Consider the following 83,345-nt stretch of genomic DNA (forward strand, 5'->3'; position numbering starts at 1 on the left):
CTCCTCCGACGCCGCCGGTCCACACGGCGCCCACGATGGTCGCGCCCATGGCCCCGGCCCCCGTGCCCCCGCCCGCCCCGGCCCCCGCCCCCTACGGGCAGACCCCGCCCCCGTACGGGCAGGTCCCCGGGCAGCCCCCCGGCCACGGCCAGCCGCCGCACACCCCGGCCCACGGCCAGCAGCAGCCGTACGGCCAGCAGCCCCCCTACGGGCAGACCCCACCCCCGTACGGTCAGCAGCCGCCCGCCTTCGGGCAGCAGCACGCGGGCGTGCCCCAGGGCGTCCCCGCCACCGGCGCGGGCCTCGCCGCCGCGCTCGCGCCGTACAAGGAGACCGCCACCGGCTCCCGCTGGACCCCGCAGAACCAGCAGCTCATGCGGGTCGACCTCGCCATGGGCGGCACGCCCGTCCTGGCCCGGCAGGGCTCCATGGTCATGTACCAGGGCAAGGTCGACTTCGGCTACAAGGGCGCGGGCTTCGCCGGCCGGATCGTCGGCAACGCCACCGGCCAGGAGATGCAGCTGATGCGCTGCACCGGCCGCGGCCAGGTCTTCCTCGCCGAGGAGGGCGCCCAGCTGCACCCGATCGAGCTCCAGGGCGACGGCATCTGCGTCTCCGCCGAGAACGTCCTCGCGTTCGACGAGACCCTCCAGTACGAGGTCCGCCGCATCGAGGGCCACGGCATCCCCGGCGGCGCCCTCTTCACCATGCAGTTCCAGGGCAGCGGCACCGTCGTCGTGAAGACCCGCGGCATCCCCGTGGTCCTCCCGGTCACGCCCACGACCTTCGCCGACTGCAACGCGGTCGTCGCCTGGTCGTCCGCGTCCCAGGTCGTCCTCTCCAGCCAGGTGCGCCTGCGCCGCAACGCCTACCCGGGCCACAGCGGCGAGACCGTCAACCTGCAGTTCCGGGGCGCCCCCGGCAACTTCATCGTCGTCCAGCCCTACGAGGTCTGAGGGAGCCCGAAGCCATGAACCAGCAACTCGCGGGCTACGCCCCGACCCCCGTCGCGGCCCGGATGGAGAACCACGGCAGCACCATGCTCAAGGTCGCCATGGCGAGCGGCCAGGACCTCTACGCCCGGACCGGCTCGATGGTCGCCTACGAGGGCTTCATCACCTACGAGCCCAACCCGCCCGCCGTCCGCCAGTACGCGCAGCAGTGGGTCACCGGCGAGGGCGCGCCGATCATGAAGTGCTCCGGCGACGGACTGCTCTACCTCGCCGACTACGGCGCCGACGTCGTCGTGATCAACCTGAACAACGACTCCCTGTCGGTCAACGGCACCAACCTGCTCGCCTTCGACGCGCACCTCCAGTGGGGCGTCGAGCGGGTCAAGGGCCTCGCCAAGTTCGCGGGGCAGGGCCTGTTCAACGTGACGATCGCCGGCACCGGCTGGGTCGCGCTGACCTCGCGCGGCACCCCGATCGTCGTCGACTGCGGCCGCGGCGAGGACGAGACGTACGTCGACCCCGACGCGCTCGTCGCCTGGTCGCCCGCGCTCAAGGTCAAGGGCAAGCGCAGCTTCAAGGCCTCCTCCCTCATCGGACGGGGCAGCGGCGAGGCCTACCAGATGGCCTTCTCGGGCCAGGGCATCGTCGTCGTACAGCCGAGCGAGGACAGCACCGACCGCCTGCGGGTCCGGGGCTGAGGGGGAGCGAGAACACACCATGCAGAGCCCGCTTTTCAACCACGCCGAGCAGCAGAGCCAGGAGCGGTACGTCATCCAGAACCCGCAGCTCCTGCGGGTCAGCCTGACCGGGCAGGACGACGTCCTCGCCCGCAAGGGCGCCATGGTCGCGTACCAGGGCCTCGTCGACTTCGACGGCGAGTACCAGACCGCGAACCAGCGCCGGGCCCGCGCCCGCACCGGGGAGGGCCTCGACCTGATGCGCTGCTCCGGGCAGGGCACGGTCTACTTCGCCAACCTCGCCCAGTACGTCCACGTCGTGGAGGTCGAGCAGGAGGGCCTCACCGTCGACAGCGCCTACGTCCTGGCGCTCGACTCGACCCTCCACACCGAGGTCATCGCCGTCGACAGCCAGTACGGCATCTCCGGCTCCGGCAAGTACCAGCTCAACATCTCCGGCCGCGGCAAGGTCGCCCTGATGACCTCAGGGCAGCCGCTGATGATGCAGGTCACGCCCGAGAAGTACGTCAGCGTCGACGCGGACGCGATCGTCGCCTGGTCCACCGGCCTGCGCGTCCAGATGCAGGCGCAGACGCACAACTCCAGCGTCCGCCGCCGGCGCGGCGACACCGGCGAGGGCTGGGAGCTGAGCTTCCTCGGACAGGGCTTCGCGCTCGTCCAGCCCAGCGAGGTCATGCCCCCGCAGCACGCGGCCATCGGCCAGGGCATCGCCGCCCAGTACGGGGCCGGACAGCACGGCGCCCACGGCCAGAACCAGAACAACGCCTGGAACTAGGCAGGGGTACGGAGACGGGGGTACGGGAAGGGGGCGGGTGCCGGTCGTGGCGCCCGCCCCCTTCCTCCGTCCTCACAGCCGCGCCAGCGTGCCCTCCAGGAGGCGGACCACCGACGTGTCCGCCACGCCCGCCACGTCCTCGTACGCGAACCAGCGCAGGTCCAGCGACTCCTCACTGATCCGCTCCACCGCCTCCGCCGGGGCCAGGGCCGCGTACTGCACGTCCAGGTGCCAGTGGCAGGGCGCCGGGATCGGGTGCCGGTCGAGCCGCACCGGACCGCCGGGCAGCAGGACGAGTCCGGGGATTCCGGACTCCTCCGTCGCCTCCCGCAGCGCGGCGCCCTCGACCGTCGTGTCGCCGGGCTCGCAGTGGCCGCCCATCTGCAGCCACATGCCCAGCTTCCTGTGCAGGGTCAGCAGCACCCGGCCCCGCGCGGGGTCGACCACCAGCGCGCTGGACGTCAGATGACCGGCCGAGCAGGGCTTGTACATGCCGTCCGGGTGCGCGTCCAGGTGGTCCAGGTAGACCTGCCGCAGCTCTTCCTGGCCCCCGTACTCCTTCAGTACGAGGACCGCGTCGTCGTGCAGGGTCACTCCTTGCCGTCCCCGCCGCCGGTCCCGTCCCGGCCGTCGTCCTCCGGGGAGTCACCCTTCGGGGCGTCGCCCCGCGCCGCCTCGCCGAGCATCTTGTCCAGCTCGGAGAAGTCCAGGTGCTCCCGGTGCACGAAGCCGTCCGGGTCGTCCAGGTCGGTCGCCGTCGGCAGCATGTCCGGGTGCTCCCACAGGCCGTCCCGGCCGTCGACCCCGCGCGCGTCGGTGAGCGAGGCCCACAGGCGCGCCGCGTCCCGCAGCCGCCGCGGACGCAGCTCCAGACCGATCAGGGTCGCGAAGGTCTGCTCGGCGGGACCGCCCGAGGCCCGGCGCCGGCGCAGCGTCTCGCGCAGCGCGTCCGCCGAGGTCAGACGGGACTTGGCGGCCTCGTGGACCACCGCGTCCACCCAGCCCTCGACCAGCGCGAGCGCCGTCTCCAGACGGGCCAGGGCCGCCTTCTGCTCCGGGGTGTCCTCCGGCTGGAACATGCCCTGCTGGAGCGCCTCCTGAAGCTGCTCGGGGTGCGTCGGGTCGAGCTGGCCCACCGCCTCCTCCAGCTTCGAGGTGTCGACCTTGATCCCGCGCGCGTACCCCTCGACCGCGCCGAACAGGTGCGCCCGCAGCCACGGCACGTGCGCGAAGAGGCGCTGGTGGGCCGCCTCGCGCAGGGCCAGGTAGAGCCGCACCTCGTCCGAGGGCACGCCCAGGTCCTTGCCGAAGGCCTCGACGTTCAGCGGGAGCAGCGCGGCGCGCCCGGCCGGGCCCAGCGGCAGGCCGACGTCGGTCGAGCCGACGACCTCGCCGGCGAGCGCGCCCACGGCCTGCCCGATCTGCTGGCCGAACATGGCGCCGCCCATGGAGCGCATCATGCCGATCAGCGGGCCCGCCATGGCCTGCATCTCCTCCGGCAGGACGTCGCCCATCGCCGTGCCGACCCGCTCGGCGACCGGGTCCACGAGCTGCTGCCACGCCGGCAGCGTCGCCTCGACCCACTCCGCGCGGCTCCACGCCACGGCGACGTTCGTGCCCGAGGGCAGCGAGGTCGCCTGGTCCAGCCACAGGTCGGCCAGGCGCAGGGCCTCCTGGACCGCGGACTTCTCGGCCGGGCCCACGCTGGCGTCCTTGGTGCCGTCGGGGGTGCCCTGGGCCACCACCTGGCGCGCGATCTGCTTGGCCATGTCCCAGTTGACGGGGCCGCCCTCGTAGCTCAGCATCTGCCCGAGCTGCTGGAAGGCCGCGCCCAGGTCGTTGGGGTTCAGCGAGCCGAACATCGCCGCGAACGGATTGTCCGCGCCGCCCGGTCCGCCGATCCCGCCCATGCCCGGCAGCGCGCCGAAGCCGAACGGGTTCGCCCCGAAGGGGTTGCCGCCCTGGCCACCGGACCCCTGGCCACCTCCGGCGGGGTCCTTCTTCTTGCCTTCGTCGCCGTCCTCCGGCTCCTCCGGCGGAAGGCCGAATCCGAATGGGGTGTCACTCACAGGTTTCCTCGGCTCGTAGGGCCGCCGGCCTCCTGCCGACGGCGACTGCCCGACCAGAGCCTGCCCACGACAGGCTCCGCACACCACCAGCGTAGACATCCGGGCCGGAAACGGGCTCGGTGCTCCGCCGGGGCGTGCCCTGCGGCAGGATGGACGCCACCTGGTCCGTACGTCGTGCGGCGTACGTACTGAAGACAACCGCTGGAGACGCCCGGTGAGTTCCCCAGATCCACAGGTTCGCGGAGCGCGAAACCACTCGACCCGGTCCACCGCGCGCGGGCCCGTCGTCGCGGTCACCGGTGCCGCGTCCGGCGTCGGCGACCTGCTGACCAGGCGGCTCGCCGCCTCCGACGAGGTCGGGCGGGTCGTCGCCATCGACGAGCGCCGGGGCGAGGTCCCCGAGGCGCACTGGCACGTCCTCGACGTGCGCGACCCGGCCATCGCGGAGAAGCTGCGCGGCGCCGACGTCGTCGTGCACCTCGCCGTCGACCTCGACCTGGAGACCGACCCCGCCGCCCGGACGGCCTACAACGTGCGCGGCACGCAGACCGTGCTGACCGCCGCCGCGGCCGCCGGGGTCCACCGGGTGGTGCTCTGCACCTCCGCGATGGTCTACGGCGCCCTGCCCGACAACGACGTCCCGCTCTCCGAGGACGCCGAGCTGAAGGCCACGGCGGAGGCCACCGGCGTCGGCGACCTGCTGGAGATCGAGCGCCTGGGCCGCCGGGCGCCCCGCGCGCACCCCGGCCTCCACGTCACCGTGGTCCGCCCGGCCGTCCTGGTCGGCGGCACGGACACGGCGCTGACCCGCTACTTCGAGTCGCCCCGGCTGCTCGTCGTGGCCGGCTCCCGGCCGACCTGGCAGTTCTGTCACGTCGAGGACCTGGTGAGCGCCCTGGAGTACGCGGCCCTGGAGAAGGTCGAGGGGGAGTTCGCGGTCGGCTGCGACGGCTGGCTGGAGCAGGAGGAGGTCGAGGAGCTCTCCGGGATCCGGCGCATGGAGCTGCCCTCCACCGTCGCCCTGGGCACGGCCGCCCGCCTCCACCGGATCGGCCTCACCCCGTCCCCGGCGGGCGACCTCGCGTACACCATGCACCCCTGGGTGGTGAGCGTCGGACGCCTGCACGACGCGGGCTGGCGCCCGAAGTGGACGAACGAGGAGGTCCTCGCCGCGCTCCTGGAGGAGGTCGAGGGCCGCCACACGGTCGCGGGCCGCCGCCTGGGCCGCAAGGACGCGACGGCGGCCGGCGCGGCCGGCGCGACGGTGGCGCTGCTCGGCACGGCGGCGCTCGTCCGGCAGATGCGGAAGCGGCGCGGGATCTGATCCCCTCACCGCTGCCGTACGGCCGTCTGTAGGACCCTCCTACGGAGGGTCCGGAGCGCCGGTCGAAACCTCTCTTCCGGGTTGTCGGCGGCGTACGGCACGATGGGGCCATGGCACTGACGTTTGACCACCCCGGCGAGCGGGCCGCGGCCGACCCCATCAAGCTCCTCGCGATCCGGGAGACCCCGCTCTCCGTCGACGAGGTCTTCCGGGCCGTCGGGGACGATGCCTCCGGCGGCACGACCCTCTTCGTCGGCACCGTGCGCAACCACGACGGCGGCGCCGACGTCGACGCGCTCGGCTACTCCTGCCACCCCACGGCCGAGGCGGAGCTGCGCCGCGTCGCCGAGAAGGTCGTCGCGAACCACCCGGTCCGCGCCCTGGCCGCCGTCCACCGCGTGGGCGACCTGGAGGTCGGCGACATCGCGGTCGTCGTGGCCGTCTCCTGCCCCCACCGCGCAGAGGCCTTCGAGGCCTGCCGCAGGCTCATCGACGACCTCAAGCACGAAGTACCCATTTGGAAGCACCAGACCTTCTCGGACGGGACCGAGGAGTGGGTGGGTTCCTGCTAGGGAGCACCGGGAAGCAAGGCGACGCGCCGACAGGGCGTAGCCGAACGCCCGATTTGCGTAACCGACCCCCGCGCGCGAGCGTTGACGACACGGATGAAACAGTCTGCTGATCAACTCACTGGGGATGGGAGGTCGGAATGGCAGCGCTGGCCTGGTTGCTGATTCCGCTTTTCGCAGTCGTCGGCGCGGCGATATGGGGAAGCTGGGCTTCGAGGAACAAGACCATAGGCGACGTGGCCGAACTCGCCGGTTACGCCCGCTTCCGGGACGCGATGGAACGCGCCCACCCCACGCCCCCCGAATCCGTCCGCCCCGAACGCGAAGACTCCGCCCGTCCCGCGCTCTCCGATTCCGCCCGCCACGAGCGCGAACCGGCCGCGGCCGCCACCGCCGTCACCCCCTCCTCCTCCGGCTGACGCGGGCCGCCCCGTACGGACCCGCCCCGAGGGTGCACCCATGGGCGAGTCCCGTACTGTCGTTCCATGCCACGCCGCACCGCGACGATGCTCGCCTCCACCCTGGTCCTGATCTGCCTGCTCATCGCCGGCGTTCTGATCCCGGTGCCGTACGCGGAGATGAGCCCCGGCCCGACGGTCAACACCCTCGGTGAGGCCAGGGGGGAGCCCGTCCTCCAGATCTCCGGACGCAAGACGTACCCGACCGACGGCCACCTCAACATGACGACGGTCCGGGTCACCAGCGCGGACTACAAGATGAACGCCGTCGAGGCCGTCTACGGCTGGCTCGCCCACGACAACGTGGTGGTGCCGCACGACACGCTCTACCCGGACGGCAAGACCGAGGAGCAGTCGAGCCAGGAGAACGCCGAGGAGTTCAGCCAGTCCCAGGAGAGCGCCAAGGTGGCGGCCCTCGGGGAGCTGGGCATCCCGGTGGTCTCCCGGGTCGTCGTCGCCATGGTGGTCAAGGGCGCCCCGGCCGAGGGCAAGCTGCACGCCGGGGACGTCGTCAAGGCCGTCGACGGCGTGCCGATCACCGACCAGAGCGGCGTCGCGGCGCAGGTGACGAAGCGGAAGCCCGGCCAGAAGGTCGAGTTCACGATCGTCCCCGCCAAGGAGGCGGCCGCCGCCGAGAAGGCGGGCAAGGAGCCGACCGCCACGCGGAAGGTGGTCATCACGACCACCACCTCCGAGGAGGGCGACCGGGCGGTCGTCGGCATCCAGGCCGGCACCGACCACGTCTTCCCGTTCACGATCGACATCAAGCTGGCCGACGTCGGCGGCCCCAGCGCCGGGCTGATGTTCGCGCTCGGCATCATCGACAAGCTCACCCCGGAGAGCCTCACGGGCGGCCGGTTCGTCGCCGGCACCGGCACCATCGACGACAAGGGGAAGGTCGGCCCGATCGGCGGCATCGAGATGAAGCTGGTCGGCGCGCGCAACGCGGGCGCCGAGTACTTCCTCACCCCGGCCGACAACTGCGCCACGGCCGCCTCCGACATCCCCGACGGACTCACCCTCGTCAAGGTCGACACCATCGACGACGCCACGAAGTCCCTGGAGAAGCTCCGCAAGGGCGACACGGCGTCCCTGCCGAGCTGCTCGAAGGACTGAGACCACGCGGAAACGGAGGGGCGCCCGACCGGACCGGTCGGGCGCCCCCTCCTCCGTGCGTACGGCCCTCAGCCCTCGAAGGTGGCCGCCAGCGCCTCCGCGAGCCCCGGCACCAGGTCCGGGCCCGTCAGGACCTCGGTCGCCGAGTCCTTCTCGCGCAGCCGGATCGCCGCCTCGCGCGCCCCGCCCCGCAGCACCGCCACGGTCATCCGGACCTCCTGGCGGTCCGGGTGGCCGGCCACCCACGTGGCGAGCTGCTTCTCGCTCAGCCCCTGCGGAACCTGGGCCTCCGCCGACGGGGGCAGCATCAGCCGCTCCACCGTCATGGCGCAGCCGGCGACGGCGTCGGGCCAGGCGACCGTGCCGAGGAACTCGTCGAGCGGCTTCCCGCGCGGCAGCTTGTCCTGCTCGATCGGGGTGTAGGAGGCGGCGTCGTCGCCCAGGCCGAGCTGGGAGGCCAGCCGGGGCTCCTGGGCGCGCAGGCGGGCGGTGTCGACCAGGGCGAACAGGCGGGCGGGCTGGTCCCAGCCGAGGCCCGCCGCGTACTCGTCGATCTCGAGCACCGCGCGGGTGAGGGGGCTCGCGGCCATCGCCGGGCCGGAGGGGGAAACGTTGGACATGACCAACATCCTGCCTCCTCTTCCCCCGAAGCCGGGAACTAGGTAAAGCCTCGGTAAGTTGCATCAGTGGGCCCTACGATCGCGGGGCCTGCTTTCAGACCCACCAAGCACGCATCGACACGCATCGACACACGTCGACACCGAGACGCATCAACATCGAGGGGCGCACGTTGGCTTTCCAGATGCCGGACCGCGGCGGAGGCCCGTCAGGGCCAAGGATGAGAGTCGGCCGGCCGTCCCGGCGGGCCCGTACCCTGCTCATGACACTCGGGGTCCTGGCCGTCCTGGCCATGGCGTTCGTGATGTTCGCCGGGTTCTGGACGGACTGGCTCTGGTACCGCTCGGTCCACTACTCGTCCGTGTTCACCACCACACTGTGGACCAAGATCGGCCTCTTCGCGGTCTTCGGCCTCCTGATGGGCCTGGCCGTCGGCTTCAACATCTGGCTGGCGCACCGGCTGCGGCCGCCGCTCAGCGCGATGTCCCTGGAGCAGCAGAGCCTCGACCGGTACCGGATGGGCCTGGCGCCCTTCAAGAAGTGGGTGCTGCTCGCGGTCACGGCCCTGGTGGCCCTGATCGCCGGCGCCTCCGCCTCCGGCCAGTGGCGCACCTGGCTGATGTGGATCAACGGCGTGAAGTTCGGCCAGAAGGACCCGCAGTTCGGGCTCGACGTGTCGTTCTACGCCTTCGACCTGCCCTGGTACCGCTTCCTGCTCGCGTTCGGCTTCGCCGCCGCCGTCCTGTCGCTGATCGCCGCCGCGCTCACCCACTACCTGTACGGCGGGCTGCGGGTCACCAGCCCGGGCGCCCGCGCCACCGCCGCCGCCACGGGCCACCTCTCGGTGCTCCTCGGCGTCTTCGTGTCGCTGAAGGCCGTGGCGTACTGGCTCGACCGGTACGGCCTGGCCGTGAAGTCCAGCGACTTCAAGGCCACCGGCAACTGGACGGGCCTGCGGTACGTCGACGCCAACGCGTACCTGCCGGCGAAGACCATCCTCTTCTGCATCGCCGCGATCTGCGCCGTGCTGTTCTTCGCGACGCTCTGGCGCCGCACCTGGCAGCTCCCGGTGATCGGCTTCGGCCTGATGGTGCTCTCCGCGGTCCTGATCGGCGGCCTATACCCGGCCATCGTGCAGAAGTTCCAGGTCCAGCCGAACGAGCAGGCCAAGGAAGCGCCGTACATCCAGAAGAACATCGACGCGACCCGCAAGGCGTACGCGATCGACGGGACGAAGCCCGAGAACTACTCGGGCAAGTCGACGGTCAAGGACAAGGACCGGCTGCGGACGGACGCCGAGACGGCGGCCAGCTACCGGATCCTCGACCCGAACATCGTCTCGCCCACGTTCCAGCAGCTGGAGCAGAAGCGGAAGTACTACCAGTTCCCGACCACCCTGGACGTGGACCGCTACCAGGGCAAGGACACCGTCATCGGTCTCCGCGAGCTCAACATCCGGGGCATCCCGAAGCGGAACTGGATCAACGACCACTTCACCTACACCCACGGCTACGGCGCGATCATGGCCACGGGCACGCAGACCGACGCCAACGGCTCCCCGGTCTTCACCGAGTCCGGTCTGCCGACCACCGGCCAGCTCCCGAAGTACGAGCAGCGGATCTACTACGGCGAGAAGACCGACCAGTACTCGATCGTGGGCGGGCCCCAGCGGGAGCTCGACTACGAGGAGAACGGCGAGAAGACCACCAGCTACACGGGGAAGAGCGGCGTCAGCCTCTCCAGCGCCTTCAACCGCGCCGCGTACGCGGTGGCCTTCAGCGAGCCGCAGATCCTCTACTCGGGGGCCATCGGCGACGGCTCGCGGATCCTCTACAACCGCACGCCCAAGGAGCGCGTCGAGGCCGTCGCGCCCTGGCTGACCATCGACGGCGACGCCTACCCGGCGGTCGTCGGCGGCCGGATCCAGTGGATCGTCGACGCGTACACGACGACCAACGGCTACCCGTACGCTTCGCGCACCACGCTCGGCGACAGCACGGCCGACTCGCTGACCGTCGGCAACCAGCAGCGCACGGTCGTCGCCCAGCAGAACCAGGTCAACTACATCCGCAACTCGGTGAAGGCCACCGTCGACGCCTTCGACGGCACGGTGAAGCTGTACCAGTGGGACACCCAGGACCCGGTCCTCAAGACCTGGATGAAGGCCTTCCCGGACACGGTCGAGCCGAAGTCCTCGATCAAGGGCGACCTCCTGGAGCACCTGCGCTACCCGCAGGACATGTTCAAGGTCCAGCGCGAGCTGCTGACCCGCTACCACGTCACCGACCCGGCGCAGTTCTACAGCGGCTCGGACGCCTGGCAGGTGCCGGACGACCCGACCAACAAGGACGGCAACGCGGTCCCGCCGTACTACCTGAGCATGAAGATGCCCGGGGACACGGCGCAGCGCTTCTCGCTGACGACGACGTTCACGCCGAACGGGCGGCCCAACCTGGGCGGCTTCATGGCGGTCGACGCCGACGCCACCAGCAAGGAGTACGGCCGGCTGAGACTGCTGCGGGTCACCCAGGACGTGCCCGGCCCGGCCCAGGTGCAGAGCAAGCTCAACGGCCTGCCGTCCGTGGCCCAGTTCGTCCGGGACCTGAAGGGCGCCGACTCCGACATCCAGTACGGCAACCTGCTGACCGTGCCGCTCGACGGCGGGTTCCTGTACGTCGAGCCGGTCTACGCCCAGGGACGGAACGCGCTCTACCCGCTCCTGAAGAAGGTCGCCGTGTCGTACGTGGACGCGGACCAGCCCGCGGGTGACACGACCAAGGACACCACGGTGTTCGAGGACAACCTCACCGAGGCGCTCAACGCGGTCTTCGGGGTGGACGCGCCGACGCAGCCGACGCCGGAGCAGCCCACGCCCGAGCAGCCGGGCACCACGCCTCCGCCGCCGGCGTCGAACGACGCCGCGCTGAAGCAGGCGATCGCCGACGCCCAGAAGGCGTACGACGCCGGCGAGGCCGCCCTGCAGAAGCAGGACTGGGGCGCGTACGGCAGGGCCCAGGAGGACCTCCAGGCGGCCCTCCAGCGGGCCGCGGAGGCCGGGGCGAAGCTCAAGTCACCGTGAGCAGGCGGCTGACCTGAGGTTTTCCACCTCCGCGTCGTGATACTGTTACGTCACCGACGCGGGGTGGAGCAGCTCGGTAGCTCGCTGGGCTCATAACCCAGAGGTCGCAGGTTCAAATCCTGTCCCCGCTACTCTGTGGCAAACGAGGGCCCGGATCCATAAGGATCCGGGCCCTCGTCGTGTGTCGACGTGCCAGGGGGTACCGAAGAGCGGTAGGGAAGGGGCGAGTTGGCGTGAGTCGTGTTTGACTTGTCTCTCTGTGGGCATGTCGACAAAACGCTGAGTGACCTCACTGGCTGCGGTTTACCAGGTGTGCTCGGGTGGCGGGTGGTGCGACGATGGTATTTATGGGGGACAGGGCAACTCTGTTGGAGACAGGGCGGTTTGTGCAGCGGCATGCCAGGAACGCCGCGGACGAGATCATCGAGGCGGCGGGGGTGCTCGACGCGCTCCCCGGCACCACCGCCGCGACCGATGCCGTCACCGAGAACGAGACCGAGACCGAGACGGAGGCCCGGCACCGCCGCGCCGCCGAGCGCGGCGACCTCGCCTCCACGAGCGCCCTCGGCGCGCTGCTGCTGCGCCGCGGCGACCTCGACGGCGCCGAGCCCTACCTGCGCGCCGCCACCGCCGAGGGGGACCGCGCCGCCGCCAACAACCTGGGCGTCCTGCTGCACCAGCGCGGCTACGCCGACGAGGCCGCCGGCTGGTGGCGGGTCGCCGCCGTCGCCGGCTCCGCCCCCGCCGCCCACGCCCTCGGCCGCCACCACCGCGAGCGCGGCGACGAGCCCGCCGCCGAGTACTGGCTGCGCCAGGCCGCCGAGCAGGGCCACGCCCTCGGCGCGTACGCCCTCGCCGACCTCCTGGAGCACCGCGGCGACGTCGGCGCCGAGCGCTGGCTGCGCGCCGCCGCCGAGCAGGGCCACCGCGAGGCCGCCTACCGCCTCGCCATGGCCCTGGAGCGGCGCGCCACCGAGACCACCCGCGGTCCGCACGCCACCGGCACCCGGCTCCCGGTCCCCGGCGCCGCCAGGAGCGCCGCGGCCCCCGGCGCCCTGCTGCCCGACGGCCCCCCGGCCGCCGAGCCCGGAGGCGAACTCGCCGAGGCCGAGCAGTGGTTCCGGCAGGCCGCCGCGCGCGGCCACCGGCGGGCCGCGCTCCACCTCGGCGCCATCCTGGAGCAGCGCGGCGACCTCAAGGAGGCCGGCCGCTGGTACCTCAGCTCCGCCAAGGAGGGCGAGGCCAGGGCCGCCTGCGCGCTCGGCTTCCTGCTCCGCGACGCGGGCGACGAGGAGAGCGCCGCCGTGTGGTGGCTGCGGGCCGCCCAGGACGGCGACGGCAACGCCGCCAACGCCCTGGGGGCCCTGCACGCGGCCCGGGGCGAGCAGCAGACCGCCGAGCGCTGGTACCGGGCCGCCATGGACGCCGGCGACGTCAACGGCGCCTACAACCTCGGGCTGCTCTGCGCCGCCCAGGACCGCATCCCCCAGGCCGAGCAGTGGTACCGGCGGGCCGCCTACGCGGGCCACCGCGAGGCCGCCAACGCGCTGGCCGTCCTGCTCCTCCAGGCCGGTGACGCGAACGGCGCCGAGCCGTGGTTCTCCAAGGCCGCCGAGGCCGGCAGCGTGGACGCCGCCTTCAACCTGGGCATCCTGCACGCCGGGCGCGACGACGACCGCACGGCCCTCGTCTGGTACGAGCGGGCCGCCGCCGCCGGGCACACCGAGGCCGCCCTCCAGGTCGGCATCGCCGCCCTGCGCGACGGCGACGAGCAGACCGCCGAGCGGCACCTGCGGTGCGCGGCGGGCGGCGGCAGCGCCGAGGCCGCCTTCCGGCTCGCCTCGGTCCTCGACGCGCGCCGCCCCGAGCCCGGCCCCGCCGTGCTCGGCGCGCCCCGCGAGGAGAGGAGCGAGTGCGAGGAGTGGTACGAGCGGGCCGCCCGGCAGGGCCACCGGCGCGCCCAGGTGCGGGTCGGGATGCTCGCCGCCGCGCGCGGCGACCTGGCCGAGGCCGACCGCTGGTACCGCGAGGCCGCCGAGGCGGGCAGCCGCAACGGCGCCTTCAACCTGGGGCTGCTGCTCGCCCGCGAGGGCAGCGAGCGCGAGGCCTCCCTCTGGTGGACCCGGGCCGCCCGGGCCGGTCACGGCCGCGCCGCGCTCCGGCTCGCACTGCTCGCGGCGCGCCGGGGCGAGCTGACCGAGGGGCGCCGCTGGTGCGCCCGCGCGGTGGAGCTGGGCCCGGCGGAGGTGGCCGAGCGGGCGGCGCGGCTGAGCGAGGCGCTGCACCAGGAGCTCACCGCGTGACGGCCGGTCCAGGGGGTGACGGCCGGTCCAGGGGGTGGCGGGCGTTAACGGATTTGCGCTGGTGACGGAGGGCCCGTAAGGTTGGGTTCACCGACGCGGGGTGGAGCAGCTCGGTAGCTCGCTGGGCTCATAACCCAGAGGTCGCAGGTTCAAATCCTGTCCCCGCTACTCAGTGGCAAACGAAGGCCCGGATCCGATTCGCTCGGATCCGGGCCTTCGTCGTACAGGCGTATACGTGTGCGGAAAAGGGCCCCCGCCGGAGCGGGGGCCTTCTCGTGCGCGGCTCAGGCCGTCGTGGCGCAGCTCGGGCAGATGCCCCGGTACGTGACCTCGACCTCGGAGATCGTGAAGCCGAAGCGCTCGCTGTCCGGCAGGTCCGCCAGCGGGTCGCCGCCCGGCTGCACGTCGCGGATCGCGCCGCAGCGGCCGCAGACCAGGTGCTGGTGCGGACGGTGGGCGTTCGGGTCGTACCGCTTGGCGCGTCCGTCGGTGGCCACCTCGATGACCTCGCCGAGGGTGACCATCTCGCCCAGCGTGTTGTAGACGGTCGCGCGCGAGATCTCGGGCAGCCGCGTCACGGCGCGCGCGTGCACCTCGTCGGCGGTCAGGTGCACATGGTCCCCGTCGAGGACTTCGGCCACGACGCGCCGCTGCGCGGTCATGCGCCAGCCACGTCCGCGCAGTCGTTCCAACAGGTCGCTCATGAGGGTCAGCCTAACAGTCGGTGACAAGATCGCGAACGAGTGTGAGTTTGGAGTCCTCCTCGGTTTATATCTCTGCTTGACTTGGACTTAGTCCAATGTAGGATCGTGCTCGGCACTGGCCACGGCCCGTGAGGGGCGGGCCGGAGACAGGACACAGGCATGACGCAGGAGGCGCACGTGACGCAGGGACCGCTCACCACGGAGGCCGGGGCTCCGGTCACCGACAACCAGAACAGCGAGACCGCGGGCGTCGGCGGGCCGGTCCTCGTCCAGGACCAGCTCCTCCTGGAGAAGCTCGCCCACTTCAACCGCGAGCGGATTCCGGAGCGCGTGGTCCACGCGCGCGGGGCGGGCGCCTACGGCACCTTCACCGTGACCCGGGACGTCTCGCGGTGGACGTGCGCCGCCTTCCTCTCCGAGGTCGGCAAGGAGACCGAGACCTTCCTGCGCTTCTCCACGGTGGCGGGCAGCCTCGGCTCGGCCGACGCGGTCCGCGACCCGCGCGGCTGGGCGCTGAAGTTCTACACCGAGGAGGGCAACTACGACCTCGTCGGCAACAACACCCCGGTGTTCTTCGTCAGGGACGCCGTCAAGTTCCCCGACTTCATCCACACCCAGAAGCGCGACCCGTACACCGGCTCCCAGGAGGCGGACAACGTCTGGGACTTCTGGGGCCTCTCCCCGGAGTCGACGCACCAGGTCACCTGGCTCTTCGGCGACCGCGGCATCCCCGCCTCGTACCGCCACATGAACGGCTACGGCTCGCACACGTACCAGTGGAACAACGAGGCCGGCGAGGTCTTCTGGGTCAAGTACCACTTCAAGACCGACCAGGGCATCAAGAACCTCACCCAGGCCGAGGCGAACCGGCTGGCCGGCGAGGACCCCGACTCGCACCAGCGCGACCTGCGCGAGGCCATCGAGCGCGGCGACTTCCCGAGCTGGACCGTGCAGGTCCAGATCATGCCCGCGGCCGAGGCGGCGGCCTACCGCTTCAACCCCTTCGACCTCACCAAGGTGTGGCCGCACGAGGACTACCCGCCGATCGAGATCGGCAAGCTGGAGCTCAACCGCAACCCGGAGAACGTCTTCGCCGAGGTCGAGCAGTCGGTCTTCAGCCCCGCGCACTTCGTGCCGGGCATCGGCCCGTCCCCCGACAAGATGCTCCAGGGGCGCCTCTTCGCCTACGGCGACGCCCACCGCTACCGCGTCGGCATCAACGCCGGCCACCTGCCGGTGAACCGTCCGCGCGCCACCGAGGCGCGCACGCACGCGCGTGACGGGTTCCTCTACGACGGCCGCCACGGCGGCGCGAAGAACTACGAGCCGAACAGCTTCGGCGGACCGCACCAGACCGGCCGCCCCCTGTGGCAGCCGGTCCCGGTCGCGGGCGCCACCGGCGACCACCCCGCCCCGCTCCACGCCGAGGACGACGACTTCGTCCAGGCCGGGAACCTCTACCGCCTGATGTCCGAGGACGAGAAGGGGCGTCTCGTGGAGAACCTGGCGGGCTTCATCGCCAAGGTCTCGCGCGACGACATCGCCGAGCGGGCGATCGACAACTTCCGCAGGGCGGACGGAGACTTCGGCAAGCGGCTGGAGACCGCGGTCCAGGCCCTGCGCGGCTGACGGCGGCCTGCCGAGGAAGGAGGGGCCGGCCCCCCACCCGTATCCGTACGGGCGGGGGACCGGCCCCTCCGCACGTGCTCAGGCGGCGGCGCTGTGCACCGGGATCCAGCAGCGGACGATGTCGCGGACGGAGACGATGCCGACCGGCCCGTGGTCGTCGAGGACGACCAGATGGCGGAAGCCGCCGCGGGTCATCGCCTCGGCCGCCTCCGCCAGGGTCCAGGTGGGCGCGGCGAAGACGACGTCCCGGGTGGTGTGGGCGTCGGCGGTCTCGTGGTCGGGGTTCCGGTCGGCGCCGACGGCGTCGAGGATGTCGCGCTCGGTGAGGATGCCGATGCCGCCGGAATCCCCGTCCTGGACGACGGCGGCGCCGACGCGGCGCGCCGACATCAGTCTCGCCGCCTGGCGGAGGGTGTGGGCCGGGCCGATGGTCAGGGTCACGGGGCTCATGGCGTCGCGGACGAGCATGGAAGGGACCACCTCCTGTTCGAGAACTTTTTCACAAGTTCACAAGTGGGGGGAGTCTCAGAGTGGCACCGGGGGAGGGGGCCGACAAGGGGGCGCGCGAGGCGCCCCCGGGAGCGTCGGGGGCGCGGAACCTCTTGAGGCCCGACCCGACCCGACCTGACCCGGCCCGACCTGACCCGACCTGACCCGGCCCGGCCCGGCTCTTCCCGGCTTCTCGCCTTCCCGGCTCCCCGCCTTCTCGCCCGAGGGCCGGTCAGCCCTCCTCGGGCGCCCGCTGGTTCAGGTACGCCAGCAGCTCGCCGTGGAGCAGTCCGTTGGACGCCGCCGCGTTCCCGCTGTGCGGCCCGTGCCGCCCGTCCAGGCCCGTGTACGTGCCGCCCGCCTCCTGGACCACGATCGACACCGCCGCCGTGTCCCACAGCGACAGCTCCGGCTCCGCGCAGATGTCCACGGAGCCCTCCGCGACCATCATGTACGGCCAGAAGTCGCCGTACGCCCGCGTCCGCCAGCACGCGCGCGTGAGGTCCAGGAAGCCGTCGAGCCGCCCCCGCTCCTCCCAGCCGCTCAGCGAGGAGTACGCGAACGAGGCGTCCGCCAGGGAGGAGACCTTCGAGACCCCGATCCGGGTCGCCGAGGCCAGGCTGCGGCCCGTGTACGCCCCGAGGCCCTTCGCCGCCCACCAGCGGCGGCCGAGCGCCGGGGCCGACACCACGCCCACCACCGGCTGGAAACCGGTCTCCCCGGCCTCCATCAGCGCGATCAGGGTCGCCCAGACCGGCACCCCGCGCACGTAGTTCTTCGTCCCGTCGATCGGGTCGATCACCCAGCGGCGCGGGCCCGAGCCCTCCACGCCGTACTCCTCGCCCAGGATCGCGTCGCGCGGCCTGGCCCGCTGGAGCTGACCGCGGATCAGCTCCTCCGCCGCCTTGTCGGCCTCGCTCACCGGCGTCATGTCCGGCTTCGTCTCGACCTTGAGGTCGAGCGCCTGGAAACGGGCCGTGGTGGCCGCGTCGGCGGCATCGGCGAGGACGTGGGCGAGACGCAGGTCATCGTGGTAATCGGCCATGGTCGGCACTCTATCCCCGGGCGATCCCGGCCGGCCGGACCGTCCACCGCGGCCCCGGGCTCCTTGACAGGGCGCGGACGCCTGCCGACGCTGTGTACGGGACCGTGCGCGGAGCGTGCCGGTCCCCGCACCGAAACGTACGGCCCGGGAGGCGCCGATGCCGACTGCCCGCGAGGTCCTGCTCGACGCGGCGCTCGCCGCGCTCGCGCACCGGCCCTGGTCCGCCGTGCGGATGGCCGACCTCGCCGCCGCCGCCCGGGTCTCCCGGCAGACCCTCTACAACGAGTTCGGCAGCAAGGAAGGGCTCGCCCGCGCCCTCGTGCGCAGGGAGGCCGACACCTATCTCCAAGGGGTCCGGAAGCTGCTCGCCGCCCCGGGGCCGCCCGCCCGGACCCTCGCCGTCCTCGCCGAGTGGATCGTGGCCCGGGCCGCCGCCCGGCCGGTCCTGCGGGCCCTGCTCACCGGCGCCTGGGACGCGCGGCTCCCGGCGCCCCGCCCGGCCAGGCCGGGCGCCCGGCCCGCCGCCGTCCCCGCCCAGCGCCGCGCCGACGCCGGGCCGCCCGCGCCGGGGGAGCTGGTGGCGGCGGCCGCGGCCTGCGCGGACGAGAGCTGGGCGGCCGGCTGCGAACTCGCCGTCAGGATCGCCCTCAGCCACGTCGTCGCGCCCCCGGTGCCGGGCGGCGGGACGGCCGGAGAAGTCCGGAGCGCGGGGACCCGGAGCGCGGGGGCTCAGTGCGCGGAGCCGGAGAGCTGGAGCCCGATCACGCCCGCGATCACCAGGGTGATCGAGACGATCTTGAGGGTGGAGACCACGTCACCCAGGAAGATCATGCCGTAGATCGCGGTCCCGGCCGCGCCGATCCCCGTCCACACCGCGTACGCCGGCCCCACGTCGAGCTTCCGCAGCGCCAGCGTGAGCAGACCGAAGCTGCCCAGGGCGAAGGCCGCGAAGGCGATCGTCGGCCACAGACGGGTGAAGCCGTGCGAGAGCTTGAGGCAGACCGCGAAACCCGTCTCCAGGAACCCCGCCACCACCACCAGCAGCCACGCCATCGTCAGTGCCTCCCACGCCGTCGGTGACCGCTTCGTCGCACTTGGTGCGATTATGCACTTACCTGTACCGAACGGGCGGTAAGCGCGGGCGGGTCACCGGTGAACGGAGGCGCCGGTGAACACGGGCGGGTCAGTCGCCCTCGCGCCGCTCCCGGGTCGCGAGGAGCCGCCGCAGCGAGACGAGCCGCGCCGGATCGGCGTGCCCCTCCGCCACGTACGCGTCGAGGGCGCAGTCCGGCTCGTCGTGGCTGCACGCGCGCGGGCAGTTCTCCGTACCCGGTACGAGGTCGGGGAACGCGAGGATCACCCGGGACGGGTCCACGTGGTTCAGGCCGAAGGAGCGCACGCCCGGGGTGTCGATCACCCAGCCGCCCTCCTCGTCGTCGAGCGGCAGGGCGAGCGCCGAGGTCGTGGTGTGCCGACCGCGACCCGTGACCGCGTTCACCACGCCGGTGGTGCGCCGCCGTTCCGGCGGCACCAGTGCGTTGACCAGGGTCGTCTTGCCGACACCGGAGTGCCCCACGAACGCGGTGGTCCTGCCCTTGAGGTGCGCGCGCACCCGCTCGGCGGCGGCCCCGTCGACGAACTCGTCCCGGGTGGTCACCACGTACGGCACGCCGAGCGCCCCGTACATCTCCAGGAGCGCGTCCGGCGGCGCCAGGTCCGACTTGGTGAGCACGAGCAGCGGGGAGAGGCCGCCGTCGTACGCGGCGACCAGGCAGCGGTCGATCAGCCGGGGCCGCGGCTCGGGGTCGGCGAGCGCGGTGACGATCGCCAGCTGGTCGGCGTTGGCGACGACCACCCGCTCGTACGGGTCGTCGTCGTCGGCGGTGCGGCGGAGCACCGAGGAGCGCTCCCCGATGCGCACGATCCGGGCCAGGGTGTCCTTCTCGCCGGACAGGTCACCGACGAGCGAGACCCGGTCGCCGACCACGGCGGCCTTGCGGCCCAGCTCGCGCGCCTTCATCGCCGTCACGGGCCGGTCGTCCACCAGACAGGTCAGCCGGCCCCGGTCGACGGTGAGGACCATGCCCTCGACGGCGTCCTCGTGCTTCGGCCGGATGCTGGTCCGGGGGCGGGTCCCCTTGCGGTTGGGCCGCTGGCGGATGTCGTCCTCGTCGGTGTGCTTGCCGTAGCGCCGCATGGCTCAGACCCCGAGCATTTCGGTCCACATCGTCGGGAAGTCGGGCAAGGTCTTGGCCGTCGTCGCCACGTCCTCGATCTCCACGCCCTCGACCGCCAGGCCGATGACCGCGCCCGCCGTCGCCATCCGGTGGTCGTGGTACGTGCGGAAGACGCCGCCGTGGAGCGGGCGCGGGCGGATGTGCAGACCGTCCTCGGTCTCCGTCACGTCCCCGCCCAGCTCGTTGATCTCCTTGGTGAGCGCCGCGAGCCGGTCCGTCTCGTGCAGCCGCAGATGGGCGACCCCGCGCAGGGTGGAGGGGGAGTCGGCGAGGGCCGCGACCGCCGCGATGCCCGGGGTCAGCTCACCGACCTCGCCGAGGTCCACGTCGATGCCGTGGATCCGGCCCGTGCCGGTGAAGGTCAGACCCCCGTCCGTCAGCTCGCAGGAACCACCCATCCCGGTGAAGATCTCCCGCAGCGCGTCACCGGGCTGGGTGGTCCGCGCGGGCCAGTCCCGGACCGTCACCCGGCCGCCGGTCACCAGGGCGGCGGCCAGGAACGGCTGGGCGTTCGACAGGTCTGGCTCCACGACCAGGTCGCGGCCGCGCAGCGCGGAGGAGGCCACCCGCCACACGTCCGGCTCGCCGCCGTGCTCCGGCTCGTCCACCCGGGCGCCGACCGCGCGCAGCATGTCGACCGTCATCCGGATGTGCGGCATCGAGGGCAGCCGCGACCCCACGTGCCGCACCTCCACGCCCTGGTTGAAGCGGGGCGCCGAGAGCAGCAGGGCGCTGACGAACTGGGAGGACGAGGAGGCGTCGATCTCGACCGTGCCGCCGTCCAGGCCCCCGGTGCCGTGCACGGTCATCGGCAGTGCGCCCCGGCCCTCGTCGTCGATCCGGGCGCCGAGCGCGCGCAGCGCGTCGATCACGCCGTGCAGCGGACGCTCGTGGGAGCGCGGGTCGCCGTCGAAGCGCACCGGCCCTTCGGCGAGCGCCGCGACCGGCGGCAGGAAGCGCATGACCGTGCCCGCGTTGCCGACGTCGACGGTCGCGGGGCCGCGCAGCGGCGCGGGGATGATCCGCCAGGCCTCGCCGGACCCGTCCGGGCCCACCCCCTCCTCGATCCTCACGCCGAGGGTGCGCAGGGCCTCGGCCATCAGGAGGGTGTCCCGGGAGCGCAGGGGGCGGCGCAGCCAGCCGGGCTCGGCGGCCAGCGCGGCGAGCACCAGGGCGCGGTTGGTGACCGACTTCGACCCGGGCACGGTGACGGTCGCGTCGACGGCGCCGCGCGCGTACGGAGCGGGCCAGAGGTCGGTGGACGGGTCGGTGTGCGGGGAAGCTGCTGCGGTCATGCTCCTCACTGTACGGGGGTGTCAGAGGCGCAGAAGCCAGCGCCCGCCGCCGATCAGGCAGCAGATCGACACCGTGTGGAAGAAGGCCAGCCACACTCCGGCGGGCACGTGGGTGAGCCGCGCGAGCTGGTCCGCGTCCGAGTCCGGGGTGCCGCCCCGGCGCCGCTTCGCCTGGAGCTCGAAGGCCGGCCGGACACCGCCCAGAAGGAGGAACCAGACCGCCGCGCAGGCGAAGGCGCCCTGCACGTCGGGCCCGGTGAACAGGGAGACGAGGAGGAACGCGGCGCCCGTCAGCAGGACGGTGAGGATCCCGTACGCGTTGCGGACCATCACGAGCAGCGCGAGGAGCAGCGCGGTCGCGGCCCACAGCAGCAGCGTGGTCCGGTGGGTGCCGATCAGGGCCGCGCCACCGAGGCCGAGCAGCGGGGCCGCCGGATAGCCGGCGGCCAGCGTGAGAACTATCCCGAGGCCGGTCGGGCGGCCCCGGGACACGGTCAGACCGCTGGTGTCCGAGTGCAGCCTGATCCCTTCGAGGCGGCGGCCGGTGGCCAGGGCGACGATGCCGTGACCGCCCTCGTGGGCGATGGTGATCGCGTTGCGGGCCGGCAGCCAGAGCCCGCGGACCACGACGAGGACCAGCGCGCAGCCGGCGGTGGCCCAGACGATCCACTCGTCCGGGGCGGGCTGGGTGCCGAGGATGTCGTTCATTCGGCGGAAGGCTCCTCGGTAGCGGGCGGGATCGTGGCAGTGTGGCACGTATGTGCGGACGCTTTGCATCGAGTCGACGGCCCGAGGACCTCGTGGAGACCTTCGGGGTGGAGCAGTGGGACCCGGAGGAGACCCTGGCCCCCGACTGGAACGTGGCCCCCACCAAACGGGTCTGGGCCGTTCTGGAGCGTCCTCTGAAGGACGCGGATTCCAAGGAGCCGGTTCGCCAGCTCCGCACCCTGAAGTGGGGACTCGTCCCCTCCTGGTCGAAGAACCCGGACGGCGCCGCCCGGATGATCAACGCACGGGCCGAGACCCTCCACGAGAAGCCCTCCTTCAAGCGCGCCTTCGCCTCCCGCCGCTGCATCATTCCCGCCGACGGCTACTACGAATGGGTGACCGGGACCGCCGAGCGGGACCTGGAGGTCGAGGGGAAGAAGAAGCGGCCGCGGAAGCAGCCGTACTTCGTGACCCCGGCGGACGGCTCGGTCTTCGCGATGGCGGGACTGTACGAGTTCTGGCGCGACAAGACCCTCCCCGACGACCACCCCTCCTCCTGGTGGGTGACCTGCTCGGTGATCACCACGGAGGCGGAGACCGGGCCGCTGGGCGTGGCCCCGGCCGAGGGCCCCCGCTCGCTCGCCGAGATCCACCCCCGGATGCCGCTGATGCTGACGGAGGACCGCTGGGACGCCTGGCTCTCCCCGGAGAACGGCGAGCTCGAAGAGCTGCGCGGACTGCTCGCCCCGCCGCCGGAGGGCCTGATGCGGGCCTACCCGGTGCCGACGGCCGTCAGCAACGTGCGCAACAACGGCCCCGAACTCCTGACGGAGCTGGAGGGCCCGGAGGAGGGCACGCTCTTCTGAACCGCCGCCGCGCGGCAGGATGGGGACGTGACCGATGAAGCCACCGGCGCCGTGACCGCCGACGTGACCGACGGAGCGGCGCGCCGCGAGACCGTCCCCACCGACGCCGGAGACGCCCGCGTCACCTGGTACGAGCCGGACGCGGGCCCGGAGCCGTGGGCCGTCCTCGCCCTCGGCCACGGCGCCGGCGGCGGGATCGAGGCCCGCGACCTCCGGGCCCTGGCCGGGGCGCTGCCCGCCCGGGGCGTGACCGTCGCCCTCGTGGAGCAGCCCTGGCGGGTCGCGGGCAAGAAGCTCGCGCCCGCTCCGAAGACCCTCGACACCGCCTGGCGCGGCCTCTGGCCCGCCCTCGCGAAGCCCGGCCTCCCCGTGGTCGCGGGCGGCCGCAGCGCCGGCGCCCGGGTCGCCTGCCGCACCGGACGCGAACTGGGCGCCCTCGCCGTCCTCGCCCTGGCCTTCCCGCTGCACCCGCCGGGCAGGCCCGAGAAGTCCCGCGCCGGCGAACTCCTCGGCACCGGCCTGCCCACCCTCGTGGTCCAGGGCGGCAACGACCCCTTCGGCCGCCCCGAGGAGTACCCGGACGGCCCGTACCGCCTCGTCGCCGTCCCGTACGGGGACCACGGCCTCGCCCTGCCCAAGCGCGCGCCCCTCGGACAGGAGGAGGCCCTCGCCCTCCTCGTGGACGGCGTCGCCGACTGGCTGGACGCCCTGCGCTGACGCCCCGTCCGTCCCCTCCCCGGCCCGGGAATGCCGAACGGAGGACCGCTGTTGTTCCGTACGTCGTACGACAGCAGGGAAGAGCAAGGAGAGGGAGTCCGTCGCATGGGTTCGACCATCTGCCCGGAGCGCGCGCAGGGCGCTGACCTCGACTGGACGGTGCTGCCCGCGCCCAAGGGCGCCCCGATTCGGGCGGCGGGCGGAGCGGTTCCTCGTCTATCCTCCGAAACGAGCGGGTCCGCCCTCGGGCTCGCCGCCGCGCTGGAGGAGGTGGGTCCGGTCACTGGGACCGACACAGGGACCGACGACGGCCCCGAGGAGACGACCGAGGAGCGCAACGCGCGCTTCGAGCGGGACGCCCTCGGCTACCTCGACCAGATGTACTCGGCCGCGCTGCGGATGACGCGCAACCCCGCGGACGCGGAGGACCTGGTGCAGGAGACCTACGCCAAGGCGTACGGGTCCTTCCACCAGTTCCGCGAGGGCACCAACCTCAAGGCGTGGCTGTACCGCATCCTCACGAACACCTTCATCAACTCGTACCGCAAGAAGCAGCGCGAACCCCAGCGCAGCGCCGCCGAGGAGATCGAGGACTGGCAGCTCGCCCGCGCCGAGTCGCACATGTCGACCGGTCTGCGCTCCGCCGAGTCCCAGGCCCTCGACCACCTTCCCGACTCCGACGTGAAGGAAGCGCTGCAGGCGATCCCCGAGGAGTTCCGCATCGCCGTCTACCTCGCCGACGTCGAGGGCTTTGCGTACAAGGAGATCGCGGACATCATGGGGACACCCATCGGTACGGTGATGTCCCGACTGCACCGGGGCCGCCGCCAGCTGCGCGGCATGCTCGAGGACTACGCCCGCGACCGCGGGCTGGTCCCCGCGGGTGCCGGAGAGTCGTCGAACGATCTGAAAGGCTCGGGCTCATGAGCTGCGGAGAGCCGCACGAGACGGACTGCTCGGAGGTCCTGGACCACCTCTACGAGTTCCTCGACAACGAGATGCCCGACAGCGACTGCACCAAGTTCGAGGTGCACTTCGAGGAGTGCTCCCCGTGCCTGGAGAAGTACGGCCTGGAGCAGGCCGTGAAGAAACTGGTCAAGCGCTGCTGCGGCAGTGACGACGTCCCCACCGACCTGCGGGCCAAGGTCATGGGCCGGATCGAGCTGATCCGCTCCGGGCAGCCGGCGCCCGAGGAGGACGTCACGGCGGGCGCGCCCGTGACGTCCACCCCGCAGGAGTAGGGCCGGGGAGCCATCCCCGCGACCGACGGGAACGGAGGCCGCCGCGACGCGATCGCGGCGGCCTCCGGCGTAAGTCGGCTTGTATCACCCGAAGGTGCGAATCGCTCCCGGCGCGCCGTCGCGGGCCGCCCGACTCGCTAGCGTGACGGGGATGATGGGCGTGAAGACCATTCCCCCGGCGGCCCGCGCGTACATCGGCTGTGCCCTGCTCGCCGCCGGCGCGTGCGTCCTGCCCGCGCTGCGCCCCGGCGCGCCCTGGGGGACGATCGCGCTCCTCGCCGCCCTGTACGCGCTCTGCGAGCTGCCCGCCCGCTGTCCCCTCCCGGGGCGCGCGCTCGGCGGCTCCGTCCCCCTGGGCACCGGCTCCTTCTTCCCCGTCCTCCTCGCCGCCGCGCTGCTCCTGCCGCCCGCCGCCGCCGCGCTCGCCGCCGTGCCCGGCAGCCTCCTCGCCCGCGTCGAGGAACCACCGGCCGCGCCCCGCCGCGCCTGGCGGGCCGCCGCGACCGCCCTCGCCGTCTGGGCCGCCGCCCACGCCGCCGGGGCCCTGGGCGGCCCGGCCGCCCTCGGGAACGACCGGGACGCCCCCGACCTCCCGTACGCGCTGCTGCCCGCCGGCGCCGCCGCCCTCGCCCTCTGCCTGGTCCTGACCGCCCTCGACGGCGGCATCCGCGCCACCGTCGAGGGACCGCCCCCGCGGGCCGCCTGGCGCGGGCTTCTCGGCCGGGCGCTCGCCCCGCACCTCGTGCACGGCCTCGCCGGGCTGATGATGGGCGTCCTGTGGCGCAGCGGCCACGGACCGGTCGCGGGCCTCTTCGTGCTCCTCCCCATGTACATCTCCTGCTGGGTCTTCGCCCAGTACCACCGCGAGCGCGCCGCCCACCGGGCCACCATCCGCGCCCTCGTCCAGGCCGTCGACCTCAAGGACCGCTACACCCGCGGCCACAGCGAGCGCGTCGGCCACGCCTCCGTCCTCATCGCCCGCGAACTCGGCATGCCCGAGGAGCGGCTCGACGCCGTCCGCTTCGCCGGCATCCTGCACGACGTCGGGAAGCTGGGCGTGCCCACCCGGGTGCTCCGCAAGGACGGGCCCCTCACCCCCGAGGAGCGCCGGGTCATCGAGCTGCACCCCGAGTACGGGCACGAGATCGTCCGGGGCATCGGCTTCCTCGACGAGGCCAGGGACGCGATCCTCCACCACCACGAACGCATGGACGGCAGCGGCTACCCCTACGGGCTGCGCGGCGAGCAGATCCCCGAGTTCGCCCGGATGGTCGCCGTCGCCGACGCCTTCGACGCCATGACCTCCAACCGGTCCTACAGCCGCGCCCGGCCGGTCCCGGTCGCCGTCGCCGAACTGGAGCGGTGCGCCGGCACCCACTTCGACCCCCGGATGGTCGACGCCCTCGTCCGGGCCCTGGACCGGCACGGGTGGCGGCCCGCCGTCACCGCGGACGAGACCGCGGCCCCGCCCGGCGGGAACGTGCCCAGGGCCCGGGAGGCCTCCGCCCCGTCCCCGCCCAGGCCCTCCACCCCGCCCTCGTCCTCCGCGCCCTCCCCGTCGTCCTCCGCGCCCTCCCCGTCGTCCTCCGCGCCGTCCGGGGAGCGCGCGTGAGGCCCGGCGTGCTCACCGTCGGCGCCGTCCGCGCGGCCGCCCTGCTGCTCGGCCTCACCGCCCTCGGCGCCACCCTCCGGAACGGCCTCGACCAGCCCGGCAACGCCCTCGCCTTCGGCGCCCTCGTGGCCCTCGGCGAGCTGGCCCGCTGGGGCGCCGCCCCCGGCGAGCGGGAACCCGCGCCGCTCGCCGCCGCCGGAGCCCTCGCGTACGCCCTGCTCGGGGAGAGCGCCGGGAGCGGCACCACCCACGGCGTGCTCCAGACCGTCGCCGTCGTCACCGCCGCCGGCCTCGCCGGGATCGTCCCCCACCTCGCCCGGGGCCGGGGCCCCGGCCCCGACCACCTGGCCCGTCGCGTCCTCACCGTCGGTTTCGCCGCGCTCTGCTTCCAGCCCCTCTACAACTCGGGCGCCGTCGTCCGGCACCTCGGCGAGGGCCCGCCGTACGCCCTCTTCCTCGGGCTGCTGCTCGTCCTCACCGCCCTGTGCGACGCGGTCCTCGCGGCCCTGCTGCTCCGCGCCCTTACGGGATTCCCCTACGGCTCCCTCCTCCGCGACGAACTGCGCGCCCTCCTCGGCATCGGCTCAGCCGTCTGCGCCACCGGCGCCGTCATGGCGCTCGGCGTCGCCGCCGCCGGACTGTGGGCCCTGCCCGTGCTCGCCGTCCCGCTGCTGCTCACCCAGGTCTCCTACCGGCGGTACGAGGCCGTCCGCACCGTCAACCGGCAGACCATCGCCTCCCTCGCCCGGGCGACCGAGGTCGCCGGCTGCACCCCGCCCGGCCACGCCCACCGGGTCGCCGCCCTCAGCGCGGCCGTGGGACGCGAGCTGGGCCTCTCCGGGGCCGAGCTGACCGTCCTCGAACACGCGGCGCTCATGCACGACATCGGTCAACTCTCCCTGGCGGACCCGGTCGAGGGCGGCGCCACCGCCCTCCTGCCGGCCGAGGAGCAGCGCCGGATCGCCCTCCTCGGCGGCGAGGTCGTCCGCAGGACCGGGGTCCCGCCGGCCGTCGCCGTGATCGTCGAGCGGCAGGCCGACCCGTACCGCGAGCAGCCGCTGCCCGCCCGGATCATCCGGACCGTGAACGCCTACGACGACCTCACGGGCGCCGGGGCGGATGCCGGGCGGGGAACCGGGGTAGGAGGGGGTCCGGGCGCCGCCCTCGACGCCCTGGAACGGCTCCGGCTCGGCACCGCGCGCGACCACCACCCGGACGTCGTGGAGGGCCTGGCCAGGGTCCTGGCCCGGGACGGGGCGGTCGGGATGACCCCGGTCGTCCCCGGGTAACCCATGGGTAATGAGCGCGCGTCCGACCGGGCATGGTTGGATGCGAACAAGAGGGTGAAGCGACCGGCAGGCGGGAATCGTGAAGATCTTCGGGAAGGTACGGCATCGGCCCTCCGCCTCGTGGCGGCAGGCCACCGACCGCGCGTTCACGCTGATCGGCGACGGCCGGTACGAGGACGCGGGCGCGCTCCTCACGCGCGCGGCGGATCTGGAGCCCTGGCTCTCCGAGTCCTGGTTCAACCTGGCGCTGCTGCACAAGTTCCGCCACGACTGGGAGCAGGCGCGGGCCGCCGGACTGCGCGCGGTCGCCCTGCTCGACAAGGAGACCGGCGCCCCCGACTGGTGGAACGTCGGCATCGCCGCCACCGCCCTGCAGGACTGGCCGCTGGCCCGCCGCGCCTGGCAGGCGTACGGGCTGCGGGTGCCCGGGGCCGCCTCCGGCACGGGCGAGCCCGCCGGCATGGACCTGGGCAGCGCCGCCGTCCGGCTCTCGCCCGAGGGCGAGGCCGAGGTCGTGTGGGGCCGCCGGCTCGACCCGGCCCGGATAGAGGTGCTCTCCATCCCGCTGCCGTCCTCCGGGCGCCGCTGGGGCGAGGTCGTCCTCCACGACGGCGTGCCGAACGGCGAGCGGACCACCACCGCCGGGCCCTCCTACCCGGTCTTCGACGAGATCGAGCTGTGGGCTCCCTCGCCCGTTCCCACCTGGGTGGTCCTCCTGGAGGCCGCCACCGAGGCCGACCGGGACGCCCTGGAGCAGCTGGCCGCCGAGGCGGGCTTCGCCGCCGAGGACTGGTCGTCCTCCGTGCGGCTGCTCTGCCGGGCCTGCTCGGAGTCGACCATGCCGAGCGCCGAGGGCGAGGGCGAGCACTCCGACCCGCACGACCACAGCGAGCCGGGGCATCCCGGGCCGCTCGGACACCGCTCGCCCGGCGAGCTGTGGGTGCCGGAGCGGGAGTGCGGCATCGCGGCCCCGGCCGGTCTGGTGCGCGGGCTCCTGGACGGCTGGGTGGCGGACAGCCCGGACAGCCGCGAGTGGCGGGATCTCGAAGAGGTCTGCTGAGCGTCCCGTCCCTTCCCCGTAGGCTGTCCTCCGACGGAATCGGGTTTTCAGGAAGGCGCGGCCGGACATGGCGCAGCAGGAGACGGACGAGCAGACGCAGATCGACGACGAGGGCTTCGTCGTGGACACGGAGGACTGCGAGGCGCGTGAGCTCGCCCACCGTGAGCGCGGCAAGGCCCGCCCGATCACGGTCGTCGGCAACCCCGTGCTGCACAGGGAGTGCAAGGACGTCACCGAGTTCGGGGACGAGCTCGCGGCGCTGATCGACGACATGTTCGCCAGCCAGAAGGCCGCCGAGGGCGTGGGCCTGGCCGCGAACCAGATCGGCGTGGACCTCAAGGTCTTCGTCTACGACTGCCCGGACGACGAGGGCGTCCGGCACACCGGCGTCGTGGTCAACCCGGTGCTCCAGGAGCTGCCGGCGGACCGCCGCTTCCTCGACGACTCCAACGAGGGCTGCCTCTCGGTCCCGACCGCGTACGCCTCCCTCGCCCGCCCGGACTACGCCGAGGTCCACGGGCAGGACGCCCGGGGCAACCCGGTCAAGGTGCGCGGCACCGGCTACTTCGCCCGCTGCCTCCAGCACGAGACGGACCACCTGTACGGCCGCCTCTACATCGACCGCCTCTCCAAGCGGGACCGCAAGGACGCCCTGCGCCAGATGGAGGAGGGCACCCCGCGCTACGAGACGGTCCCGAACGCCTGATCCACGCCTTTCCGCGTCCGTACGGCGCGGTGGACGGCCCAGCCGAACACCGCGCCGACCGCGTACCAGAACAGGTCCGGCGCGTTGAACGACGTGCCGAACACGAGCCGCGCGAGCACGCTGTGCGCGGCCAGCTCCGCCGGGACGCCGCTCAGCTGGAACAGCTCCACGGCGCAGCTGAACCCGAGCGCGGTTCCTGCCGCCACCCCTGCCCTGACGCGGGGTGCGAGAAGCACCACGAGGGCCAGGACCAGCACCGTGTAAAGCGCGTCTCCCGGGTACTCGGCGACGGCCCCGGACCCCGTGGAACGGACTCCGAGTCCCACGGCGACGACCACCAGGGCCGCACCGCCCGCCCAGAGGCGCGTCCGCACACGATCCTCCGTGCCGGAGCCCGACGCCATCGCTCCACGCCTTTCTCGAAGTCGACCGGGACCTGAGAGACCGGATCCCTCCGCACCCCGGTCGCTCGGCAGCTTCAGGGCCCCGCACTCGTCGGAGTGCGGGGCCCTTCCCCGTACGGAAGCACGGACGTACGGACTAGAAGTCCTCGTCCAGGTCCACCGAGCCCTCGACCGCCACCTGGTAGGCGGACGGGCGGCGCTCGAAGAAGTTGGTCAGTTCCTGGACGCCCTGGAGCTCCATGAAGGAGAACGGGTTCTCCGAGCCGTACACCGGGGCGAAGCCGAGGCGCTGGAGGCGCTGGTCGGCGACGCACTGGAGGTACTCGCGCATCGACTCGGTGTTCATGCCCGGCAGGCCGTCGCCGCACAGGTCGCGGCCGAACTGGAGCTCCGCCTCGACGGCCTCCTTCAGCATGTCGGTGACCTGCTGCTGGAGCGCGTCGTCGAAGAGCTCGGGCTCCTCCTTGCGGACGGTGTCCACGACCTCGAAGGCGAAGTTCATGTGCATCGTCTCGTCGCGGAAGACCCAGTTGGTGCCGGTCGCCAGACCGTGCAGCAGGCCCCGGGACCGGAACCAGTACACGTAGGCGAAGGCGCCGTAGAAGAACAGGCCCTCGATGCACGCCGCGAAGCAGATCAGGTTCAGCAGGAAGCGGCGCCGGTCGGCCTGGGTCTCCAGGCGCTCGATCTTCTCGACCGAGTCCATCCAGCGGAAGCAGAACTGCGCCTTCTCGCGGATGGAGGGGATGTTCTCGACGGCGGCGAACGCGGCGGCGCGGTCCTCCGGGTCGGGCAGGTAGGTGTCGAGCAGCGTCAGGTAGAACTGGACGTGCACGGCCTCCTCGAAGAGCTGCCGGCTCAGGTAGAGCCGCGCCTCGGGGGAGTTGATGTGCTTGTAGAGCGTCAGGACCAGGTTGTTCGCCACGATCGAGTCGCCGGTCGCGAAGAAGGCGACCAGGCGGCCGATCATGTGCTGCTCACCGGGGGTGAGCTTGGCGAGGTCGGCGACGTCCGAGTGGAGGTCGACCTCCTCGACGGTCCAGGTGTTCTTGATGGCGTCCCGGTAGCGCTCGTAGAAGTCCGGGTAGCGCATGGGACGGAGGGTGAGTTCGAAGCCCGGGTCGAGCAGGTTCTTCTCGGTGTTCGGGGTGGACATTACTGGCAGGCCTCGCAGGATTCGGGGTTTTCCAGGGAGCAGGCGACCGCGTCGGGGTCGGCGACCTGCTGGACGGGGATGGGCGCGGCGGCGGCCGTCGACGCCTGGGCGGCGCGGGCGATCCGGGTGGCCGGGCGGGAGCGCAGGTAGTACGTCGTCTTGAGGCCCTGCTTCCAGGCGTACGCGTACATCGACGACAGCTTGCCGATGGTGGGCGTCTCCAGGAACAGGTTCAGCGACTGCGACTGGTCCAGGAACGGGGTGCGGGCGGCGGCCATGTCGATCAGGCCGCGCTGCGGGATCTCCCAGGCCGTGCGGTACAGCGCGCGGACCTCGGCCGGCACCCAGGTGAAGCCCTGCACCGAGCCGTTGGAGTCGCGCAGCGCCTCGCGGGTCTGCGCGTCCCACACGCCGAGCTTCTTCAGCTCGTCGACCAGGTACGAGTTGACCTGGAGGAACTCGCCCGACAGCGTCTCGCGCTTGAACAGGTTGGAGACCTGCGGCTCGATGCACTCGTACACGCCGGCGATCGAGGCGATCGTCGCGGTCGGCGCGATGGCGAGGAGGAGGCTGTTGCGCATGCCGACGGCGGCGATCCGCTCGCGCAGCGCCGTCCAGCGCTCCGGCCAGTTCAGCTCGACGTCGTAGTGGTCGGGGTGCAGCACGCCGCGGGCCGCGCGGGTCTTCTCCCAGGCCGGCAGCGGGCCGTTGCGCTCGGCCAGGTCGGCGGAGGCCTCGTACGCGGCGAGCATGATCCGCTCGGCGATGCGGGTGGAGAGCGCCTGCGCCTCGGGGGAGTCGAAGGGCAGCTTCAGCTGGAAGAAGACGTCCTGGAGGCCCATGGCGCCCAGGCCGACCGGACGCCAGCGGGAGTTGGAGCGGCCCGCCTGCTCGGTCGGGTAGAAGTTGATGTCCACGACCCGGTCGAGGAAGGTCACGGCCGTGCGGACGGTCGCGTCCAGACGCTCCCAGTCGATGTCCGAACCGACCACGAACGCGCCGAGGTTGACCGAGCCCAGGTTGCAGACCGCGGTCTCGCCGTCGTCCGTGACCTCCAGGATCTCCGTGCAGAGGTTGGAGGAGTGGACGGTGTGGCCGGGCTCGGCGGTCTGGTTGGCCGTACGGTTCGAGGCGTCCTTAAAGGTCATCCAGCCGTTGCCGGTCTGGGCCAGGGTCCGCATCATCCGGCCGTACAGGTCGCGGGCCGGCATCGTCTTGCGGGCCAGGCCGGCCGCCTCGGCCCTGCGGTAGGCGGCGTCGAACTCCTCGCCCCACAGGTCGACCAGCTCGGGCACGTCCGAGGGGGAGAACAGCGACCACTCGGCGTTGGCGTTCACGCGGCGCATGAACTCGTCCGGGATCCAGTGCGCCAGGTTCAGGTTGTGCGTGCGGCGCTGGTCCTCGCCCGTGTTGTCGCGGAGCTCCAGGAACTCCTCGATGTCCGCGTGCCAGGTCTCCAGGTAGACGGCGGCGGCGCCCTTGCGGCGGCCGCCCTGGTTCACGGCGGCGACGGAGGCGTCGAGGGTCTTGAGGAACGGCACGATGCCGTTGGAGTGCCCGTTGGTGCCCCGGATCAGCGAACCGCGGGCGCGGATGCGGGAGTACGAGAGGCCGATGCCGCCCGCGTGCTTCGAGAGGCGCGCGACCTGGTGGTAGCGGTCGTAGATGGAGTCCAGCTCGTCCTGCGGGGAGTCCAGGAGGTAGCAGGAGGACATCTGCGGGTGGCGGGTGCCGGAGTTGAAGAGCGTGGGGGAGGACGGCAGGTAGTCCAGCCGGCTCATCAGGCCGTACAGCGCGGCCACCTCGTCGAGCGCGCGGACGCTCTCGTCCTCGGCCAGGCCGCAGGCGACGCGCAGCATGAAGTGCTGCGGGGTCTCGATCACCTTGCGGGTGATCGGGTGGCGCAGCAGGTAGCGCGAGTAGAGGGTGCGCAGGCCGAAGTAGCCGAAGCGGTCGTCGCCGGCGCGGTCGATCACGGCGTCGAGGCGGTCGGCGTGCAGCGCCACGAACTCGGCGGTGCGGTCGGCGATCAGGCCCTCGCGGTGGCCGACGGCCACCGAGGAGGAGAAGTTCACCGAGCCCTGGGAGGCGGCCTCGTCCGCGATGGTGATCGTGAGGAGCCGGGCGGCGAGCCGGGAGTACGCCGGGTCCTCGGCGATCAGGCCGGCGGCCGCCTCGGTGGCCAGCTCGCGCAGCTCCGCCTCGTCCGCGGCGGCGCTGCGGCCGCGGAGCGCGGCGGCGGCGACCCGGCCGGGGTCGGTGTCGGGGAGATCGGCGGTGAGGTCGGTCAGGGTCCGCAGCAGTACGGTCCCGGGGCCGTCGCTCTCGACCGCGGAAGCCTCGGCCGAAGCCGGATCGGCGGGCGCGATGGTCACGTGGGGGCTCTCCCTCGCTCGGCTCGGGGCCTCGGCGGGGACAGGCGGACGGGCGGGCGTCCACGCACGACGCACCGCGTCCACCGGCCCACTCCGCGAGGCCCGGACGTCTGTGGCACCCGGAACGGAAGGACCGGGCGCGCTGTCGGCAGGTGCTCGGACTCACCTCGGACGAAACCGCACGAAGTACACCGTTGCGGGACAGTTCCGGATTCGCGCCGGATTCCCCTGCGTCGACAGCGAGGACGAGCATACATGTGGGGGGCGCCGCTCGTGGCACCCCCCACATGTTGTGTCGTCCCCTGGACGGGACTTGGGCTCAGAAGTCCAGGGAGTAGGTGCGCAGAGAGTGATCGGGGATCGGCTCCCAGTCCCGGTGCTGGGTGCGGACGAAGCCCGTCCGCTCGTAGATCCGGTGCGCCGCGACCATCCCGGCGCCCGTCGAGAGCACGATCCGGGCGCACCCCGGCAGGGCCCGCGCCCGGTCGACGCAGGCCCGTACGAGCGCCTCCCCGATGCCCCGGCCCCGGGCCTCCCGGGCGACCGCGAGCATCCGGAACTCGGCCTCGCCGGGCACGGCGATGTCGGCCCACGGGGTGCCGCCCCGGGCGAAGGTCACGCCGCCGACGATCCGGCCCGCCGCGTCCCGGGCGTCCTCCGCGACGAGGACCTCGCTCTCGCGGGCCCGCCGCGCCGTGTCCCGCAGCACCTCCAGATAGGAGTCCTCCGTCCCGTACGCCAGCAGCCCGTCGTCCAGATAGGCGCGTCCGGTGAGCTCGCCGAGCACTTCGTACTCCCCGGGCCGTACCGCCCTGATCGTGAAGTCCATGGGGGAAGTGTGCCCGCCGGGAACGCGCCGGGGCCCGGGGCCTCCTCGCGGAGGTCCCGGGCCCCTTCCGTGCCGGTGGCGTCAGTGCGTGGGCGCGGTGGCCTTCTCCATCTCGACCTGGACGCCCGGGTCGCCGGCGTCGGCCGTGTAGTCCGACGGAGAGGTCTCGTCGACGCCCTCGGGGGCCTTGACGGCCTTGAGGACGAAGGTGAGGACCACGGTGACCAGGACGTTGAGGACGAAGGCGGTGAGACCGATGTAGCCGATCTCGCCGATGCCCGGGATCTCGGCGGAGGAGCCGCCGAAGTGCTTCTGGGTCGGACTGGCGACGCCGTACGCGGCGACCGTGCCGTACACCATGCCGACGGCCCAGCCTGCGAGCAGCGCCCAGCGGTGGAACCAGCGGGTGAACAGGCCGCCGACCAGGGCCGGGAAGGTCTGCAGGATCCAGATGCCGCCGAGGAGCTGGAAGTTGATCGCGACCGTCTTGTCCATGGTGAGGACGAAGGCGAGCGCGCCGACCTTCACCAGGAGCGAGACGATCTTGGAGACCTTGGTCTCCTGCGCCGGGGTCGCGTCCTTCCTGATGAAGTCCTTGTAGATGTTCCTCGTGAAGAGGTTGGCGGCGGCGATGGACATGATCGCGGCCGGGACGAGCGCGCCGATGCCGATCGCGGCGAACGCGACGCCCGCGAACCAGTCGGGGAACATGGTCTCGAAGAGCTGCGGGATGGCGAGCTGGCCGTTCTTCACCTGGATCCCGGCGGCGATCGCCATGAAGCCCAGTAGCGCCAGCAGGCCCAGCATCAGCGAGTACAGCGGCAGGATCGTGGTGTTGCGGCGGATGACCTCGCGGCTCCGGGACGACAGGGTCGCCGTGATGGAGTGCGGGTACATGAAGAGCGCGAGCGCGGAGCCGAGCGCGAGCGTCGCGTACGTCCACTGCCCGGCCTCGCCGGGGACGAGCGCGCCGCGCGGCTTGTCGGTCGCCGGGTTGGTCTGCGCGAAGGCCTCGCCCGCCTTGCTGAAGATCTCGTCGAAGCCGCCCAGCTTGATCGGGATGTAGATGATCGCCACCGCGATGACGACGTAGATCAGGGTGTCCTTGACGAAGGCGATGAGCGCGGGGGCGCGCAGGCCCGAGGAGTACGTGTAGGCCGCGAGGACGCCGAAGGCGATGAGCAGCGGCAGGTCCTTGACGAACCAGTGGGTGTTCTCGCCGCCGCCGACGCCCATCACGTCCAGGACGGCCTGGATGCCGACCAGCTGGAGCGCGATGTACGGCATGGTGGCGAGGATGCCGGTGAGCGCCACCGCCAGCGACAGGCCCTTCGAGCCGAAGCGGCCCCGGACGAAGTCGGAGGTGGTCACGTATCCGTGTTTGTGCGAGACCGACCACAGGCGGGGCAGGAAGGTGAAGATCAGCGGGTAGACCAGGATCGTGTACGGGACGGCGAAGAAGCCGGCCGCGCCCGCCGCGTAGATGGCCGCCGGGACGGCGACGAAGGTGTACGCGGTGTAGAGGTCGCCGCCGAGCAGGAACCAGGTCACCCAGGTGCCGAAGGACCGGCCGCCGAGGCCCCACTCGTCGAGGCTGTGCTCGTTCTCGGCCCTGCGCCAGCGCGAGGCGAGGAAGCCCATGACCGTGACGGCCAGGAAGAAGAAGATGAAGACGGCGAGTGCCACGCCGTTCACGCCGTCCTTCATCGCGCGTCACCCCCCTTGCGGGCGCGCTGGTCCCGCTGCCACAGCTTGTACGCGACCATGGTGAGCAGGGTGGAGACCAGCACCCAGAGCATCTGGTACCAGTAGAAGAAGGGGATGCCGGCGAAGAGGGGTTCGACCTTCGCGTAGGAGCTCACCCAGAGCATCGCCACGAACGGGGCGACGAGACAGAGCGCGATCACCACCCGCAGGGGGGTGATGGTCGGTTGTTTCCCTTGTGCCGCTTCTGACATGGCGATTCCGTCCCCTCGCTGATCACCTCGGTAATGCTGGGGAAATCTAGGGGACGCGTCCGCTTCATGGAACCCCCGTCCGCATAACGGATGTGTTTTGTCGGAAGCGGCCTTCTTCGATCGCCGGCGGCACCCCGCGGCGGTAATACGACATTCCCGGAAACACGGAACGGCCGCACCCGCCGGGAGGGGGTGCGGCCGTTCCGGGAGGCGCCTCGCGGGCGCTCAGCCGTGGGGGCGCTGGAGCCGGGCCACGAACTTGTACCGGTCGCCGCGGTAGACCGACCGCACCCACTCCACCGGCTCGCCCTGCGCGTCCAGCGAGTGGCGGGAGAGCATCAGCATCGGCAGGCCCACGTCCGTGCCGAGCAGCCCGGCCTCGCGCGGGGTGGCGAGGGAGGTCTCGATGGTCTCCTCGGCCTCGGCGAGGTGCACGTCGTAGACCTCGGCGAGCGCGGTGTAGAGGGAGGTGTACTTCACGAGGGAGCGGCGCAGGGCCGGGAAGCGCTTCGCCGACAGATGGGTGGTCTCGATCGCCATCGGCTCCCCGCTGGCGAGCCGCAGGCGCTCGATGCGGAGCACCCGGCCGCCGGCCGAGATGTCGAGCAGCCCGGCGAGGGTGTCGTCGGCGGTGACGTAGCCGATGTCGAGGAGCTGTGAGGTGGGCTCCAGGCCCTGGGCGCGCATGTCCTCGGTGTACGAGGTGAGTTGCAGCGCCTGGGAGACCTTGGGCTTGGCCACGAAGGTGCCCTTGCCCTGGATGCGCTCCAGGCGCCCCTCGACGACCAGCTCCTGGAGGGCCTGGCGCACGGTGGTGCGGGAGGTGTCGAACTCGGCGGCGAGCGTCCGCTCCGGCGGGACCGGCGTGCCGGGCGGCAGGGTCTCGGTCATGTCGAGCAAGTGGCGCTTCAGTCGGTAGTACTTGGGCACGCGCGCGGTACGGGTGGGCGTCCCGCTCTCTGTCTCCGTGCTGCCCGCGTCCGTGGCCATGGCCTGCCTTCCCGACTCCTGTGCTGCTGCCGTCACCGGCTCCTCCGTCTGTCGCGGCTCACATGGTGGCACGCTTCGTGTGCCGCCACGGTTTCTCCTGCCGATATGTGCCGCTTCGGTGAGGCGTCGGCGAGGCTTCGGCGAGGAGGAGTCGTCCCCTGCTTCTTATACACCGTGATATCCCCCGTTGGTCTAGGCCATTCCGGCGAGAGGTGAGAGGCTTCTTCCGGCGGGGCGGGAGGGAGCCTCCGGTCCGCCGGGGTGGGTGCGGCGCGTTCCGGAGGGTGGCGAGTGGCGCGATTCCTGCGCTCGTGGCCGGGTGTGGACCAGGTGTCGGTCCGATAACGGACGCCCTTACCCGTCTTGCGCACTCTTGACACCCAAAAAGGTCTAGGCCAAGCTCCGGGTACTGGTCTAAACCATTAAAGACCAGGTCCCAGTCCCACGAGCATGACCCGACGTATGTCTTCGCGCGGTGGGCAGGGGGGTTGCAGGCATCCCTGAGGAGGGTGGCGTGAAGCGCAAGCTCATCGCGGCGATCGGCGTCGCGGGCATGATGGTCTCCATCGCTGCATGTGGTTCCGACAGCGACAAGGCCAAGGACGGCGACAAGGGCACGGCCGGGGGCAACAAGACCCTGACCGTCTGGGTCATGGACGGTTCCGCTCCCCAGGAGTGGATCGACGGGATCAACAAGGAGTTCGAGGCCTCGCACCCCGGTGTCAAGGTCAAGGTCGAGACGCAGCAGTGGACCGACATCCAGACCAAGGTCACCACGGCGCTCTCCGAGAACACCCCGCCGGACGTCCTGGAGATCGGCAACACCCAGACCACGGGCTACGCCGCCTCCGGCGGTCTCGCCGACCTCACCGGTGACAAGGACAAGTTCGGCTACGCCAACTGGAGCGAGGGCATCAAGCCCTCGGCCGAGCTGGAGGGCAAGCTCTACGCCGCTCCGTGGTGGGCCGCCAACCGCGCCGTCATCTACGACAAGGCCGCCTTCAAGAAGGCCGGCGTCACCCCGCCGAAGACCCGCGCCGAGTGGATCGAGGGCCTGAAGAAGCTCAAGGCCGCCGACCCGAAGTCGCAGCCGATCTACCTGCCCGGCCAGAGCTGGTACGTCTTCGCCGGCTTCCTGTGGGACGAGGGCGGCGACCTCGCCACCAAGGACGGCGACAAGTGGAAGGGCGGTCTGGGCACCGCGGAGGCCGCCTCGGCCATCAACTTCTACAAGGAGCTGCAGTCCTTCTCCTCCGCTCCGAAGGACAAGGACGAGGCGACCCCGCAGCAGTCCACCGACATCGTCCCCAAGGGCGGCGTGGCGTCCTGGATCGGCCTCGGCTGGGAGGCCGGCGGCGCGATCGACGCCATCAAGAAGGCCGGCAAGACCGCCGACTTCGGCTACTTCCCGATCCCGGGCAAGACCGCCGACAAGCCGGGCTCCGTCTTCTTCGGCGGCTCCAACCTCGCCATCGCCGAGCGTTCGCAGAACAAGGACCTCGCGAAGGAGTGGCTGGCCCTCGCCACCAGCAAGAAGGGCATGCAGTCCTACGGCACCGCCGTCAAGGGCGGCATCGTCCCGAACGACCCGTCCGCGCAGGTCCAGCCGGAGGCCGGCTCCTTCGCCGAGGCGATGGTGAAGTCCGCGAGCAGCGGCCGGATCACCCCGATCACCGAGGGCTGGGCCAACGTCGAGACCGAGCCCAACCCGATCAAGGGCTACATGACCAAGGTCCTGAAGGGCGAGGACCCGAAGAAGGCCGGCGAAGAGGCCGACAAGGTCATCGCCGAGCGCCTCAACCAGTAGCGGTGACCACCCCGGTGGCGCGGCCGGACCGTACCGGCCGCGCCATTCGGCCATTGCAGTGAACAGCGGCCCGCTCCCCCGGGCCGCGCCCCGGTGGGCGCGGGAGCCCCAGAACCGCGAGGAAGAAGACCATGACCGTGGACTCCCAGGGGACGGCCAGCGCCGCTCCTCAGGACGCGCCCGGGAGGGCGGCAGGGAAGTCGCAGACTCCGCCACCCCCTTCCGGCGCGAAGGAATCCCTTCGGCCTCCGCGCGGCAGGCGCTCCCTGCCCAGCGGGCTGCTGCCGTACCTGCTCGTCACGCCCGCCCTGCTCTCCATGGCGGTGCTGCTCCTCTACCCGCTGATCCGCAATGTGATCCTCTCCTTCCAGGGGGTCAACAAGCGGGAGATGATCCGGCGCGAGACGCCCTGGGTCGGCTTCGAGAACTACACCAAGCTGCTGGGCGACCCCGACTTCTGGAGCGTCGTCGTCCGGTCGCTCGTCGTCACCGCCGTCAACGTCGCGCTCGTCATGCTGATCGGCACGCTGGTCGGCATGCTGCTCAACCGCCTCGGCAAGAAGATGCGGCTCGTCCTCTCCCTGGCCCTGATGTTCGCCTGGGCCATGCCGATCGTCGCCTCCGTCACCGTCTTCCGGTGGCTCTTCGACGAGCAGTTCGGCGTCGCCAACTGGGTGATGCGGTCCATCGGCTTCTCCGGCTACGAGCAGCACAACTGGTTCGAGACCGGCTTCTCCACCCTCGTCATCGTGACGATCCTGCTCGTCTGGGGATCTATCCCCTTCGTCGCCCTCAACATGTACGCCGCCCTGACCACGGTCGGGACCGAGCTGTACGAGGCGGCCAAGATGGACGGCGCGAGCGGCTGGCGCACCTTCTGGTCAGTGGTCTTCCCGAACCTGAAGCCGTTCTTCATGATCACCACGTTCCTGGAGATCATCTGGATCTTCAAGGCGTTCACCCAGGTCTACGCCATGAACCAGGGCGGCCCCGACCGCTCCTCCGAGACCCTGCCGGTCTTCGCCTACATCGAGGGCATGGGCCAGCAGCACTACGGCCTCGCGGCCGCCATCTCGATCCTCACCATCGTGATGCTGCTCGTGGCCATGTCCTTCTACTTCCGCCTGATCCTGAAGCAGGAGGACGAGCAGTGAGCACCACCACCCCGACCCCCCAGAAGCTGCGGACCCGCAGGCCCCTCCGGCCGGCCGCGGTGGCGAAGAACCTCACCGCCCTCGTGGTCGCGGCGATCTTCGTCTTCCCCGTCTACTGGATGTTCTCGTCCTCGCTGAAGCCGCAGAGCGAGATCCTGACGAAGGATCCCGTCTTCTTCTTCAAGCCGACCTTCGAGAACTACTCGACGGCCACCGGCGTCGACCTGTTCTGGTCCTACGTCACGAACAGCCTGATCGTCACCCTCGGCGCCGTCCTCCTGGCCCTCCTCGTCGCCCTCGCCGCGAGCTTCGCGATCGCCCGCATGAAGTTCAAGGGCCGCAAGGGCATCGTCCTCATCGTGATGATGGCGCAGATGGCCCCCTGGGAGGTCATGGTCATCGCGATGTACATGATCGCCCGCGACAACGACATGCTGAACAGCATCCCGCTGCTCACGGCGATCTACTTCGTGATGGTCCTGCCCTTCACCATCTGGACCCTGCGCGGCTTCATCGCCGCCGTCCCGGTCGAGCTGGAGGAGGCCGCCCAGATCGACGGCTGCACCCGCGGCCAGGCCTTCCGCAAGGTGATCTTCCCGCTGCTCGCCCCCGGTCTGATGTCGACCTCGCTCTTCGGCTTCATCACCGCCTGGAACGAGTTCGCGATGGTCCTCGTCCTGAACAAGGACAAGACGAACCAGACCCTCACGTTCTGGCTGACCCAGTTCCAGACCGCCTTCGGCAACGACTGGGCCGCCACCATGGCCGCCTCGACGCTCTTCGCGCTCCCCGTGCTCGTCGTCTTCATCTTCCTCCAGCGCAAGGCCGTCGGCGGCATGACCGCCGGCGCGGTGAAGGGATAACGGGTCTCATGACCACTCTCGTACACGGCTCCGACACGCTCACCCGCGACGCGCTCACGGTCCTCCAGCCCGGCTTCGTCGGCACCACCGCCCCCGACTGGCTGCTCCGCCGCATCGGCGAAGGCCTGTCCTCGGTCGGTCTCTTCGGCCGGAACATCGTCACCCCCGAGCAGCTCACCGCGCTCACCGCGCGGCTGCGGGCCGAGCGGGACGACGTCCTCGTCGCCATCGACGAGGAGGGCGGCGACGTCACCCGCCTGGAGGTCAAGCAGGGCTCCTCCTTCCCCGGCAACTACGCCCTCGGCAGCGTCGACGACGTCGAGCTCACCCGGGCCGTGGCCCGCGAGCTCGGCCGCCGGCTCGCACAGTGCGGAGTGGACCTCAACTGGGCCCCCTCCGCCGACGTCAACTCCAACGCCGAGAACCCGGTCATCGGCGTCCGGTCCTTCGGGCCGGACCCGGACCTGGTCGCCCGGCACACCGTGGCGTACGTCGACGGCCTCCAGGGCGTCGGGGTCGCGGCCTGCACGAAGCACTTCCCCGGACACGGCGACACCAACGTCGACTCGCACGATGCGCTGCCCCGGATCGATGTGGACCTCGCCACACTGCACGCCCGTGAGCTGGTACCTTTCCGCGCGGCCGTCGCCGCGGGTACCAAAGCGGTCATGAGCGCGCATATCCTTCTGTCCGCGCTCGACCCGCACCGTCCGGCCACCCTGAGCCCGCAGATCCTCACCGGTCTGCTGCGCCAGGAGCTGGGCTTCGAGGGGCTGATCGTCACCGACGGCATGGAGATGCAGGCCGTCTCGGCGACGTACGGCATCGAGCGCGGATCCGTCCTCGCCATCGCCGCGGGCGCCGACGCCATCTGCGTCGGCGGCGGGCTGTGCGACGAGGACACCGTGCTGCGGCTGCGCGACGCGCTCGTCGACGCGGTACGGACCGGTGAACTGCCCGAGGAGCGGCTGGCCGACGCCGCGGCGCGCGTGCGCGCCCTGGCGGCCTGGACCCAGGCGCACCGGGCCAGGGGGGCTGGATCGGTGCCGGGCGCGGCAGTGCAGGAGGGGACCGCGCCCGGCGCCGACATCGGACTCGTCGCCGCCCGCCGGGCCCTGAAGGTGACCCGGGGGGAGAAGCCGTACACGCCGGTCACCGGCACCCCCTACGTGGCCTCCTTCACTCCGGTCGCGAACTTCGCCGTCGGCGACGAGACCCCCTGGGGGATCGCCGCGGAGCTGGAGCGCCTGCTGCCCGGCACGGAGACCGGCTCGTACGACGAGACCTCCGCCGACTCGGCCCCGGCCGACGCGGGGGAGCGGCGCGTCGTGGCGGTCGTACGCGACCTCCACCGGCACCCGTGGATGATCCGGGCCCTCGACGCCCTGCTCGCGGCCCGCCCCGACACCGTCGTGGTCGAGATGGGCCTCAACGAGGCGGAGCCCCGCGGGGCCCTGCACATCGCCACGCACGGCGCGGCCCGGGTCTGCGGCCGCGCCGCCGCCGAGGCCGTGGTCGGCACCGGGGCCTGACGGCCGCCCGTACCCGTCCCGTACGAAGGGGCCCGGCACCTGGAGGCAGGTGCCGGGCCCCTCTCACGCTGTCACCGAGGACGCGGGCGGTTTCAGATGCCCTGCCAGGCGGGCTTGTTCGCGAAGGTGTGGCGGAAGTAGTCCGCGAGCTTCAGCTTGGAGGCGGCGGCCTCGTCCACGACGACCGTGGCGTGCGGGTGGAGCTGGAGCGCGGAGGCCGGCACGAGCGCCGCGACGGGACCCTCCACGGTCTGCGCCACGGCCTCGGCCTTGCCCTCGCCGGTGGCGAGCAGCACCAGGTGGCGGGCCTCCAGGATGGTGCCGATGCCCTGGGTGATGACGTGGTGCGGCACCTGCTCGATGTCGTCGTCGAAGAAGCGCGCGTTGTCCACCCGGGTCTGCTCGGTGAGCGTCTTGATCCGGGTCCGGGAGGCGAGCGAGGAGCACGGCTCGTTGAAGCCGATGTGCCCGTCGGTGCCGATGCCGAGGATCTGGAGGTCCACGCCGCCTGCCTCGCGCAGGGCCCGGTCGTAGTCCTCGCAGGCCGCCTGGACGTCCTCGGCGGAGCCGTCGGGCCCCATGAAGGCCTCCGGGGAGAGCCCGAGGGGCTCCACGACCTGCCGGAGCACGGTGGAGCGGTACGACTCCGGGTGCCCGGCGGGGAGGCCGACGTACTCGTCCAGCTGGGCGATCCGGGCCCGCGAGGCGTCCACCGAACCGGCCTTGACCTGGGCGATCAGGGCGTCGTAGATGGGCAGCGGAGTCGAGCCGGTGGCCACGCCGAGCAGCGCGTCGGGCTTGCGGCGCAGGAGGTCGGCGATGCCGTCCGCGATGAGCTCTCCGCCCGCCTTGGCGTCCTTGACGATGACAACTTCCACGCTGTGCCTGCCGATCTGGTGAGGGGCTGGGAAGGGGTCCGGTGGTATAGACCAATCTAAGGGCAAATCTAGCAGAGGAGAGCCCTTCCTCCCATGCCGTTCCGCCCCCCGGACGGCCCCGCTCCCATCGTCTGCCGCCCCCGCCCCGCCGGCCACTCGGCCCCTGCTCCGCCGGCCGCTCGGACCCCGGGTGCGCGGCCCCGGAGGCTCAGGTCAGCGAACCCCCCGTGGCGTCGATCCAGGCCCCCGTCACCCACCGCGCGTCGTCCGAGGCGAGGAAGGCCACCACGTCGGCTATCTCGGCCGTGCTCCCGATCCCGCCCAGCGCCGAGTACCCCGCCGCCCGCGCCCTGGCCTCCTCGTCACCCTCCAGCCACGCCGTGTTGTCCGTCGCCACGATCCCGGGCGCCACCGAGTTGACCGTGATCCCGCGCGGGCCCAGCAGCTTCGACAGGTCCCGCGTGAGGACGTCCAGCGCCCCCTTCGACATCGAGTAGGCGATCAGGTCCGGCATCAGCGCCGTCCTCGTCAGCCCCGTCGACACGTTGACGATCCGGCCCCCGTCCCGCAGCCGCTCCGCGCCGAGCCGCGCCAGGAAGAACGGGGCCTTCGTGTTCACCGCGAAGACCCGCTCGAACTCCTCCTCGGCGATCGTCGCGAAGGGGTTCGACGCGCCGATCCCCGCGTTGTTCACCAGGATGTCCAGCCCGTCCGCCCGTGCGTCGAAGGCCGCCCAGAGCGCCGCCGCGTCCCCCGGCACCCCCAGCTCCTGGCCGAGCGCGAACGCCTCGCCGCCGGCCGCCTCGATCGCCGCGACCGTCTCCTTCGCCGCCGCCTCGTTCGTCCCGTAGTGCACCGCGACCCGCGCCCCGTCGCGCCCCAGTCGCTCGGCGATCCCCCGCCCGATGCCCCGGCTCGCACCCGTGACCAGTGCCGTCTTCCCCGTGAGCACGCCCATGGCGACGCCCCCCTAAATCTGTAGTGGTCGTTACATAAAGACCGTACCCCACTTCCGTAGCGTGCGCTATAGAATTCACTCCATGGTGACGAGACAGCGCGGCCGCCCCCGCTCCTTCGACCGGCCCACGGCCCTGGAGCAGGCCACGATGGCCTTCTGGGAGCACGGCTACGAGACGACCTCCGTCTCGGACCTCACCCGTGCCATGGGCATCAGCGCGCCCAGCCTCTACGCCGCCTTCGGCGACAAGAAGACCCTCTTCGAAGAGGTCGTCGAGACGTACGTCCTCTCCTACGGGGCCTACGGCGGCCGCGCCTTCGCCGAGGAGGTGACCGCCCGGGACGCCGTCGGGCGCATGCTGGGCGAGGCCGCCCACCTCTTCACCGAGTCCGGCCATCCCCCCGGCTGCCTGGTGATCTCCGCCGCGGTCAACTGCTCGACACCCGAGGTCGAGGCGATCCTGCGCGACCGGAGAAACGCCAACCTGGCCTTCTTCGAGGACCGGATCCGCCGGGACGTGGAGGCCGGCGAGCTTCCGGCCGGCACCGACCCGCGCGCCCTCGCCCGCTTCAGCGGCGCCGTCCTCCAGGGCATGTCCCAGCAGGCCCGCGACGGGGCGACGGCGGAGGAGCTCGCGGCCGTGGCCGAGGCGGCGATGCGCGCCTGGCCGACAGGGGGCGCGGGAGAGTAGGTCCGGGAGGGCGAAGGCGCCCCGGAGGAGGAACCGGCCCGGAAACATCCGCAGACCGACCGGCCCGGAAGCACTCGCAGGCGGACCGACCCGAAAACATCCGCAGGCGGACCGGCCCGGAAGCACCTGTAGGCAGACCGGCCCGGAAGCACCCGCAGACCGACCGGCCCCGGAAGCACCCGCAGACCGACCGGCCCCGGAAACACCCGCGGGCCGCGGCGCCCGGCGGGACCCTCAGCCCGCCCGGCACCGCAGCCCGGAGTTTGCCCGGCCGGGGGTGTGCGGTCCCTCGGCCGTGTGGGAGGTCTCGACGCAGTCAGGGCAGAGAGCGCCGGGTACCTCGTTCCACCCTCCTGTGCGGGGAGGATGGAGGCTCTGTTGCGTTCATTGTGGACTAGACCATTCTTGTCTGTCCATCCACAGGAACGCGGTCCTTCCTGGCCCATACTCCAACACGCGGCCCCGGAGATCCAGGTTCACCGCCCCTGAATTCCGCGGGTACGCTCGCACCGTGCCCTCCATGAACGACCTCGTACGCCAGCACACCGCCCTGAGCGACTCCGACCTCGAGTGGCTCCACCTGCTGGTGTCGGAGTGGCAGCTGCTCTCCGACCTCTCCTTCGCCGACCTCGTCCTCTGGGTCCCGACCCTCGACGACACGCGGTACGTCTCCGTCGCCCAGATGCGGCCGAACACCGGCCCCACCTCCTACCAGGACGACATGGTCGGCCATCTGGTGCCGCGCGGCCGCCGCCCGCTACTCGACGCCGCCCTCGACGAGGGCCGGATCGTCCGCGAGGGCGACCCGGAGTGGCGCGAGGAGGTTCCGGTGCGGGTCGAGTCGATCCCCGTGCGGCGCGAGGGCCGGGTCCTCGGCGTCATCGCCCGCAACACCAACCTGCTGACCGTCCGCACCCCCTCGCGCCTGGAGCTCACCTATCTCCAGTCGGCCTCCGACCTCGCCCAGATGATCGCCGCCGGAACGTTTCCCTTCTCCGGCGAGCAGGTCGACATGGACTCCTCGCCCCGCGCCGGCGACGGCCTCGTCCGCCTGGACGCGGAGGGCGTCGTCCAGTACGCCTCGCCCAACGCCCTCTCCGCCTACCACCGGCTCGGCCTCGCCGCCGACCTCGTCGGCCAGCACCTCGGCCAGATCACCGCAGAACTCGCGCCCTCCCGCGGCCCGGTGGACGAGGCCCTGGTCACCCTGGCCTCCGGCTACGCGCCGCGCGAGTTCGAGGTCGAGGGCAACGGCGGGGTGATCCAGCTGCGGGCGATCCCGCTCAAGCCCAAGGGCACCCGCATCGGTTCGCTCGTCCTGCTCCGGGACGTCACCGAACTGCGCCGCCGCGAGCGCGAGTTGATCACCAAGGACGCCACCATCCGGGAGATCCACCACCGGGTGAAGAACAACCTCCAGACGGTGGCCGCCCTGCTCCGCCTCCAGGCCCGCCGGATGGACTCCGACCGGGGGCGCGAGGCCCTCAACGAGGCCGTGCGTCGCGTCGGTTCGATCGCCATCGTCCACGAGACGCTGTCCCAGAACCTGGACGAGCGCGTGGAGTTCGACGAGATCGCGGACCGCGTCATCGCGATGGTGGCGGAGATCTCCCCGGGCAAGGTCACCTGCCGGCGCAACGGTCGCTTCGGCATCCTCGACGCCGAGGTCGCCACCCCGCTCTCCATGGTCCTGACCGAGGTCCTGCAGAACGCCCTGGAGCACGCCTATGCGCCGGGGGAGCAGGGCACGGTCGAGGTCTCCGCCGTCCGCGGCGAGGCCCGGGCCGACGCCCGCCTCCTCATCACGGTCAAGGACGACGGCCGGGGCCTGCCCGAGGGCTTCGACCCGCAGCGGGCCGGGAACCTCGGCCTCCAGATCGTACGGACCCTGGTGGAAGGGGAGTTGGGGGGAACCTTCGACATGCTGCCGGACACCGAGCGCGGTACGAAGGTGGTCCTCGACATTCCCGTGCGGTCCCAGAAGTGATCCCCGCCGCGATCGCGGCGGGGGAGCGCAGGGGAAGCGCAGGGGGAACTGAAGGAGAGCGCGGGGGAACACGGCAGCGAGCCCCGGACCGAAGGGAATTCGGTCCGGGGCTCGAATGCTGTGGGTTACTGCTGCGCGCTGCGACTCAAGGGCGGTGATTGCACACGCGATGTGTGCGCCGCTCGCCTGAGGCTGTAAGTGGGGCGTCAGGCGCTGGCGTTGCGCGCCCGGTTGCGAGCGGCACGGCGCTTCATCGCGCGGCGCTCGTCCTCGCTGAGGCCACCCCAGACGCCGGAGTCCTGGCCGGACTCGAGCGCCCACTGCAGGCACTGCTCCATGACGGGGCAGCGGCGGCAGACGGCCTTGGCTTCCTCGATCTGCAGCAGCGCAGGACCGGTGTTGCCGATGGGGAAGAACAGCTCGGGGTCTTCCTCACGACAAACGGCGTTGTGACGCCAGTCCATGGCTGCTACCTCTCTTGGTATTACGTGCAGGTTGCTTGTGAATGTGAACGCTTTCACGAATCCCTCCGCAAGGGAAGGGCCGACTGCCAGATGAACTGGTGTGGTCCTTGGACTGAGGAGGGGTTCTGACTCTCAGTGGAGGCCGGTCTTGCGGGCCGTCCCGATCGCCAAGAAGAGACTCGCAAACCTCGGCAGCGGATACAACCCCTTCTGGAAAGTTTTTTTTGATTCCTCGGTGTCGGCTAGGTCACAGCCGTACTTCTTAGGGGTGGATGCGCGCCTAAACGTTCGAGTGAAAGGACTTTGGGCCCTTCCACTCACACAATCACACGCAGTGCACGGCGAACGCCTGTGAACGTCACGCTCGTGCGCAGTCCCAGGTGGTCTCCGTCCATCTGGAGGGGGAGGGGGACCTTCGAATGCAAGGTGAAGTCGGTCAGATCGTGCAGGGACACCGCGTGCTTGCCGCGGGGCCCGCGTTCCGGGGACGAGGTGAGCAGCTGAGTGGCGTACCGGGCCACCGCCGGGGTCGAGAGACGGCGCAGTCCGAGCACGTCGAGGGCGGTTTCGAAGGAGGCCTCCGGGGACGCGTACACCGGGCGATTGCCCAGGTAGGTCCAGGGGGAGGTGTTGCAGATTATGGAGAGGACCAGGTCCTCGACGGGCTCCTCGCCCGGCCGCTCCAGGGTGATCGTGCCGCGCCGGCGGTTCGTCTCGCCGAGGAACTGGCGCACCACCTGGCGCAGGTACAGGGCGTGCGTGGATCTCTTGCCGCGCTCCCGCTGCTGTTCGACCCGGCCGATGACGCTCGCGTCGAAACCGAGGCCGGCGCAGAAGGTGAACCAGCGGGACGGCACCGATTCGTCCTCCGTGCCCGGCGTCCCGGAGGCGAGCCCGAGGCTCACCGTCCGTGTCCGCTCCTCACGCAGCGCGTCGAGCAGGGCGCCGGTCGCCTCCACGGCGTCGTTCGGCAGTCCGAGCGCGCGGGCGAAGACGTTGGTCGACCCGCCGGGGACGACCGCGAGGTCCGGTAGCCGGTCCGGATCGGGCCCGTCGTGCAGCAGGCCGTTGGCCACCTCGTTGACCGTGCCGTCCCCGCCGAGGGCCACGACCAGGTCGACGCTCCCGGTCTCGGCGGCCCGCCGGGCCAGGTCGCGCGCGTGTCCGCGGTACTCGGTGGTGACCGCCTCCAGCTTCATCTCGCTGGCCAGTGCGTGGATGAGGACGTCACGGGTGCGGGCACTGGTGGTGGTGGCTGCCGGGTTGACCACGAGAAGTGCGCGCATGGTCGCCAGCGTACCTACCCGGCGGTACCGGGCCCAGTCCGGTCGGTTTCCCGGCACCCGGCCCCGGCGGTCCCGGGGGCGGCCCCGTTACCCTGCCTTCCATGAGCAGTGCGGAGCAGACCCCCCTCGGCGGTACGGAGCAGACCCCGGTCGGTGGTACGGAGCAGACCCCCCTCGGCGGTACGGAGCAGACTCCCCGTCCCATCCGTCTCACCGCCGCGGCGGCCGTGGCCGGCGTCGAGGCGCTCGGGCTCGTCGCCGGGGGCGTGTACATGCTGGTGAACGCCCTGACCGGATCGCCCGGCGACCTCACCGGCGCGCTGACGGGCGCCGTGACGCTGCTCGCGCTCGGCCTGATCCCGCTCGCCGCCGCCCGCGGCCTGTGGCTGTGCCGCTCCTGGAGCCGCGGCCCGGCCGTCATCACCCAGATCCTGGCCCTGCCGGTCGCCTGGCAGATGCTCCAGGCGAACAGCGCCATGATCCCGGCGGGCGCGGTCCTCGGCGTCCTGGCCCTCACCGGGCTCGTCCTCCTGGTGAACCCCGCCACGACCGAGGCGCTCGGCATCCGGCGCCCCGGCCAGGGCACCCCGTGAACGACGTTCCGTGAACGACGCTCCTTGAACGGACGGCGGCAGGTCCTACTCCTCCACCAGGAGCTTCTCCCGCAGCTGGGCGAGCGTCCGGGCGAGCAGCCGGGAGACGTGCATCTGCGAGATGCCCACCTCCTGTGCGATCTGCGACTGGGTCATGTTCCCGAAGAAGCGAAGCAGCAGGATCCGCTTCTCCCGGGGCGGCAGGTCCTCCAGGAGCGGCTTGAGCGACTCGCGGTACTCGACCCCCTCCAGGGCCTCGTCCTCCGCGCCCAGCGTGTCCGCCACCGCCGGCGACTCGTCGTCGGTGTCCGGGACGTCCAGCGAGAGCGTCGAGTAGGCGTTCGCCGACTCCAGGCCCTCCAGGACCTCCTCCTCCGAGATCCCGAGCCGCTCGGCCAGCTCGTGCACGGTCGGGGAGCGGCCGTGCTGCTGGGAGAGCTCGGCCGTGGCCGTGGTCAGCGAGAGCCGCAGCTCCTGGAGCCGGCGGGGCACCCGTACCGCCCAGCCCTTGTCCCGGAAGTGGCGCTTGATCTCACCGACGACCGTGGGGGTCGCGTACGTCGAGAACTCGACCCCGCGCTCCGGGTCGAACCGGTCCACCGACTTGATCAGGCCGATCGTCGCCACCTGCGTCAGGTCGTCCAGCGGCTCGCCGCGGTTGCGGAAGCGCCGGGCCAGGTGCTCCACCAGCGGCAGGTGCATCCGCACCAGCCGGTTGCGCAGCTCCGCCTTCTCGGGGGAGCCCTCCGGCAGCTCGCGCAGCTCGACGAAGAGGGCACGGGCACCGCTCCGGTCCTGCGGGACCGGGACGGCACGGGCCTCCGACGCCCCGTCGGCCCCGTCGCCGCCCCGGGCTCCGGCGTCCCCGGACCCGTCGACTCCGGCTCCAGCGACTCCGTTGACTCCGTTGACCCCGGCCCCGTCGGCACCGCCGACTCCGTTGATCCCGTCGACGCCGTCGCCCCGGACCCCGTCGGCACCGGGCTTCGGGGACCCGGAAGCCTCCGCGGGGACCTCGGGGGCACCTGGTGTCCCGGCACCCTCGTGCTGCTGCTCGTGCTCGCTCATCTGGTCCGCCCGCTCCGTAGCGCCCTCATGCGGCCGCGCCTTCTGCCCGGGGATGCCGGCCGTCGCGTCCCCGCTCCTCACGTCGGGCCTGGCCCCACGCCGCGCTGTTTGTACAGGCTGATCGAGACCGTGCGGTCGTCGGCCACCGACGACTCCACCTTCCCGGCCAGCGCCGACAGCACCGTCCAGGCGAAGGTGTCCCGTTCGGGAGCGCGGCCGTCCGTCGTCGGGGCGGAGACCGTCACGTCCAGCGAGTCGTCGACCAGCCGGAAGACGCAGCTGAGGACGGACCCCGGTACGGCCTGCTGGAGCAGGATGGCGCAGGCCTCGTCGACCGCGATCCGCAAGTCCTCGATCTCGTCGAGGGTGAAGTCCAAGCGCGCCGCGAGGCCGGCCGTGGCCGTACGCAGCACGGACAGATAGGCACCTGCAGCGGGCAGCCGGACTTCCACGAAGTCCTGGGTCCCGGGCTCGCCTGCGATCTGGGACACCCTCACCTCCAAGGTGGCACAAACTCGTTCGGGGCTCGGGGGAGAGGCCCCCGAACCGGGCGGTACGCAGGGGGCTGCGCAGTCCGCCGTGACGCTATCGCGATCCGTCCCGCCGTGTCGCCGTGCGTTTCCCGACCCCGTCACGGCCCGTCACCCATGGTAGGCCCATGGGTGCGGACGGTGGGCGGAGGCCTGTGGACGACGGAACCGAGCGACCGGCGGAGGGGTGACGTACCCAAGCGGGAGCCCGTCGAACCGCGCACCGCGCAACCGTCAGACGATCGCACCGTCCACGAAGCACCAGCGCCACCGCTCGCCCGGCTCGAAGGTCCGCATCACCGGGTGCCCGGTCGAAGAGTGGTGCGCGGTCGCGTGCCGCCCCACCGAGGAGTCGCAGCACCCCACGTGCCCGCAGGTCAGGCAGAGCCGCAGCTGGACCGGATGCGTGCCGTCCGCCAGGCACTCGGGACAGGTGTCGGTCAGCGGCGCCGGTTCGGGGCGCGGCAGTTCGGCAAGGTGCGGGCACTCGCTCATGATGGCCAGGTTACGTCGCGGTACGGACGAGAGGGTGGGCGACGGCATGGACGCACTGCAACTGGTGGGGCTGGTGGCGGCGAGCGCCGCGATCGCGGGAGCGGCCCGCCGGACCCCGGTGCCCGCCCCGCTGCTCCTGGTCGCCGCGGGCCTCGCCGCCTCGTACGTCCCGGGCGTCCCCGACTACACGCTCGACCCGCACGTCGTCCTTCCGCTGATCCTGCCCCCGCTCCTCTACACGGCCGCCGTCGACTCCTCCTACCTCGACCTGCGGGCCAACGTCCGGCCCGTCGCCCTGCTCTCCGTCGGGTACGTCCTCTTCGCCACCGTGGCCGTCGGCTGGCTCGCGTACGTCCTCGTGCCCGACCTGCCGCTCACCGCCGCCCTCGTGCTCGGCGCGGTGATCGCCCCGCCGGACGCGGTCGCCGCCACCGCCATCGCCCGCAAGCTGGGCCTGCCGCACCGGATCACCACGATCCTCCAGGGCGAGTCCCTGGTGAACGACGCGACCGCGATCACCGCCTACCGGGTCGCCCTCGCGGCGGCCGTCGGCGAGGGCATCGGCTGGGCCGGCGGGGTGGCGGAGTTCGCGCTCGCGGCCGTCGGCGGCGTCGGCGTCGGTCTGGTCCTCATGGTCCCCATCCACTGGCTCCGCCTCCACCTGCGGGACTCCCTGCTCCAGAACACCCTCTCCCTCCTCATCCCCTTCACCGCCTACGCGGCCGCCGAGGAGGTCGGCGCCTCCGGGGTCCTCGCCGTCGTCGTGGTCGGCCTCTTCCTCGGCCACCGCGCCTGGCAGGTCGACTTCGCGACGCGCCTCCAGGAGGAGGCCGTCTGGAAGATGGTCGCCTTCGTCCTGGAATCCGCCGTCTTCGCCCTGATCGGCCTCCAACTCCCGTACGTCGTCCAGGGGCTCGGCCGGTACGGCGTGGGCGAGGCGGCCTGGTACGCGGTCGGGGTCTTCACCGCCGTCGTCCTCGTCCGCTTCGTGTGGGTCTACCCGGCGACCTTCCTGCCCCGGTGGCTCTCCGCCCGCGTCCGGGAACGGGAGCCGGGGGTGGACTGGCGGGCGCCGCTCGTCGTCGGCTGGGCGGGCATGCGCGGAGTGGTCTCGCTCGCCATCGCCTTCTCCATCCCGCTCGCCGTGGACGGCGAGGAGTTCCCGGCCCGCAACCTCGTCCTCTTCCTCACCTTCACCACCGTGATCGGCACCCTGGTGGTGCAGGGCCTCACCCTGCCGCCCCTCATCCGGTTCCTGAAGCTCCCCGGCCGCGACCGGTACGCCGAGACGCTGGCCGAGGCGCAGGCGCAGAGCGAGGCCTCACGGGCCGCCGAGGAGCGCCTCGACGCACTCCTGGCGGACGGGCGCAACGCCCTGCCGCCACCCCTCGCCGACCGGCTGCGCACCGTCCTCGACCGGCGCCGCAACGCGGTCTGGGAGCGGCTCGGAGCGGTCAACGAGGCCACCGGGGAGACCGCCGACGACACCTACCGGCGCCTCTCGCGCGAGATGATCGACGCCGAGCGGGAGGTCTTCGTGCGGCTCCGCGACGAGCGCCGGATCGACGACGAGATGATGCGCGTCCTGCTCCGCCGCCTCGACCTGGAGGAGGCGGCCGCCTACCGCGAGGATCCGGACGGCTGAAGCCCGTCCGGGGCGCCCGTGACCACCGCCGCGATCCGGGTGCCCCGGGGGAACGCGCCCTCCTCCGCCAGGGTCACGAGGCCGTGCAGCATTTTGGCCACATATAGTCGCTCGATGGCGAGTTCATGCCGTTCCTCGAAATCCCGTGTGAACGCCTCCAGAGCCGGGGACACGCGCGCGTAGCCCCCGCCGTGGAAGCGCCCGTCCAGGGACCAGTCGCCGCGCGGACCGCCGAACGCCGCCTCCTGGAGGGCGCGGACCTCCCCGCCCAGGAAATCCCCCTTGAGGACCGGGAAGCCGAGGGCCCGCTGCCCGGGGGCGAGACCGGCCGCGAGGCCCGCCAGGGTGCCGCCCGTGCCGCAGGCGACGGCGACCGCGTCCGCCGCCCCCGCGAGCTCCCGGCCCAGCTCCGCGCAGCCGCGCGCGGCGAGCGCGTTGCTGCCGCCCTCCGGGACCACGTACGCGCCCGCGGGGGCGCGTTCCAGGAGCGCCGCGAGGACGGCGGGGTCGCTCTTCGCGCGGTACGTGGCCCGGTCCACGAACTCCAGGCGCATCCCGTCCGCGGCGCACCGCGCCAGGGACGGGTTGAGCGGCCGCCCGGCCAGCTCGTCGCCCCGGACCACCCCGACCGTGGGGAAGCCGAGCAGCCGGCCGGCGGCCGCCGTCGCCCGCAGGTGGTGGGAGTACGCCCCGCCGAAGGTGAGCACGGGCCGCCCGGCCGCCGCCTCCAGGTTGAGCGCGAGCTTGCGCCACTTGTTGCCCGGCAGGTCGGGGTGGATGAGGTCCTCGCGCTTCAGGAGCAGCGTGAGGCCGCGCCGGGCGAAACGTTCGTCCTCCACCGGTTCCAGGGGCGAGGGGAGCCGGGGCCGCAGCCGGGCGAGGTCGAACGCGTTCACGGGGCCATTGTGCCGCCCGCCCCCGCCGGCCCCGGCGACCGCACGTCCCGGCTGCCGCACACGTCCCGGCTGCCGCGCTGCCGCGCCCGTTCCGGCTACCGCATCCGCTCCGCGATCCGCTCCCGCATGGAGGCCATCGTGAAGCCTCTCGGATCCGACTTCCCCGGCTGCCACTCCAGGTGCCCGATGACCGACCGGTGGGTCCAGCCGTGCACCCGGCACACGGCCGCGGCCGCCTTCGCGATGGCGTCCAGCTGGACCTTCGGCCACGGGTCCACGCCGTCCCCGAGGTTCTCGCACTCGAAGCCGTAGAAGTGCCGGTTGCCGTCCGTGGTGGCCTCGTCGTCCGGCGGCAGGCGCCGCTCGGCGATGACCGCCCTGAGCACCTCGTCGTCGCCGAGCCCGGCGTGGTTGGCGCGCCCGTAGCCGACGAGGTGGACCGTGCCGTCCTTGGCGATCACGCCGTGGCAGAGCGGCCCCGGCAGGCCCGCGTAGCCGTCCCGGCAGACGCGGACGGTGCCGGCGGTGCCCCGGGTCACGGTGTGGTGGATCATCACGCCGTGCACAGGTCCCCAGGGGCCCTTGTGGTTGCGGTTGTGGGTGGACCAGTCGCCTACCTGGACGACCGCGAGGCCCTCGGCGCGCAGCGCGGTGAGGAACCTGTTCGCGGACATGGGCGCAGCCATGGCTGACTCCTTCCGGAGGACGGATGGACTTCCGGAGTACCGGAGTCCGCCGCTCCGCCGCCATCCGTTCGGACCGTGTGCGAGCCGATCCGGACAGTCGATCCGGACAGCCGGTCCCGGCGGGGCACGAGGGGCCGCCGCGGCTCGACCGTCCGGATGGAAAAGCGGTGACATGCCCCGCAGGTTTTCGAACAGTCCCACTCGATTGTGTAATGGCGCCGACACGCTGCGTACTGAAAGGCTTCTCCCGCAACTCAGTCATACGAGAGGGAGTTCCATGTCCGTAGGTTCGGTTGGCGACGAGGTCCGCGCGGAGCAGCAGGCGCCGCAGCAGAGTCTCGGCACCGCCGCCGCGCGGAACCTCGCCACGACCACCAAGTCGGCCCCGCAGATGCAGGAGATCACCTCCCGGTGGCTGCTGCGCGCGCTGCCGTGGGTCCAGGTGCAGGGCGGCACGTACCGGGTGAACCGGAGGCTCAGCTACTCCGTGGGGGACGGGCGCGTCACCTTCGTCCAGACGGGCGAGCGCGTCGCGGTGATCCCCGCCGAACTCGGCGAACTCCCCGCACTGCGCGGCTACGAGGACGAGGAGGCGCTGTCCGAGCTCGCGGCCCGCTGCACCCAGCGGGAGTACGCGGCGGGCGAGACCGTCGCCCTCGCCGGCGCCCCCACCGACCGGGTGTACCTCCTCGCCCACGGCCGGATCGAGCAGATCGGCGAGGGGCCGTACGGCGACGAGGCGGTCCTCGGCGTCCTCGCCGACGGCGCCTACCTCGGCGAGTCCTCCCTGATCCACGAGGACGCCACCTGGGAGTGGACCGCCAGGGCCGCCACCGCCTGCACGGTCCTGGAGCTCACCCGGGCCGACGTGCGGAACCTCGCGGACCGGGCCGGCTCGCTCGCCGCCCACCTCGCCACCGTCGCCGCCCTGCCCGAGCAGCGCACCAACAACTACGGCGAGGCCGCCATCGACCTCTCCGCCGGCCACGTCGGCGAGGCCGTCGTCCCGCACACGTACGTCGACTACGACGCCTCCCCCCGCGAGTACGAGCTGAGCGTCGCCCAGACCGTGCTGAAGGTCCACAGCCGCGTCGCCGACCTCTACAACCAGCCGATGAACCAGACCGAGCAGCAGTTGCGGCTCACGGTCGAGGCGCTCCGCGAGCGCCAGGAGTACGAGCTCGTCAACAACAAGGAGTTCGGCCTCCTCTCCAACTGCGACTACGGGCAGCGGATCCAGCCGCACGACGGCGCCCCCAGCCCGGACGACATGGACGAGCTGCTCTCCCGCCGCCGGGGCTCCAAGATGTTCCTCGCCCACCCGCGCGCCATCGCCGCCTTCGGGCGCGAGCTCAACAAGCGCGGTCTGGTGCCCGAGACCATCGACGTCAACGGCAACCGCATCCCGACCTGGCGCGGCGTGCCCATCTACCCGTGCAACAAGATCCCGGTCTCGGACGCCCGTACGACCTCGATCATCTGCATGCGTACGGGCGAGGCCGACCAGGGCGTGATCGGCCTGCACCAGACCGGCATCCCCGACGAGATCGAGCCCAGCCTCTCCGTCCGCTTCATGGGCATCGACGAGCAGGCGATCATCTCCTACCTGGTCACCGCCTACTACTCGGCGGCGGTCCTCGTCCCGGACGCGCTCGGCGTCCTGGAGAACGTCGAGGTCAGCCGCTGGCGCTGAGCCCGCGGCGCCCGGGGGCGGGAGTGGACCCTCCCGCCCCCGGGCGTCCCCGGCCCGCCGCGGCGAACGACCGCCGTGAAGGACGCGAAGGAAGTGACCGTGACCATGACCAGCGCGGATGCCGCCACCGACGGCCAGGGGGCCGCGGCGCTCCTGGACCGGACGCGGACGGCCGTCCAGCCCCAGCTCCGCTCGACCGTCGAGACCCTGCCCGGTTCCATACGCCGGGTCGCGATGTACCACTTCGGCTGGGAGCACGCCGACGGCTCCCCGGCCGCCGAGCAGGCGGGCAAGGCCATCCGGCCCGCCCTCGTCCTCGCCGCCGCCCGCGCGCTCGGCGCCGAGGAGGCCGGGGCCGTGAAGGCCGCGGTCGCGGTGGAGCTCGCGCACAACTTCACCCTGCTCCACGACGACATCGTCGACGGGGACCCGACCCGGCGCCACCGGCCCACCGCCTGGACGGTGTTCGGCATCCCGGACGCGCTGATCGCGGGCGACGCGATGAGCGCGCTCGCCCTGCGGCTGCTCGCCGAGGACCCGCATCCCGCATCGGCGGCCGCCTCCGCGCGCCTCGCGGCCTGCGTCATCGAACTCTGCGCGGGGCAGCAGACGGACTGCGCCTTCGAGCAGCGCGGTCCGCGCGAGATCTCCCTCGACGAGTGCACGGCCATGGCCGTCGCCAAGACCGGGGCGCTGCTCGGCTGCGCCTGCGCCCTCGGCGCGCTCTACGCGGGCGCGGACGAGGAGGAGGTCGCGGCGATGGACGCCTTCGGCCGGGAGGCGGGCCTCGCCTTCCAGCTGATCGACGACCTCATCGGCATCTGGGGGGACCCGGAGCGCACGGGCAAGCCGGCCGGGGCCGACCTGACCGCCCACAAGAAGTCGCTGCCCGTGGTGGCGGCGCTCACCTCCGGGACCCCGGCGGGGGAGGAGCTGGCCGAGCTGTACTCCCGCCCGCTCCACGACGTGGCGGAGGTGCGGGCGGCGGCGGACGCGGTGGAGCGGGCCGGCGGGCGCGACTGGGCCCAGGTGCAGGCGGCCGAGCACATGGGCCGCGCCGTCGAGCACCTGGCGCGGGCGGTCCCGGACCTGGCGGCCGCGGGGGACCTGCTGGCCCTGGCGGAGTTCGTCACCAGGCGCACGCGCTGAGCTCCGTCCCACTGGCAGTAGAGGCAGTGGAGGCAGTGGAGGCAGTAGAGGCAGCGGAGGCAGGCAGCAGGGGCAGCAGAGGCGGTGAGGACGCGAAGGCGGTAAAAGGGCTTGCGTAACCACTACACCTGAACCACTATGGCTGGCGTGGTTGCGGGCGTGGCCCGCTCCTCAGGCCTCTCCGAAGAGGGGGCCCCGACGAGAGGACCGGTTTGCGCAAGCTCACTTACTACATCGCCTGTACGATCGACGGCTTCATCGGCGACCCCGAGGGCGACGCATCGTCCATGTACAAGTACGTGGACGAGGCGTACCTCCAGTGGATGAACGCCTCGTACCCGGAGACCGTCCCCACCCAGGGCCGGGAGGCCCTCGGCATCGACGGCCCCAACGAGCGCTTCGACACGGTGATCCAGGGGATGGGCTCGTACCGGATCGCCCTGGACGTGGGCATCACCAGCCCCTACAACCACCTGCGCGAGCTCGTCGCCACCCACTCCCTGGCCGAGTCGCCCCACCCGAACGTCGAGCTGATCCACGACGACCTCGTCGGCCGCGTCCGCGAACTCAAGGCCGAGGAGGGCCCGCTGGACATCTGGCTCTGCGGCGGCTCCACCGTCGCCGGCGCACTCGTCGACGAGATCGACGAGCTGATCATCAAGACCTACCCGCAGGTGTACGGCAGCGGCATGCCGATGTTCGGCGTCGGGTTCGAACCCCGGGACTTCGAACTGGACGACGTCCGCGCCTTCGACAACGGCGTGCTCGTCCGCCGGTACTCCAGGAAGCGGTAGCGCCCGCGTACGGAGGCGGGGGCGGACGGGGGCCGTGGGGCGCGGAAGCCGCGACCCCGCATGCGACCGGCAAGAACGACGAGATCGGGAGAAGTCCGGCCACCGGGTGGCCGGGCGCGCGGTGGAGCCGGTCATACCGCTACAGTCCGCGCATGTCATCGGAGTCGACAGAAGTCTGGACCGGCTGGTACCGGGACCGCAGCGGCGCGGAAGCGATCGTCATCACGGCCGACGGGCGGCGCGTAGCCGTCCGGATCAGGGGGACCGAGTACGCGGGCGAGAGCTTCGCCGCGCTCGTCGCCGCCGACGGGCAGGCCCTCACCGGCTGCGTCCTGGAGTGGGACCTGCCGCTCCCCGTCGTCGTGGACGGCGTCTCCCAGCAGGCCACGCTGAGCTGCCTGCTGACGCTCGGCGAGCGGTCCGACCTCAGCCTCGCGCTGCACTACGGCGGCGCCGCCTTCGAGGCGTGCGTCGCGGGCGGCGACTTCGAGGGGGCCCTCGCCCGGGTCCGGCGCCAGCTGCCGCCCGGCGCGGACTTCGGCCGGCCCCTCCTCCAGCCGGCCTGACGGCCGAAGGGCCTGCGGAAACGGGAACAGGGCCGGGACCGGAAACGGGAACAGGGCCGGAAACGGGAACGGGAACGGCGGCGCCCGGGGAGGGACGCCGCCGTCGTACTCGTACCCCGGCTCCGTCAGTTCTTGAAGGCCGAGGCGAGGCCGTAGCGCCACAACTGGTCGACGCGCGCCCGCTCCTGCGCGTTCGGCTGGGCGTTCCGGCAGGACGGGCCGGGGCCGCCGCCCGACATCAGCTCGCTGCACGGACCGCTGTAGCGGTCCGGAAGGCCGAGGACGTGCCCGGTCTCGTGGGCGGTCACCCGGGTCGAGTCGTACTGCTGGTTCTGCCGGTAGTCGAGGAAGATGTAGCCGCTGCCGTGGCCGTCGGTGCTGGCGTACGAGCCGCGGGAGTCGTTCCCCTCGTAGTAGCGGAAGTCGGGGTTGCTGCCCTCGACGAGCCGGACGTTCACCACCGAGCTGTTCCATATCTGGGTCGAGCGGGCGATCTGGGTGCGGAAGCTCGGCGCGTTGGCGGCGCTGTAGACGACGGTGACGGCGGCCGCGCCGGGGGCGGCGGCCCGCTTCTTCGCCACCGACTTCACGACGGCGTCGAAGAAGGCCTGGTTGGCCCGGGCCTCCTCGGCCGAACCGGCGTACGCCACGGCGGCGGCGCCGGCGGACGCGGGCCGGTCGTCGGGCGCGGCGACGGCCGGGGCCGCGCCGAGCGAGGCGGCGAGACCGAGGCCGAGGGCGGTGGTCAGCGCGGCTTCGAGGACCTTGGGATGACGCATGGGGGGGCTCCTCCTGTGTGGGGTTGGGGAGAGTCTGGAGGGAGCCGGGGCGTACGGGGATGATGCCAACCACCGATAGCCCCACCGCATCACCGCCCCCCTTCCTGTCAACGGCCTTGGAATGAAAGGTGATCGAGGGGTTCCGGGTATCTGGTGCGTCTCAGGGAGCCGCCCTACCCTCGGGGCATGGAGCTGGAGGTGAGACATCTGCGCGCGCTCTGCGCCATCGCGGACGCGGGCAGCCTGCACAAGGCGGCGCGGCAACTGGGCATGAGCCAGCCCTCGTTGACCACCCAACTGCGCCGGATCGAGAACTCCCTGGGCGCCGAGCTCTTCTCGCGCGGCCGCACCGGCTGCCGCCCCACCCCGCTCGGCCGCTCGCTGCTCAGCCGGGCCCGCCCCCTGGTCGCGGACATGGCCGCGCTCGTCACCGAGACCCGGGCCGCGGCCGCCCGCGCGGCCGGTCCCGGGCTCCGCGTCGGCTCCACCGCCAGCCGGGCCCTCCCGGGCTGGCTGCGCCGGCTCCGCCAGCGGCTCCCCGGCACCGAGGTCGGCCTGCGGGTGGACGTCTCCGCCCACGCGCTGCTCCGCATGGTCGCCGCCGGTCAGCTCGACGTCGCCTTCGTGCACGAGGTGGAGGGCTGTCCCCTACAGGTCCCCGAGGGCCTCACGGAGCGGGTCCTGGTCGCCCGCGAACCGCAGTTCGTCTCCATGGCCCGCGACCACCCGGCCGCAGCCCGGCCCGTCGTGGACCTCGCCGACCTCGCGGACGACCACTGGATGGTCGACCCGACCGTCGACGGCGAATGGGACGGCCTGCGGCGGGTCCTGCACGCCGCCGGCATCGACCCGCCGCTGCTGCACGGCGACTACCACACGGCCGCCTCGCTCATCGTCCTCGGGGAAGCCGTCGCCCCCTGCCAGCCGACCTCGGGCCCGCGCGACGACATGGCCGTCCGTCCCCTGCGCGGCGACCCCCTGGCCGTACGCCTCCTCCTGTACGCGCGCCCGGGCGCGCCGCTCGACGTCCTGTACGCGGAACTCGCCGCTTCCTACCGCGAGGCGGCCCTGCGGGCGGCCCCGTACCGCGAGTGGTTACGGAGCCGGGGGACGACGGCGGAGGTGTGGGTGGGCCCGTGCCTGACGGCGGTGTGAGCGTCCGGGGAGAGCTTTGCGGGTTCTGTGGAGCGCCCCGGAGGCCCTGCGGCACACTCCAGCAGCCCTGCGACGCGCCCCGGGGGTCCTGCGATGCGCCTCGAAAGCCCCGCGACGCGCCCCGGAAGTCCCGTGGCGCGGCCGTCGCGCGTCGCCGCACACTCGCCGGATGATCGTTCTGCACCCCGTCCTGGAGGGCCACCCCGCCGACGGCTTCGGCCTGTGGCCGGTGGCGGCTCCGGACCGGATGCGCGGCCCGGCGGCGAACGTCCGAGCGTCTCGTACTCCCCGACCGGTTCGGCCCGTGGTGCTCCCCGCCCGCCGTTGGGATCAGTCCAGTGGCGGCCAGGGCCCGTCCAGCAGGCGGCCCGCCTCCTCGACGATCCGTTCCGCCAGGTGTTCCCGGGCTCCCCGCCGGATCGCCGCCGGGTCGTTGTGGGCGTCGGTCCTCTCGACCAGTGGCTTGAGCTGCCGAGGGCGGGCCAGTGCGTTCCATCCTTCGTACGCGATCAGGTCGCCGCCGGCGCCGGGGTCCAGGCTGCCGTTCACGATCAGATGGAGCCACCAGCGGACGAGCTCCCAGCGGGCCGCCTCCCACGGGAGGTCGGTGGTGTCGGACGGGAGTTCCTGGAGCAGGCCGAGTTCGCCCAGCACCTGGTCGAAAAGGGCGTCGGCCTGCTCGTGCTCGGAGCGGGACAGGCCGGCGAGGAGGGGAAGGGACTCCGTCTCGACGTCGAGGACCAGGGCCGTGAGGCCGGCTTCAACGAGCTGCTCGGGGTGGTGTCGGCGGCCGATCAGGCGTTCCAGGGCCAGCATCCGGATGCAGTCGACGGCCTCCTGCGCGGTCACGGCGTACGGAGAGAACGGCGTGGGCGCGGTGACGTCGACACCCGGCCCGCCCTCCACGAAGTACGACCAGAAGTCGACGGTCGCGTGGGCGCGGAGGCCGCTCGGCCGGCCGGCGAATTCGTGGTGGACGTAGTCGGCGAGGTCGTTCCCGTACAGGATGATGTCGGTCTGGTGGACGGACAGCACGGGATGGCCGTGCTCGCCCGCCGTGCCGGGCAGGTAACGGTGCCCGTAGACCGGGACCAGCCGCGGCGCGCTCTCCAGTTCGTTCCTCGCGGCGCGCAGTGCCTCGGACGTCTCCGCCGGCCTCGACGGCCAGGCAGGATGCCAGAACCGGTTGTGCTCCACGTCGAAGAGCACGCCCTCCACCGGCCGCGCCAGGCGCCCGGCCAGGTCCTCGGGGTCGCCGTCGCGCCAGTCGGGCCAGCCCGACGAGCCCCGCGGGAGCCCGGCGGCGAGGAAGACCCGGTGGTCCGCCGCGAAGGTGAAGCCGAACCGTGTCTCGACCGCGTCGAGCTCCTGCTCGGTGAGGCCCGGACCGATTTCGGTTCGAAGCATCCCCTGCAGGGCGCGGGCGGCTTCCGGGGTCAGTCGTGGGGGCGGCGGTGTGTGCACGCCTGCCAGCGTAGTGAGCGGTACGGCCGCACAGGCCGGGAGGTCGGTGGCGACCGGGCGCACCGGCGCTCGGGGTGACGGTTCGAAGACCGCCTCCCCGTCGGCTCCCGGTTGATCTCGAAACTGGAAGCGGCCCGCTCGATCATTCCGAGCGGGCCGCCTCACTTGCCCTCTGACCTGCTGTGGAGCGCAGGGTATGAGGTGTGCGGATCAGGCCTTCTTCGTCTCCCAGAAGATGCGGTCGATCTCGGCGATGAGCTCCAGCGCCTTCTCGCCCGTCTTCGGGTCCGTCGACGCCTTGGCGGCCGAGAGGGCCTTCAGGGTGTCGTTGACCAGCTGGTTGAGCTCGGGGTACTTCTCGAAGTGCGGGGCCTTGAAGTAGTCGCTCCAGAGCACCGAGACGTGGTGCTTGGCGAGCTCCGCGCGCTGCTCCTTGATGACCGTGGCGCGGGCCCGGAAGTGCGGGTCCTCGTTGGCCTGGTACTTCTCCTGGACAGCCTTGACGGACTCGGCCTCGATGCGGGCCTGGGCCGGGTCGTACACGCCGCACGGGAGGTCGCAGTGGGCGCTGACCTTCACCTTGGGGGCAAACAGGCGGGAGAGCATTGAGCCGTCCTTCCTCGTGATCGTCTTCTCAGGTGGGACATTACTCGGTGAGAAGGGCGTTTTCTCGGGCGCCCCCGGGGGCTTAGGTCAAAAGTCCAGGGTCACCATGGGACTCGTGTACGAGTGGACGAGCGGACGAGCGGACCGGAGGGTCCGCGCGCGGGCGGATCGGGAGGTGCCGGATGAGCGGGTCGGGGCGGGAGCGGGCGGCGGAGGCCGGGGCTCCGTTCGGGATCGCCGAGGTGACGGGGGTGTCGATGGTGCCCACGCTGCTGCACGGGGACCGGCTGCTCGTGCACTACGGCGGGCGGCTGCGGCCCGGGAGCGTGGCCGTGCTGCGCCACCCGCTCCAGCAGGACCTGCTCGTCGTGAAGCGTCTGATCGAGCGACGCGACGGCGGCTGGTGGGTGCTCGGCGACAACCCGGACGCCGAGGGGGACAGCCGGGTCTTCGGAGCCGTACCGCCCGAACTCGTGCTCGGGCGGGTCCGGGCGCGGTACCGGCCGGTGACGCCGGGGCGTCAGCGTTCGGCCGGAGTGGTGCTCTCCTGGCTCTTCTCGGCGGTCAGGCCGGTGGGGTCGCGGTCGGCGCGGTCCGTGTGGTCCGTCCGCTCGGCCTCCAGGCGCTTGCGGGCCCGGTAGGCGGCCACGTTCGCGCGGGTCGCGCAGCGGTCCGAGCAGTAGCGCCGTGAGCGGTTGGTGGAGGTGTCCAGGTAGGCGTTGCGGCAGGGCGGCGCCTGGCAGAGGCCGAGCCGGTCCGCGCCGAACTCGGTGAGGTGGAAGGCGAGGCCCATCGCGCAGATGGCCGCGTACCCCGTCGTCGCGTTCGAGGAGTGGTCCGCGAGGTGCATGTGCCAGCGCGGCCGGCCCTCCTCGTCCAGGAAGTCGTGGCCCGAGATCTGGGGGCTGACCGGGAACTCCAGGAGCAGGGAGTTCAGGAGGTCCACGGCCCCCGTGTGGTCGCCCTCGTCGGCCGCCGTGAAGACCGCCCGCAGCCGGGCCCGGATCGCGCGGAAGCGGGGCACGTCCGCCTCGGTGACCCGCCGGGCCATCTGGGAGGCCTCGCCGAAGAGGTCCCGCACCACCTCGACCGAGGACAGGGCGTCCTTGCCGCGGGTCGGCTCCTCGGTGTTGACCAGACGCACGGCGAAATCCGAGTAATGGGCCAGTTCCACTTGTAGTCCTTACTTCGGCGGGCTAGTGTCTCGGTCGAAGGGGTAACGGTTGTTTCCCCTTCGAGGGTATTACGAAGTGGGGAGGGTGCGGCGATGACCGGAACCGACTGGGCGGCCTGGCAGCAGAGCTGGGACCGTCAGCAGGAGTGGTACATGCCGGACCGCGAGGAGCGGTTCCGCGTGATGCTCGACATGGTCGAGGCGCTGGTGGGGCCGGAGCCCCGCGTCCTCGACCTCGCGTGCGGTACGGGAAGTATCACGGATCGGCTCCTCAAGAGGTTCCCGAAGGCGACCAGTACCGGCGTCGACCTCGACCCCGCCCTCCTCGCCATCGCCGAGGGGTACTTCGCCGGGGACGAGCGCGTCGCCTTCGTGACCGCCGACCTCAAGGACCCCGCGTGGGCCGCGGGCCTGCCGTACAACTCGTACGACGCCGTCCTCACCGCCACCGCCCTGCACTGGCTCCACAGCGAGCCCCTCGCCACCCTCTACGGGCAGCTCGCCGGGCTCGTCCGGGACGGCGGCGTCCTCATGAACGCCGACCACATGATCGACGGATCCACGCCCCGCATCAACGCCGCCGAGCGCGCCCGGCGCCACGCGCGCATGGACCGCGAGAAGGCCGCCGGCGTCCTCGACTGGGCCGACTGGTGGGCCCTCGCCGCGAAGGACCCCGTCCTGGCCGGGCCCACCGCCCGCCGCTTCGAGATCTACGGCGAGCACGCCGACGGCGACATGCCCTCCCCGCGCTGGCACGCCGACACCCTGCGCGCCGCCGGCTTCGGCGAGGCCCGGACCGTCTGGGCCTCGCCCTCCGACACCCTGCTCCTCGCCGTGAAGTAGCCGCCGGGTACGCGGGAAGGGGCGGTACGGGAGATCCCGTACCGCCCCTTCCCGTACGCCCTTACAGCACCTTGGACAGGAACGCCTTCGTCCGGTCGTGCTGCGGGTTGCCCAGGACGTCGCGCGGGTTGCCCGACTCGACCACCACGCCGCCGTCCATGAAGACCAGCGAGTCGCCGACCTCGCGGGCGAAGCCCATCTCGTGCGTGACGACGACCATCGTCATGCCCGACTCGGCCAGGTCCCGCATGACGTCGAGGACGTCACCGACCAGCTCCGGGTCGAGCGCCGAGGTCGGCTCGTCGAAGAGCATCAGCTTCGGCTCCATCGCCAGCGCGCGGGCGATCGCCACGCGCTGCTGCTGGCCGCCGGAGAGCTGCGACGGGTAGTTCCCCGTCTTGTCCCGCAGGCCGACCCGGTCGAGCAGGCGCTCGGCGCGCTCGCGCGCCACCGCCTTCGACTCGCCCTTCACCTGGATGGGCGCCTCCATGACGTTGCCCAGGGCCGTCATGTGCGGGAAGAGGTTGAAGCGCTGGAAGACCATGCCGATGTCGCGGCGCTGGAGCGCGACCTCGCTGTCCTTCAGCTCGTAGAGCTTGTCGCCCTTCTGCCGGTACCCCACCAGGTGCCCGTCGACCGAGAGCCGGCCGGCGTCGATGCGCTCCAGGTGGTTGATGCAGCGCAGGAAGGTCGACTTGCCGGAGCCGGACGGGCCGACCAGGCAGAAGACCTCGCCGTTGCGGACCTCCAGGTCGATGCCCCGGAGGATGTGGGCGGCGCCGTAGGACTTGTGGACGCCTTCGGCCTTGACCATGGGCTCGCCGGTCATCCGGACACCGCCGATCGCTTGAAGGTGGTCAGGTTCGCCTTGACCCGCTGCCAGGGGGTGGGCGGCAGGTTGCGGGTCGAACCGCGGGAGAAGCGACGCTCCAGGTAGTACTGGCCGACGCTGAACACGCTGGTCAGCGCCAGGTACCAGATGGAGGCGACGAACAGCATCTCCATCACGGCGCCGGCCGTGCTGCCGATGTTCGACGAGGCCCGCAGCAGTTCGGTGTACTGCACGGCCGAGACCAGCGACGAGGTCTTCAGCATGTTGATGAACTCGTTGCCCGTCGGCGGCACGATCACCCGCATGGCCTGCGGGAGGACGATCCGGCCCATGGTCTTCGTCTGGGACATGCCGAGCGCGTGCGCCGCCTCGGTCTGGCCCTCGTCGACGGACTGGATGCCGGCCCGGACGATCTCCGCCATGTAGGCGCCCTCGTTCAGGCCGAGGCCGAGCAGGGCCACCATGAACGGCGTCATGACGTCCACGGTCTCGTTCTTGTAGATCGGCCCGAGGTCGATGTACTGGAAGATCAGCGACAGGTTGAACCAGACGAGCAGCTGCACGTAGACCGGCGTGCCGCGGAAGAACCAGATGTAGAGCCAGGCCACCGCGCCGGTGACCGGGTTCTTGGAGAGCCGCATCACGGCGAAGAGGACGCCGAGGACGAGGCCGAGCGCCATCGAGGCGACGCTGATGAGGATGGTGTTCCACAGGCCGCTGATGATCGACGGGTCGAACACCTTGTCCCACACCGTGTCCCAGATGACGTTGCCCTGGGAGAAGGCGTAGACCAGCCAGCCGAGGAGGACCACGACCACCACGGCGCTGACCCAGCGCCCGTAGTGCCGCACGGGTACGGCCTTGATCGCCTCGTACGGGGTGGAGCCCGCGGGGTCGGACCCGGCCGGAGCGGCGGCCGGGTCCTTGTGGATCTTGTCAGTCATGACGACTGCCCTTCAGTGGTGCGACGAGGTCACTTGCCGGCGTTGACGGTGGCCGACTTGACCGCGCTGTCCTCGACGTCCCACTTCTTCAGGACCTCGGCGTAGGAGCCGTCCTTGATGATGGCGTCGAGCGCTTCCTTGATCGCGTCACGCAGCTGGGGCTTGTCCTTGGAGACGCCGATGCCGAAGAGGCCGACGTCGCTCTGGCTGCCGACGACCTCGAAGTCGTTGCCGCCGCCCGAGGTCTTCGCGATGTACGCGGCCACCGGGTAGTCGTTCAGGTCGGCGACCGCGCCGCCGGCCTTGACGCGGGTCTGCGCCTCGGCGTCGGTGTCGAAGGCCTGGATCGTCAGCTTCTTGTCGCCGCACTTGGCGGCCTGCGCCTTGAAGGTGTCCTCGTAGATCGTGCCGCGCTGGACGGCCACGGTCTTGCCGCAGAGGTCGTCGAGGGAGTTGATGCCCTGCGGGTTGCCCTTCTTGACCAGGAGGGAGACGCCGGAGCTGAAGTAGTCGACGAAGTCGATGCCCTTGCCGATCTTCTTCCCGGCGTCGTCCAGGCCCTCCTGGCGCTTCTTGTTGTCCGTCATCGAGGACATGATCAGGTCCTGGCGACCGCTGTAGATCGAGGTGATCAGGCCGTCGAAGGTGCCCGAGACGAACTCCAGCCTGACGCCGAGCTGCTTGCTCAGGGCCTGGGCGATGTCGGGGTCGACGCCGACGATCTTGCCGCCCTCGGTGAACTCCATCGGGGCGTACGAGGCGTCCGTGCCGACCTTGATGACGCCGGACTTCTGGATGTCGGCCGGGAGCTTCGAGAAGAGCGGCGCGTTGGAGGCGGGCTTCTGGGAGGGCGAGGTGCCCTCCGCCGAGCCGCCCTCGGTCTGGTCGCCACAGGCGGTCAGCAGCATGGAGCCGGCGACCGCGATGGCGGCGACCGCGGCAAGACGGGAGGTGCGGGTCTTGGCGGCGGTCGTACAGCGCGTGGAGCGTGCGGTCATGGTCGGGTTCCTCCGGCGTATCAGGGAGATGCCAGGTGGCCACGTACGCATCTTCGAGTGTCGCGGCCTCGTGTGATTACGGCATCTTGCCATTCGGACTGCCTCAAACCGACGGCCACGGATGTCAAAATCGGGTAACGGGTGACCCCCGAATCACGACAGACCGCTCCATCAGGGCCGCACCTTCTGCGGAATCCCTTCCGCGACACCGGAAAATCTCCGGTGGATCTCGCCATTCGGACGACGGGAAGGCCGCCAATCGGGTGCCCTGGGCATCTATGCGGACATCGTGTGACGTGTCATCACTCGACCGTGCCCGGATGCTCTCGGTATGAGTCGTGTCACCGAACGGGTATGGACTCGTCTGCGGTGCCGTCCGTCCGGTAAGAAGGATCCTTACACCCCTCATCCGGGGCTCAGGGCGCGTTGTGCGGCGCGCCCGAGCGGCTGCCCGACCAGGCGGCCGCGGTGCCTCCCCACCCCTCCCGAACCGGGAGCGGCCACCCTCAAATGAAACAGACTCAAGGGGTCAACCCAATGGCAGCGGAGATCGTCAACCCTCACAACGACAGCGGTACGGAAGCTCCCGAGGAGCCCTTCGATCCTGTCTTCGCCCTCCACCGGGGCGGCAAGATGGCCGTGCAGGCCACCGTCCCCGTCCGGGACAAGGACGACCTGTCCCTCGCGTACACCCCCGGCGTCGCCAAGGTGTGCACCGCGATCGCCGAGCAGCCCGAACTGGTCAACGACTACACCTGGAAGTCCCAGGTCGTCGCGGTCGTGACCGACGGCACCGCGGTGCTCGGCCTCGGCGACATCGGCCCGGAGGCCTCCCTCCCGGTCATGGAGGGGAAGGCCATCCTCTTCAAGCAGTTCGGCGGCGTGGACGCGGTCCCGATCGCCCTCGCCACCACCGACACCGACGAGATCGTCGAGACCGTCGTCCGGCTCGCCCCCTCCTTCGGCGGCGTGAACCTGGAGGACATCTCGGCCCCGCGGTGCTTCGAGATCGAGCGCAAGCTCCAGGAGCGCCTCGACATCCCGGTCTTCCACGACGACCAGCACGGCACCGCGATCGTCACGCTCGCGGCCCTGCGCAACGCGGCGAAGCTGACCGACCGGAACCTCGGCAACCTGCGCGCGGTCATCTCCGGCGCCGGTGCGGCCGGTGTCGCGATCGCGAAGTTCCTCCTGGAGGCCGGCCTCGGCGACGTCGCCGTCGCCGACCGCAAGGGCATCGTCAGCCGTGACCGCGAGGACCTCACGGACGTCAAGCGCGAGCTGGCCGAGATCACCAACAAGGCGGGTCTGACCGGCTCCCTGGAGGACGCCCTGGCCGGCGCCGACGTCTTCATCGGCGTCTCCGGCGGCACCGTCCCCGAGGCGGCCGTCGCCACCATGGCCCCGAACGCCTTCGTGTTCGCCATGGCGAACCCGAACCCCGAGGTGCACCCCGACGTCGCGCACAAGTACGCGGCCGTCGTGGCGACCGGCCGTTCGGACTACCCGAACCAGATCAACAACGTCCTCGCGTTCCCCGGCATCTTCGCCGGCGCGCTCCAGGTCCGGGCCTCCCGGATCACCGAGGGCATGAAGATCGCCGCGGCGAACGCGCTCGCGGACGTGGTCGGCGACCAGCTCGCCGCCGACTACGTGATCCCGTCGCCGTTCGACGAGCGGGTCGCCCCGGCCGTCACCGCCGCGGTCGCCGCCGCCGCCCGCGCCGAGGGCGTCGCCCGCCGCTGACGCGCCTCCGGCACCACCGAAGGGCCCCGTTCCGGACACCGGGACGGGGCCCTTCGGGGTACGACGGGAGGCCCCGCCGCGCGGGCGCTCGTATACGGGTTTGTGCGGGGGTGTGTATGTGTGCATACGGGTGCGTATACAGGCGCGTAGGCGGGTGCGTATACGGGTGCGCATACGGGCGCATGTACAGGTTCGTATACGGGTGTACGCGGGGACGGCCCCGGTGCGCAGGTGCTCATACGGAGCGGGCCGCGGTGTCCAGGGGCCGTCGGGCGACACGGGTCACACCGGGGCGTGGTTCCCCCGCCCGCCCGCGCGCCCTAGGGTCGGGGCCATGTTCGCTGCCTACGCCGCCCGAATCGACCGTGACCAGCCGCTGAACGGCCTTGAGTTGGGCGAACGCCCCGAACCCGAGGAGCGGGCCGGCTGGACCACCGTGACCGTCAAGGCCGCCTCGCTCAACCACCACGACCTGTGGTCGCTGCGCGGAGTGGGCCTTCCCGAGGAGAAGCTGCCGATGATCCTCGGCTGCGACGCCGCCGGCATCGACGAGGACGGCAACGAGGTCGTCCTGCACTCCGTGATCGGCCAGACGGGTCACGGCGTCGGCCCGGACGAGCCCCGGTCCATCCTCACCGAGCGTTACCAGGGCACCTTCGCCGAGCGGGTCACCGTCCCCCGCTGGAACGTGCTGCCCAAGCCGAAGGAGCTCTCCTTCGAGGAGGCCGCCTGCCTGCCCACCGCCTGGCTGACCGCGTACCGCATGCTCTTCACCAACGCCGGTGTACGGCCCGGGGACTCGGTCCTCGTGCAGGGCGCCGGCGGCGGCGTGGCCACCGCCGCGATCGCCCTCGGCAAGGCGGCCGGCCTGCGGGTCTTCGCCACCAGCCGCGACGAGGAGAAGCGCAAGCGGGCCGTCGAACTGGGCGCCGTCGAGGCGTACGAGCCGGGCGCGCGGCTCCCGGGGCGGGTGGACGCGGTCATCGAGACCGTCGGCGCCGCGACCTGGTCCCACTCGGTCAAGTCGCTGCGGCCGGGCGGCACGCTCGTCATCTCGGGCGCCACCAGCGGCGACCGGCCCTCGCACGCCGAGCTGACCCGGATCTTCTTCCTGGAACTGAAGGTCGTCGGCTCCACGATGGGCTCCAAGGACGAGCTGGAGGACCTGCTGGCCTTCTGCGCGGCCACCGGCGTCCGGCCGGTCATCGACGACGTCCTGCCCCTCGACCGGGCGCGGGAGGGCTTCGAGAAGATGGCCGCGGGCGACCTCTTCGGCAAGGTCGTCCTGACGACCTCCTGAAGTTCTCCCGACGACCTCTTGATGACTCGTCAGTCGTGCTGATGGGATCTCCGGCACGCGCACCCCGAACACACCGACGTGCCGGAGGTCCCCCTTGCCGCGAACCACCTGGTCCACCACCTGGCGAACCGCTCTCCTCGCGAGCGCCGTCGCCGCCGCGCTGCTCGCCCCGACGGCCGCCCGCGCGGAGACCGGGGACGGGGCCGGACGCACGGCCGGCGCCGGCATCCCCGCCCTCACCGACGAGCACGGCCGCGCCCTCACCCTGCGCGGCTGGAACGTCGAGGACAAGGCGAACCGCGGCGACGCCGCCCTCTCGGCCGTCACCGAGAAGCACTTCCGCGACATGCGGGCCAAGGGCTTCAACTTCGCCCGCCTCCTGGTCTTCTGGGACGACCTGGAGCCCCGGCCCGGCCAGTACAGCCAGGCCTACCTGCGGAAGATCGAACGCATCCTGGACTGGGCGGAGAAGCACGACGTCAAGGTCCTCGTCGACGCCCACCAGGACGTCTTCGGCCCCGCGTTCGGCCACCGGGGCATCCCCGCGTGGGCGACCAGGACCGACGGGCTGCCCTTCACCCCGCGCCCGGACGACTGGTTCTCCGAGTACTTCGAGCCCGCCGTCCAGCGGGCCTTCACCCACCTGTACGAGGACGAGGACCTGCGGCGCGCCCAGGCCCGCATGTGGCGGGTGCTCGCCGACCGCCTCGACGGCCACCCGGCCCTCCTCGGCTACGACCTGATCAACGAGCCGATGGGTGAGGTCCGGGAGGGCGAGGACCTGGCCACGGCGGCGCGGCGCATCGAACGGGACCAGCTCACCCCCCTCTACAACCGGCTCGCGGACGCCGTCCGCACGGTCGACCGGGACGCCTGGATCTTCGTCGAGCCGACGCCCGTCGTGGGCGAGGGCGTGCCTACCGGGCTCGGCCGGATCCACGACCCGAAGGTCGTCTACGCCCCGCACTTCTACAACACCGGCATGGAGGCCGGCGCCGACTACGACCCCGCCGCCGGCTGGATCGAGAGCTACGAGCGGGCGGTCACCCGCTACCCCGAGCAGTACGAGGTGCCCGTGGTGGTGGGGGAGTGGGGGCCGCTCAACAACTCCCTGCCGAACATGAACCGCTTCTACCGCGACGCGATGTCCTCCCTCGGCCGCTACGGCTCCGGCTGGGCGGGATACGTGTGGTGCTACGGCGGCGGCTACTGCGCGGTCGACGGCACCGGCGCCTTCCGCACCAACAAGGAACTGACCGCCGAGCCGTACGCGGAGGCGGTCGCGGGCCGGGTCCGCTCCGCCGCGTACGACTCAGGGGCCGGGGTCTACCGCCTCACGTACGACGCCGCCGGGCGCCGTGGTCCCCGGGTCACCGAACTCTCCCTGCCGCCCGGCGACTGGCGGGTGACGGTCCGGGGCGCGGCCCTCGTCCTCCGCGAGGAGCGTGGCCGGGCCCGGGTCCTCGCGGCCCCGGACGCGCGCGTGACGGTCACGGTCACCCGCCGCTGACGCCGGGCAGCTGCCGTCGGGCCGGTGCCGCCGGGCCGGTGCCGCCGGGTGAGTGCCGTCGGGCCGCCGGTGCCTGCGGCCCGTCCCGCGCCGGCAGTCCGCCCCGCCCGGCCGGGTGCCCCGTCCTACCGCCGCCCCGTCGCCCTTCGCTCCCGGTCGCTCACCCCTTCCGCTCGGGGTGCAGCAGGCCCGTGATGCGGTGGGCCGCCGTCGAGAGGTGGCGGCGGGTCTCGGCCAGCTGCTCCGGGGTCACCCCGTGGTCCCGGGCCGCGTCCCGGATCTCGTCGCGGAAGCGGTCGAGGAGCCGGTCGAGGTCGCGGGCCGGGTCGCCCGAACCCTCCGCGTCCCGCGCCCACTCCGGCGCCTCGTCGGCCGGGGCCGCCGTGAACGGCGGCTCCCGGTCGGCGGCGCCGGCGGCCTTCGGATGGGTCGTGCCCGTCACCAGGTCACCGAGCTGGGCCGTGATGCCGGAGATCCCCTCCCAGACCCCCTTGGGCCAGTCGCCCCGCGAGAAGCGGTCCTGGACCTCCTCCTGGACCTGCTGTGCGATCCGCTGGAACTCCTTCGCCTGGCGGCGCGCCGACCGGGCCTCCGCGCGGGCCTCGCGGGCCTGCTGCTTCCACTCCTGCCCGACCCGGCGCAGCTCCTCCTTGGCGTCGGCGAAAGAGGAGGGCTCCGCCGTGCGGGCCCGGCCCGCCGCCGCGCGCATCTCGCTGCGGACCCGGCCGGCCGCGCCGCGCACGTCGTCGCGTATCTCCGCCGCCAGCTCCGACACCGACTCGCGGATCTCCCGCTCCAGGTCGTCCAGTTCGGCGCCGCGCCCGGCCAGTTCGGCGCGGCCCGCCTCGGTGATCGAGTAGACCTTCCGGCCCCCCTCGCTGGCGTGGGTGACGAGCCCCTCGGCCTCCAGCTTGGCCAGGCGGGGGTAGACCGTGCCGGCCGAGGGCGCGTAGAGGCCCTGGAAGCGCTCCTCCAGGAGTCTGATCACCTCGTATCCGTGGCGCGGGGCCTCGTCGAGCAGCTTGAGCAGGTAGAGGCGGAGGCGGCCGTGGGCGAAGACGGGCGGCATGTCAGAGCACCTTTCCGGTCGCGGAGGGGGTGGAGGAGGGGCCGGCGCCGGGGTCCTCGTCCGCCTCGGGGCGGCGGAGCAGGGCGATGGAGCCGGAGACGGTGGTGGCCTTGAGCGTGCCCCGGCCGGAGCCGAGGGTGCCGGTGACGGTCTTGGCGCCCCACTGGCCTCCCACCCGGAGGTCCTCGAAGGCGTTCGACACGGAGCCGCTCGTGGTGCTCGCCTCGACCCGGGCGTCGGCCGGGTGCGGGAGGCGGATGGCGACCTCGCCGGAGACGCTGGAGAGCCGGATGTCGGCGGGCGGGCCGTCGAGCCCGGCCGGATCGAGGTCGACGACCATGTCGCCGCTGATCGTCTCGGCCCGCACGGAGCCGCCGGCGCCCTCGATCACCGTCACGTCCCCGGTCATGGAGTTCGCGTGCAGGGCGCCCGTGACCGACTGGGCCTCCAGGCTCCCCGAGACGCTCTCCGCGCGGACCGGGCCGGAGAGCCCCAGGAGGGTGGTGTCGCCGCTGACGCCGCGCACCTCCGTACGCCCCCTGATGCCGGAGACGACGGCCTCGGCGCCGACCACGCCCACCTCGACGTCGACCCCCGCGGGGACGGCGACGGAGACGACGGCGCGGCGCCGGTACTCCTTGCGGTCGAACAGCTTGAGGACGTGCTTCCACTGGAGGTCCTCGTAGCCCACGGTGAGGGTCGAGCCGTCCTGCGACACGAGCAGCGGCGGGCCGTCGACCTCGGAGATCTCCACACGGGCCGCGTCCTCGTCCGTCCCCACCACGTTCACCGCGCCGTTGACGATGCGGATCCGCAGGCGCGTCACGGGGTCGGCCGGCGCCAGTTTCGTCGGCTCGGTGACGGACCACTCTGTCATGGTGCTGACCTCCCGTATCGGCAACGCAACATATCGCGTCTCTCGAAGCAACACGATATATCGCGGTCGAGTGAAGTCAACCCTGACTCTTCCCTGACGGGGTGGGGGTGAAAAGATCCCTTACGTGGACAAAATGACCTAGCGTGGGGTCGTGAACGCGACATCCGGACCGAAGCCCGCCGGGGCGCTGCTGCTCTGCCGCTCCGATCCCCCGGCGGTCCGGCCGCCGGCCCGGCTGCTCGGGGAACACCTGCTCCTCGCCCCCGCCGGCACCGGCTGGAGCGTCCTCGTACCGGAGGGGAAACCCTGGCTGCACGACGGGGAGCCGGTCGAACAGGTCGTCACCGGCTGGGCCACCGCCCTCGCCGTCCCGGCCGCCACCTGGCCCGTCGTCGCCCTGTGGTGGGACCGCGACCGGGCCGGGTTCACCCTCGCCGCCGGCTTCCGCCGCGCGGTCGGCTACACCTGGCTCGCGGACGGCACCCCCGTCGGCGAGGACGAGGCGCTGCGCACCTTCGCCGCCCGGCTCGGCCTCGACCCGGTCCTCGACGTCCAGGCCCTCGAACCGCTCGCCGCGCCCGACCCGGAGGCCGACGGCCGCAGCCGGCTCGTCGGCACCGTCGCGGTCCTCGCCCGCGCCGGCCTCGCACTGCCCACCGGCCTCGTCCCGGGCGACGACGCCGACCGGCTCCGCGCCGCCGCCCTCGCACAGGACGCCGAACAGATCGAAGGAGCCGCCTGGAGGGACGCGGTGCGCGCCGAGCTCGACGCGGTGGAGGGCGGCCCCCTCGGCCCGTACCTGCGCGGCCCCCGGGCGCGCGTGCTGGGCGGGGCGCAGCTCCTGGCGGGGGTGCCGCTGCTGCTCTGGGGCGCCGGACGGCGCAGCGGCGGCTGGGCGACGGCCGGGGCCCTGCTCGTCGCGCACGGCGCGCTCGGACTCGCCTACGACCGGCTCAGGGAGCGGTGACCGGGCGGCGCCCGGTGGCGTGGCAGCGCCCTACTCGTCGTCCTCGTCCTCGTCGTCCAGACGGGCCAGCCAGGTGGCGAGGCGCTCGACCGGCACCTCGAAGTCGGGGTTGAGGTCGACGAACGTCCGCAGCTGCTCGGCGAGCCACTCGAAGGTGACCTCCTCCTCGCCGCGCCGCTTCTCCAGTTCCTCGATGCCACGGTCGGTGAAGTACATGCGATCAGAATAGGCCGTGCCCCGCCGCGTCTGCGCCGTCCTCTCCCGTCCCCTGTCGCCCGTCAGTCCCACCCGTTAGCCTTCTGGATCCAACATCGCTTCGGGGAGCGGGGGCCGCTGTGGCACGGGGGATCGCGCGGATTCGGCTGGACGACGGCACGCCCGTGTGGGCGCGGGTCGGCGACGCGGAGGAGCTCGGCGGGGGCGGCGGGTTCCAGGACACCGGCGTCAGGGACCGGGTGGTCTCCATGGCCGGGGGGCTCACGGACGTCGTGCGCGGGGTGGTCGGCTCGCTGCGCGCCGGGCTCGATCCCCGGGGGCCCGTGGAGGTCGCCGTCAGCTTCGGCATCGAACTGACGGCGCAGTCGGGCAAGGTGATCGGGATCCTCGCGGACGGGTCGGGCACGGCCTCCGTGAACGTCTCCCTCACCTGGACCGAACCAGGACCCGGACCCGGGGCAGGACCCGGACCCGAAGCCGAAGCAGGGCTCGAAGCCGGGGCAGGACCCGAAGCCGAGGCGGGGCCCGAAGCCGAAGCAGGGCTCGAAGCCGCACCAGGGGCCGGATCCGTATCCGTACCGGACGAGGACCCCGCCCCGGGTCCCGCCCACGCGCCCGCGTACCACCCGCCGGCCGTCCCGCCGGTCCCGGCCGCGCCCCCGACGCCCCCGGCACCTCCCGTTCCCCCCGCGCCGCCCGTCCCCCCGGCACGCGCCCCGCGCACGGAAGGCACCGGGCCGCACCCCGAGAACGGCCCCCACGCGCGTCCGGCGGCCGACGGAGCCGCATGAGCGCCTTCGACGCTCTCGTGCGCCCCGCACTGGTGCGCATCGCCGCTCCCGGCAGCGGGTATGACCCGCACGGCGACCGGTACTGGGGCACCGGGTTCTTCATCGCCCCCGGCTGGGTGCTGACCTGCGCCCATGTGGTGGCCGAGGGGGGAAGCGCGGTGTGGAGGAGCGAGCCGGTCGTCGGCGTGACCTGGGAGGACGGCAAGACCGCCCGCGAGGCCACCGGCACCGTCGTGCTCGCCCTGCCCCGCCCCGAGCGGCCCGAGGACCCGCCCGACCGGTGGGGCTTCCCCGACGTCGCCCTCCTGCGCGTGCCCGGCACGCAGAAGGCGTCCTGCGTACGCCTCGGCGAGCGCCCGCCCGTCCCGCCGACCGCCGTCGGCCTGCACGGCTGGTCCCGCGAGACCGGCGAGCTCGGCGTCCGGCAGGTCCGGGGCAACCTGATCGGCAGCGACGGACAGGCCCTGATCACCGACTGGGTCATGCCCGTCGAGGGCTGCTCCGGCGGCCCCGTCGTCGACCTCGCCCAGGGGGCCGTCGTCGGCCTCAACAAGGGACGCGGACGCGACGGCGGCGCCGTCGTCCCCGTCACCGCCCTGCGCCGGCTCTACGACCTCCCCGGCGGCGCGGCGATGGGCGAGGCGCTGCGCGCCCACGACCGCCACCACCTCGCCCGCTACCGCTCCCTCGACGACCGGCCCGACTGGACCCGCGCCCAGCGTCTCCTTCCCGCCTCCCACGGCGTCAGCCCCGGCCTGCGCACCCAGTTGTACGGGCACTTCGCCGAACTCCCCGCGCCCACCGCGCCCGGCGAGGTCATGGACCTCGTCGACCGGGTCAAGGCCTGGATCAGGGACGACGACCTGCCGGACGCCCTGGAGGACGACCCGCGCACCTGGAGCGAGGGCGCCGGGCTCCTCCGGGGCCTGCGCGCGCCCCGCCGGGACGGCGTCCGCGACCTCGACCTCGACGCCGTCCTCCTGTACGCGGCCCACGTCGTCCGGCACGTCTCCGAGCGGTACGGCGAGCGGGCCGACACCGCCGCCCTCACCCGCTGGATCGTCGACGAGTCGGGCGACGCCGACCGCCACCTGAGGCGCGCGATCGACCGGCTCGTCGGCCCCGGCCGGCCCGCGTCCCTCTCCGTGCGCGAACCCCGCGCGCGTGCCGACGTCCTCCTGGAGATCGACACCCCCCGCTACGACCGGCGCTACCCGTGGCGGGTCAAGCTCCTCCTCGACGGGCACACGGTCAGCCCGCTCCACTGCGACGACCGGGGCGTCGAGCGGGCCCGGCTCCGGGAGACCCTGCGCGAACCGCTCGCGGACGCCCTGCGGCGCGGCGACAGCGGACCGCACCTCGCCGCCGTGGAGGCGGTCCTGCCGCGCGAGCTCTTCGACGAACCCCTCGACACCTGGCGGCTCGAACCGCCCCAGGGCCCCGAGGACGCCTGGGGGACCACCCTCGGCCAGCGCCGGATCGTCGTCATCCGCGACGCCCGCCGCCACGCCCGCGAACCGGCCCCCGAGTGGCGCGAGCGCTGGGAGGCGGGGGAGCGCGGCCCGCTGCGCGCGGTCCCGCTGCGCGCCGAGGTGCCCGGCGCGGGCGCGGACGCCCACACCGCGCGCGTGCGCCGGGAGACCTGGGCGGAGGCCTACGACCGGCTGCGCGACGCCGAGGGCGGCGCCGTCCCCGTCCACTGCGGCCCGGTCGGCAGCGGCGACGGGCTCATGGCGATGAACGCCGCCCTCGCCGCCGGCCACCCGCTGGCCCTCTGGCGGACCGGTGCCCACGACCACACCGACTGCGCGGAGTTCCACGAGCGGGCCGACCGGCTGCTCGCGGACGCCGCCACCGCCTGGGGCGTGCGCGGCCCGGTCCGCTCCCTGCGCACCCGCGCCCCCGACCGGGCGGCGGGACCCGAGGCGCGGGCCGCCTACGCGTGGGCCGAGACCATCGCCGTACTCCTCGACCCGCCCGACCGGCCCCCGCACGGCGGGCGCCTGGAGGCCCCGCCCCTGCTCGGGGAGGGGGAGCAGTGACCCGAGCGACCACCGGGACGACACCGCCGCGATCCGGCCGGAACGGACATCGGCAGCCCCCGCCGCCGGGCGGTATTTTCGACGCGCCCGGCACCGACACCACAGCCAGGAGGAGTCCATCGTGAGCGATTGGCGGATCTACCGTGGTGCCGGTCTCCCGCACGACGAGATACGGCGGCTGCCCGCCCCGCCGCCCTGGCGCGACTTCTCGGCCGGCGGCGCGGACGACACCCTGGCGGGCTCCGACCGGAGGCTCGGCGTCCGCCGCCGGCTCGTCCAGAACCACCACCCCCGGCCCGCCGAGACCGACGCCGTCAACGCGGCCCTGTACCTGCGGCGTCCGCTCCTCGTCACCGGGAACCCCGGCACCGGCAAGTCCACCCTCGCCCACGCCGTCGCCCACGAACTGGGCCTCGGACGCGTGCTGCGCTGGCCCGTCGTCAGCCGCACCACCCTCCAGGACGGCCTCTACCGGTACGACGCCATCGGACGCCTCCAGGACGTCCAACTGGAGCGCGCCCGGCCCGACTCGACCGGCTCCGCCGCCGCGACCCCGGCCGGCATCGGCTCGTACATCCGGCTCGGCCCGCTCGGCACCGCCCTGCTCCCCTCCGAGCAGCCCCGCGTGCTGCTCATCGACGAGCTCGACAAGAGCGACCTCGACCTGCCGAACGACCTCCTGAACGCCCTGGAGGAGGGCGAGTTCGCCATCCCCGAGCTGGAGCGGCTGGCCGACCGGGAGCCCGTCGTCGAGGTCCTGAGCGACGACGGGCGCAAGGTGCGGATCCTCGGCGGCCGGGTCCGCTGCACCACCTTCCCCTTCATCGTCCTCACCTCCAACGGCGAACGGGACTTCCCCGCCGCCCTGCTGCGCCGCTGCATCCGCCTGGAGCTCGAACCGCCCGGCGAGGAGCAGCTCGGCGCCATGATCGAGGCCCACCTCGGCGCCGAGGCCGCCACCGGCGAGGGCGAACGGGACCTCGTCCAGCGGTTCCTGAACCGCGAGCCCGGCGAGGTGATCGCCACCGACCAGCTCCTCAACGCCCTCTACCTCACCCAGCACGCCTCCCGCGCCGAGCGGGTCACCAGGGAGCGCATCGCGGACATGCTCATGCAACCGCTCGACCAGCCGAGGTGAGGACCGGATGCACCGGCCGGACCGGCCGCACCTGGCGGAACTCGCCCGCAGACTGAGAGCCGGCGGCCAGGACCCGACCGCCGAGGACCTCGCGGACGCCCTCTGGCTGGCCCGCTGGCTCCCCGGCCCCGAGCCGGAGACCGGCCCGCGTCCCGGGACGGCCGGGGACGGCGCCGACGACCGGGAAGGGACCCGGGACTGGGACGGGGGCGGGGACGATCGGGGTACGGGCGGTTCCTCGCGCGCGGAGGACGGTTCCGTACGGGACGGGGACGGAGTCGTACGGGGCGGGGACGGAGTCGTACGGGACGTGGACGGGCTCGTGCGCGGCGCGGACGGAGCCGCCCGGGAGTCCGTCTCCCTCCACCTGCGCGCCGGAGCCACCGGCGCGCGCGGCGGCGCGGGGCGCACGGAGCGGGGCGCCGGGCTGCCCGTCCGCGCCCCCGGAGCCAACGCGCTCCCCGGGCTCCTCGGCCTCCAGAAGGCCCTCCGCCCCCTGCGCGACTACGCCCCCGCCCCGCCCCGGCCCGGCGAGGGCGTCCTCGACGAGGAGGCCACCGCCGAACGCAGCGCCGCCGCCGGCATCCTCACCCCCGTCCTGCGCCCGGCCTCCGGCCACCGCCCCGACATCCAGCTCCTCATGGACACGGGCCCCGCCATGGGCGTCTGGAGCCGGATGGTCGAGGAACTGCGCCAGGCCTGCCAGCAGTCCGGCGCCTTCCGGGACGTCCAGGTCCACCGCCTGTACGACACCGGCGACGGGCCCCCGCTCGTCACCACCACCTCCGGCGCCGACGGCCGGCCCCGGCTGCGCCCCGTCGACCAGCTCCACGACCCCACGGGCCGCCGCCTCACCCTCGTCGTCAGCGACTGCGTCGGGCCCCTCTGGCAGCGCGGCGCCGCCCAGCGCTTCCTGCGCCAGTGGCCCCGCCACTCCCCGCTCGCCCTCGTCCAGCCCCTGCCGCCGCGCCTCTGGCCCCGCACCGCGCTCCCCGCCGAACCCGGCACCTTCCAGCGGTCCGCCGCCCCCGGCGGACACACCGCCTTCCGCTCCGACGACGAGCCCTGGGGACTCCCCGTCCCCGGCCACCAGGCCGTCCCCGTCCTCACCCCGACCCCCGAGGCCTTCGCCTCCTGGGCCCGGCTCCGCACCGGCCACGGCGGCGACGCCGTACGCGGCTGGGCCGCCCGGCTCGCCCCCGGACCGGCCGGACCGCACGCCCCCCGGCCGTCCCGCGCCCTGCGCGGTGACGAGGAACTGCTCCGCGCCTTCCGGGCGGGCGCCTCGCCCGGCGCGCTCCGGCTCGCCGTCCACCTCGCGGCCGCGCCCCTGACCCTGCCCGTCATGCAGCTCGTCCAGCGGGCCATGCTCCCCGACACCGGCCCCATGGAGCTGGCCGAGGTCCTGCTCAGCGGGCTCCTGCGGCGCCTCCCGGGCCCCGCCCCGTACCCCTGTTTCAGCTATCCGCCGGGCGTCCAGCAGCACTTCCTCGGCTCGCTCGACCCCAGCGCCGCCGCCCTCGTCCTCAAACACTGCTCCGCCTACGTGGAGCGCAATTTCGGCCAGGGCATGCGCAACTTCCCGGCGCTCGCCGCCGCCCGCCTGGCCGGCACCGGTACGGGGGGCGGGGGTGAGCCGGGGAGCGGCGCCGCCCCGACCGACGCGACCGACGAACCCCTCGGGCCCGACAGCGCGGAGGCGGAACTCTTCGCCCGCATCCCCGCGCGCGTGCTCCGCTTCTACCACCCCGACCTCGTCACCCCCGACCCGCTCACCGAGGCCCGCCGCCTCCTCGCCCAGGGCCGCGGCCAGTCCGACCCCGCCCTCCTCGCCGGCGCCCGCGAGCGCGCCGAGGCCGCCCTCGACGCCGAACCCGTCGAGGCCCGGATCGTCCTCGCCCGCGCCCTCCACGCCGAGGCCGGCACCGCGGCCGCCCGGCGCTCCGGCCGGCGCGCGGAACTCCTCGCCCGGGCCGTCGACACCCTCGTACGCGCCGGGGAACTGGCCGGGACCGGCGACGAGGCGTGGGCCGAGGCCCGGCTGGAACTCGCCGTCGTCCACCACGCCCTGTGGCGCGACACCGACGCCCCCGGCCACCTCGACGCCGCCCTCGACGCCCTCGCCGAACCCCCGGAGCGCTGGCCGGAAACCACTCGCCACACCCTCCACCTGCGCCGCGGCCGCCTGCTCCTGGCCCGGGGCGACGGCACCGCCGCCGCCGGGGAGCTCACCACCGCCCTCGGCCTCCGGGAGAGCGCCGCCGTCCTCCTCGACCTCGCCGACGCCCTCCACCTCGCCGGGGCCGGACCCGGCCGGATCGCCCCCGTCCTCGACCGCGCCGAACCCCTCCTCGGCGACGGCCGCGCCCTGCGGCTCCGCTTCACCACCGCCCGCGCCCGGCTGTACGACACGGCCGGCGACGGGGCCGCCGCCGACGCGGCCTACGAGGAGGCCACCCTGCTCGCCCCCACCGACAGCGAACAGCGCGGCCTGACCCTGCTCGCCTGGGGCCGGTCCCTGCTGCGCCGCGCCACCGCCGACAGCGGGACGGCCCCCGTCGACCGGGCCGAGGGGGTCCTGCGCGAGGCCCTCACCCGGCTGCCCGCCGACGCGCCCGAACGGGCCGGGGCCCGCACCCTCGTCGGCAGCGTGCTCGCGCTCCGCTTCCACCGCGCCGGGTTCCTGCCCGACCTCTTCGAGAGCCGCCACCTCCTGGAACAGGCCGTCCGCGGCACCGACGAGCCCGGCGCACGGGCCGAGGCGTGGCTGCAACTGGCCCGGGTGCGGCTTGAGTTGTCCGAAGTGGCCAGGGACGGTCTGATCGGCTCCGCGCTCACCGCCTACCGCAGCGCCGAGGAGGACGCCCGCGCCGCCCACGGCGACGCCCCCGGCTCGGTCACCGCCGCCCGCGCCCTGCACGGCCAGGGTGCCGTCCTGCTCCTGATGGGGCGCCCCGGCCGCGCCGGGACCGCGCTGCGCGCCGCGGCCGAACGGTGGCGGCGGCTCACGGACGGCCTGGTGGAGGTGGACGGGGCCGACGTGGAGCGGACCAGGGCACTGCTCGCGAGGGCGGAGGCCGAGGCCGGGGACGGCCCGCCGCCCGGCGGACCGTCCGAACGGGACCGGCGGAGCATCGCGCCCCCCTGGTGGACCTCGGCCGATGCGGCCGGGTGAGCGGCGTGACGACGGGGGCGCACATGGGCGCAGTTGAGTCGAACGTGTTTCCGGCTTCCCGGCCTCGGGAAGAACCGCTCCGCCGCTACGACTGCGGGGGACGGGCGCCGGTGAGGAGGAGCCGAGGGTGTTCGAGCACACGGGGTGGACGAGTGGTGCCGGCCGGGGCGCCGACCGCACGGCACGCCTGCCCGACCGCGCGGCACACCTGCCGGACCTCGCGGCCGTCGACCTGCGCACCCTGCGCGTCCTGGAGGACCCGGCGCTCGTGGCCGAGGTCGACCGCGTCCTCGGACGCGCGTCGGAGCTGGGCGAGTCGTGGTTCTCCGACGAGGGCGCCGAATGACCTGGCCGGGACCTTCGGCCTTCGGGGCTTAGCCCACCGGGGCTCGGCCCACCGGGGCTTGGTTCGTCGGGACTCGGCCCACCGGGGCTCGGCCCGCCGGGCCTCGGCCGACGAGAGCCGGACCGGCCGGTCTCTGGCCCACCGGGCCGTGGCCCGTCGAGTCCTGGCCCGGCAGGACGTCGTTCACCGGGTCCTCGCCCGCCGGACCTCTGCCCGCCGGGCCCCCGCCTGCCGGACCCCTGCCCGCCGGGCCCCCGTCCACCGGACCTCCGCACGGCCGCCGGGAGTGGCGAGTCCGGCGGGAACCCCGCCCCATCCCCCGGCGGGAACCCCGCCCCACCCCCCGGCGCGGAGGCCGTCATGACC

78 protein-coding genes, 2 tRNA genes, 1 pseudogene and 1 riboswitch are annotated in these 83,345 nt (G+C 72.7%); of the genes and pseudogenes, 45 read left to right on the top strand and 36 right to left on the bottom strand.

The annotated features are described in order from the left end of the window. From OO47_RS21550 to OO47_RS21560, 3 genes are all read left to right on the top strand, one after another. Positions 1 to 956: AIM24 family protein (locus OO47_RS21550; RefSeq protein WP_033209916.1), on the top strand; the 956-nt coding region annotated here is incomplete at its 5' end. A gap of 14 nt (positions 957 to 970) precedes the next feature. Further along, positions 971 to 1,651, top strand: a complete 681-nt coding sequence (locus OO47_RS21555; RefSeq protein WP_030207253.1) for an AIM24 family protein — start codon at positions 971 to 973, stop codon at positions 1,649 to 1,651. A 19-nt stretch (positions 1,652 to 1,670) separates the two neighbouring features. Beyond that, positions 1,671 to 2,426, top strand: coding sequence for an AIM24 family protein (locus OO47_RS21560; RefSeq protein WP_030207256.1), 756 nt, complete (start codon positions 1,671 to 1,673; stop codon positions 2,424 to 2,426). A 72-nt stretch (positions 2,427 to 2,498) separates the two neighbouring features. On the opposite strand, the gene OO47_RS21565 is transcribed toward OO47_RS21560, so the two are convergent. Beyond that, a complete protein-coding gene (locus OO47_RS21565; protein WP_030207259.1) occupies positions 2,499 to 3,020 on the bottom strand; it encodes an NUDIX hydrolase in 522 nt (173 codons plus the stop codon). Beyond that, the gene (locus OO47_RS21570) at positions 3,017 to 4,495 is read right to left on the bottom strand and encodes a zinc-dependent metalloprotease (RefSeq protein ID WP_030207262.1); all 1,479 of its coding nucleotides are present in this window, start codon (positions 4,493 to 4,495) and stop codon (positions 3,017 to 3,019) included. The genes OO47_RS21565 and OO47_RS21570 overlap by 4 nt, the downstream gene beginning before the upstream one ends. Before the next feature lie 214 nt (positions 4,496 to 4,709). Between OO47_RS21570 and OO47_RS21575 the strand changes: the two genes are divergently transcribed. The 4 genes from OO47_RS21575 (at position 4,710) to OO47_RS21590 (ending at position 7,962) form a co-directional block, all read left to right on the top strand. Then, positions 4,710 to 5,819, top strand: coding sequence for an SDR family oxidoreductase (locus OO47_RS21575; RefSeq protein WP_030207265.1), 1,110 nt, complete (start codon positions 4,710 to 4,712; stop codon positions 5,817 to 5,819). A gap of 110 nt (positions 5,820 to 5,929) precedes the next feature. Next, complete coding sequence (locus tag OO47_RS21580) at positions 5,930 to 6,391, top strand: molybdenum cofactor biosynthesis protein MoaE (protein ID WP_030207268.1); 462 nt, start codon at positions 5,930 to 5,932, stop codon at positions 6,389 to 6,391. Positions 6,392 to 6,624: 233 nt separating this feature from the next. Further along, positions 6,625 to 6,807, top strand: a complete 183-nt coding sequence (locus tag OO47_RS21585) for a hypothetical protein (RefSeq protein WP_030207271.1) — start codon at positions 6,625 to 6,627, stop codon at positions 6,805 to 6,807. A gap of 66 nt (positions 6,808 to 6,873) precedes the next feature. Continuing rightward, positions 6,874 to 7,962 carry a YlbL family protein gene (locus tag OO47_RS21590; RefSeq protein ID WP_030207272.1) on the top strand — a complete coding sequence of 363 codons (1,089 nt, stop codon included), beginning with the start codon at positions 6,874 to 6,876 and terminating at the stop codon, positions 7,960 to 7,962. Between the two features lie 68 nt (positions 7,963 to 8,030). Here OO47_RS21590 and OO47_RS21595 read toward each other — a convergent pair whose 3' ends face one another. Next, complete coding sequence (locus OO47_RS21595; protein WP_030207273.1) at positions 8,031 to 8,582, bottom strand: PPA1309 family protein; 552 nt, start codon at positions 8,580 to 8,582, stop codon at positions 8,031 to 8,033. A gap of 182 nt (positions 8,583 to 8,764) precedes the next feature. On the opposite strand from OO47_RS21595, the gene OO47_RS21600 reads away from it, so the two are divergent. The 4 genes from OO47_RS21600 (at position 8,765) to OO47_RS21615 (ending at position 14,130) form a co-directional block, all read left to right on the top strand. Next, a complete protein-coding gene (locus OO47_RS21600; RefSeq protein WP_030207275.1) occupies positions 8,765 to 11,659 on the top strand; it encodes a UPF0182 family membrane protein in 2,895 nt (964 codons plus the stop codon). Positions 11,660 to 11,716: 57 nt separating this feature from the next. Next, positions 11,717 to 11,790: transfer RNA gene (locus OO47_RS21605), tRNA-Met, on the top strand. Positions 11,791 to 11,997: 207 nt separating this feature from the next. Further along, positions 11,998 to 13,962, top strand: coding sequence for a tetratricopeptide repeat protein (locus OO47_RS21610; RefSeq protein ID WP_030207277.1), 1,965 nt, complete (start codon positions 11,998 to 12,000; stop codon positions 13,960 to 13,962). A gap of 94 nt (positions 13,963 to 14,056) precedes the next feature. After that, positions 14,057 to 14,130: transfer RNA gene (locus tag OO47_RS21615), tRNA-Met, on the top strand. A 116-nt stretch (positions 14,131 to 14,246) separates the two neighbouring features. Here the strand turns inward: OO47_RS21615 and OO47_RS21620 are convergent. Further along, positions 14,247 to 14,666, bottom strand: a complete 420-nt coding sequence (locus OO47_RS21620) for a Fur family transcriptional regulator (protein ID WP_030207278.1) — start codon at positions 14,664 to 14,666, stop codon at positions 14,247 to 14,249. 159 nt (positions 14,667 to 14,825) lie between these two features. Here OO47_RS21620 and OO47_RS21625 point away from each other — a divergent pair, with 159 nt between their 5' ends. Then, complete coding sequence (locus OO47_RS21625) at positions 14,826 to 16,295, top strand: catalase (RefSeq protein ID WP_030207281.1); 1,470 nt, start codon at positions 14,826 to 14,828, stop codon at positions 16,293 to 16,295. Positions 16,296 to 16,373: 78 nt separating this feature from the next. Here OO47_RS21625 and OO47_RS21630 read toward each other — a convergent pair whose 3' ends face one another. Together OO47_RS21630 and hisN are read right to left on the bottom strand one after the other, a co-directional pair. After that, on the bottom strand, positions 16,374 to 16,763 hold the full coding sequence (locus OO47_RS21630) for a CBS domain-containing protein (RefSeq protein WP_030207283.1): 390 nt from the start codon (positions 16,761 to 16,763) through the stop codon (positions 16,374 to 16,376). 253 nt (positions 16,764 to 17,016) lie between these two features. Beyond that, on the bottom strand, positions 17,017 to 17,829 hold the full coding sequence (gene hisN / locus OO47_RS21635) for a histidinol-phosphatase (protein ID WP_030207285.1): 813 nt from the start codon (positions 17,827 to 17,829) through the stop codon (positions 17,017 to 17,019). Positions 17,830 to 17,986: 157 nt separating this feature from the next. Between hisN and OO47_RS21640 the strand changes: the two genes are divergently transcribed. Further along, a complete protein-coding gene (locus OO47_RS21640; protein ID WP_030207287.1) occupies positions 17,987 to 18,667 on the top strand; it encodes a TetR/AcrR family transcriptional regulator in 681 nt (226 codons plus the stop codon). On the opposite strand, the gene OO47_RS35300 is transcribed toward OO47_RS21640, so the two are convergent. The 4 genes from OO47_RS35300 to OO47_RS21655 all read right to left on the bottom strand — a co-directional run bounded on the left by OO47_RS35300 (position 18,559) and on the right by OO47_RS21655 (position 22,069). Continuing rightward, on the bottom strand, positions 18,559 to 18,882 hold the full coding sequence (locus OO47_RS35300; RefSeq protein ID WP_052880704.1) for a DMT family transporter: 324 nt from the start codon (positions 18,880 to 18,882) through the stop codon (positions 18,559 to 18,561). The genes OO47_RS21640 and OO47_RS35300 overlap by 109 nt on opposite strands. 130 nt (positions 18,883 to 19,012) lie before the next feature. Further along, the gene (gene rsgA, locus OO47_RS21645; RefSeq protein ID WP_030207289.1) at positions 19,013 to 20,026 is read right to left on the bottom strand and encodes a ribosome small subunit-dependent GTPase A; all 1,014 of its coding nucleotides are present in this window, start codon (positions 20,024 to 20,026) and stop codon (positions 19,013 to 19,015) included. Between the two features lie 3 nt (positions 20,027 to 20,029). Beyond that, complete coding sequence (aroA, locus tag OO47_RS21650) at positions 20,030 to 21,361, bottom strand: 3-phosphoshikimate 1-carboxyvinyltransferase (RefSeq protein WP_030207291.1); 1,332 nt, start codon at positions 21,359 to 21,361, stop codon at positions 20,030 to 20,032. A gap of 21 nt (positions 21,362 to 21,382) precedes the next feature. Beyond that, positions 21,383 to 22,069 carry a M50 family metallopeptidase gene (locus OO47_RS21655; RefSeq protein WP_030207294.1) on the bottom strand — a complete coding sequence of 229 codons (687 nt, stop codon included), beginning with the start codon at positions 22,067 to 22,069 and terminating at the stop codon, positions 21,383 to 21,385. A 50-nt stretch (positions 22,070 to 22,119) separates the two neighbouring features. Here OO47_RS21655 and OO47_RS21660 point away from each other — a divergent pair, with 50 nt between their 5' ends. From OO47_RS21660 to def, 8 genes are all read left to right on the top strand, one after another. Beyond that, a complete protein-coding gene (locus tag OO47_RS21660) occupies positions 22,120 to 22,935 on the top strand; it encodes an SOS response-associated peptidase (protein ID WP_030207297.1) in 816 nt (271 codons plus the stop codon). Positions 22,936 to 22,998: 63 nt separating this feature from the next. Further along, complete coding sequence (locus tag OO47_RS21665) at positions 22,999 to 23,652, top strand: alpha/beta hydrolase family protein (protein ID WP_030207300.1); 654 nt, start codon at positions 22,999 to 23,001, stop codon at positions 23,650 to 23,652. Positions 23,653 to 23,922: 270 nt separating this feature from the next. Continuing rightward, positions 23,923 to 24,579: a sigma-70 family RNA polymerase sigma factor gene (locus OO47_RS21670; protein WP_030207302.1), complete on the top strand. Its 657-nt coding sequence runs from the start codon at positions 23,923 to 23,925 to the stop codon at positions 24,577 to 24,579. Further along, positions 24,576 to 24,893 (top strand): mycothiol system anti-sigma-R factor, encoded by a 318-nt coding sequence (gene rsrA / locus OO47_RS21675; protein ID WP_030207305.1) that lies wholly within the window; start codon positions 24,576 to 24,578, stop codon positions 24,891 to 24,893. The genes OO47_RS21670 and rsrA overlap by 4 nt, the downstream gene beginning before the upstream one ends. Positions 24,894 to 25,053: 160 nt before the next feature. Next, entirely contained in the window at positions 25,054 to 26,505 is a 1,452-nt protein-coding gene (locus tag OO47_RS21680) for an HD-GYP domain-containing protein (RefSeq protein WP_106969435.1), read from the top strand. After that, on the top strand, positions 26,502 to 27,794 hold the full coding sequence (locus OO47_RS21685; RefSeq protein WP_030207310.1) for an HD-GYP domain-containing protein: 1,293 nt from the start codon (positions 26,502 to 26,504) through the stop codon (positions 27,792 to 27,794). Before OO47_RS21680 ends, OO47_RS21685 begins: the two co-directional genes overlap by 4 nt. A 79-nt stretch (positions 27,795 to 27,873) precedes the next feature. Continuing rightward, positions 27,874 to 28,854 (top strand): tetratricopeptide repeat protein, encoded by a 981-nt coding sequence (locus OO47_RS21690; protein WP_030207313.1) that lies wholly within the window; start codon positions 27,874 to 27,876, stop codon positions 28,852 to 28,854. Positions 28,855 to 28,921: 67 nt separating this feature from the next. Continuing rightward, complete coding sequence (def, locus tag OO47_RS21695) at positions 28,922 to 29,560, top strand: peptide deformylase (RefSeq protein WP_030207314.1); 639 nt, start codon at positions 28,922 to 28,924, stop codon at positions 29,558 to 29,560. On the opposite strand, the gene OO47_RS21700 is transcribed toward def, so the two are convergent. The 7 genes from OO47_RS21700 to OO47_RS21730 form a co-directional block, all read right to left on the bottom strand. After that, the gene (locus OO47_RS21700) at positions 29,536 to 29,964 is read right to left on the bottom strand and encodes a ribosomal maturation YjgA family protein (RefSeq protein ID WP_051715360.1); all 429 of its coding nucleotides are present in this window, start codon (positions 29,962 to 29,964) and stop codon (positions 29,536 to 29,538) included. The genes def and OO47_RS21700 overlap by 25 nt on opposite strands. 136 nt (positions 29,965 to 30,100) lie before the next feature. Continuing rightward, positions 30,101 to 31,120: a ribonucleotide-diphosphate reductase subunit beta gene (locus OO47_RS21705; RefSeq protein WP_030207319.1), complete on the bottom strand. Its 1,020-nt coding sequence runs from the start codon at positions 31,118 to 31,120 to the stop codon at positions 30,101 to 30,103. Beyond that, positions 31,120 to 33,495 carry a ribonucleoside-diphosphate reductase subunit alpha gene (locus tag OO47_RS21710; protein WP_030207322.1) on the bottom strand — a complete coding sequence of 792 codons (2,376 nt, stop codon included), beginning with the start codon at positions 33,493 to 33,495 and terminating at the stop codon, positions 31,120 to 31,122. Before OO47_RS21710 ends, OO47_RS21705 begins: the two co-directional genes overlap by 1 nt. Before the next feature lie 142 nt (positions 33,496 to 33,637). Beyond that, a riboswitch (adenosylcobalamin-variant (AdoCbl-variant) riboswitch) is annotated at positions 33,638 to 33,735 on the bottom strand. A gap of 79 nt (positions 33,736 to 33,814) precedes the next feature. Then, positions 33,815 to 34,324, bottom strand: a complete 510-nt coding sequence (locus OO47_RS21715) for a GNAT family N-acetyltransferase (RefSeq protein WP_030207324.1) — start codon at positions 34,322 to 34,324, stop codon at positions 33,815 to 33,817. An 81-nt stretch (positions 34,325 to 34,405) separates the two neighbouring features. Further along, on the bottom strand, positions 34,406 to 36,031 hold the full coding sequence (gene mctP, locus OO47_RS21720) for a monocarboxylate uptake permease MctP (protein WP_030207327.1): 1,626 nt from the start codon (positions 36,029 to 36,031) through the stop codon (positions 34,406 to 34,408). Next, positions 36,028 to 36,282, bottom strand: a complete 255-nt coding sequence (locus OO47_RS21725) for a DUF3311 domain-containing protein (protein ID WP_030207330.1) — start codon at positions 36,280 to 36,282, stop codon at positions 36,028 to 36,030. The genes mctP and OO47_RS21725 overlap by 4 nt, the downstream gene beginning before the upstream one ends. Positions 36,283 to 36,507: 225 nt before the next feature. Next, a complete protein-coding gene (locus OO47_RS21730; protein ID WP_030207332.1) occupies positions 36,508 to 37,272 on the bottom strand; it encodes a GntR family transcriptional regulator in 765 nt (254 codons plus the stop codon). A 514-nt stretch (positions 37,273 to 37,786) separates the two neighbouring features. Here OO47_RS21730 and OO47_RS21735 point away from each other — a divergent pair. From OO47_RS21735 to OO47_RS21750, 4 genes are all read left to right on the top strand, one after another. Continuing rightward, positions 37,787 to 39,079 (top strand): extracellular solute-binding protein, encoded by a 1,293-nt coding sequence (locus OO47_RS21735; RefSeq protein WP_030207334.1) that lies wholly within the window; start codon positions 37,787 to 37,789, stop codon positions 39,077 to 39,079. 131 nt (positions 39,080 to 39,210) lie between these two features. Then, positions 39,211 to 40,233 carry a carbohydrate ABC transporter permease gene (locus tag OO47_RS21740; protein ID WP_030207336.1) on the top strand — a complete coding sequence of 341 codons (1,023 nt, stop codon included), beginning with the start codon at positions 39,211 to 39,213 and terminating at the stop codon, positions 40,231 to 40,233. Between the two features lie 26 nt (positions 40,234 to 40,259). Next, on the top strand, positions 40,260 to 41,096 hold the full coding sequence (locus OO47_RS21745) for a carbohydrate ABC transporter permease (RefSeq protein WP_234323261.1): 837 nt from the start codon (positions 40,260 to 40,262) through the stop codon (positions 41,094 to 41,096). An 8-nt stretch (positions 41,097 to 41,104) separates the two neighbouring features. Further along, positions 41,105 to 42,628: a glycoside hydrolase family 3 protein gene (locus OO47_RS21750; RefSeq protein ID WP_030207342.1), complete on the top strand. Its 1,524-nt coding sequence runs from the start codon at positions 41,105 to 41,107 to the stop codon at positions 42,626 to 42,628. A gap of 92 nt (positions 42,629 to 42,720) precedes the next feature. Here OO47_RS21750 and nagB read toward each other — a convergent pair whose 3' ends face one another. Further along, the gene (gene nagB / locus OO47_RS21755; protein ID WP_030207344.1) at positions 42,721 to 43,506 is read right to left on the bottom strand and encodes a glucosamine-6-phosphate deaminase; all 786 of its coding nucleotides are present in this window, start codon (positions 43,504 to 43,506) and stop codon (positions 42,721 to 42,723) included. Positions 43,507 to 43,714: 208 nt separating this feature from the next. Further along, positions 43,715 to 44,464, bottom strand: coding sequence for an SDR family oxidoreductase (locus OO47_RS21760; RefSeq protein WP_030207346.1), 750 nt, complete (start codon positions 44,462 to 44,464; stop codon positions 43,715 to 43,717). Positions 44,465 to 44,546: 82 nt separating this feature from the next. On the opposite strand from OO47_RS21760, the gene OO47_RS21765 reads away from it, so the two are divergent. Together OO47_RS21765 and OO47_RS21770 are read left to right on the top strand one after the other, a co-directional pair. Then, a complete protein-coding gene (locus tag OO47_RS21765) occupies positions 44,547 to 45,155 on the top strand; it encodes a TetR/AcrR family transcriptional regulator (protein WP_033209903.1) in 609 nt (202 codons plus the stop codon). A 520-nt stretch (positions 45,156 to 45,675) separates the two neighbouring features. Continuing rightward, positions 45,676 to 47,142 (top strand): sensor histidine kinase, encoded by a 1,467-nt coding sequence (locus OO47_RS21770; protein ID WP_030207353.1) that lies wholly within the window; start codon positions 45,676 to 45,678, stop codon positions 47,140 to 47,142. Between the two features lie 206 nt (positions 47,143 to 47,348). On the opposite strand, the gene OO47_RS21775 is transcribed toward OO47_RS21770, so the two are convergent. Next, the gene (locus tag OO47_RS21775; RefSeq protein WP_003953983.1) at positions 47,349 to 47,606 is read right to left on the bottom strand and encodes a WhiB family transcriptional regulator; all 258 of its coding nucleotides are present in this window, start codon (positions 47,604 to 47,606) and stop codon (positions 47,349 to 47,351) included. 317 nt (positions 47,607 to 47,923) lie between these two features. Continuing rightward, the gene (locus OO47_RS21780; protein WP_030207356.1) at positions 47,924 to 48,892 is read right to left on the bottom strand and encodes a diacylglycerol/lipid kinase family protein; all 969 of its coding nucleotides are present in this window, start codon (positions 48,890 to 48,892) and stop codon (positions 47,924 to 47,926) included. Positions 48,893 to 48,993: 101 nt separating this feature from the next. Between OO47_RS21780 and OO47_RS21785 the strand changes: the two genes are divergently transcribed. Then, complete coding sequence (locus OO47_RS21785) at positions 48,994 to 49,485, top strand: hypothetical protein (protein ID WP_051715361.1); 492 nt, start codon at positions 48,994 to 48,996, stop codon at positions 49,483 to 49,485. A 45-nt stretch (positions 49,486 to 49,530) separates the two neighbouring features. Here OO47_RS21785 and OO47_RS21790 read toward each other — a convergent pair whose 3' ends face one another. The 3 genes from OO47_RS21790 to OO47_RS21800 all read right to left on the bottom strand — a co-directional run bounded on the left by OO47_RS21790 (position 49,531) and on the right by OO47_RS21800 (position 51,578). Beyond that, entirely contained in the window at positions 49,531 to 50,553 is a 1,023-nt protein-coding gene (locus tag OO47_RS21790) for an RNA polymerase sigma factor SigF (protein ID WP_407696336.1), read from the bottom strand. A gap of 77 nt (positions 50,554 to 50,630) precedes the next feature. Then, positions 50,631 to 51,044, bottom strand: coding sequence for an ATP-binding protein (locus OO47_RS21795; RefSeq protein WP_030207365.1), 414 nt, complete (start codon positions 51,042 to 51,044; stop codon positions 50,631 to 50,633). 273 nt (positions 51,045 to 51,317) lie between these two features. Beyond that, positions 51,318 to 51,578 (bottom strand): UBP-type zinc finger domain-containing protein, encoded by a 261-nt coding sequence (locus tag OO47_RS21800; RefSeq protein WP_030207368.1) that lies wholly within the window; start codon positions 51,576 to 51,578, stop codon positions 51,318 to 51,320. A 46-nt stretch (positions 51,579 to 51,624) separates the two neighbouring features. On the opposite strand from OO47_RS21800, the gene OO47_RS21805 reads away from it, so the two are divergent. After that, positions 51,625 to 53,223: a Na+/H+ antiporter gene (locus tag OO47_RS21805; protein ID WP_030207371.1), complete on the top strand. Its 1,599-nt coding sequence runs from the start codon at positions 51,625 to 51,627 to the stop codon at positions 53,221 to 53,223. Here the strand turns inward: OO47_RS21805 and OO47_RS21810 are convergent. After that, positions 53,199 to 54,119, bottom strand: coding sequence for a 1-aminocyclopropane-1-carboxylate deaminase/D-cysteine desulfhydrase (locus OO47_RS21810; RefSeq protein ID WP_030207374.1), 921 nt, complete (start codon positions 54,117 to 54,119; stop codon positions 53,199 to 53,201). The genes OO47_RS21805 and OO47_RS21810 overlap by 25 nt on opposite strands. 95 nt (positions 54,120 to 54,214) lie before the next feature. Then, positions 54,215 to 54,805 (bottom strand): peptidoglycan recognition protein family protein, encoded by a 591-nt coding sequence (locus OO47_RS21815; protein ID WP_030207377.1) that lies wholly within the window; start codon positions 54,803 to 54,805, stop codon positions 54,215 to 54,217. 277 nt (positions 54,806 to 55,082) lie between these two features. On the opposite strand from OO47_RS21815, the gene OO47_RS21820 reads away from it, so the two are divergent. From OO47_RS21820 to OO47_RS21835, 4 genes are all read left to right on the top strand, one after another. Next, the gene (locus tag OO47_RS21820) at positions 55,083 to 56,498 is read left to right on the top strand and encodes a family 2B encapsulin nanocompartment shell protein (protein WP_030207380.1); all 1,416 of its coding nucleotides are present in this window, start codon (positions 55,083 to 55,085) and stop codon (positions 56,496 to 56,498) included. Positions 56,499 to 56,603: 105 nt separating this feature from the next. Then, positions 56,604 to 57,647: a family 2 encapsulin nanocompartment cargo protein polyprenyl transferase gene (locus OO47_RS21825; protein WP_030207383.1), complete on the top strand. Its 1,044-nt coding sequence runs from the start codon at positions 56,604 to 56,606 to the stop codon at positions 57,645 to 57,647. A gap of 212 nt (positions 57,648 to 57,859) precedes the next feature. Next, the gene (locus tag OO47_RS21830) at positions 57,860 to 58,441 is read left to right on the top strand and encodes a dihydrofolate reductase family protein (protein WP_030207386.1); all 582 of its coding nucleotides are present in this window, start codon (positions 57,860 to 57,862) and stop codon (positions 58,439 to 58,441) included. 152 nt (positions 58,442 to 58,593) lie between these two features. Continuing rightward, on the top strand, positions 58,594 to 59,007 hold the full coding sequence (locus OO47_RS21835; RefSeq protein ID WP_030207389.1) for a DUF6304 family protein: 414 nt from the start codon (positions 58,594 to 58,596) through the stop codon (positions 59,005 to 59,007). A gap of 125 nt (positions 59,008 to 59,132) precedes the next feature. Here OO47_RS21835 and snpA read toward each other — a convergent pair whose 3' ends face one another. Continuing rightward, positions 59,133 to 59,786 (bottom strand): snapalysin, encoded by a 654-nt coding sequence (snpA, locus tag OO47_RS21840; protein WP_030207392.1) that lies wholly within the window; start codon positions 59,784 to 59,786, stop codon positions 59,133 to 59,135. A gap of 186 nt (positions 59,787 to 59,972) precedes the next feature. Between snpA and OO47_RS21845 the strand changes: the two genes are divergently transcribed. Beyond that, positions 59,973 to 60,941 carry a LysR family transcriptional regulator gene (locus OO47_RS21845; protein WP_199812321.1) on the top strand — a complete coding sequence of 323 codons (969 nt, stop codon included), beginning with the start codon at positions 59,973 to 59,975 and terminating at the stop codon, positions 60,939 to 60,941. 330 nt (positions 60,942 to 61,271) lie between these two features. Here the strand turns inward: OO47_RS21845 and OO47_RS21850 are convergent, their stop codons facing one another. Both OO47_RS21850 and sodN read right to left on the bottom strand, forming a co-directional pair. Further along, complete coding sequence (locus OO47_RS21850; protein WP_030207399.1) at positions 61,272 to 62,348, bottom strand: hypothetical protein; 1,077 nt, start codon at positions 62,346 to 62,348, stop codon at positions 61,272 to 61,274. 267 nt (positions 62,349 to 62,615) lie between these two features. After that, positions 62,616 to 63,011: a superoxide dismutase, Ni gene (gene sodN / locus OO47_RS21855; RefSeq protein ID WP_030207400.1), complete on the bottom strand. Its 396-nt coding sequence runs from the start codon at positions 63,009 to 63,011 to the stop codon at positions 62,616 to 62,618. Positions 63,012 to 63,193: 182 nt separating this feature from the next. Here sodN and sodX point away from each other — a divergent pair. Then, positions 63,194 to 63,490, top strand: a pseudogene (sodX, locus tag OO47_RS38500) (nickel-type superoxide dismutase maturation protease); the annotation flags it as partial. Positions 63,491 to 63,531: 41 nt separating this feature from the next. On the opposite strand, the gene OO47_RS21860 reads toward sodX, so the two are convergent. Further along, positions 63,532 to 64,185, bottom strand: a complete 654-nt coding sequence (locus OO47_RS21860; protein ID WP_030207406.1) for a CGNR zinc finger domain-containing protein — start codon at positions 64,183 to 64,185, stop codon at positions 63,532 to 63,534. A 93-nt stretch (positions 64,186 to 64,278) separates the two neighbouring features. Between OO47_RS21860 and OO47_RS21865 the strand changes: the two genes are divergently transcribed. Further along, positions 64,279 to 65,028, top strand: a complete 750-nt coding sequence (locus OO47_RS21865) for a class I SAM-dependent methyltransferase (protein ID WP_030207409.1) — start codon at positions 64,279 to 64,281, stop codon at positions 65,026 to 65,028. A 61-nt stretch (positions 65,029 to 65,089) separates the two neighbouring features. Here OO47_RS21865 and OO47_RS21870 read toward each other — a convergent pair whose 3' ends face one another. The 3 genes from OO47_RS21870 to OO47_RS21880 are packed head-to-tail and all read right to left on the bottom strand — an operon-like array spanning position 65,090 to position 67,802. After that, a complete protein-coding gene (locus OO47_RS21870) occupies positions 65,090 to 65,857 on the bottom strand; it encodes an amino acid ABC transporter ATP-binding protein (RefSeq protein ID WP_030207411.1) in 768 nt (255 codons plus the stop codon). Further along, positions 65,854 to 66,804 (bottom strand): amino acid ABC transporter permease, encoded by a 951-nt coding sequence (locus OO47_RS21875; protein WP_030207414.1) that lies wholly within the window; start codon positions 66,802 to 66,804, stop codon positions 65,854 to 65,856. Before OO47_RS21875 ends, OO47_RS21870 begins: the two co-directional genes overlap by 4 nt. A gap of 29 nt (positions 66,805 to 66,833) precedes the next feature. Further along, positions 66,834 to 67,802 carry an ABC transporter substrate-binding protein gene (locus OO47_RS21880; protein ID WP_030207417.1) on the bottom strand — a complete coding sequence of 323 codons (969 nt, stop codon included), beginning with the start codon at positions 67,800 to 67,802 and terminating at the stop codon, positions 66,834 to 66,836. 537 nt (positions 67,803 to 68,339) lie between these two features. Here OO47_RS21880 and OO47_RS21885 point away from each other — a divergent pair. The 3 genes from OO47_RS21885 to OO47_RS21895 all read left to right on the top strand — a co-directional run bounded on the left by OO47_RS21885 (position 68,340) and on the right by OO47_RS21895 (position 72,358). Beyond that, positions 68,340 to 69,548 (top strand): NAD(P)-dependent malic enzyme, encoded by a 1,209-nt coding sequence (locus OO47_RS21885; RefSeq protein WP_030207420.1) that lies wholly within the window; start codon positions 68,340 to 68,342, stop codon positions 69,546 to 69,548. A gap of 334 nt (positions 69,549 to 69,882) precedes the next feature. Further along, entirely contained in the window at positions 69,883 to 70,848 is a 966-nt protein-coding gene (locus OO47_RS21890; protein WP_030207423.1) for a zinc-binding dehydrogenase, read from the top strand. 94 nt (positions 70,849 to 70,942) lie between these two features. After that, positions 70,943 to 72,358 carry a cellulase family glycosylhydrolase gene (locus tag OO47_RS21895; RefSeq protein WP_030207425.1) on the top strand — a complete coding sequence of 472 codons (1,416 nt, stop codon included), beginning with the start codon at positions 70,943 to 70,945 and terminating at the stop codon, positions 72,356 to 72,358. Between the two features lie 160 nt (positions 72,359 to 72,518). Here OO47_RS21895 and OO47_RS21900 read toward each other — a convergent pair whose 3' ends face one another. Both OO47_RS21900 and OO47_RS21905 read right to left on the bottom strand, forming a co-directional pair. Continuing rightward, the gene (locus OO47_RS21900) at positions 72,519 to 73,427 is read right to left on the bottom strand and encodes a PadR family transcriptional regulator (RefSeq protein WP_030207427.1); all 909 of its coding nucleotides are present in this window, start codon (positions 73,425 to 73,427) and stop codon (positions 72,519 to 72,521) included. Position 73,428: 1 nt separating this feature from the next. Then, positions 73,429 to 74,304, bottom strand: a complete 876-nt coding sequence (locus tag OO47_RS21905; protein ID WP_030207429.1) for a DUF4097 family beta strand repeat-containing protein — start codon at positions 74,302 to 74,304, stop codon at positions 73,429 to 73,431. 151 nt (positions 74,305 to 74,455) lie between these two features. Between OO47_RS21905 and OO47_RS21910 the strand changes: the two genes are divergently transcribed. Next, positions 74,456 to 75,271 carry a membrane protein gene (locus OO47_RS21910; RefSeq protein ID WP_030207434.1) on the top strand — a complete coding sequence of 272 codons (816 nt, stop codon included), beginning with the start codon at positions 74,456 to 74,458 and terminating at the stop codon, positions 75,269 to 75,271. Between the two features lie 30 nt (positions 75,272 to 75,301). Here OO47_RS21910 and OO47_RS21915 read toward each other — a convergent pair whose 3' ends face one another. Further along, entirely contained in the window at positions 75,302 to 75,487 is a 186-nt protein-coding gene (locus OO47_RS21915; protein WP_007266501.1) for a DUF6104 family protein, read from the bottom strand. A gap of 119 nt (positions 75,488 to 75,606) precedes the next feature. Here OO47_RS21915 and OO47_RS37970 point away from each other — a divergent pair, with 119 nt between their 5' ends. From OO47_RS37970 to OO47_RS21940, 5 genes are all read left to right on the top strand, one after another. Further along, positions 75,607 to 76,278 (top strand): CU044_2847 family protein, encoded by a 672-nt coding sequence (locus OO47_RS37970; RefSeq protein ID WP_234323260.1) that lies wholly within the window; start codon positions 75,607 to 75,609, stop codon positions 76,276 to 76,278. Continuing rightward, positions 76,275 to 78,320, top strand: coding sequence for a VMAP-C domain-containing protein (locus OO47_RS21925; protein ID WP_033209910.1), 2,046 nt, complete (start codon positions 76,275 to 76,277; stop codon positions 78,318 to 78,320). The genes OO47_RS37970 and OO47_RS21925 overlap by 4 nt, the downstream gene beginning before the upstream one ends. A 121-nt stretch (positions 78,321 to 78,441) precedes the next feature. After that, positions 78,442 to 79,458 carry an AAA family ATPase gene (locus OO47_RS21930; protein ID WP_030207441.1) on the top strand — a complete coding sequence of 339 codons (1,017 nt, stop codon included), beginning with the start codon at positions 78,442 to 78,444 and terminating at the stop codon, positions 79,456 to 79,458. A gap of 7 nt (positions 79,459 to 79,465) precedes the next feature. Continuing rightward, positions 79,466 to 82,633: an SAV_2336 N-terminal domain-related protein gene (locus OO47_RS38625; RefSeq protein WP_033209913.1), complete on the top strand. Its 3,168-nt coding sequence runs from the start codon at positions 79,466 to 79,468 to the stop codon at positions 82,631 to 82,633. Positions 82,634 to 82,760: 127 nt separating this feature from the next. Further along, complete coding sequence (locus tag OO47_RS21940) at positions 82,761 to 82,979, top strand: hypothetical protein (RefSeq protein ID WP_030207445.1); 219 nt, start codon at positions 82,761 to 82,763, stop codon at positions 82,977 to 82,979. Positions 82,980 to 83,345 lie beyond the last annotated feature (366 nt).

Origin of the sequence: Streptomyces bikiniensis (genome assembly GCF_000716625.1) — a bacterium.
Lineage (GTDB): Bacteria > Actinomycetota > Actinomycetes > Streptomycetales > Streptomycetaceae > Streptomyces > Streptomyces bikiniensis.

Excerpts from the sequence above, each read along its gene's own strand:
- OO47_RS21555 (WP_030207253.1), top strand. The coding sequence starts at position 971 with ATGAACCAGCAACTCGCGGGCTACGCCCCGACCCCCGTCGCGGCCCGG.
- OO47_RS21560 (WP_030207256.1), top strand. The coding sequence starts at position 1,671 with ATGCAGAGCCCGCTTTTCAACCACGCCGAGCAGCAGAGCCAGGAGCGG.
- OO47_RS21580 (WP_030207268.1), top strand. The coding sequence starts at position 5,930 with ATGGCACTGACGTTTGACCACCCCGGCGAGCGGGCCGCGGCCGACCCC.
- OO47_RS21590 (WP_030207272.1), top strand. The coding sequence starts at position 6,874 with ATGCCACGCCGCACCGCGACGATGCTCGCCTCCACCCTGGTCCTGATC.
- OO47_RS21595 (WP_030207273.1), bottom strand. The coding sequence starts at position 8,582 with ATGTCCAACGTTTCCCCCTCCGGCCCGGCGATGGCCGCGAGCCCCCTC.
- OO47_RS21600 (WP_030207275.1), top strand. The coding sequence starts at position 8,765 with ATGCCGGACCGCGGCGGAGGCCCGTCAGGGCCAAGGATGAGAGTCGGC.
- OO47_RS21610 (WP_030207277.1), top strand. The coding sequence starts at position 11,998 with ATGGTATTTATGGGGGACAGGGCAACTCTGTTGGAGACAGGGCGGTTT.
- OO47_RS21620 (WP_030207278.1), bottom strand. The coding sequence starts at position 14,666 with ATGAGCGACCTGTTGGAACGACTGCGCGGACGTGGCTGGCGCATGACC.
- OO47_RS21625 (WP_030207281.1), top strand. The coding sequence starts at position 14,826 with ATGACGCAGGAGGCGCACGTGACGCAGGGACCGCTCACCACGGAGGCC.
- OO47_RS21630 (WP_030207283.1), bottom strand. The coding sequence starts at position 16,763 with ATGCTCGTCCGCGACGCCATGAGCCCCGTGACCCTGACCATCGGCCCG.
- hisN (WP_030207285.1), bottom strand. The coding sequence starts at position 17,829 with ATGGCCGATTACCACGATGACCTGCGTCTCGCCCACGTCCTCGCCGAT.
- OO47_RS21640 (WP_030207287.1), top strand. The coding sequence starts at position 17,987 with ATGCCGACTGCCCGCGAGGTCCTGCTCGACGCGGCGCTCGCCGCGCTC.
- OO47_RS35300 (WP_052880704.1), bottom strand. The coding sequence starts at position 18,882 with ATGGCGTGGCTGCTGGTGGTGGTGGCGGGGTTCCTGGAGACGGGTTTC.
- rsgA (WP_030207289.1), bottom strand. The coding sequence starts at position 20,026 with ATGCGGCGCTACGGCAAGCACACCGACGAGGACGACATCCGCCAGCGG.
- aroA (WP_030207291.1), bottom strand. The coding sequence starts at position 21,361 with ATGACCGCAGCAGCTTCCCCGCACACCGACCCGTCCACCGACCTCTGG.
- OO47_RS21655 (WP_030207294.1), bottom strand. The coding sequence starts at position 22,069 with ATGAACGACATCCTCGGCACCCAGCCCGCCCCGGACGAGTGGATCGTC.
- OO47_RS21660 (WP_030207297.1), top strand. The coding sequence starts at position 22,120 with ATGTGCGGACGCTTTGCATCGAGTCGACGGCCCGAGGACCTCGTGGAG.
- rsrA (WP_030207305.1), top strand. The coding sequence starts at position 24,576 with ATGAGCTGCGGAGAGCCGCACGAGACGGACTGCTCGGAGGTCCTGGAC.
- def (WP_030207314.1), top strand. The coding sequence starts at position 28,922 with ATGGCGCAGCAGGAGACGGACGAGCAGACGCAGATCGACGACGAGGGC.
- OO47_RS21700 (WP_051715360.1), bottom strand. The coding sequence starts at position 29,964 with ATGGCGTCGGGCTCCGGCACGGAGGATCGTGTGCGGACGCGCCTCTGG.
- OO47_RS21705 (WP_030207319.1), bottom strand. The coding sequence starts at position 31,120 with ATGTCCACCCCGAACACCGAGAAGAACCTGCTCGACCCGGGCTTCGAA.
- OO47_RS21715 (WP_030207324.1), bottom strand. The coding sequence starts at position 34,324 with ATGGACTTCACGATCAGGGCGGTACGGCCCGGGGAGTACGAAGTGCTC.
- mctP (WP_030207327.1), bottom strand. The coding sequence starts at position 36,031 with ATGAAGGACGGCGTGAACGGCGTGGCACTCGCCGTCTTCATCTTCTTC.
- OO47_RS21725 (WP_030207330.1), bottom strand. The coding sequence starts at position 36,282 with ATGTCAGAAGCGGCACAAGGGAAACAACCGACCATCACCCCCCTGCGG.
- OO47_RS21730 (WP_030207332.1), bottom strand. The coding sequence starts at position 37,272 with ATGGCCACGGACGCGGGCAGCACGGAGACAGAGAGCGGGACGCCCACC.
- OO47_RS21740 (WP_030207336.1), top strand. The coding sequence starts at position 39,211 with ATGACCGTGGACTCCCAGGGGACGGCCAGCGCCGCTCCTCAGGACGCG.
- OO47_RS21750 (WP_030207342.1), top strand. The coding sequence starts at position 41,105 with ATGACCACTCTCGTACACGGCTCCGACACGCTCACCCGCGACGCGCTC.
- OO47_RS21760 (WP_030207346.1), bottom strand. The coding sequence starts at position 44,464 with ATGGGCGTGCTCACGGGGAAGACGGCACTGGTCACGGGTGCGAGCCGG.
- OO47_RS21765 (WP_033209903.1), top strand. The coding sequence starts at position 44,547 with ATGGTGACGAGACAGCGCGGCCGCCCCCGCTCCTTCGACCGGCCCACG.
- OO47_RS21770 (WP_030207353.1), top strand. The coding sequence starts at position 45,676 with ATGAACGACCTCGTACGCCAGCACACCGCCCTGAGCGACTCCGACCTC.
- OO47_RS21775 (WP_003953983.1), bottom strand. The coding sequence starts at position 47,606 with ATGGACTGGCGTCACAACGCCGTTTGTCGTGAGGAAGACCCCGAGCTG.
- OO47_RS21780 (WP_030207356.1), bottom strand. The coding sequence starts at position 48,892 with ATGCGCGCACTTCTCGTGGTCAACCCGGCAGCCACCACCACCAGTGCC.
- OO47_RS21785 (WP_051715361.1), top strand. The coding sequence starts at position 48,994 with ATGAGCAGTGCGGAGCAGACCCCCCTCGGCGGTACGGAGCAGACCCCG.
- OO47_RS21790 (WP_407696336.1), bottom strand. The coding sequence starts at position 50,553 with ATGAGCGAGCACGAGCAGCAGCACGAGGGTGCCGGGACACCAGGTGCC.
- OO47_RS21800 (WP_030207368.1), bottom strand. The coding sequence starts at position 51,578 with ATGAGCGAGTGCCCGCACCTTGCCGAACTGCCGCGCCCCGAACCGGCG.
- OO47_RS21805 (WP_030207371.1), top strand. The coding sequence starts at position 51,625 with ATGGACGCACTGCAACTGGTGGGGCTGGTGGCGGCGAGCGCCGCGATC.
- OO47_RS21815 (WP_030207377.1), bottom strand. The coding sequence starts at position 54,805 with ATGGCTGCGCCCATGTCCGCGAACAGGTTCCTCACCGCGCTGCGCGCC.
- OO47_RS21820 (WP_030207380.1), top strand. The coding sequence starts at position 55,083 with ATGTCCGTAGGTTCGGTTGGCGACGAGGTCCGCGCGGAGCAGCAGGCG.
- OO47_RS21825 (WP_030207383.1), top strand. The coding sequence starts at position 56,604 with ATGACCAGCGCGGATGCCGCCACCGACGGCCAGGGGGCCGCGGCGCTC.
- OO47_RS21835 (WP_030207389.1), top strand. The coding sequence starts at position 58,594 with ATGTCATCGGAGTCGACAGAAGTCTGGACCGGCTGGTACCGGGACCGC.
- snpA (WP_030207392.1), bottom strand. The coding sequence starts at position 59,786 with ATGCGTCATCCCAAGGTCCTCGAAGCCGCGCTGACCACCGCCCTCGGC.
- OO47_RS21845 (WP_199812321.1), top strand. The coding sequence starts at position 59,973 with ATGGAGCTGGAGGTGAGACATCTGCGCGCGCTCTGCGCCATCGCGGAC.
- OO47_RS21850 (WP_030207399.1), bottom strand. The coding sequence starts at position 62,348 with ATGCTTCGAACCGAAATCGGTCCGGGCCTCACCGAGCAGGAGCTCGAC.
- sodN (WP_030207400.1), bottom strand. The coding sequence starts at position 63,011 with ATGCTCTCCCGCCTGTTTGCCCCCAAGGTGAAGGTCAGCGCCCACTGC.
- OO47_RS21865 (WP_030207409.1), top strand. The coding sequence starts at position 64,279 with ATGACCGGAACCGACTGGGCGGCCTGGCAGCAGAGCTGGGACCGTCAG.
- OO47_RS21870 (WP_030207411.1), bottom strand. The coding sequence starts at position 65,857 with ATGACCGGCGAGCCCATGGTCAAGGCCGAAGGCGTCCACAAGTCCTAC.
- OO47_RS21875 (WP_030207414.1), bottom strand. The coding sequence starts at position 66,804 with ATGACTGACAAGATCCACAAGGACCCGGCCGCCGCTCCGGCCGGGTCC.
- OO47_RS21880 (WP_030207417.1), bottom strand. The coding sequence starts at position 67,802 with ATGACCGCACGCTCCACGCGCTGTACGACCGCCGCCAAGACCCGCACC.
- OO47_RS21885 (WP_030207420.1), top strand. The coding sequence starts at position 68,340 with ATGGCAGCGGAGATCGTCAACCCTCACAACGACAGCGGTACGGAAGCT.
- OO47_RS21890 (WP_030207423.1), top strand. The coding sequence starts at position 69,883 with ATGTTCGCTGCCTACGCCGCCCGAATCGACCGTGACCAGCCGCTGAAC.
- OO47_RS21900 (WP_030207427.1), bottom strand. The coding sequence starts at position 73,427 with ATGCCGCCCGTCTTCGCCCACGGCCGCCTCCGCCTCTACCTGCTCAAG.
- OO47_RS21905 (WP_030207429.1), bottom strand. The coding sequence starts at position 74,304 with ATGACAGAGTGGTCCGTCACCGAGCCGACGAAACTGGCGCCGGCCGAC.
- OO47_RS21915 (WP_007266501.1), bottom strand. The coding sequence starts at position 75,487 with ATGTACTTCACCGACCGTGGCATCGAGGAACTGGAGAAGCGGCGCGGC.
- OO47_RS21925 (WP_033209910.1), top strand. The coding sequence starts at position 76,275 with ATGAGCGCCTTCGACGCTCTCGTGCGCCCCGCACTGGTGCGCATCGCC.
- OO47_RS38625 (WP_033209913.1), top strand. The coding sequence starts at position 79,466 with ATGCACCGGCCGGACCGGCCGCACCTGGCGGAACTCGCCCGCAGACTG.